General features: G+C 54.5%; 96 protein-coding genes and 1 tRNA gene (1 of these 97 running past the window's edge). 72 read left to right on the top strand and 25 right to left on the bottom strand.

Translation table 11 applies throughout. From position 1 onward, the window contains the following. The 13 genes from VLX68_02725 to VLX68_02665 all read left to right on the top strand — a co-directional run. On the top strand, window positions 1-945 hold the 3' portion of the coding sequence (locus tag VLX68_02725) for a hypothetical protein (GenBank protein HUI91139.1). Its footprint begins 57 nt before the window's first position; only the last 945 of its 1002 coding nucleotides appear in the window; its start codon lies off the left edge, out of view; it ends in the stop codon at window positions 943-945. Between the two features lie 388 nt (window positions 946-1333). After that, the gene (locus VLX68_02720; GenBank protein HUI91138.1) at window positions 1334-2440 is read left to right on the top strand and encodes a hypothetical protein; all 1107 of its coding nucleotides are present in this window, start codon (window positions 1334-1336) and stop codon (window positions 2438-2440) included. A 255-nt stretch (window positions 2441-2695) separates the two neighbouring features. Next, on the top strand, window positions 2696-3565 hold the full coding sequence (locus VLX68_02715; protein ID HUI91137.1) for a hypothetical protein: 870 nt from the start codon (window positions 2696-2698) through the stop codon (window positions 3563-3565). Window positions 3566-3793: 228 nt separating this feature from the next. Beyond that, window positions 3794-4009 (top strand): helix-turn-helix domain-containing protein, encoded by a 216-nt coding sequence (locus VLX68_02710; GenBank protein ID HUI91136.1) that lies wholly within the window; start codon window positions 3794-3796, stop codon window positions 4007-4009. Between the two features lie 68 nt (window positions 4010-4077). After that, complete coding sequence (locus VLX68_02705; protein ID HUI91135.1) at window positions 4078-5175, top strand: tyrosine-type recombinase/integrase; 1098 nt, start codon at window positions 4078-4080, stop codon at window positions 5173-5175. A gap of 431 nt (window positions 5176-5606) precedes the next feature. Then, on the top strand, window positions 5607-5885 hold the full coding sequence (locus VLX68_02700) for a hypothetical protein (protein ID HUI91134.1): 279 nt from the start codon (window positions 5607-5609) through the stop codon (window positions 5883-5885). A gap of 285 nt (window positions 5886-6170) precedes the next feature. After that, the gene (locus tag VLX68_02695) at window positions 6171-6353 is read left to right on the top strand and encodes a hypothetical protein (GenBank protein ID HUI91133.1); all 183 of its coding nucleotides are present in this window, start codon (window positions 6171-6173) and stop codon (window positions 6351-6353) included. A 954-nt stretch (window positions 6354-7307) separates the two neighbouring features. Continuing rightward, window positions 7308-8069 (top strand): hypothetical protein, encoded by a 762-nt coding sequence (locus tag VLX68_02690; GenBank protein HUI91132.1) that lies wholly within the window; start codon window positions 7308-7310, stop codon window positions 8067-8069. Window positions 8070-8272: 203 nt separating this feature from the next. Next, on the top strand, window positions 8273-8767 hold the full coding sequence (locus VLX68_02685) for a hypothetical protein (protein ID HUI91131.1): 495 nt from the start codon (window positions 8273-8275) through the stop codon (window positions 8765-8767). 45 nt (window positions 8768-8812) lie between these two features. Further along, complete coding sequence (locus VLX68_02680) at window positions 8813-9592, top strand: hypothetical protein (GenBank protein HUI91130.1); 780 nt, start codon at window positions 8813-8815, stop codon at window positions 9590-9592. 75 nt (window positions 9593-9667) lie between these two features. After that, window positions 9668-10159 (top strand): MarR family winged helix-turn-helix transcriptional regulator, encoded by a 492-nt coding sequence (locus tag VLX68_02675; GenBank protein HUI91129.1) that lies wholly within the window; start codon window positions 9668-9670, stop codon window positions 10157-10159. Between the two features lie 13 nt (window positions 10160-10172). Further along, window positions 10173-10667 carry a hypothetical protein gene (locus VLX68_02670; protein HUI91128.1) on the top strand — a complete coding sequence of 165 codons (495 nt, stop codon included), beginning with the start codon at window positions 10173-10175 and terminating at the stop codon, window positions 10665-10667. Window positions 10668-10792: 125 nt separating this feature from the next. Continuing rightward, window positions 10793-11317, top strand: coding sequence for a hypothetical protein (locus VLX68_02665; protein ID HUI91127.1), 525 nt, complete (start codon window positions 10793-10795; stop codon window positions 11315-11317). A 74-nt stretch (window positions 11318-11391) separates the two neighbouring features. Here the strand turns inward: VLX68_02665 and VLX68_02660 are convergent, their stop codons facing one another. After that, window positions 11392-12441 (bottom strand): IS481 family transposase, encoded by a 1050-nt coding sequence (locus VLX68_02660; GenBank protein ID HUI91126.1) that lies wholly within the window; start codon window positions 12439-12441, stop codon window positions 11392-11394. 305 nt (window positions 12442-12746) lie between these two features. Between VLX68_02660 and VLX68_02655 the strand changes: the two genes are divergently transcribed. From VLX68_02655 to VLX68_02625, 7 genes are all read left to right on the top strand, one after another. After that, a complete protein-coding gene (locus tag VLX68_02655; protein ID HUI91125.1) occupies window positions 12747-12923 on the top strand; it encodes a hypothetical protein in 177 nt (58 codons plus the stop codon). Window positions 12924-13323: 400 nt separating this feature from the next. Next, window positions 13324-16116, top strand: a complete 2793-nt coding sequence (locus VLX68_02650) for a DUF4982 domain-containing protein (GenBank protein HUI91124.1) — start codon at window positions 13324-13326, stop codon at window positions 16114-16116. Between the two features lie 79 nt (window positions 16117-16195). After that, complete coding sequence (locus VLX68_02645) at window positions 16196-17569, top strand: hypothetical protein (GenBank protein HUI91123.1); 1374 nt, start codon at window positions 16196-16198, stop codon at window positions 17567-17569. A gap of 247 nt (window positions 17570-17816) precedes the next feature. Next, complete coding sequence (locus tag VLX68_02640; protein HUI91122.1) at window positions 17817-19778, top strand: alkaline phosphatase family protein; 1962 nt, start codon at window positions 17817-17819, stop codon at window positions 19776-19778. A gap of 68 nt (window positions 19779-19846) precedes the next feature. Continuing rightward, window positions 19847-22069 carry a TonB-dependent receptor gene (locus VLX68_02635; GenBank protein HUI91121.1) on the top strand — a complete coding sequence of 741 codons (2223 nt, stop codon included), beginning with the start codon at window positions 19847-19849 and terminating at the stop codon, window positions 22067-22069. Between the two features lie 261 nt (window positions 22070-22330). Next, window positions 22331-22504, top strand: coding sequence for a hypothetical protein (locus VLX68_02630; GenBank protein HUI91120.1), 174 nt, complete (start codon window positions 22331-22333; stop codon window positions 22502-22504). 168 nt (window positions 22505-22672) lie between these two features. Next, a complete protein-coding gene (locus VLX68_02625) occupies window positions 22673-23011 on the top strand; it encodes a hypothetical protein (GenBank protein HUI91119.1) in 339 nt (112 codons plus the stop codon). 365 nt (window positions 23012-23376) lie between these two features. Here VLX68_02625 and VLX68_02620 read toward each other — a convergent pair whose 3' ends face one another. The 4 genes from VLX68_02620 to VLX68_02605 are packed head-to-tail and all read right to left on the bottom strand — an operon-like array spanning window position 23377 to window position 26656. Then, a complete protein-coding gene (locus tag VLX68_02620; protein ID HUI91118.1) occupies window positions 23377-23574 on the bottom strand; it encodes a hypothetical protein in 198 nt (65 codons plus the stop codon). A gap of 31 nt (window positions 23575-23605) precedes the next feature. Next, window positions 23606-24451: an MBL fold metallo-hydrolase gene (locus tag VLX68_02615; protein ID HUI91117.1), complete on the bottom strand. Its 846-nt coding sequence runs from the start codon at window positions 24449-24451 to the stop codon at window positions 23606-23608. Between the two features lie 12 nt (window positions 24452-24463). Further along, the gene (locus tag VLX68_02610) at window positions 24464-25252 is read right to left on the bottom strand and encodes a DapH/DapD/GlmU-related protein (GenBank protein HUI91116.1); all 789 of its coding nucleotides are present in this window, start codon (window positions 25250-25252) and stop codon (window positions 24464-24466) included. A gap of 15 nt (window positions 25253-25267) precedes the next feature. Then, a complete protein-coding gene (locus tag VLX68_02605) occupies window positions 25268-26656 on the bottom strand; it encodes a glycoside-pentoside-hexuronide (GPH):cation symporter (protein ID HUI91115.1) in 1389 nt (462 codons plus the stop codon). 312 nt (window positions 26657-26968) lie between these two features. Between VLX68_02605 and VLX68_02600 the strand changes: the two genes are divergently transcribed. Continuing rightward, entirely contained in the window at window positions 26969-27982 is a 1014-nt protein-coding gene (locus tag VLX68_02600) for a zinc-dependent alcohol dehydrogenase family protein (protein ID HUI91114.1), read from the top strand. Here the strand turns inward: VLX68_02600 and VLX68_02595 are convergent. Then, the gene (locus VLX68_02595) at window positions 27970-28317 is read right to left on the bottom strand and encodes a hypothetical protein (GenBank protein ID HUI91113.1); all 348 of its coding nucleotides are present in this window, start codon (window positions 28315-28317) and stop codon (window positions 27970-27972) included. The two genes, VLX68_02600 and VLX68_02595, sit on opposite strands and share 13 nt — an antisense overlap. Window positions 28318-28403: 86 nt before the next feature. Here VLX68_02595 and thiF point away from each other — a divergent pair, with 86 nt between their 5' ends. Further along, window positions 28404-29045: a sulfur carrier protein ThiS adenylyltransferase ThiF gene (gene thiF / locus VLX68_02590; GenBank protein HUI91112.1), complete on the top strand. Its 642-nt coding sequence runs from the start codon at window positions 28404-28406 to the stop codon at window positions 29043-29045. Window positions 29046-29164: 119 nt separating this feature from the next. Here thiF and VLX68_02585 read toward each other — a convergent pair whose 3' ends face one another. Further along, window positions 29165-30175: a hypothetical protein gene (locus VLX68_02585; protein HUI91111.1), complete on the bottom strand. Its 1011-nt coding sequence runs from the start codon at window positions 30173-30175 to the stop codon at window positions 29165-29167. A gap of 268 nt (window positions 30176-30443) precedes the next feature. On the opposite strand from VLX68_02585, the gene VLX68_02580 reads away from it, so the two are divergent. From VLX68_02580 to VLX68_02555, 6 genes are all read left to right on the top strand, one after another. Further along, complete coding sequence (locus VLX68_02580) at window positions 30444-30818, top strand: hypothetical protein (protein ID HUI91110.1); 375 nt, start codon at window positions 30444-30446, stop codon at window positions 30816-30818. Window positions 30819-30839: 21 nt separating this feature from the next. After that, entirely contained in the window at window positions 30840-31475 is a 636-nt protein-coding gene (locus tag VLX68_02575) for an SGNH/GDSL hydrolase family protein (GenBank protein HUI91109.1), read from the top strand. A gap of 19 nt (window positions 31476-31494) precedes the next feature. Further along, window positions 31495-32277 carry a TatD family hydrolase gene (locus tag VLX68_02570; protein HUI91108.1) on the top strand — a complete coding sequence of 261 codons (783 nt, stop codon included), beginning with the start codon at window positions 31495-31497 and terminating at the stop codon, window positions 32275-32277. Window positions 32278-32299: 22 nt separating this feature from the next. Beyond that, window positions 32300-33031 (top strand): tRNA threonylcarbamoyladenosine dehydratase, encoded by a 732-nt coding sequence (locus tag VLX68_02565; GenBank protein HUI91107.1) that lies wholly within the window; start codon window positions 32300-32302, stop codon window positions 33029-33031. Window positions 33032-33370: 339 nt separating this feature from the next. Next, window positions 33371-35158 carry an aspartate--tRNA ligase gene (gene aspS, locus VLX68_02560; GenBank protein HUI91106.1) on the top strand — a complete coding sequence of 596 codons (1788 nt, stop codon included), beginning with the start codon at window positions 33371-33373 and terminating at the stop codon, window positions 35156-35158. A gap of 83 nt (window positions 35159-35241) precedes the next feature. After that, the gene (locus VLX68_02555) at window positions 35242-35826 is read left to right on the top strand and encodes a hypothetical protein (protein HUI91105.1); all 585 of its coding nucleotides are present in this window, start codon (window positions 35242-35244) and stop codon (window positions 35824-35826) included. Window positions 35827-35951: 125 nt separating this feature from the next. On the opposite strand, the gene glgA is transcribed toward VLX68_02555, so the two are convergent. Next, a complete protein-coding gene (glgA, locus tag VLX68_02550) occupies window positions 35952-37508 on the bottom strand; it encodes a glycogen synthase GlgA (protein HUI91104.1) in 1557 nt (518 codons plus the stop codon). Window positions 37509-37898: 390 nt separating this feature from the next. On the opposite strand from glgA, the gene VLX68_02545 reads away from it, so the two are divergent. The 6 genes from VLX68_02545 to pyk all read left to right on the top strand — a co-directional run bounded on the left by VLX68_02545 (window position 37899) and on the right by pyk (window position 44602). Next, window positions 37899-38156, top strand: coding sequence for a hypothetical protein (locus tag VLX68_02545; GenBank protein ID HUI91103.1), 258 nt, complete (start codon window positions 37899-37901; stop codon window positions 38154-38156). Window positions 38157-38408: 252 nt separating this feature from the next. Further along, window positions 38409-38576, top strand: coding sequence for a 4Fe-4S binding protein (locus tag VLX68_02540; GenBank protein ID HUI91102.1), 168 nt, complete (start codon window positions 38409-38411; stop codon window positions 38574-38576). A gap of 134 nt (window positions 38577-38710) precedes the next feature. Beyond that, window positions 38711-40651 carry an HD domain-containing phosphohydrolase gene (locus VLX68_02535; GenBank protein HUI91101.1) on the top strand — a complete coding sequence of 647 codons (1941 nt, stop codon included), beginning with the start codon at window positions 38711-38713 and terminating at the stop codon, window positions 40649-40651. Further along, window positions 40632-41525 carry a UDP-N-acetylmuramate dehydrogenase gene (murB, locus tag VLX68_02530; protein HUI91100.1) on the top strand — a complete coding sequence of 298 codons (894 nt, stop codon included), beginning with the start codon at window positions 40632-40634 and terminating at the stop codon, window positions 41523-41525. Before VLX68_02535 ends, murB begins: the two co-directional genes overlap by 20 nt. A 167-nt stretch (window positions 41526-41692) precedes the next feature. Beyond that, on the top strand, window positions 41693-42598 hold the full coding sequence (locus tag VLX68_02525) for a sensor domain-containing diguanylate cyclase (GenBank protein ID HUI91099.1): 906 nt from the start codon (window positions 41693-41695) through the stop codon (window positions 42596-42598). Between the two features lie 507 nt (window positions 42599-43105). Continuing rightward, complete coding sequence (pyk, locus tag VLX68_02520) at window positions 43106-44602, top strand: pyruvate kinase (GenBank protein ID HUI91098.1); 1497 nt, start codon at window positions 43106-43108, stop codon at window positions 44600-44602. 151 nt (window positions 44603-44753) lie between these two features. Here the strand turns inward: pyk and VLX68_02515 are convergent, their stop codons facing one another. Together VLX68_02515 and VLX68_02510 are read right to left on the bottom strand one after the other, a co-directional pair. After that, window positions 44754-46067 carry a DUF2403 domain-containing protein gene (locus tag VLX68_02515; GenBank protein HUI91097.1) on the bottom strand — a complete coding sequence of 438 codons (1314 nt, stop codon included), beginning with the start codon at window positions 46065-46067 and terminating at the stop codon, window positions 44754-44756. Window positions 46068-46209: 142 nt separating this feature from the next. Further along, window positions 46210-47712 carry a hypothetical protein gene (locus VLX68_02510; GenBank protein HUI91096.1) on the bottom strand — a complete coding sequence of 501 codons (1503 nt, stop codon included), beginning with the start codon at window positions 47710-47712 and terminating at the stop codon, window positions 46210-46212. A gap of 152 nt (window positions 47713-47864) precedes the next feature. Between VLX68_02510 and malQ the strand changes: the two genes are divergently transcribed. From malQ to VLX68_02495, 3 genes are all read left to right on the top strand, one after another. Then, a complete protein-coding gene (gene malQ, locus VLX68_02505; protein HUI91095.1) occupies window positions 47865-49352 on the top strand; it encodes a 4-alpha-glucanotransferase in 1488 nt (495 codons plus the stop codon). A 112-nt stretch (window positions 49353-49464) separates the two neighbouring features. Further along, a complete protein-coding gene (locus tag VLX68_02500) occupies window positions 49465-50583 on the top strand; it encodes an NAD(P)/FAD-dependent oxidoreductase (GenBank protein HUI91094.1) in 1119 nt (372 codons plus the stop codon). 89 nt (window positions 50584-50672) lie between these two features. Continuing rightward, a complete protein-coding gene (locus VLX68_02495; protein HUI91093.1) occupies window positions 50673-51056 on the top strand; it encodes a four helix bundle protein in 384 nt (127 codons plus the stop codon). A 104-nt stretch (window positions 51057-51160) separates the two neighbouring features. On the opposite strand, the gene VLX68_02490 is transcribed toward VLX68_02495, so the two are convergent. Beyond that, complete coding sequence (locus VLX68_02490) at window positions 51161-51775, bottom strand: hypothetical protein (protein ID HUI91092.1); 615 nt, start codon at window positions 51773-51775, stop codon at window positions 51161-51163. 247 nt (window positions 51776-52022) lie between these two features. Between VLX68_02490 and VLX68_02485 the strand changes: the two genes are divergently transcribed. Then, the gene (locus tag VLX68_02485; protein HUI91091.1) at window positions 52023-53723 is read left to right on the top strand and encodes a hypothetical protein; all 1701 of its coding nucleotides are present in this window, start codon (window positions 52023-52025) and stop codon (window positions 53721-53723) included. Window positions 53724-53996: 273 nt separating this feature from the next. After that, on the top strand, window positions 53997-55475 hold the full coding sequence (locus tag VLX68_02480) for an ATP-dependent helicase (GenBank protein ID HUI91090.1): 1479 nt from the start codon (window positions 53997-53999) through the stop codon (window positions 55473-55475). Between the two features lie 132 nt (window positions 55476-55607). Here VLX68_02480 and VLX68_02475 read toward each other — a convergent pair whose 3' ends face one another. Continuing rightward, window positions 55608-55907 carry a DUF2293 domain-containing protein gene (locus tag VLX68_02475; protein HUI91089.1) on the bottom strand — a complete coding sequence of 100 codons (300 nt, stop codon included), beginning with the start codon at window positions 55905-55907 and terminating at the stop codon, window positions 55608-55610. A 66-nt stretch (window positions 55908-55973) separates the two neighbouring features. On the opposite strand from VLX68_02475, the gene VLX68_02470 reads away from it, so the two are divergent. From VLX68_02470 to VLX68_02455, 4 genes are all read left to right on the top strand, one after another. Next, entirely contained in the window at window positions 55974-56621 is a 648-nt protein-coding gene (locus tag VLX68_02470) for an MBL fold metallo-hydrolase (protein HUI91088.1), read from the top strand. A 38-nt stretch (window positions 56622-56659) separates the two neighbouring features. Then, window positions 56660-57565 carry a site-specific tyrosine recombinase XerD gene (gene xerD, locus VLX68_02465; protein ID HUI91087.1) on the top strand — a complete coding sequence of 302 codons (906 nt, stop codon included), beginning with the start codon at window positions 56660-56662 and terminating at the stop codon, window positions 57563-57565. Beyond that, window positions 57562-59151, top strand: a complete 1590-nt coding sequence (locus VLX68_02460; GenBank protein HUI91086.1) for a hypothetical protein — start codon at window positions 57562-57564, stop codon at window positions 59149-59151. The genes xerD and VLX68_02460 overlap by 4 nt, the downstream gene beginning before the upstream one ends. Before the next feature lie 354 nt (window positions 59152-59505). Then, the gene (locus VLX68_02455; protein ID HUI91085.1) at window positions 59506-59826 is read left to right on the top strand and encodes an HU family DNA-binding protein; all 321 of its coding nucleotides are present in this window, start codon (window positions 59506-59508) and stop codon (window positions 59824-59826) included. A gap of 85 nt (window positions 59827-59911) precedes the next feature. Here VLX68_02455 and VLX68_02450 read toward each other — a convergent pair whose 3' ends face one another. From VLX68_02450 to VLX68_02440, 3 genes are read right to left on the bottom strand one after another with little or no spacing between them, the layout of a single operon-like run. Further along, entirely contained in the window at window positions 59912-61609 is a 1698-nt protein-coding gene (locus tag VLX68_02450; GenBank protein ID HUI91084.1) for a hypothetical protein, read from the bottom strand. Window positions 61610-61636: 27 nt separating this feature from the next. Then, window positions 61637-62371 carry a metallophosphoesterase family protein gene (locus tag VLX68_02445; protein HUI91083.1) on the bottom strand — a complete coding sequence of 245 codons (735 nt, stop codon included), beginning with the start codon at window positions 62369-62371 and terminating at the stop codon, window positions 61637-61639. Between the two features lie 2 nt (window positions 62372-62373). After that, on the bottom strand, window positions 62374-63087 hold the full coding sequence (locus VLX68_02440) for an FHA domain-containing protein (GenBank protein HUI91082.1): 714 nt from the start codon (window positions 63085-63087) through the stop codon (window positions 62374-62376). A 125-nt stretch (window positions 63088-63212) separates the two neighbouring features. On the opposite strand from VLX68_02440, the gene VLX68_02435 reads away from it, so the two are divergent. Genes VLX68_02435 through VLX68_02410 form a run of 6 tightly spaced genes read left to right on the top strand, consistent with a single transcriptional unit; the run spans window position 63213 to window position 67298 of the window. Then, complete coding sequence (locus tag VLX68_02435) at window positions 63213-63401, top strand: hypothetical protein (protein HUI91081.1); 189 nt, start codon at window positions 63213-63215, stop codon at window positions 63399-63401. A gap of 52 nt (window positions 63402-63453) precedes the next feature. Further along, window positions 63454-63789: a hypothetical protein gene (locus tag VLX68_02430; protein ID HUI91080.1), complete on the top strand. Its 336-nt coding sequence runs from the start codon at window positions 63454-63456 to the stop codon at window positions 63787-63789. A gap of 39 nt (window positions 63790-63828) precedes the next feature. Continuing rightward, entirely contained in the window at window positions 63829-64284 is a 456-nt protein-coding gene (locus VLX68_02425; GenBank protein HUI91079.1) for an ATP-binding protein, read from the top strand. A gap of 28 nt (window positions 64285-64312) precedes the next feature. Beyond that, the gene (locus VLX68_02420; protein ID HUI91078.1) at window positions 64313-65110 is read left to right on the top strand and encodes an ATP-binding protein; all 798 of its coding nucleotides are present in this window, start codon (window positions 64313-64315) and stop codon (window positions 65108-65110) included. Between the two features lie 2 nt (window positions 65111-65112). Next, window positions 65113-65469: an STAS domain-containing protein gene (locus VLX68_02415; GenBank protein ID HUI91077.1), complete on the top strand. Its 357-nt coding sequence runs from the start codon at window positions 65113-65115 to the stop codon at window positions 65467-65469. Between the two features lie 23 nt (window positions 65470-65492). After that, window positions 65493-67298, top strand: coding sequence for a tetratricopeptide repeat protein (locus VLX68_02410; GenBank protein ID HUI91076.1), 1806 nt, complete (start codon window positions 65493-65495; stop codon window positions 67296-67298). Between the two features lie 23 nt (window positions 67299-67321). Here the strand turns inward: VLX68_02410 and VLX68_02405 are convergent, their stop codons facing one another. The 3 genes from VLX68_02405 to VLX68_02395 form a co-directional block, all read right to left on the bottom strand. Further along, complete coding sequence (locus tag VLX68_02405; protein ID HUI91075.1) at window positions 67322-68251, bottom strand: PD-(D/E)XK nuclease family protein; 930 nt, start codon at window positions 68249-68251, stop codon at window positions 67322-67324. Between the two features lie 96 nt (window positions 68252-68347). Then, a complete protein-coding gene (locus tag VLX68_02400) occupies window positions 68348-69529 on the bottom strand; it encodes a DNA polymerase IV (GenBank protein HUI91074.1) in 1182 nt (393 codons plus the stop codon). Window positions 69530-70025: 496 nt separating this feature from the next. Beyond that, entirely contained in the window at window positions 70026-71333 is a 1308-nt protein-coding gene (locus VLX68_02395; protein ID HUI91073.1) for an AgmX/PglI C-terminal domain-containing protein, read from the bottom strand. Between the two features lie 370 nt (window positions 71334-71703). On the opposite strand from VLX68_02395, the gene VLX68_02390 reads away from it, so the two are divergent. Both VLX68_02390 and VLX68_02385 read left to right on the top strand, forming a co-directional pair. After that, window positions 71704-72933, top strand: a complete 1230-nt coding sequence (locus tag VLX68_02390; GenBank protein ID HUI91072.1) for a hypothetical protein — start codon at window positions 71704-71706, stop codon at window positions 72931-72933. Between the two features lie 170 nt (window positions 72934-73103). Beyond that, window positions 73104-73490, top strand: coding sequence for a hypothetical protein (locus VLX68_02385; GenBank protein ID HUI91071.1), 387 nt, complete (start codon window positions 73104-73106; stop codon window positions 73488-73490). A gap of 61 nt (window positions 73491-73551) precedes the next feature. Here VLX68_02385 and rmuC read toward each other — a convergent pair whose 3' ends face one another. Next, entirely contained in the window at window positions 73552-74877 is a 1326-nt protein-coding gene (gene rmuC, locus VLX68_02380; GenBank protein ID HUI91070.1) for a DNA recombination protein RmuC, read from the bottom strand. A gap of 678 nt (window positions 74878-75555) precedes the next feature. Here rmuC and VLX68_02375 point away from each other — a divergent pair. From VLX68_02375 to VLX68_02350, 6 genes are all read left to right on the top strand, one after another. Beyond that, entirely contained in the window at window positions 75556-75837 is a 282-nt protein-coding gene (locus VLX68_02375; GenBank protein ID HUI91069.1) for a hypothetical protein, read from the top strand. A 238-nt stretch (window positions 75838-76075) separates the two neighbouring features. Beyond that, on the top strand, window positions 76076-76378 hold the full coding sequence (locus tag VLX68_02370) for a hypothetical protein (GenBank protein ID HUI91068.1): 303 nt from the start codon (window positions 76076-76078) through the stop codon (window positions 76376-76378). Window positions 76379-76942: 564 nt separating this feature from the next. Continuing rightward, window positions 76943-77881 (top strand): carboxypeptidase-like regulatory domain-containing protein, encoded by a 939-nt coding sequence (locus tag VLX68_02365; GenBank protein ID HUI91067.1) that lies wholly within the window; start codon window positions 76943-76945, stop codon window positions 77879-77881. 717 nt (window positions 77882-78598) lie between these two features. Continuing rightward, window positions 78599-78937 carry a hypothetical protein gene (locus VLX68_02360; protein ID HUI91066.1) on the top strand — a complete coding sequence of 113 codons (339 nt, stop codon included), beginning with the start codon at window positions 78599-78601 and terminating at the stop codon, window positions 78935-78937. Between the two features lie 5 nt (window positions 78938-78942). Next, entirely contained in the window at window positions 78943-79365 is a 423-nt protein-coding gene (locus VLX68_02355) for a hypothetical protein (protein HUI91065.1), read from the top strand. Window positions 79366-79450: 85 nt separating this feature from the next. Continuing rightward, entirely contained in the window at window positions 79451-80026 is a 576-nt protein-coding gene (locus VLX68_02350) for a hypothetical protein (GenBank protein ID HUI91064.1), read from the top strand. Window positions 80027-80299: 273 nt separating this feature from the next. Here VLX68_02350 and VLX68_02345 read toward each other — a convergent pair whose 3' ends face one another. Further along, the gene (locus tag VLX68_02345) at window positions 80300-81358 is read right to left on the bottom strand and encodes an oxidoreductase (protein HUI91063.1); all 1059 of its coding nucleotides are present in this window, start codon (window positions 81356-81358) and stop codon (window positions 80300-80302) included. Window positions 81359-81614: 256 nt separating this feature from the next. On the opposite strand from VLX68_02345, the gene VLX68_02340 reads away from it, so the two are divergent. Then, window positions 81615-84167, top strand: coding sequence for a hypothetical protein (locus VLX68_02340; protein ID HUI91062.1), 2553 nt, complete (start codon window positions 81615-81617; stop codon window positions 84165-84167). 82 nt (window positions 84168-84249) lie between these two features. On the opposite strand, the gene VLX68_02335 is transcribed toward VLX68_02340, so the two are convergent. Further along, window positions 84250-85395 (bottom strand): hypothetical protein, encoded by a 1146-nt coding sequence (locus tag VLX68_02335; GenBank protein HUI91061.1) that lies wholly within the window; start codon window positions 85393-85395, stop codon window positions 84250-84252. Between the two features lie 547 nt (window positions 85396-85942). On the opposite strand from VLX68_02335, the gene VLX68_02330 reads away from it, so the two are divergent. From VLX68_02330 to VLX68_02270, 13 genes are all read left to right on the top strand, one after another. Continuing rightward, window positions 85943-86488, top strand: a complete 546-nt coding sequence (locus tag VLX68_02330) for a hypothetical protein (GenBank protein HUI91060.1) — start codon at window positions 85943-85945, stop codon at window positions 86486-86488. Between the two features lie 269 nt (window positions 86489-86757). Then, the gene (locus tag VLX68_02325; protein HUI91059.1) at window positions 86758-87948 is read left to right on the top strand and encodes a hypothetical protein; all 1191 of its coding nucleotides are present in this window, start codon (window positions 86758-86760) and stop codon (window positions 87946-87948) included. 433 nt (window positions 87949-88381) lie between these two features. Continuing rightward, a complete protein-coding gene (locus tag VLX68_02320) occupies window positions 88382-89971 on the top strand; it encodes a FlgD immunoglobulin-like domain containing protein (GenBank protein HUI91058.1) in 1590 nt (529 codons plus the stop codon). 114 nt (window positions 89972-90085) lie between these two features. Beyond that, complete coding sequence (locus tag VLX68_02315; GenBank protein ID HUI91057.1) at window positions 90086-93223, top strand: LamG-like jellyroll fold domain-containing protein; 3138 nt, start codon at window positions 90086-90088, stop codon at window positions 93221-93223. 541 nt (window positions 93224-93764) lie between these two features. Next, entirely contained in the window at window positions 93765-94646 is an 882-nt protein-coding gene (locus tag VLX68_02310; protein HUI91056.1) for an ABC transporter ATP-binding protein, read from the top strand. After that, window positions 94612-98061, top strand: coding sequence for a hypothetical protein (locus tag VLX68_02305; GenBank protein HUI91055.1), 3450 nt, complete (start codon window positions 94612-94614; stop codon window positions 98059-98061). Before VLX68_02310 ends, VLX68_02305 begins: the two co-directional genes overlap by 35 nt. Beyond that, on the top strand, window positions 98043-99524 hold the full coding sequence (locus VLX68_02300) for a TolC family protein (protein HUI91054.1): 1482 nt from the start codon (window positions 98043-98045) through the stop codon (window positions 99522-99524). Before VLX68_02305 ends, VLX68_02300 begins: the two co-directional genes overlap by 19 nt. A 5-nt stretch (window positions 99525-99529) precedes the next feature. Then, window positions 99530-100585, top strand: coding sequence for an efflux RND transporter periplasmic adaptor subunit (locus VLX68_02295; protein ID HUI91053.1), 1056 nt, complete (start codon window positions 99530-99532; stop codon window positions 100583-100585). Between the two features lie 14 nt (window positions 100586-100599). Then, window positions 100600-103689 carry an efflux RND transporter permease subunit gene (locus VLX68_02290; protein ID HUI91052.1) on the top strand — a complete coding sequence of 1030 codons (3090 nt, stop codon included), beginning with the start codon at window positions 100600-100602 and terminating at the stop codon, window positions 103687-103689. 37 nt (window positions 103690-103726) lie between these two features. Further along, a complete protein-coding gene (locus tag VLX68_02285) occupies window positions 103727-108469 on the top strand; it encodes an efflux RND transporter permease subunit (protein HUI91051.1) in 4743 nt (1580 codons plus the stop codon). Beyond that, window positions 108466-109182, top strand: coding sequence for a hypothetical protein (locus VLX68_02280; GenBank protein ID HUI91050.1), 717 nt, complete (start codon window positions 108466-108468; stop codon window positions 109180-109182). Before VLX68_02285 ends, VLX68_02280 begins: the two co-directional genes overlap by 4 nt. A 108-nt stretch (window positions 109183-109290) precedes the next feature. Beyond that, window positions 109291-109557, top strand: a complete 267-nt coding sequence (locus VLX68_02275; GenBank protein ID HUI91049.1) for a hypothetical protein — start codon at window positions 109291-109293, stop codon at window positions 109555-109557. Window positions 109558-109597: 40 nt separating this feature from the next. Then, entirely contained in the window at window positions 109598-110443 is an 846-nt protein-coding gene (locus VLX68_02270; protein ID HUI91048.1) for a hypothetical protein, read from the top strand. A 443-nt stretch (window positions 110444-110886) separates the two neighbouring features. Here the strand turns inward: VLX68_02270 and VLX68_02265 are convergent. Both VLX68_02265 and VLX68_02260 read right to left on the bottom strand, forming a co-directional pair. Then, window positions 110887-110978: transfer RNA gene (locus VLX68_02265), tRNA-Ser, on the bottom strand. 254 nt (window positions 110979-111232) lie between these two features. Continuing rightward, window positions 111233-112240 carry a hypothetical protein gene (locus VLX68_02260; GenBank protein HUI91047.1) on the bottom strand — a complete coding sequence of 336 codons (1008 nt, stop codon included), beginning with the start codon at window positions 112238-112240 and terminating at the stop codon, window positions 111233-111235. A 254-nt stretch (window positions 112241-112494) separates the two neighbouring features. Here VLX68_02260 and VLX68_02255 point away from each other — a divergent pair, with 254 nt between their 5' ends. Continuing rightward, window positions 112495-113124, top strand: coding sequence for a VWA domain-containing protein (locus tag VLX68_02255; protein HUI91046.1), 630 nt, complete (start codon window positions 112495-112497; stop codon window positions 113122-113124). A 173-nt stretch (window positions 113125-113297) separates the two neighbouring features. Here VLX68_02255 and VLX68_02250 read toward each other — a convergent pair whose 3' ends face one another. Both VLX68_02250 and VLX68_02245 read right to left on the bottom strand, forming a co-directional pair. Further along, window positions 113298-114620, bottom strand: a complete 1323-nt coding sequence (locus tag VLX68_02250) for a serpin family protein (GenBank protein HUI91045.1) — start codon at window positions 114618-114620, stop codon at window positions 113298-113300. Window positions 114621-114819: 199 nt separating this feature from the next. Continuing rightward, window positions 114820-114975, bottom strand: coding sequence for a hypothetical protein (locus tag VLX68_02245; GenBank protein HUI91044.1), 156 nt, complete (start codon window positions 114973-114975; stop codon window positions 114820-114822). Window positions 114976-115343 lie beyond the last annotated feature (368 nt).

Raw genomic sequence — 115343 nt, 5'->3', positions numbered from 1 at the left:
AACTTACAACGCATTCGTAAGGACATTAAAAAATTTAAAAGAAGACCTGGTTCGGATATTTTTACGGACGAAACTATTGATAAAAATGATGGGTGGGCATTTCATTTTGGCGGCAGAAAAGAATTACAATTCAATATTGGACTTGAAGAAGATGGATTCAGATATGGTATTGCACTGTCTTTACAAGACAGCCAAACCGTACCAGACATTTCACTGTTGTTTCCAAAGGCAAAGAGATTGAATCAATTTATTCGGCAATTTCCAGATTTCTTTGCGGAATATCAAATGTGGAGTCATTATGGAAATGAAAGAAGTAATATCGGACCAGTGAAAGAGATTACAGAAGACTTATTGAAATTACATACTTTCATATTTATTGGAAAATTAGTAGACGAAAAGAAAATTGATTTGAGGCAAATTCTACAAACCTACGATGAGCTATTAAAACCTTACGTTTTTGTGGAAAAAGTAGATAATAGCGAAATTATTGAATTCGAACAAAATGAAGATGGGGAATTTAGTTTTGAAGTGAAAAAGAGGAAATTGCCAAAAAATAGAGAATATACTCTTGAATCAAAATCCATAAATTTAAGTGTAAGACATACTTTAGTTCAAGAAAAACTTATGGAAATATTGTGTAAGAAATTCGGATATGAAAATGTTTCAGCGGAGCATCAAATTGGAGGCAAGAAAATCGACATCGTTTTAAAAGACGGAAATAAATACGTTTTTTATGAGATAAAGATGAACGGGTCAGCAAAGGCATGCATCCGAGATGCGATTGGACAATTAATGGAATACGCCTATTGGCCCAACAAGCAAAATGCTGATTCGTTGGTTGTAGTAGGAGAAGAAGAAATAGATTCAAAAACTGAAGTCTATCTAAAACATTTGAATAATAAATACAATTTACCAATACAATATGAGCAAATATCAATCAACTGAGACATGGCATAACCAGTCGCTAAATCATGGCTGTCCGCATCTGCAAATAACTTTGGTTTGAAGGCGCTCGGTTCTTCAGGCAAAATTGGTGGTTTGCAAAGAGAATATGCGGTCGTCAGTCCAGTATATCAGCTATGGCGTTATTACCTCAATAAACAACGAAAAAGCATGAAGTAAGTACCTAAAAAAGTATTGAAAAAGCAGCGAAATTAGCCCGAAATAAGCCGGATTTTATCTGTACGCGCATCCTATAATTTGCTGCGAAGTACGGCGTTTTATATACGAAAGAAACGAAATATTGCAAATTTTAATGAACGTTAGAGCATGTGGATTATATTATGCGTATATTGTGTAAAAGAAGGGGGGCTTCTTTTCTACGGAGGACATCATGAGAAAAAATACGCCGTGTCTTGTCTTTCTGGCCGTAGTGCTGGTGACGGTGTTTTTTACAAAGCAGGTATTTTCTAATTATGTGGAGGGGATAGACACTACGGATGCAATGGGGAATGGGCTAGATTCAACATTCAGAATCGTTGGGGTCAGCCCATACCAATCCATCTACGGCCAGCTACTGCACTATGATTTTGGGGTCTGTGTTGATTTTATTACTTGGTGTGGCTGTGGTGGGTATTTTAACTATTCTTTTGACGACATAACAATGTCCCCGAAAGGACCATTCGTGCTGACGGGTTATAATGATATTTTTAAGTGCTTTGTAATAAAAAGCAACAAGGACAGCACCTATTCAAAAGTTCAATTGCTGCAGTACCTTTCTGGAAAGAGGTACGTTTACAAATATGGCACCAACTCCACTCCAAACGACCGCATGCTGATTCAGTCCGATTATAACCGCTCAATCCTCTACAAACCGAACAATTTTTGGTATTTTAATCAATTAGGTAACTTCGGCGGCATGCAAATAGACACAGTATCATGGAACCCGCCGCTACCGAACAATAACCATTTGCTTGGGTATATCTTTTATCGCTCAAAAAGCGGGGCTGTTATTGATACCAATGCACCTGTAAACCTAGCACAATGGGATTCCATTTCATTCTTCGATGCAACTGGTACGGATTCTACTTTGCCTTACCACCTAGTGAATGGTCAGAACTTCAATAGCGGTCAGTACATCAATTTTGTAGCGGTATACGCCGAGGGCAGGTCGAACTTCCTGTCAGGATATGCTATGCTCGACTGCATTACGACGGGTACGATCCAGCAGCCTTCAGCCACCCATTTGCTACCGAACACTATAAAAATAACCACATCAAAAGGCGGCTTCAGCATCTCGTTTCAAGGATTCCTTAACGTTCCTTCTTCCATCTCACTCTTTTCCCTCTCTGGCCAGGAAGTGGCACGATTTCCCGTTTCTGGGAACAGGGCGGCTTTCTTGAACCCTATACACTGTAATTTGGGTGTAGGCCTATACCTTCTCCGCGCCGACCTTCCTGACCACAGCGTCCTCACCCAGCCGTTCATGTTCACAAAATAGAATTATATGCAAAGGGGAATTTCACCAGAGCGCGGTCTTGTCAGGCTGTGCTCTTGATAACGGTGCCCATACCGCAAACATATTAAAACTTAAAAAACAACGAAAAAGCAAGATGAAAGCACAGAAAAAGCATTGAAAAAGGCTATTAAATAAGCCCGAATAAAGCGAGATTTTATGCAAATAACGCGGTTTATTTGTATTATGCCTAATACGGTGCCTGAACAACAGCCCTTTTGAAGCATTAAAGGAACTAATATGAAGCTTCAAACCGCTCCTTTAACTGAAGATCAGAAATTCTGGATTTCTGAAATTCTGGAATTCTATAAAAGAAATGAAATGCCTGATGAGGCAAAGATTCTTCTTAATTGTCATGAAAAATTATCTTTAAAAAATTTGCCTTACCGCAACATGGACGTGAGATTATTCAGCAACGGGTTACTGAATATTTACGGCATTTATTGTTTTGATCCTGAACACGATTTCATCAAGCAAATCGATCTTATTCTCAAGTATATAAAAAGTGATCTGCTAAAGAAGCGAAAAATACCACGAATATTCACGGCTGAAGAACTGAACCAAGCAGTATCTATTTTAGATCAGCATGTGAATGTGTGCTTCAGATTAATAAGGGATGCCGGCAATTTTGCAGATGGGTCAATGAACCCAGATGGGGGAATCGGTTGTCCGTCGATAACCATACATTACGTTTCCACCGCACAGAATTACCGGCAATACAAATCTATTGATTCATTACTGAAGTTTTTTCCAGAAGCGCCTCAGGTCCCGCTTGCCCATGCCGCCGAACTTACAGCCGAAAGAGTAGGGTATTTGGAAAAAGGCAGTGTCTCAACAATCAGGCTTTTTATCCATAAAAAAATTCTTCAACCAGATTTAGAGCTTCTTCTATCAAAGAACCCGCGCGGGCCGAAAAGAAGCGACATTCCCAAAATCTCTGATTCTTCGGCGAGAAAACCCGAAGAGTTTGAAAAATGCCCTGAAGGGTATGAATCAAGGGTCGAATGGGTTCCCGAAGGAATTTCTGAGAAAACCTTATACAGGGTGTTGAACCTTCCTATTTCCGATGCATTAGTGTTAATAGATCACCTGCGTTTGCTTTCCAAATAATTCTGTCCGTCAAAATCCCCGCCATAATTGCGATTAAGTGATAAAAATGGAAAATATTTATTTCCTCCATTTTTAGCCTTTTCATTCTCTGAATTCTTACAAGTTCCCTAGCAATCCTTCAAATTCAATAAAAAGTTTTACTCCTGAATTTTGTCCGCTAAATATTCCTATTATAAATTTGCATTCGTTTTACGGACATTTTTTTTAATCCAAAAGGAGCAGACGGCCATGAAAGAACAAAGCATCCTTCCCGAATCTGAATACTTGAATGCCCGGCAGCTTGCGAGAAAACTCAATGTGTCTTTGAAGTCCATTGAGAAATGGACGGCGCAAAGGCGGATACCTTGCGTGAAAATAGGGTATCACTGGCGGTATCCGGTTATTGAGATAAATAAACGGTTGCTTTCCGGGCAATTGGTCTCACCTTTAGAAAAGGCGGAATAGGTCATGATTGCGGAAATTTTTAGTATATTAAGGGTAGTGTGCAACGGTATTCATAGAAAGGTCTATCTATGAATATCGAGCAATTAGACGCCGAATTGTGGCTCCTTGACGCTAGGGTTACAAAGGACGGCATACAGTACCGCAAGAGACTAAGGTTTAATGGCAGTCGGAAAGATGCCGAGCTGCGGTACTGGATGCTGAAGAACGAGCTGCATGAGAAGGCGAAAAACAGCAATCGCTCTTTGAATCTTAAAGTCACTACCCTTGAGCACATAATTGACTATTACCTTGCGCGGCATGAAGTACCGCACAATTCCATCTGCTATTTCAATCGGCTTAAAAGGGATTTGGGCGGGGTGGAGTTGGACGATCTTCGAGACCGGTTTGACAAGTATCTGCTCTTGCTCAGAAAAACCAAGAGCAAACGAACAGGCCAGGTTTATTCGAACCAGACCATAAATCACATGCTGAAATGGGCGAGGTCTGCGATTAATTTCTGCCTCAGAAACGGCCAGGTTGAAAAAAACCCGCTCCAATATTTCGGCATGCTTAAAACGGTTCCTCGAAGCCGTGTCCTTACTCAGGAAGAAAAAGACCGGCTGCTTGCAGTTGTGAAAGAGGAAGCGCCCCGCCTGTACCCGATGTTGCTTTTCAGTTTTCTTGTTCCTTCCCGCCGGGGAGAATTGACCAGTTTGAAACGGACTGATTACGATATGGTCAATAACTGCATTATAATTCCCGGAGACAGGACAAAGAACGGAAAGACGTGTGTTAAGCCGGTTCCCGATTGTCTTAAGGAATACATGCGAAACGTGCCTGTAGAAAGCGAGTATCTGTTTTACCGGCAGGATTGGCGGGGGAACTATCATTCATTGGGCGACTTTCACAAGTCAATGAGGCGGTGCATAAGGCTTGCGGGGATCGATAATTTCCGGTTCCATGATACGCGAAGGCAGGCATACACTGATTTACTTTTGGCAGGGAACGCCCCGCATATCGTAATGCAGGTGTCTGGTCATTCAACGGACATGAGCAAGGTTTATTTCGGGCGCGACGGTTTGTATGCCGCAAAAGCGCTGAAATTTGCCACGACTTGTACGAACGACAAGTACTCTCAAGGAGGTGACGTTGCCATTCCGCAAGATTGCAAGGATTTAGGGGTTTGAAATTCTCCTCTGTCAAGCCGGAGGTCGCGAGTTCGAGCCTCGTCCAGCCCGCCATAAGTAAAGCCCACTTCCCGGACAGGGAAGCGGGCTTTTTTATTTGGACCAGGGGGCGTCGGCCCCCGGACCCCGACCAAGGGGCGTTCTGCAGCAAACGCCCCTTGGAACCCCGCGCCGCCCAGCAGTGGCGCTTATCGCCGCGGCCTTCGGGGGGCTGCGGAACAATGGAAACTATATTGTAAAGCATTTCCCTCCGCGAAATGCGGACTCGTCCTCGCCCCCAATCCTCCGGCCGCGGCTGCGCCACTGATGGCGTCTGAAAAAAGAGAAAAAGAAACCTAATGATGATACCCTCCCTGGATCACGAGCGGCCAACCATTGGGCCCTCAGGCCGTGACTGATGGCGAAGGAAAAAAGCAGATTGCGATCAAATAATGGAGCCTGAACAGGTGGCTAAGGTAACCGGATTAAGTCCTAAGGTGCCCGAATTAGTGAGTCAGGCGATCAAAAAGGTGCCTCAGGTGGTCGGAAAATGTGGTCGGGCGGGCGGAAAGCAGTGTCAGGCGCTCGGAAAATGCGGTCAGGCGATAAAAAAGATGCCTCAGGTGCCTGAAAAGTGCGGTCAGGTGACCGAAAAGGCGGGTAAGGCGGCCAAAATAGCGGGTCAGGTGCATGAAATGAAAGATGATTCGGCAATCCAGAGGCAGTTTTAGGCCGCCTGACGAGTCCTGTGCGCTTGCGGACAGGACGCTAATCTGTTTAAATGGTACCGCGAAATGGATTTCCTTGACTTTTCCGGTTGCTGGGATGGATAATTAAAGTATAGCCCTGAATGTTTTTTACTATTGTTTCGCAAGGGTAAGGTGGTGGTGCTTCGCACCTCTTATGTTATATCGTTTGCCCTTTGTCACTTTCGTTCCATAAGGGTAAGGTAATGGTGCTACGCACCGTCTATTGTGTCGTTTGCCCTTTCTTGACAGCAAAGCAAAGTATGTATTGTGAAATCATTCACCTTGCAGATTGACCGCAACCTGTTCAGGCGTTTTTGGGCAACCCTTAAAGCCGGGGAGCCTTTATGGCCGCAGCATACAGGCCTGCAGAAAAAACACGCCAATCTAGAACGCAGCAAACCGCTTGACCCATACGACATAAAACTTGCTTTTGGGTTCTGGAATACGTAGATTTTGCAAAGTAACGCTGAAGTCGGTCAAGAGCGTATTTGTCGCCTGTTGGGGCATAAACGGGCTCCTTTAGAAATGATCCCTTTACCGGTTAATAATTATTGTTATGTTGTCTGCCGACTTAATTATTTATGCCGTTTAAAGACTAATATCTGTTAGGCCATGAAAATTATGAATATTACAAAGCCATCAACGGAAATAATTAGACACTATTTGGATAAATGGGATTCGTTGCAAAATTATGTGTTACAAGAAAGCAGCTTGCGAAAATTGTTTACTAAGACATATCCGGAAAATACAAATATGGACGATGTGTTAATTAAGGTCTGCGCTCTGAACGATTTTTACAGTACAAATATATTTTCCCCATTTAAAGTTGCCGACCACATCGTTTCCTTGAATATCGACAAAAGGTTAAACGAAAATGATTTATCATTAGTTAATAATATCGCAAGCATTAAAATGAATCACAACAAGCAAATCAATTTCTATTCCTTCGCAACCAAATATTGCAGCCACCATAAGCCAGAAATATATCCCATTTTTGATTATTATGTGGAAACAATTATTTGTCATTTTAAGATAACTTATAACTTCTGCAATTTTCAGAAATCAGATTTGAAAGAATATGAAAAGTATAGAAATATACTTGTCAATTTCCAACGTTACTTCGGGTTAAATGAATTTACATTAAAGGAAATTGACAAATACTTATGGCAGGCAGGAAAAGAATATTTTCCAAGGAAATACAATAAAAAAGGCCTAACAACGCGCTAAATCATGACCGTCCGCATTTGCAAACAGCTGTGGTTCGCGGGCGGCAGTTTCTTCATACAAGATTGGTGGCGTGCGGAGAGTAAATGCGGTCGTAGTCCGGCATATTAGCGCGGCGTTAGGCATTATAAAAGAAAAATAAATACGATTCTTTAAAAGAAATATCATGTAGGTATCGTCATGAAATGGCTTACAAACCCTCTTGTTTCCTTACTGCTAAATCTGGCAATGCTGACTGTCGCGATTATCGCACTCATAGTAGCACGGCAAACATTAACAGAATCTAACCGACAATTCATAGAAAACTCCATTGCTGCTGACAGTCTTTTCAAACTTCAACTGAAATATTCAAAAGATTTAAATGACTCGATAGTATCCCAAATCAAGATGCTTCAAAGTATTTCTAGCAAGCAAATGGAAATAATAGATCAGCAACTTGGTGTGGCAGTCCAAACGTATCATACACAATTATATTCTGGTAGACCGGTCATTGCATTAGGAGAAAGTAAAATTGCAAGCACCGAAGTTATTTCCTCCGATTCAATAAGTCCTCAAATCCTAACCCTATACTCAAATGTTGGTAAGAGACAAGCTGACAACCTCGTATTAAGAGCCTTTTTTGTAACACCAGATTTCTCAGGCTTACGATCAAGTGCCGCTTTCCCCTTGCAGTCAGAGCATTTGGAACCAGGTATCACAATGGAGTTAGAATTCAAACCACGCATTCTGGCTATACATAAAAAGGAATTTTACTATTGCATCGACTGTAGGTATACCGATGACATTTTAAAGCAGAATTTCTATTTTGTTCACTACTACAATTATCATGAAAGTAGAGGGCTATTCTATTTTAATAACTGCATCGATGCTGTGAAACCTCACATAAAAGAGACAATCAATAGATCAATGAGTTTGGAACGATTACCTCTATTTGACAACTAGCGGTATTATGCTTACACAAGTCATCTTAATGCCTAACAACGCGCTAAATCATGACCGTCCGCATTTGCAAACACCCTTGGTTCGCGGGCGGCTGGTTCTTCATACAAGATTTGTGGTTTGCGGCGGGAAAATGCGGTCGTAGTCCGGCATATTAGCGCGGCGTTATAGCCACACAAATATTAGAAAAAGAAAGGAATAAATCCATGAAGAAATATATTAAGTCAGCTGCTGAAATCGCACAAGATAATCAAGACAGATTCATAAAATCTATACAAGATCAAATCGAAAAGAATATTACGAATAATACGAATACGTCAGAAACAACGAATAATGCGGTAGAAAAAGTAGCCGTTAAATTAGAAACTGCTATTAATATTTTAACGACGTCCATGAATACAAGCATAGCAAATCTAATGTCTACTTTGAAGCAAAATAGCGACAATACGCATAAACTGGATCGCAAAGTATATTGGCTAAATCTTATTCTTGTAATTGCAACTGTAATAATGTCTAGCGCAATAGTAATTCAAGCATACATAGGATACTTGGCTTTCAAAGAGACCAGATTAGAACAAGGATATAAACAAGAAATAGAATTGCAACGGACAAGAATACAAGAGATACAAAAGAATGAAATGGAAATGGAATCTCTTTTGAAACGTTTCAATCAAAAAGACAAATCCAGTAGCAAAAACTAATTGAACCCTTTGAGACTGTAACAACGTTTCCAAAAGGAATGGCTAATGATTATAAGAGCGTTGGTTCTAGGTTTCATTATCGCAATAAATGTTTTTAGTAATGCTAACGATAGTTTAGGTGGTGATACATGTCCATGCATTAAAAAGCTCATTCTAAGAAAAACCTTGAAACCTGTTCATTTTGCAACACATGATACAGTTTGTTGTCCATCGCAGATTGTAAATAATATCAATACTTGTTGTGATTCCTTGCGACCCCGTAATAAGGAATTGAGAGAACGATCAAAGACCCCATCAGTTATCGAAGTACTTCTTGCGATTATTGCATTCTTGGGTGTCCTTGTAGGTTCAATTGTTCAAATAATTATATCAAAAAGAAACATTAAGGCCCAAATGATAATAGCACATAAGCAAATCAATGCTCAAATTGTTTCATCAAACAGGCAAATATGGATAAATGAATTACGGACCTTGTTAAGCGATTTTCGTGATAATATTGGAAGATACCACTTAAATCTTTTAGGAATTAGGATGCCTGGATTGCAATCACTTTCGGATGATCAATTGTACGCAATATACTCAAAATGCGCATTATTATCTTTTAAAATTGAACTGATGTTGTCCCCAGACTTTGATAAGAATCCCGAGAATAGAATAATATTGGAACAGATCAAAGTTATGATGTCAATGTTCGGCAATGAGCGTAATATTTCCAATAAGGGCAGTCATGATGAAGTAGAACTTGAATATTCCATCCACATGTATGAAAAGGTTGCAAAAAAGATACTGAAGGATGCTTGGGAAAAAATAAAACATAATGACTAGCTGCGCCACGCCTTGTGAGGGCAACGGTTCTAGAACAACAAAAAATCAAGAAATTAAACTTTAAAGGAGGTTTTTATGTCAATTCTATTCCGAGTGAAGTTCGCGAAAGGTGATCAGCAATTTGAAGCCGAAGGGGATAAAGCATTTGTACTTGAGATGCTTAAGCGATTTGAACTAGGAGTGAAAACTCAAATTAGGGAAGAAGATCCAAAGCCAGGTAAGGCTAAAATGCCCCAGAAACCTATTTCTGTTTCAGGCAAACAATTATCTGTTGGCGAATTCATCAGGCAAACTGGAGCAAAGAAACACACGGATGTCGTTCTTGCCTTTGGCTACTATCTTGAAAAATACTCTGGAGTTAGTGAATTTTCCCCTGCAGATATTAATTCATGCTACTACGAAGCAAAAATGGAAATATCAAATACTAGCCAAATGCTTTTCAGGGACATCAAACGGGGATTAATAATGGAATCAATGAATAGTAAAAATAAGCCTAAGAAGCTCTACACCTTAACAAGAACTGGTTTAGAATATGTCGAAGAGACGTTAACAAAGACAAATAACTAGGAGCTTGCTTTATATGCGCACAAAAAGAGTTGCGGCCGCATCTCCGCCTCGTGGCTCCTTAAAAACCTCATTATCCCCAATTCTCAGGTCGGCTTTTGAAGTTTTAGAGCATGGTCTTTGGCACTTTCTGCGTAGCGATACTACTACTGATATGAAATTTGCCTTATTGCATGTGGATCAATCAATCGAGCTATTACTGAAAGAAAGAGTCCGAATTGGCGGCAAATCAATCTATAAAGGGCCGAAAGAGACCATCACAATTTGGGGAGCCTACGATATTATTGAGAAAGAATTGCATTGTGTTATTCCTGAAAAGCCAAATCTGGAATTACTGCATGAAGAAAGAAATAGTATTCAACACAAATATTCAAACCCAAGTGCTGACGATGCTTCATTTCATATTGAAAATGCAATGGCATTTATTACCCGGTTTGTTAAGGAAGAATTGAAATTGGACATTGTTGACTACATTCCGAATGAATTTCTAACTCAAATAATGGGACCTTGACAAGAAAAGGGCTATAACAAGCGGTTCAACCCATGACCGAACGCGGGACCCAAACGCTCCCCTTGGTCGCGTTTCCCGCGTCGGCAGGTTAACCGCACGTTAGCAATTAGAAAAAGGAAAATAGAATGAGAAAAAGTATCCTTATTATTTTCCTCATTTCAATTCTTAGCAGCAATCTATTTGGGAAAGATAATAGAATATCATTGGAATTGGGATATCCAGATTTATTTGGAATTGAATACCAAAGAAATATTAATAATTTTTATATTGCTTTTTCGCCTCACATTCTTGCTTCAGTACTATTTTGTAACTGGAATAATTATTATTATAATTACAAATTCTATATTGCTCCAAGCTTGTCATTTGGATACATTTTTATTAAAAAGAGAATATTTGAATTAGGATCAGATTTGATTGTCACAACTGGCTATTTTGACAAAATTTATGAAGATACATTACGTGAAACACAATTTGAATTGGATTATGGATTAAGAATAAATCCAAGTTTTACGTTTTCCAAAATTACTTTGTCTATATTTGGTGGTTTCTTTATTGAGCATATTTTAAAACCATACGAATACGTGATATATCCAAACGGCAATTTTACTTTACAACCATCATTTGCACTGAAATTAGGATACAATTTCTAACAACGCGCTAAATCATGACCGTCCTGTACAGTGATGGTATTCACCTGACAGTTGCCTCTGTCAAGCATTGAGATTTATGCTGCTTTTTTCTTGATGTTTTTGTTCATTTCCTTGAGCTCTTTGACACCTTGTGAAAATACATGTATTGGCGTCCGTCCGTTCATGTTACGGCCTTGATGCGGACGTTTGGTGTTGTAGTGGATGAGATAGACATCGAGATCTTTCTGCATCGGTTCCAGGCTTTCGTACCACTTCTCTCGTCCCTTGGTGCGGAAGTGTTCGTCAAGAAGGGTCCTGTGTAACCGTTCAATAAAACCATTGCTTTGCGGACGCCGTATAGGTGTTTTTCTGTGTTCTATTCCTTCGAGCTGCAGGAAGAGTTCATACGGATGCCTTTCCGGGCGACCGCAGAACTCACGGCCGTTGTCGCTCAGGACCGTCTGTATCGGGCATCTATGCTTCTCAAAGAAAGGCAGAACATCTGTGTTGAGCAAGTGCACTGCGGTTACAGGAAGCTTGTTCGTGTACAACCGAGCCCAACTGTATCGTGAATAGCAATCAATCGCTGTTTGCAAATAGATTCGTCCAATGCCCTTGAGAGAGCCAACCATGAACGTATCAACGGCAACCAGTTCTCCTGGGGCGGACGTCTGAATATGCCGTTCACGAAATTCTGGGCTGAAGTGTTCCAGGAGTCGCACTTGTTGTTCAGTAAGTTGGAACTTTGTCTTGCTGACGGCCTTTTCCAGACGCAACAGCCGCTCATGCTTCGTTAGAAGATTGTTCCGGCTCCATACACCTCGAATTCCACCGGAACTGACGTTGGTGCCTTTGAGCTGCAGTTCCTGCGAGACACGAATGCAGCCTTGAGTGGGATAATGCAAGCAATGCTCAAGGATAGCCTTTTCGATCTCTTCACTCACGCGGTTAGGATGTGGTCCCCGAGGGCCTGGAATCCGGTCTAAAAGGCCTTTGGAGCCATAGGTCTGATAGTTGCGACGGATCTCATAGAACTGCTGGCGTGAATAGCCCATGATACGACACGCCCTGGAAACATTGGCCATGTCAGAAGCAAGTTCGAGGAGACTTAGCTTGCGACGAGCTATTTTCCCTTCCGTGGTCATAGAACACCTCCTTTTGAGTAATTTTAGTTCCGCAAAACCAAAATACTCGACAGAGGAACTATGACCACACTTTTCTGGTCAAGTGTCAGGTGAATACTATATCAATACAACCGTCCGCATCTGCAAGCACCTGTTGTTCACGGGCGGTTGGTTCTTCATATAAGATTGGTGGTTTGCGGAGAGAAAATGCGGTCGTAGTCCGGCATATTAGCGCGGCGTTATACCCAAAATTAGAAATGCAAAATGAAATGCTAAGATTATCGGACAAATGGGCACAAGTACTCCTCGATCAAACGGAAACAGGAATGGATTATCAGGTTGTTACCGTAATTCTGAAGGATGGAAGGGAATTTAAGCAGGCCATCCATTCCGGTGGATTTATCACACAAATTAGGGGATACGTCGGAATTCCTTTTTCAGAGGAAGAAATTAAGGAAATTCGAGTAACTCATGACAAATGGGATTGGAAAGCTGAACATTGAATTAATATCAGATAATCAATACAATAAATTCAAATTGGGATTCAGGAAAGACAGAATCAAAGAGGGTATAACAACGCGCTAAATCATGACCTTCCGCATTTGCAAACACCCTTAGCCATCTTCCAGATCTGTCTGCGGTTATCTCCATATGGCTGCTGCCGTGAAAACAACTTTTTTAAGTTCATCCAAGCAGTCATTTTATCCATTATTAAGTGAAATCCACAATTCCTGTTCCAATATTTCTTAACCGGGAAAGAAAACATTGCGGATTAAGCCTCATTCTTAAATTTTGTTGGTGTTGACAAACCCCCCATTATACCTTATATTTTGCATGTGCAGCCATAATTGAAAACAACCAATTAAGCGATTAACGTCATTTTCAAGAGGGGGAGACGTTACCATGTTCAAAAAAATAATTATTGCTGGTATAGGTGGCCTCATGCTGGCTGCCTCGATATGCTGGGCAGAGACCTACACGCCGGACCCAGGCATCAGGCTCAAGATCAACCTGGGCGCAACGCCGTGGAAGTTCGTGAGAAACGACGTCGGGGGCAACCCGCAGAGCCCGGGTTTCAACGACGCGGGGTGGCGCACCGTGGGAATTCCCTACACGTGGGACGATTCCTGCTCGTTTCTGAACATGGCCGCGGGCGGCCCGGACAACAACCTGGGCGCGACCACGTGGTACCGGAAACACTTTACGCTTGACAATTCGTATTCCGGCCACAAGATATTCGTGGAGTTCGGGGGAGCGCACCAGGGCGCGGCCGTGTACATCAACGGCACGTTTTGCAAGGGCAACGACACGTGCAATCCCAGCGCTACGCATGTGGTCGGGTTTGTCGGCTTCATCGTTGACATCACGCCGTATGTCCTGTTCGGCGGCGCCGACAATGTCCTGGCGGTCAAGGTGAGCAACACCGGCGGCGGGTTCTACAACGACCCGGGTTTCGCCGAGGCCTACAAATACGGCATGGGCGACGGCGGGCTGTTTCGGCCCGTGTACATGCACGTGACCAACAAGGTTTACATTCCGGAAAACGTATATTCCGTCGTCAATAACTGGGGGACGTATGTGGCCACCGTGAGCGCGTCGGACGCATCGGCCACGCTGAGGGTCCTCACGCACGTGACCAACGAGAGCGGGGCGGCGCAGACGGTGACACTCACCACCAAGGTGGTCGATTCCGCCAACGTCGTGGTGCTTTCCATGGACAAGACGCAGACCATCCCGGCCGACAGCGGCTTCGTGTTCGACCAGACCGGCGACGTCGCGGGCCCGCACCTGTGGTATCCGAACAACAGCATCTACGGCAAGCCGTATATGTACAAGGTCTACCACATCGTGCAGATCGGCGGGGCGGTGGTTGACATTTTCAGAAGCCCGCTCGGCATCCGCGTGATCACGTGGAACAAGGATTTCCCGCTTTTCAACGGCCACCCGCATTACCTGTGGGGTGGTGCGTCACGGTACGATTACCCGGCCCTCGGCTCCGCCGTCCCCGCAGAGGTGCAGTGGCGTGACGCGAAGATCATGGCCGACTGCGGCGGAAACCTGTGGAGGCCCGGCCACGCGAGCACCAGCCACGAGTTCGTGGAGGCCTGCGACGCGTACGGCATCATGCTCATGCAGCCGAGCGGCGACATCGAGGGGAATTTACAAACCGTATATATCAACAACCCGATCAGCAAGGTCCCTGTCAAGAAGATGCTGCACAGGGACTTGGAAGTTCGCGACCGGAACAACCCCTCTATTATTGCATGGGAAGTGAGCAACGGCCCGATCGACAGCACGCTCGAGCGGTACCTCCGCGTCTACGTGGACAGCGTGTGGGACCCTGTCAACACGCGCGCGATGTCTGACCGCGGATACTGGCTCGCCGTGCCCATGTTCAACGCGGGGATCGTGAGCATCATTTCCTGTTCGGGAACCGGCTGCGAGGTGCCGTTTCATCAGATCAATTACCCCAACATTCCGTCGTGGGGCGCCGAGTCGTGGAGCGGAAACAGCCGGGGATTCAGGTTTGATTACGACAACGAGATCAACGAGGCGAGCGAGTACATCAACAACTGGAGAAACAGCAAGAAGGCGCATTGCTTCGGCCTGGTCCAGTGGTACATGGCCGAGACCCCGGGCGAGGACGGCGTGGGCAGGTCCTTCGGCACCGCCATGATGGACTGGAGCCGCATTCCCAAGATGATGTACAAGATCTACCAGGCGTGCTGGACGAATTACGCCGTGAAACCGGTTGTCAACCTCGCGCGTCACTGGCAGAACGGCGCCACGGTCAATGTGTTTTCAAACTGCCCGAGCGTAAGGCTGCTCATCAACGGTGCGGACCAGGGCGTCAAAACGCCATATCCCGACACCGTGGGCACCGCGATGCTGCCCATGCAGTGCTCGTGGAACGTGGCTTTCGCCGCGGGCACGCTGCGCGCCGAGGGACTTGACGCAAACGGAAACGTGGTCTGCTTTGACGAGAAGAAGACCGCGGGCGCGCCCGACCATGTCCAGCTCACGGTGATGCCGCCCATTGTGCGGCCCGACGACGGCACCACGTTCCAGATCCAGGCCAACGGCACGGACGCGGCCATCATCCTTGCGACCATCGTCGATGCGCAGGGCAACTGGTGTCCCACGTCAACGCCCAACGTCACGTTCAGCGTGTCGGGTCCCGGCTATTATTGCGGCGGCGCGGACAACAACACCTCGGGCGGCAGCGCCTATCACCATGCGCCGTTCGACCCTGAGCTTACGGCCGAGGGCGGCATGTGCAAGATCGCGGTGCGGTCGACCTTCACGGACGGTTCCGTGACCGTCACGGCGACGTCGCCCGGGATCGGGCAGGGCACGGCCACCTTCACCACGGTGCCGATTCCGCCCATCCCGCCGGTTTCCGTGTTGAGGCCGCTGGTGAGCCGCGTCCTGGCGTCGCAGGCGGAGGTGCAGATGGTCATGTCGGGCCGCGTGCTCCGGTATTGCCTCAATGTGGCCGCCACGCTGACGTTCGACGTGCTTGACGGAAGCGGAAGAGTGGTCAAGCATGTCGACCGGTTGAAACAGGCCGAAGGCTGGCATTCCCTGAAGCTCGCCGGCGGCGCGTCCGGCGCAGGCGGCAACGGCGTGTATTTTGTGAGATGCGCGGTTGAGCAGGGAAAAACGTTTGTCAAGAAAGTGGTGGTATTGAAATAAGCTGGAACGGATTGCGGGGGCGCGGGTGCCGCGCCCCTTTACAATAAGTAAAACGATTAACAAAAAAAGAGGAGGCCTCATGGGAAGGATCAACGCATTTCTGTTGGCGGGAGCCATTCTCGTTTGCGCCGGCATGGCTTCGGCGCAGACATGTCCGGCATTTGTCCGCAAAGTAAACATCACGCAATACCTTGATTCCGGGGCAGTTCTTCCCGTCAAGGGGACCGTTGTTGCGGGCGCAAATAACGGCGGCCTGTACACGTCTTCCCTGGACCAGGACAACCCCACCTTGATTCCAAACACCACCGGTGATCATACCACCAGCACCCAGATCACCGAGGACGGTCAGTGGGTGCTTTATAATTCGGGCGGGGTCAAACTCATCCGCATCGACGGCCAGTTCAAGACGTCTGTCCCGGCCACCAATCCCTCCGGCAGCGACGGCAGCTGCACCTTTTGGTGGAGCGCCCCCAGCGGGAAACTGGAGGTGGTTTACCGGGAAAACGGCGACAAAGTTGTTCACGCGGTTCCCGTCACCTTTTCGGCAAGTGCGGCGCCGACCTTCGGCACCGACCATATCATCGCGCAATTCAATGAGCAATGCGAGTTTTCAATGGGCTGCGCCCGCAACCATTTTTTCACCAGGATCGATGACGCGCACTATGCCCCCAAGATGGTCACCCTGCCCGCCACCGGCGCCGCCACCGACGCCGATTTCTACGTACCCGCCAACAATGATTTTCCGGCATTCGGTTGCATGTGCTCCATTACCCATGACGGCTACATCACCTGCAACAACGCCGGATATGACCAATGGTGCGGGTGCATGGCGGATGAATTCTGTCTGTTGAGGCATAAATCTTTTATTCTTCTCCCATTTCAGGAAAAGACCGCGCCCGCGGTCGGGTACCAAGCTGTTCTTGAAAAGACCATGGCTGTCAGCGTAAACTGGGCGCCAAAGAAATATTTGTTCCTTAATCCCAAAGACTCCACTCATGGCCAGGGCTCTCTTTCAAGTAATTTCTGGTCGGATTTCAAGGACTGGTGCTACTCCAACGACACCAGTTACCTCGTCGGCGATGGTGATTGCCTTGCCTATGGCAATTGCAATCCCCCGGATTCATGTGCCGGCAGCCGTTTTCCGGACTCGGGCACCATATGGCTCGTCCATTACCCCACCAACACCTGGACCATGGTTCTCCACCTGACCGGAGGGAAAAGGCTCAGCCATCCCGCGGTTTGGATAAACCCGAGCGTCGGCACCATTTCGCCGCTGCACGGCAACCGCTTGCAGTACCGCAGCGTGCCGCTGGAAGGCATACGGTATTATTATGATATCAGGGGCCGCCGTGTCGGTTCAAATGCCTTGGCTACGAAAAAATTTTACTCGGGTGTTTATTACATTGTGACCCCGGACGGAATCATGAAGCGCGTTGTTGTCGGGGGCAATTGACCACCGTATATTTATAAAACTTGGGTGACAAGGCGTTTAAGCCCACCAGCCAGCCGGTGCGTGGGCTTTTTTATTTCCTGACCGTTGGAATTACAATGGCCGTTCCCATTTGTTGGGCAAAGGAGGAGGAACAAGGTGCAGCATAAGGTGAAAAAAAACCTTATATTGCCTTGCATGGAGGGCGATGAGAAAAGGCGTTTTATCTTCCAAGGAATGGGATATATTTAATAGGCCTGAGGGAGGGCGCATGATGTACCGTATTTGTGTCGTAATTGCGATGGCTTTCAGCATTGCCGCCGCGCAAACCGCCGTCAACCTGAGCGGATACGTACGCGACCGCTATTCCGACGCGCCTGTCAAGGCCGCGGCATTGTCTCTTGTCAAAAACTCCGGAATGACCGATACCTCAAAGGCCGATGGAAGTTTTCAGATACCTCGCCCGGGCAACGGTGTTCGCAACGGGTCGCAAACGCCGCATGCCGCGGCCGTCAAGAGCGCTTTTGAGCGCGGGCGCATCGTGTTCAGCAACGACAAGGCCGGCGTGGTGATCGTCCGTATTCACGATCTCCGGGGCAAGCGGGTCTTCTCGATGAACCGGTTTTTGGACAAGGGGATTTTCAACCTCTCGCCCGGGCCCTTGCCGGCAGGTCTTCTGGTGTGCGAGATCCGGACGCAGGCGATCACCGAAACGTTCTCGTTCATGTCGATGAGGGAAACGGTGCGGGCGGGTGCGCGGGGCATATCTGCCGCGGTTGCGGTGCAGCCGCTTTCCAAGGCCGCCGAGGCGGCCGTGCTGGCTGACACCCTGCGCGTCTTCAAAACCGGATACGATACCGCAAATTGCCTTTTGACAAGTTTGGCCCAGGACAGCCTGATCATCTACCTGACGCCGACGTCCTATGATCTTTCCGCGGCGCGCGCCAAGATAAAGCACGTGGTGGTCATCATGCAGGAGAACCGCTCCTTCGACCACTACTTCGGAACCTTTCCCGGCGCGGACGGCATTCCCATGGTGAACGGCGTTCCCACGGTTTGCAATCTCGATACGATCATCAATGCCTGCCAGAAACCGTATCACGACACGGCCGATGTCAACGGCGGCGGCGCCCACGGCAACCCCGCCGCGGTACTCTGCATCGACGACGGAAAAATGGACGGATTCATCATCAATGCCGAACGCAGCAGCAAGGGCTGCACCAATCCGAACAATCCGGCCTGCACCGGCGGCAGCACCATCGACGTCATGGGCTGGCACGACGCCCGCGAAATTCCGAATTACTGGACCTACGCCGACAGCTTCGTACTGCAGGACCGTCTGTTCGAACCCAACGAATCGTGGAGCCTGCCCGACCACCTTTTCATGATCTCGGGATGGTCCGCCAAATGCACCGACCCGAACGATCCCATGAGCTGCGTGAGCAACATTGACAACCCGGGCAACGGAACGACCTCGATGGGCGATACCGCAAAGTGGGCATGGACCGAAATCACCTACCTGCTGCACAAGAACAAGATCGCCTGGGCGTATTACCTCACGGAAGGCTACGAGCCCGACTGTCCAAACGGTGACGAGACGTGCATACCCGGCACGCTCAAGGCGAAGGTGCCGAGCATCTGGAACCCGCTTCCCAATTTCACCTCGGTACACCAGAACAACCAGCTCAAAAACATCCAGGTGATCGACAGCTTTTTCGCCGCCGCAAAGGCGGGCACCCTGCCGTCGGTGTGCTGGATATGCCCGGAGGACGCCATCAGCGAACATCCTCCGGCCTCGGTGCATGCCGGACAGGCGTACGTGACCGGATTGATCAACGCGGTGATGCAGAGTCCGCTGTGGGACAGTACCGTGATATTCCTTTCCTGGGACGACTGGGGCGGCTTCTACGACCATGTCGCGCCGCCGAAGGTGGACCAGAACGGCTACGGGCTGCGCGTGCCGGCGATGGTGATAAGCCCCTATGCGCGGAAGGGGTTCATCGATCACCAGCTCCTGAGCCACGACGCCTACCTGAAATTCGTCGAGGACATTTTCTTGACAGGTGCGAGGCTTGATCCGGCGACGGACGGCCGTGCGGATTCGAGGCCGACCGTCCGGGAGGCCATGCCGCAGCTGGGCGAGCTCATCCGGGACTTCGACTTCGCGCAGGCGCCGCGAAAGCCGGTGGTGCTGCCCATCAATCCGCCGCCCGGACCGGCGTCAACGCCGTAAACGCGCCATTACTATATGTAAAGACTCGGCCGTCTGAAATCGCAGGAGGGCTTCCCATAAAATTCTTCTTGCTGCTGTTCATGTCCATGGCGGTGAAAGCCTTTTGCGCCGGTGCATTGCCGGATCCCGCGGCCGAAAGTGCCGGCAATGTCCCCGATCGCCCGGCCGCAGGCGATTCCGCGGAAATGTCGGCTGCGCGTCCCGACAGCGCCGCAGATTCCGCAGGGCATTCCTCACGCGGTCTTCCGCGTTATGAAATCATCGTCAAGGGCTTTGCAAATTCCCTGACCAGCCCTCCGCTCTCCGAGGCGTCAAAGAAGAAAGGCGAGGTGGCCGGCGGCTTCACCGTGAAGGACGCCGGCGGTTTCCAGCAGGGACGCTCGGCGACGCTGCAGGAATTTCTCCAGGATGTCCCCGGTATTTTCATGCAGGCAAGCAGCGGCGGCGAGGTGTCGAAGGTCTCGATGCGGGGCTCGGGAATCCAGGCCGAGGACCAGCCGATCGGCATACAGTTTCTTCTGGACGGCATGCCCTATAACGACGCGGAGGGTGAGGCGGTACTGGAGGATTTCAATCTGAACGGCGTCAAGTACGCCGAGGTTTTCCGGGGCGCAAACGCCTTCACCTACGGTTCATACGCGCTCGGCGGCGCCGTCAATCTTGTTCCCCTGACCGGGTATGACGCCGGTCCCTTGTACGCGCGAATCGACGGGGGCAGTTCCTCGTATATGAACGCCCTGATCGCCTCGGGCGGAATCAAGGGGCCCGTTGATTATTATCTGTCAACGACAGCGCACCTGCTCGACGGGTTCCGCGCGCACAGCAACGAGAACGGCGAGCAGCTCTTCGGAAACTGCGGCTTGCGCATCGGCAATTCACTGGAAACGCGGCTCTACCTGACCGCGGGGGCGGTTGACCGCGCGGCCGCCGGCGGATTGACAAAAGATGAGATGGCGGCCGATCCGCGGCAGGCCGATCCTGATGCCATCGCCCAGGATTTTCACAAGACCTGGGAGATGGCCCGCTGCGCCGACAAGGTGACCTACCAAAGCGGCGAAAACCGGATCGACGGCGGCCTTTTCTGGGCCTATCGGAATGAAATGGACCGGTCGTATTTCGGCCCCGGTTCGCGGCAGGGCATTTATGCCTTCTACGACAACAACTTCGGCATAAGCCTGAATTACGTGAACCGGGACAATATTTTCGGCCGCAAAAACATGCTGACCGTCGGCTCGGGACTTACCTATGAAAATGAAAACGGAGCCAATTACGAGAATGTCAACGGCTCGCGCGGCGCCCTGACCGCGCAGGGCCTGCGCATGTCCCTCAACGCGCCGCTGTACGGGGAAATCCAGCACCATGTTCTCGACGGTTTGTCCGCCGTTGCCGGCGTCCAGGCGGTCTACGCGCAGCGCCGTTTTGTTGACCGCTCGCCCGCGGCCGACGGCGATGCCGGCGATCGGGACAAGGTACAGGATTTTTTCGGCGCGAACCCCAAGGCCGGCCTCATCCTCGAATTCGCGGAAGACAATAAGGCGTTTGTCAACGCCAGCCGCAGCTGGCAGCCGCCGTCGTTCGACGAGCTGGTGGAAATGGACCAGGACAGCGGCGGCGGTTACGAGTACGCGCCGCTCCGGCCGCAGCAGGCATGGACCCTGGAACTCGGCACCCGGGGCGGCCGCGGGCGGTTTGAATGGGAACTGGCGGCGTACCGCTCGTGGGTCACCAACGAGCTGCTCGCGATGAACGACACGCACGGCAACGATATCGGAACGGTCAATGTCGCCGCCACCGTACATCAGGGGATCGAGGCGGGCCTCGACGTCGACCTGCTCTATCCGCTTTTTGTCCATGGAGCCGGCAGGGGCAATGAGGACAGAATCACGCTGAGCCAGGCCTACACGCTCAATGATTTCCATTTCCAGAACGACAGCGTGTACCGGTACAACCGCATCGGAGGCATTCCGATGCATTGGTACGAAGCGGAACTGCTGTACCAGACGCCCGCGGGATTGTTCGCGGGCGTAAACCTTGCCTCCAGCCTTTCGCGTTTTCCCGTGGACCAGGCCAACACGCTGTTCGCCGACCCGTACGTTTTGCTGGGCCTGAAGATCGGATTTCAGCAGAAAAAAGGGTTCACCGTTTACTTCGAGGCAAAGAACCTGTTGGACGCCAGGTATCCCGCATCGGTTGATCCGATCGCCGACGCAACAACGGTGAACGGCCCCGTGCGCATCTTCCAGCCGGGAGACGGCCGCTCTTTTTATGGGGGAGTGCGATGGGCATGGTGAGCGAGAGGAAATTCAGGTGTTTTTCCGTGAGAAGATATTAAAGCAATTGGAGCTTTTTGACTTTTTCATTTCCGCGAATTCTTTTCTCAAATTCGGAAACCCCATTCGAAATTAATAATCTTGCCTTTTTAAAATGAGAATTTATCATCACCTTGCTGCCTTTTCGCTGGCTTAGGATTTGCAAATAAAGATGGGAAAAGGTCAGCGGATCGAAGATAACGGTCAAACCAACATTTTCAAGCAGAAAGGGGATGTGTTCGTATGGCAAAGAAATCAAAAAAAATGGTCCACAAGCAATCAAAAAAAGCGGTTACCAAAGGCTCCCGGTTTACGTGCAGGGAATGCGGGCTGCAGCTGAGCGTGATCAATGAATGCGACTGCGCGTCGCCGTGCGACGTGGTGTGCTGCGGGGAACCGATGATAATGACCTGCTGAAATATTTTTTTTCGTGGATTTTTTAGAAATGCCTGCGTAAAGCGGGCATTTCTATTATCATCGTTATAAAGGATTATGTAATTTACAATCAACGGTAAAGGGCGATGCCAAGTAATAGAAACAGGTTTGTTGTTGTTGTTTTAGGTATTGGCGCGCGGATGATAAAAAATGTACCTCTGGGTAATACAAATAATCCTTTTTGCAGTAGCGTCGGTTGAAGCGATTTTCATGGTAATCAGCAGGGCGCGCCGCGTAGAAATGATTCTTGCCGCGCTGATCATTGGGGAATTCTTTCTCGCGGGGGCTTTTTTCGGCCTGCTGATGGAAGCGGGCGCGGCAATTGGCGGTCGCGGAGATTCCGGGTGCAATTTTCTCGTTACAATCGCAGTGATCGCAGCGCTGGCAGCAACGATTGGCGTCGGGGGAATTTTGGGGGTGAAGCATTTGATGATTTGGATGGTGAGTGCATATCAGGCGAGATGGATGAAAAATCGTAGTCCCTCATGAGTACGCTATAATCTTGTTGTTTTGTTGCGTTCATATACAGCGGCGGTCTGGATTCCATCTATTTCATATTTTAAAAAATATTTCTCCCGTGCTATCGCCTATAATAATTCGTCCTCGGCCAATATGTTTTCCCAGAATGCCCGAAGCTCTTCACCGCGCGTATCACCGGCACCAGAATGCACAGTGCGATGACCAGGGCCAGCGCGGCCCTTTTAAGGATCTGTTTTTTGCTCTTTTTGGATTTTTGCCGGAGACTCATACGTATCCTTGGGGAACATGCATAGAACAAAATAATTATTTAATCGGGGATGTTTTATCGTTCTCATGCCAAGCGAGACTCTTGGGCGCCGAAACCGCATCACTGATTACAGAATAATTGACGAAAATGAGAGGATGATGTTCTGCGCCCGGCGCGAGCGGAGGTCGCGCTGGAGCGATGCCGCCCGGACGCCGCCGCGAAGCGGCATTGCGCCGTGGCGGCCCGAGCCGAAGGCAAGACCGGAGGGACGACCCTTGGAAGTACCCGAAGGGGTAGAACCGGTGCCGCGACCGGCAGGCGCCATTATTTATGTGTTAATGGAATGCCAACGCCAATTATTTATTGTTATTCTTCCTTTCATTTTCAATAAACTTCATCGTCTTTTCCAGCCCGGACATTCCCGGCAGCGATGCCAGCGACTTGTATTTCTCTTTCAGCTCCGTTTGTTTCTGCGGGTTGCCGATCGCATCGCCGGCCGAGGTGAAGTATTCCTTCATCCACGCTATGGCGCTTTTATCCGACATGCGGCCGTGCCCCGGCATCAGCGAGGCCGCGTCGTACATGTTTTGCAGGCTGTCAAGCACGTTGATCCAGGAGGCGACGCTCGCCCCGCTCGAAGCGAACAGCACCGGGTGCCGGTCCAGGAAAATGATGTCGCCGGTGGCAAGCAGCTTGCGCCTTTCAAAATACACCACGAGGTCGTTGAAGGTATGGGCCCTGCCCATGTTTCTCACGTGAATGGTCTCGCTGTCAAGCCGCAGCACTTTTTCCTGGCCGGGCTGGATGACCTCGTCCGGGTATCTGGCGTCGCCCGCCGCTTTTTTCCACTGCTCCTGCGTATACGCGCCGGAGATGATTTTCGCCGCGGGATAGAGCACATTGCCCGAGACATGGTCGGTGTGGAAATGGGTGTTGATAATGGTGACGTCGTTTGCGCGGACGCTGCTTCTGAGCTTTTTGGCGGCGCCCGCCATTTTGGTGTCGACCACGATCGCCTTCTGGCCGTCATCCGACGTCAGCACGAGTGAATTACCGCCGCCGCCCAGGAAAACTTTCATCTGCGGGTCAACCTGCACGGTTTCGACCGTCATGATCTTCTGTACCCGCGTGAACATGGAGAGAACGCCTCCCACGATGATCAGCACAAAGATGATGCCGCTGATGATGAGAAAATTTTTCATACGAGCCTCCGTTTACTGTTCGGACGCCTTTGTTCCCAGGCCGCTTACGGCCTCTTCACCCATTTTTTCAAGCTTGGAAATGATCCGTATGGGAAGGCCGCCCAGCGCCGCGATCACGGTGCGGTCCGGGATGTCCTTGTTTTTCCGGATGAACGAATATTGCCCGATCACGCAGTTCTCGCCGATGGAGACGCCCGGGCTGATGTAGCACTGCTGGCCCACGAGCGTGTTTCTGCCGATCCGCACGTGCGAGAGCAGCAGCGTGTTCTTTTCGAAGGTGTGGCAGGAGATGTCGGATTTGCCGCCGATCACCACGTTGTCGCCGAGCTCCAGCAGGTAGGCGTCGTTGAGAAACCAGGAGTTGATGGCCACGTTCTTGCCGATTTTCGCGCCGACGATCCTGAAAAAAATGACGCTCAAAAAGCTTATCGGCAGGTATTCGAGGATGGTCTTGCCGGCTAGGTGGTACACGCCGCTGTAGATGAGCCACCGCAGCATGGTGAACGACACCATGGGGTACCGGCCCGCCTTCATGCCCAGCGAGATGAGGCGGATGGTGAGGCTCATGACGATCGAGCCCGTGATGAAATATAAGAATAACGCGCACCCGCAGGCGATCGAGAACGCGATGACGTGGGCCGCCGTGGGGGAGAGCATATACGCCTTCCACGCGCGCGCCAGCAGATACACCGACGGCGCGAGCGACACGCCGATGACCGCGGCGTTGAAGCAGTACACGATCAGCGTGAGAATGGCCTTGACAAGTTCAGATTCACTGACAAATGCGAGGATCCGTTTCATCGATTGTCCTGTCTGTTACTGCTGCTGCGCCGCCTGTTCGGCGCCCGTCAGATCGATTTGTCTCCTGATTTCGGCGTGCTTTGCCGCGTTGATGGGGTAGAAGGCCAGGATGGCGAGCCCGGCTACGATGAACGCAAGGGGTATGGCGGAAAGCAGCGCGCCGATGCCGCCGAGCGCGCGTGGCGTCTGGTCGAGCACCGCGCCTCCCGCCGCCTGCTTGAATCCCGTGGCCGAGAGCACGCCGCCGTTGACCGCCGCGCTCAGCGCCATGCCCAGCTTCTGCACAAAGAACCACAGGCCGTAATACACGCCCTCGTTGCGGTGTCCGGTCTGCAACTGGCCGTATTCCACCACGTCGGGTATCATGGACCACAGCACGATGAAGAACGACGAAAGTCCGACACCGGTCAAAACCGCCAAGGAATAAAACAGCGCGGCGCCGTGCGAAAGGCCTATCTTGGAAATAACAATCAGCCCGAGCGCAAACACGGCCATGCCCGTAAAGAGCGCGATTTTTTTGCTCACCGCCTTGGACACCCATGCCCACAGCGGCAGCGCGCCGATCGCGGCGAACACCAGCACGCCCATGATGGTGCTCGACTGGATGTCGCTGTGGAGCCCGAGGTTGTACTTGACAAAGTAGACAAATATGCCCGACACGCCCGTGGTGGCGATGGTGAGGAGGATGTACGACGACACGAGCAGCACGAACGGCCGGTTGCGAAACGCGTCGAGCCAGATGCGCAGATGGATGCCCTGGGGTTTCGTCACGACCGTGTCGCGCCCCTTGGTGGCCGCGGCAACGGTGAGCCCGGCCGCGACCATCACCACGCCGTACATCGCGGCCATGCCCGGATACCCGGCATGGGGAATGCCCGCGAGCAGCTGGGTGGCGCCCGCGCCCACGATCATGGCAAACAGCGAGAACACCATGCGTACGCCGGTGAGGCTCGTGCGCTCGTGGTAGTCGGGCGTGAGGTCGGCGGTCATGCTGCCGTAGGGGATATTGTACATGGTAAACGAAGTGGAAAAGACCAGGAACAGGAATGAATACAGGGCGAACTGGGCCCACTGGCCCAGGGGAAACCGCAGCCACAAAAGAAAGAAGGCGACCACGAACGGCACGATGGCGACAAGCAGCCAGAACCGGTGCTTGCCCATTTTTGAGGTCGTACTGTCCACGATCATTCCCATCACCGGGTCCATCACGCCGTCCCAGGCCCGGCCGATGAGGAGCACCAGCCCCGCGAGATAAGCGGGCATGCCCACCACGGTGTTGAGAAAGTAAAGGTAGAAGAAGTTGAGCGTGTTGAAGGCGAGGCCGGCCACCATGTCGCCGGAGCCGTAGGCCAGTTTGAGGCCCAGCGGAAGGGCGACGCGGTTCTGGTCCGGAGGTTTTTCCATGGCCATTGTTCCCCTAAAAGTTCCCACGGTTCGATCTGCGGTTTGAACGCTTTTCAAATTCTTTTTTCGCCGTGGTGATAATATAAATTTCGGGGAACTTTTACACAGTGGGATTAGCAAAAAAGTAACGGCAGATGATTCGAAATCGGCCAGCGTAAAGGTATATTATTGATAGTACGACAGTAATGTCATTTCCGCGAAACTTGTCCCCGCGAAAGCGGAGAGCGGGAATCCATTTTTATCACATGTAAAGAGCTGGATCCCCGGTCAGGCCGGGGATGACAAATCAAAGATATGTTGAAAGGCGCTTACATGCCTGTTCCCAAAACAATGACCGCCATGGTCATGGTGCAACCCGGCGAGCCGCTTGACGAACGCGAGGTTCCGGTGCCCCGGCCCGGACCCGGCCAGGTGCTGCTTTGCGTCGATGCCTGCGGCGTGTGCCGCACCGACCTGCATATTTTCGACGGCGAGCTCAACGCGCCGAAACTTCCGCTCATATTGGGCCATGAGATCGCGGCCAGGGTTGTCGGCGTTGGAAAGGAATGCAAGCGGTTCAAGGTCGGGGACCGGGTGGGGGTGCCGTGGCTCGGGCGCACGTGCGGGAGCTGCCGGTATTGCCGCGGCGGCCGGGAAAACCTCTGCGATGATCCGGGGTTCACGGGATATACCATCGACGGAGGCTATGCCCACTATACCGTCGCGAACGAGCAATATTGTTTTGCCCTGCCCCAAAAATACGACGCCGTTTCCGCGGCCCCGCTGCTTTGCGCCGGGCTCATCGGCTTCCGGTCGCTGCGCATGCTTGCTGCGGATACGAAGGACATCGGCATCTACGGGTTCGGCGCGGCCGCGCATATCATCACGCAGATCGCCGCGTTCCAGGGCAGGCGCATATTCGCGTTTACCAAACCGGGCGACAAGAAAACGCAGGCCTTTGCCGTGAAAACCGGCGCCGCCTGGGTCGGCGGATCGGACGAGCTTCCGCCGTCGCCGCTCGACGCCGCGATCATCTTTGCTCCCGCGGGCAACCTCGTGCCGGCGGCGCTCAGGGCCGTGTCCAAGGGCGGCGTGGTGGTGTGCGGCGGCATCCACATGTCGGACGTGCCGTCGTTTCCCTACGGCATTTTATGGGGAGAGCGCTCGGTGCGCTCGGTCGCGAACCTCACCCGCGCCGACGGCGAGGAATTTTTCTCCATTGTGTCAAAGGTGCCGGTAAAGACCAGCGTCACCGCGCTTCCGTTGCGTGAAGCGAACAGGGCGCTCGAAATGCTCAGGAAGGGCTCGGTTGAAGGCGCTATTGTTCTTAAAAATCAAGGAACGTAATTGGTGATGGCGGTGCCCTGAAACTTGAAGGCGTTCTGGTTGGCGGAATTTTCAATCACCGAGGGGTCGACGAACGAGCCGACGTTCTCGTTCTTGCCCGCGCTCTGCATGATCATGGGCGGGAAGGCCGGACGCTGGTCGGCCTTGATGAGCACGAGCTGGGGCCTGCGGATTTTTCCCTCGATCTTCTGTTCCTCGATAATGATCCTCTGCACGGCTGCCTTGCCTTTTTCGGTGGTCTTGGCAGCCTGCGGCGCGGCCGGCTTGGTGTCAACGCCGTAAGCTGAGAATGCAAACAGCACGCACAGCGCTGCAACCTGCAGAAAAAGATTCAAGCTTCTTATCGTCATACCAATAAAATTACGATACTTTTCGGGATTTTTCAACACTTAATGTAATTTTATCGCGTCTGCAGTGGCGGATGAAAAGGACCCATGCAATGGCCGGTTTTTCGTTTGACGCCGTGAGGGAACGGTATTTTTCCAAAGAGCAATGCGCCGCGATCCGCGCCGCGACCATCGGCATCGCCGGCGCGGGCGGCCTGGGCTCAAACTGCGCCATGAACCTCGTGCGAACCGGGTTTGAAAAGTTTGTGATTGCCGATGGTGACGCCGTTGACTTGTCGAACCTGAACCGCCAGGCCTATTTTCCCGAACATATCGGCCGGCCCAAGGTGGAATGCCTCAGGGAGCTGCTCCTCAAAATCAACCCCGCCTGCGCCATTGCAGCAATCAGGGCAACGGTCGACGCTTCCAATGCGCCGTCGTTGTTCAAGTCCTGCGGCGTTGTCGTTGAAGCGTTTGACACGCCGGAATGCAAGGCCATGATCGTGAACGCGTTTGCCGGTTCCGGCAAACTGGTGGTGGGCGCAAGCGGCCTGGCCGGATACGGCAACAGCGACAGGATCGTGACGCGAAAGGTGGGCGACGATTTTTATCTCGTCGGCGACGGCGTGTCCGGCGTGGGCAAAAACGGCCGGCCGCTCGCGCCGTGCGTGAACATCGCGGCCGCCAAACAGGCGGATGTCGTATTGGAATGGGTGCTTGAGAAAGTTGACGGTTGAGAGTTGAGAGGATAGATAAAGGCCAGAAATGACTTTCTGAAATAATAAAAAGGTGCTTGACTATCGAAAATTGCTCCGATAATGCAAGCACCCAAGAAGCAGTCCGCGAAAACCGTCTTTTACAAATTTCCGAACCTGTCCCCGCCTTCGGGGCCTGCGTCCTCGGGCCGTTTCCTTCCCCGCGCCACCATGATCACCAACAGGATGATGATCAGCACCGCGATGATGATGATCACCGTGAGGAGAATGGTGTTGTGCGCCTTGGCCTTTTTCGCGGCCTCGGCCTTGGCCGCCATGCTTGCGGCAAGGTCGCGCGCGGTCTTGGCCTTCAGCGAATCCTGCTGCGCCTGCACCAGCGCGGCGGAATCGACCGCCTGCGCGGACGCGGCTTCGGTGGCCGGCCGCGGATACCGCACCGTGATCTTGTCGAGGCCGGGAACGGTGAGGTGCGACTCTGAGGACTTGATGGTGTCGCGCCACAAATGCTCGAACAATACCACACGGTCGAGGATGTGGACCTTGAACGGCGACGTTGATTTATCGGCATAGCGGTCGAAACAGTCCCACAGGTCGATGTTCGCCACCACCGCGCCCTGGAACGTGTCAACCTTCTTCACCTTTGCCACGATGGGCTCGGCCCAGACCAGGTAATACCTGCCGGTTTTTTCATTCTTGAAAATGGTCAGGTGTTCCTTCATGGTCTTTGAAATCTGCGTGAACCAGGCCTCGGTCGCCACCGACCGCTTCTCCTTTGATTCGCCCTCGATCCTGATCACCTCGTTGATGACCGCGCCCTTCTTGTCGGTGCGGAACAGCGAGTGCCACGGCTGGTGCGCCTTGAGCGCCTTCCAGAACATGTTGTTCACCGGCTTGGTCCTGGGGTATTTCAGGATCACGGAAGAGGCAAGCTTGTCGAAATCGGCCTTTGACTTTGCGAAAAGGGAGTCGAGGTCCGAGACGAGCTGGCCCGCGTCCTTGGCGGGCGCCGTTACCTGGGCGCGCGGAGCCGCATGAGAAGCCTTGCCGCGTTTGGCGGCCGTGCCGGCAGAAGCCTGCAGGCAAAGGGCAAGCGTGAGCACGATCGCTGCAACCGGTGCCGAAGCGCGACGCATTGAGTGTCTGACGATCATAGGGCATTCCTCCTTTGTTGATGCGGTGGCCCGCGGTGATCGTGCGGGCCCAAGGGTATATTTTATAATATAGCTTTGACCTCCATCAGGAGCAAATGCCGTTTTTATGTTCCGTAAAATAGCCGGGCACGGGATCACTTTCCGGCTAAAACACGGACAAAGAAAATCACTTAATTTGTTAGCACATTAATTCTATATAATATTTTCTGTAAAAAATGTATTTTAGATGGCTTTTCAGTCGGTGCGACATTCCTGCGGAGATGGCCCTATGCCGGTGAAAGTCCTTGTTGCTGATGAAAATCTCGATGTCCATGAACTGGTCAACGACATCCTTCTCATAAATTATAAGGATGTTGTGGTGGATCGCGTGCTGAACGCCGAGGCGCTGCGCGCAAAGCTCGGGACCAAGCAGCCGGGGTATCACCTGATCATCATCGGCTCGAGCCTGGCCGACGCATCGGGAAAAAGCGCGATTTCGATCCTGGCCGAGGAATTTCCCCAGTTCCGCGGCATCGCGGTGATTCTCCAGCACGCGGCCGGACAGGTCCCGGACTCGCCGCTGATAAAAAAAATCCCCGTGCTGACAAAACCGTATTCGCTTGACGAATTCAGCGACCGGATAAAAAAAATCTGTCCCCGCTGATTGCGGCATGAGGACGCCGTTATGGCAATCGCTCCGGTCAAAGGCATGACCATTCTGTTTACCGGCGACAGCATCACCGACTGCGGCAGGCGGGCCGACCCGTCGCGCCCCCTGGGCAGCGGATACGCATTCATGGTTTCCTCGCGGCTTTCGGCGCTGTATCCCGAGCTCGATTTGAGGTTTGTCAACAGGGGCGTGTCCGGCGACCGGGTTGCCGACCTCGCCGCGCGCTGGCAGTGGGACTGCCTCAAGCTCAAGCCGACGCTCGTTTCCGTTCTCGCGGGTGTCAACGACACATGGCGGCGCTTAGACAGCGGCGACCCGACGTCCGGGGGCGCATTCAGCGCGTCGTACCGGCGCATCCTTGAGTTGACAAAACGGGAAACGCAGGCCGCGATCGTGCTGTGCGAGCCGTTTCTGCTGGCCTGCGGCCAGGTGGACGAGGGATGGTTCGACGACCTTGAGCCCAAGATCGAGATTGTCCGGAGCCTGGCGCGGGAATTTTCCTGCATCCTCGTGCCGCTCGTTGACGCGTTTGAAAAGGCGTCGAAGCGGGCGGCGCCCCAATACTGGGCCGAGGACGGGGTGCATCCCACCGCGGCCGGCCACGCGCTCATCGCCCAGGCCTGGCTCAAACACGTGTTTGACATAGGATAATTCTTCTCCGGGGGACCTCGTGGAAGCAGATGCCGGCATTTCCTTTTTCGATGCGCACTGCCATGTGCAGGATGGGCGGCTCGCCGCCGGCCTCGATGCGGTCCTGTCGCGCGCGGCCTGCGCCGGAGTAAAGGCGCTGTCGTGTTGCGGCACGAGCGAAAAAGACTGGAATCAGGTGAGGGGACTGGCTGAAAAATATGAGGCGGTGCGGCCGTCGTTCGGGCTTCATCCGTGGTATGTTGCCGGCCGTTCGGAGCATTGGGCGGACGCGCTGGTTTCACATCTTGACAAAATGCCTCACGCATGCGTGGGCGAGATCGGGCTCGACCACGCGCTTGACGAATCGACATTCGCGGACCAGGAGAGCGTGTTTTTAAAACAGCTCGCGATCGCAGCCGAACATAAGCGTCCCGTCACCATCCATTGCAGAAGGGCGTTCGGCAGGCTGGTTGAGCTGCTTAAGGTGCATGGCGGCGCTTTTCAAGGCGGCATCGTCCATTCGTTCAGCGGGCCGGCGGAGCTGGTGAAAACCATCGAGGGGTTCGGGCTTTCCTTATCATTTTCGGGGACAATAACCTTTCCGAAGAATAAACGGTCCCGCGCCGCGCTTCTTGCGGCGTCGAGAGATCGCCTGTGCATCGAGACCGATAGCCCGGACCTCAAGCCGTACCAGTGCGCAACGGAACTGAACGAGCCCGCGAATGTCGTGAAGGTGGCGGAGACGGTGGCCTTGCTTTTGGGGATTTCGAAGGAAGAGGTCGCGGCCAGGACATGGAATAACGCCACAAGGATTTTTAAATGATGTTTTATTACGCGAGTGAAGAATGAAAAGATTCGCCCGAACCCAATTATTACTCGGCCAGGAGTCATTTGACAAACTGGCAAACGCCCGCGTCACCGTGTGCGGGCTCGGCGCCGTGGGCTCGTATGCGGTGGAGGCGCTTGCGCGGGCCGGCATCGGCAGGCTCACGCTCGTGGATTTCGACAAGGTCAAGGCATCAAACTTCAACCGCCAGCTGTATGCGCTCGAGTCCACCGTGGGCCAATACAAGGCCGACGTGGCCCAGGAGCGGGTGGCGCAGATCAATCCCGCGTGCGGCGCTGAAGTGAAAAAGCTCTTCATCGAGGGCGCAACGGTTGACGGTTTGCTGGCCGACGCGCCCGACGCCGTGATTGACGCGATCGACAGCCTTTCGCCCAAGGTGATCCTCATTTCCTCATGCGTCAAGAAGGGGCTGTTCCTCGTGTCGTCGCTCGGCGCGGCCTCGCGGATGGACCCGTCGCTCGTGCGCTGCGCCGACATTTCGGAAACAAAAATCTGCCCGCTCGGCCGCATGATCCGCAAGAAGCTGCACCGGCTCGGCATTTACAAAGGCGTGCGCTGCGTGTATTCCCTCGAGCCGGCAAAGGGAAACACCCACGTGGTGGCGCCGGAGCACGAGGAGTTCGACCGGGGGAGGCCGAGGAGGCCGATTGGAAGCATCTCTTATATGACAGGAATTTTTGGACTTACCGCGGCGGGCGAGGTGATCAGGCATATCATTAGTAAAACATGAAGCAATTAAGAATATTATTTTATCATGTTATTAATTATTGATAAGATAATGTGCCTTCCGCCCTCTTTTATGTATGGTCAGTAATGCTTCGATTGGCGCCACCCTTTGTTGTTGACACCATTGAAGTGCGCCGCCGCGTTAGGGGCGACTGAAGGGTGAGCAAGAGCGAATTGCTGGCCGACCCGGCCGTCAGGCATCAGACGGTCCAGCAACGAGGCCGAAGGCCGAGCCCGGAAGGAGAACCGGCCCCTTTTGTGAAGGCGCAGAATTTTATGCCTTCACAAAAGGGGAAACGCCCAAATCAATTTATGAAATATCAGGAAGGAAAAGAATAAATTCATGCACGACTTCAGATCCCACAACTGCGGCGAACTGCGGAAATCGGACATCGGAAAACAGGTGCGGGTGGCGGGCTGGATCCACACGCGACGCGACCACGGCGGCGTGCTGTTCATTGACCTGCGCGACAACTTCGGCCTCACCCAGGTGGTTGTCTATCCGTCCGCGCCGTTCCAGGACGCGGTGTCGCGCCTGCCCAAGGAAACCGTGGTGCGCTTCGACGGCAAGGTCGAGTTCCGCTCCGAGGAAAACGTCAACCCAAAGATGCCCACCGGCGAGGTCGACGTGGTCGCCGAATCGTACGAGGTGCTGGGCGCCAGCGACGCGCTGCCGCTCAACGTGTTTCCCGAGGACGAGGCGCCCGAGGACCTGCGGCTCAAGTACAGGTTCCTCGATCTTCGCAGAAATAAATTGCACAAGAACATCATCCTGCGGTCCGACGTCGTCGCGAGCATGCGGCGGCGCATGTGGGAGATGGGGTTCAAGGAATTCCAGACGCCCATCCTCACCAGCTCGTCGCCCGAGGGCGCACGCGATTATCTTGTCCCGTCGCGCATCCATCCGGGGAAATTCTACGCCCTGCCGCAGGCGCCGCAGCAGTTCAAGCAACTGCTCATGATCTCCGGGTTCGACAAGTATTTCCAGATCGCGCCGTGCTTCCGCGACGAGGACGCGCGCTCCGACCGCTCGCCGGGCGAGTTCTATCAGCTTGACATGGAAATGTCATTCGTGACGCAGGACGACATATTCGCGGTTGTGGAAAAACTCATCCACGGCGTTTTCTCGGAATTCTCCTCAAGGAAAATGGACGCGCCGCCGTTCGTGCGCATCCCCTTCCGGGAATCCATGGTGAAATACGGCACCGACAAGCCCGACCTGCGCATCCCCATCGAGATGCGCGACAGCACCGCGATTTTCGCGGCGGCGGGGTTCAAGGTGTTTGCAGAGGCGGTCAAGGGGGGCGCAACGGTGCGCGCCATCCCGGTGAAGGGCATCGCGAAGAACCCGAGGAACTTTTTCGATAAAATGGTGGACTACGCCACGTCCATCGGCGCAAAGGGGCTGGCCTACCTGCAGTGGCTTGACGCAAATGTCAAGGGACCACTCATGAAGTTCCTCACGCCCGACGACCTGAAGAAAATCGAGGAGTTGTGCGGCGTGGGCACGGGCGACGTGGTCTTCTTCATCTGCGACACGCCGCAGTTGACAAACAAGATCTGCAGCGACCTTCGCGTCAAGCTCGGCAAGGACCTCGGCATGATCGACCCGGATTCCTTCAGGTTCTGCTGGATCGTGGATTTCCCCATGTACGAATGGGACGAGGAGAACAAGTGCGTGGCGTTCTCGCACAACCCGTTCTCCATGCCCCAGGGCGGCATGGGGGCGCTTGCGTCAAAAAAACCGCTCGACATCCTTGCTTTCCAGTACGACATCGTGTGCAACGGCATCGAGCTTTCGAGCGGCGCCATCCGCAACCACCAGCCCGAGATCATGTACAAGGCGTTTGAGATCGCCGGGTATTCCCGCGACACGGTTGACGAACGGTTCGGCGCCATGATCGCCGCGTTCAAGCTCGGGGCGCCGCCGCACGGCGGCATCGCACCCGGCGTGGACCGCATCGTGATGCTGCTCGCCGACGAGCAGAACATCCGCGAGGTCATCGCGTTCCCCATGAACCAGCGCGCGCAAGACCTCATGATGAACGCGCCGGCGCCGGCCACGGTCAAACAGCTGCGCGAGCTGCACATACGGGTGGCGGGACACGCGGCCTCCGAGGAGAAAAAGTAGCGGGTTCCTTGACTTCAAAGAGGTAATAGTGTAGAATGGTATCAACGACCAAACGCCATTCACCTATTCCCATCGGAGGAAGTATGAAAAAACTGGTTGCGCTGACCGTTGCCCTCACGCTCCTTGCCATGATGGCGGGCTGCGTGTCCAAGCTGATTTACAGCAAGACATTGCCGGAAATCAAGGCCCCGGCCGACAAGGCGCTGTGCGTCATCATCCGTCCCACGGCCTTCATGGGCTCCACGTACGTGCCGGTGTACTGCGACACGAAATACGTGGGCGGCACCGAGGGAAATACCCTGCTCACGTTCCCGGTTGATCCCGGCGAACATTACATCATCGGCGACGCCACGAACAAGTCCAAGGCAAAGTTCAATTTCCAGGCGGGAAAGGTCTATTTCATTTTCCATACGGTCGTGACGGTCACCGCGGGCTACGTCACCATCAACACCAGCACGTTTGCCTCGTCCGACGGCCCGTCGGCCATGAAGAAGATCGAGGACGAAAAAGGCAAGATCACCTGGGTGCAAAAGAATCCCGAGGACAAGGATTCAAAAGACATGAGCACAAAGGATTTTGATGAAGTCAAGAAGGACTACGCCAAGTGGGCGGCCGAAAGCAAGAACGCCGAAGAGGCGAAGACGGAAGCGGAATATCCCGGTTATTGATGCGATAAAAGGCAAAGAGAAGATAACCACAGAGGCACAGAGGACACAGAGAATAAAGAGAGTTAGAAAAGAAAACCGAAAGATTTATGATTGATGGAAAGCACGGCCCGACGGCCGTGCTTTTTTTATCCCCTGCAGCGCCGGTCGTACTCCTGTTTGTTAAGTATTGCCTTTTTGTACAGCTTCACGTATTCCTGCGCGCTGCGCTTCCACGAGAAATCCTGGCGCATGGCCGTGGCCCTGAGCTGTGCTAGGTGCTGCGGCCGGTCGTAGTAGGTCGACACCGCCCAGCCCACGGTGTAATACAGCGCGTTTGCCGACGGCTCCCAGAATTTGAAGCCCGTGCCCTCGCCGGTGGCCTCGTTGTAGCTGACGACCGTGTCGTCGAGGCCGCCCGTGGCGCGCACGATGGGCAGGGTGCCGTAGCGCAGCGAATAGAGCTGGTTGAGTCCGCAGGGCTCGTTGAGCGACGGCATGAGCAGGAAGTCGGCGCCCGACTCGATCAAGTGCGCGAGCCTGTTGTTGAAGCCGATAAAAGATCCGGCGCGTCCCGGATACCGCTTGGGCAGCTCGCCGAAATAATGTTCGAGCCCGCCTTCGCCCGAGCCGAGCACCGCGAACTGCACGTGCATATCATTGAGGACCCTCTCGATGCTTTGGGCGATGAGCTCGAAGCCCTTCTGGTGCACGAAACGGCCGATGGCGCCGATGAGCGCGACCTTCGGATCGTCACGCAGGAGGAATTCCTTTTGTAACGCTCGTTTGCACACGGCCTTTCCCGCCATGTCGTCTGCCGAAAAGCGCGCCGCCACGTACCGGTCGTTTTCGGGCGACCAGAAATCGTAGTCGACGCCGTTGAGTATTCCCTCGTAATTGGCGCCCTTGTCGTTGAGATAGGGCGCAAGGCCGAACCCCCCCGCGGGCGTTCTGGTCTCGCGCGCGTACGTGGGGCTCACGGTGTTCACCGCGTCGGCAAAGTATATGCCGCCCTTGAGCATGTTGATGTATCCCCACGACTCGAACTTCTTTTCCGTAAAGTTCTCGTCCCCGAGGCCCATATAGGCCCAGTTGTCGCGCGAATAGACGCCCTGGTAGGCCATATTGTGCACGGTGAGCACCGACGCGGTGCGGCCGAGCAGCGCGTCGTTCCAGTGCCAGACCTTGAGATAGGCGGGCGCGAGCGCGGTCTGCCAGTCGTTGGCGTGCACGATGTCCGGCGAAAACCCGGTGTCCCTGCACAACTGGAGCGCGGCGCGCGACAGAAAGGCATAGCGCCGCGCGTTGTCGAGGTAATCGTGCATCGACTGGTCGTGGTAGATGCCGGGCCTGTTGAAGAAAAGATCGTGCTCGATGAGATACACCGGCACGCCCTTCTCGGTGGTCATGGAAAAAACCGAGCACCATTCGCACACGCCGCCCATCCAGACGCCCATGGATGGCAGCACGGGGCTCACGCGAAGCCCGCGGTAATTGATGGACGAATATTTGGGCAGCACCACGCGCACGTCGTGCCCCATGCGCTTGAGCTCGGATGAAAGCGACCCCACGATGTCGCTGAGCCCTCCCGCCTTGACAAAGGGCACCATCTCGGACGCCACCACGAGGATTTTGAGCGGCGGGGGAACGGAGATGTTTTTATTTGCCGGGGATTTAGTTTTCGTTTTTACTTTTTTTGCAGCCATGATACTCAATTGAGGACTTTGGGTCGTTGCAGTTTTTATTATACTATTTAACTTTATTTATTTCCGATGAAAATTTCTTCTCCAGCGGAACGGATGGTGGATTCAGCCGGGGGCAACGCTTTGGGTTTATCATCCTTTCAGGACAATATAATCCAGCAAAAAATAGTCCAATCTGAGTCAGTCTTTCAATCTCGAAAAAACAGAGTCCGCTGAACCAAAGCAGCGGCCTCTGAAAATACATAAAAGTCCAGGTAAAGAGAATATGAAGTTACCTCTGCCGGACGGAGAGTAAAAAATCCTGTGTTTTCCGATCCGCTCTTAAAAAAATTAAAACCTCAGGAACAACCCCAAGGTCGGCACCCAGGAGGTGCGGATCTGGAAATCGAGGCTGTGCACCACGTCGGGCGTGCGTCCGGCTTGTCCGCAAAAGGGCTTAATTTCCTGGTCACGCTCGAAAAGCAGGGAGGTTTCGTGGTGGAGGTGTATTCCGTCGCGGGAAGAAAGGTGTGGACCTGCAACGTGGGAAACGGCGTTGCGGGACAGAACAGAGTCGGGTTCGACGGCCCGGCCTTGCGCAACGGGACCTGTTTGCTGCTATTGAACCAGGGGAATGAGAGGATCGCGAGGAAGTTTACAATTGTGAAATGATATTCCTAATTATAGGAGGTGAATATTGTTTGACGATTAATTACTAAATGCAATGGCTGTTTGGACCCCACCCCCAGCCCTTCTCACCTCACCCCGCCCTCTCCCATGAGGAGAGGGAGAAAATATTGAATCTGTTTTTTATTATTGACTGTATTGCAATAAACAATAAAATTTCGCTTGACCGTTTTAAAAAGATTAAATAATTTTAAAGACGCAAACGGAAATTTCCCCCCAACAACAAGGAGAAATATAATGCCTCATGTCATCACAGACGCGTGCGTAGCGTGCGGGACCTGCGTTCCCGAATGCCCGGTTGAAGCCATCAGCGAAGGCGACCCCATTTACAAGATAGACGCCGGCAAATGCACCGACTGCGGCGCTTGCGCCGCGGCATGCCCGGCTGAGGCCATCAAGGGCTGATTGACGGACGCTCGGATATAGAATCGAAAGGCCTTTCGGATTTTTCCGCGGGGCCTTTGCTGTTTTTCCGGTAGAGCATTTTGCCCAGCAGAATTACCTTGTCAAGGCCTTCCATCCAGACCTAATTTTCCTCCATGGCCCGTTCAATCATTTTTCTTGGAACCGCGCCCGAACCCGACCTGGACAAGCTGCAGAAGGCGGCGGCTTTTTTCGGTTACTCGATCCAGATCCTTGCCTCAGGAGCTCCGCACGCGTCCGGTCCCGAGGCCGGGCCGCCCGCCGGATGCATTTCGTTTGTCCCCTGCACGCAACAGGCCATGCTCGACATGTTCGGCGCTATGCCCATCGGTTTCGGCCAGGAGATCCCACTGTATCAACGCATTGACGGAGAGGAATGCCCCGCGTTCTGCGCGGCCATGCCGTTTGCCGGGTTTTTCCGGTCGCCGCTCACCGCGCTTGACTGCCGCAACATCATGATGGGGATGGCGCGCAGCGGCGTGCTTGCCCGGCAGAACCGCGAGATCACGGGCGAGGTGATGAAATACCGCAAGCAGAAGCACCAGCTCATCAAGATCGGCACGGCCCTTTCGCTGCAAAACGACCTCACCGAGCTTTTGTCGCTCATCCTCGCCGAGACCCGTGACTTCGTGGCGGCGGACGCGGGCAGCATTTACATACGGGAAAAAAGCGGGCCGGGCGGCGCCTTCACTGGCGCGATCCGTTTCAAGATATCCCAGAACGATTCCATCGACATCGCGGCAAAGACCGCGGAGTTCAGCATCCCCATCGACAATAAGTCCGTGGCCGGCTATGTGGCGCTCACGGGCGAGCCGCTTTCCATCGACGACGTTGCGACGCTCGACGATTCGGCCCCGTATAAGAAAGCGCGCAAGGGATACGAGGACAAATTCGAATACCCGGTCAAATCCATGCTCACGGTGCCGCTCAAGAACCTGAACCACGAGGTGGCCGGCGTGCTCCAGCTCATGAACAAGAAGACGGACGCCGCAGGCCGCCTGCGCACGACTGCCGACGTGGCGCATTACGTGGCTCCGTTCACCCTGTCGGACGAGGATTTCGTGCTCTCCATCGCGTCGCAGGCGGCCGTGTCCATCGAGCGCGTGCAGCTGTACCAGGAGATCAAGGACATCTTCGAGGGGTATTTGCGTTCGTCAATCGCGGCGATCGACGAGCGGGACCGTGTCACCTACGGCCACTCGCGCCGCGTGATGGGCTACGCCATGGCGTTCGCCGACGCCGTGAACCGCGAGAACGGCGGGCCGTTTGACGGCCTTCACTTTTCGGAAGACCGCAAGAACCAGTTCAGGTTCGCGGCGCTGCTGCACGACATCGGGAAGATCGGCGTGCCCGAGGCGCTGCTCACCAAGAAATTCCGGCTGTCCGACGAGGGCATGGACGTGATCCGCGCACGGGGAGAGTATGTCAAGATGCTGGTGCAGGCCCGCACCGTGCCGCAGCCGCTTTCGTGGCAGTCGCCGGCCGACGTCGATGCCGACATCGAGTTTCTTGCAACACTCAATTCGAGCGGGTTTGTGAGCGACGAGAACTTCGGCAAGCTCCAGGGAATTGCAGGAAAAATTTACTTTGACGCAAAGGGAAACAGACTCCCGTTTGTCACCGACCGCGAATACGAGTGCTTGAGCGTGCGCAAGGGCAATCTCACCGAAAAGGAGCGGGAGCGCATCAATTCGCACGCGCAGGCAACGCGCCGCATCCTCTCGCGCATCCCGTGGACCAGCGGGCTCGAGCAGATCCCGGAGATCGCGAGCCACCACCACGAGCGGCTCGACGGCTCCGGTTACCCGGACGGCCTCAAGGCCGGACAACTGAGCTTCGAGAGCAAGGCGCTCGCGGTGATTGACATTTACGAGGCACTCGTGGCGCAGGACAGGCCCTACAAGCCGAAAATGCCCCCGCAAAAGGCGTTCGAAATCCTGCGCGCCGAGGCAAATGCAAACCACCTGGACGGCACCATAGTGGAATTTTTCATTTCCAGCGGCACGTATAAAATCTTTCTTGACGAACAGACATCAGATGCGACCCCCGTTCAGTAACGTACCGCTCGCCGACAAGACGAGCTTCAGAATTGGCGGCCCGTGCCGTTATTACTGCGCGCCTGTTGACGAAAATGAAATAGGCGAGGGCTGCGCGTGGGCGCGCGAAAAAAACATTCCGGTATTTGTACTGGGTAAAGGAACCAATGTTTTAGTGAGCGACAGCGGATGGGACGGATTAGTAATTGACCTGACTCAGCAGAAGGCGAATATTGCCTGGAAGGACGAAAACGCCGAATGCGCAAGCGGCGTTCTGCTGCATGCTCTGGTAAAAGAAATGGTTGACCGAGGATTTTCAGGACTTGAAAAACTCGCAGGTATTCCGGGCAGCATAGGCGGCGCGGTGGTCATGAACGCCGGCGCGTTCGGACAAAGCATTTCGGATTGTATTGTTTCAGTAAGATATTTGTCTTTGCAGGACTTGACAATAAAGACTCTGGAGGCGAAGGACCTCAGTGCTTCGTATCGCGGCACCGCGTTTAAAGGCGCGAGTTCGATCATCCTTTCATCAGAATTCCATTTCAAGTCCGACACGTCAGCTCAGGCAAAAAAATCATTCGCCGAAGTGCTTGCAAAACGCAAAGACCGCCACCCGCTTGATCTGCCTAACTGCGGAAGCGTTTTTAAAAACCCGCCCGACACCACGGCTGGAAAACTGATCGAACAATGCGGGCTCAAAGGCGCGAGCCGCGGCGCCGCGGAGGTTTCGCTGAAACACGCCAATTTCATCGTGAACCATGGGGGAGCAACGGCAAAGGACGTGCGGGCGCTGATTGCGCATGTGCAGAGGGTGGTGTATGAAAAGACGGGCGTGGCGCTGGAGCCGGAGGTGGTGATGGTAGGGGAGTTTGAGGAGGGGCTGTTTAGGCCATGATAATCCAAAGGTATGTTTTAATTTTTCATGGACAAAAAAAGGATATCTTTGGATTTCATCTTCTAGCGTCCAATTAGAAATATCCTTAGAACCTGTGGATTCAGTTCATGTCAGCTCAATTGACTTCCCCCTCACCCCATTATAAAATTGAATAACACAATACACCTATGCCTTCCCTCCCTTCATTCGACCCCACCCATCTCATCGAGAGCATGCCCGACGGCGTGTATCTTTCCGACGCGTCGCGCTCCATCACGTTCTGGAACAAGGCGGCGGAGCGGATCACCGGGTTTACCGCCGCGGAGGTCGTGGGGAAGAACTGTTCCGACAACATTCTCACGCATATTGACGCGAGCGGAAACAATCTGTGCAAGGGAATGTGCCCGTTGGCGCGCTGCATCAAGGACGACAAGCCGTATGAGGCCGAGGTATTTTTGCACCACAAGAGCGGGTATCGCATTCCGGTGCTGGTGCGCGTTTCCCCGCTGCACGACGAAAGCGGAAAGGTGACCGGCGGCATGGAGCTATTCACCGACATTTCGAATAAGGCCGCCCTGCAGGAGCGCATTGCCGAGCTGGAGCAGCTCGCGCTCGTTGACAACCTGACAAAAGTGTCCAACCGGCACCATACCCTGCCGTCGCTCGACGCCATATTCATGGAAAAAGAGCGGTACGACCTTTCGTTCGGCGTGATGATGATCGACATTGACGATTTCAAAACCATCAACGACACGAAGGGGCACGAGGTCGGCGACGCGGTGCTCGTGATGGTGGCGGGCACCCTGCGCAACGCGCTGCGGCCCTATGACCACCTCGGCCGCTGGGGCGGGGAGGAGTTCCTCGCCATCGTGCGCAACGTGGACGCCGGGGCGCTGCTGTCGCTCGCCAACCGGTGCAGGCTGCTCATCGAGCAGTCTTATCTGACAAGAGGCGACGCGGTGCTGCGCGTCACGGTGTCCGTCGGCGCGACCGTTGCGACACCGGAGGACAATGGCAAGAGTATTGTCGAAAGGGCCGATAAATTGCAGTATGCGAGCAAGAACGCGGGGAAGAACAGGGTGACGATGGGATGACACTAATAAAATGTCGGATAAAAATGGGACAGCGCGTGCGGCATCTCCTCCTGCCTCGGGGTCGGCGCTGATGGAGGAAAAAATCAAAAGCTGGATATTTTTTATCTGAGCGTTGAGACCTCACCCCCGGCCCCTCTCCGAATCGGAGAGGGGAGACGAAATACGGAATGAGATTCGTTAGCGCATCGCAGTACTGATAAGGGGAACGAGAAAATTAAAAATGGCAGTTGACTTTTACCAAGCGTTAGGCAGGACCGGAGCTTGGTCCCGACCAACGGGAGGAAATAGACCCGCTGGAGCGCGGTGATGCCCAGCCCTCGCCGTGATCGTCGAGTGGCCGCTTTTAAGCGGCGTATCGAGACGCAGGCATAGAGGGACCATGGCGACCCGAGGGCTCGCCCGAGACCGAAAGGACGGCCGACCCCACCTCGCACGGATGTGCGAGGTGGGGGAACGCCCAATCCTTTTATTATTTTGTAAAGAAAAATAAAAAAATGAAAGGATCACATGATGTTCCCCGCATCATCAACAAAAACCACCGCTCCCGGCGTTTTTGACCTCGACCTCCACCACAAATACCTGTATTTCCGCCGCACCAAAATCGTGGCAACCATCGGGCCCGCGTCGTCGTCGCCGCAAAAGCTGCGCCAGCTCATATCAAAAGGCCTTGACGTGGCGCGCATAAACTTTTCGCACGGCAAGGCGGAAGACCATTTGAAAACCATCCGCCTCATCAGGAAAATCGCGGCCCGGTGCAAAAGAGACATCGCGATACTCGGCGATCTGTGCGGCCCGAAAATCAGGGTGGGCGAGTTCGCGAACGGGGCGGTCACGCTGAAAGAGGGATCGGTAGTGACGATCACCACAAAACCGGTGCTGGGCAGCGAGCGGCTTATTCCTTCCCAGTACAAAAATATTGTGCGGGAAGTGGTTCCCGGCCATTCCATCCTGCTCGACGACGGCAATCTCGAACTAAAGGTGGTGAAAAAATACAAGGACAGGGTCGAGGCAAAGGTGGTGCACGGCGGCGTGCTCAAGAACAAAAAGGGCATGAACCTTCCCGACACGCAGCTGCGCATCGCGGCGCTCACGGCAAAGGACAAGAACGACGTGCTGTTCTGCATCAAGGGCGGCGTGGATTACGTTGCGCTGTCGTTCGTGCGCAAGCCCTCCGACATCATCGACCTCAAGACCTGGCTCAGGCGCCACCGGTCCGACATCCCGGTGATTGCGAAAATAGAAATGCCCGAGGCGCTTTCGAACATCCAGGCCATCATGGAGCTCAGCGACGGGATCATGGTCGCGCGCGGCGACCTGGGCGTGGAGCTTCCCGCAAAGAAAGTTCCCATCATCCAGAACAAGCTGATCCAGATCGCGAACAAGATGAACAAGCCCGTGATCGTGGCGACCCAGATGCTCGAGAGCATGATCGAGCACGCTAGGCCCACGCGCGCCGAGGTCACCGACGTTGCCGGCGCGTGCCTCGCGGGCGCGGACGCGGTGATGCTGTCGGCCGAGACCGCGTCGGGAAAGTACCCGATCGAGACGCTCGAGACCATGGATTCCATCGTGCGCGAGGCCGAGGGCTACCAGTTCTTCTCGCAGGGCGGCATGTTCAGCAAGACCGTGCACGAGAGCACGAGCGACCTGCTTGACGCGATAGGGGAGGCAACGGCGCAGCTGTCACGCGACCTCATGGTGCATTGCATCTTCGTGCTCACTCAATCGGGCTACACGGCGCGCACCGTGTCGTCGGACCGGCCTGCCGCGCCCATCCTCGCGTTCACGCCCTCGCCAATCGTGGCGAGGCGCATGATCCTTTTCTGGGGCGTGTATCCCTATCTTATCAAAAAAAACATGACCACCCATGACTCCCTCGTGTTCGGTGAGCGGGAACTCCTGCGTTTGAACCTGGCGAAGAGGGGGGATTTCGTGATCATGATCTCGGGCCTGCGCGATATCGGCGCAAAGGCAACGGCGATCATGGTGCATAAGATAGGGTAAATAAAATCTGCCGCAGAGACACAGAGAGCACAGAGAAAAATAGAGTTTAAAAGATGAAGATTGTTGGATATGGATTGTTTAATAGTCTAAATTATCCTATGCAAACTATTCCGGTCTCTGTGTCCTCCGTGTCTCTGCGGCCATCTTGTTCTCACCTAATAACCCCGACCGAATTGGGCCCCGGAAGCCGCAGCGTGAGCATGGCGTCGACCGTCGTGCGCGCGATCTGGGCCGGCAGGCCGGGCAGCACGGCCGACACCGTTGACGGCACGTTTGCCGGATGGATGAACGCGAGCTGGATCTGGCGGGTCTTTACATCCAGGAGTATCACGATGAAGCGGTAGCCGGTCGCGGGCCGCCTGAACGCGGCGCCGGGCATGGTGGGGAAGGCGCCCACCGCGCCCGTGACCGCTTCCGTCTTTGTGGAAGTGCTGATAAGGTCCACCTTGGGGTCCATGCCGGCCACGCTGCAGCTGACACAGCCCGGGCCCCAGCTTCCCTTGTAGGGATAGCCGAAGAAATTCGAGCTGAACACGTCAAGGTTGGCGTACTGGCCCTGGTCGTTGATGATCTCGAACACGTTGAACTGTCCGCAGCCGTCCCCCACGGCACCGGCGTTCACCTGGTCCCTGGCGTAGCAGTGGCAGGGCCCCCACTGGCCGGCGCAGTCGGCCCGCACCAGCTCGCCGACGCTCAGCCCGATCCAGGGCGCGTCGTACCAGTTGTCGGTGGTGGTCGTGTTGCAGTGCCGCGCCGCCGGAATGTCGGTGCTTGACATATGCGGCATGTACGCGAGCAGCACGAACATCTTCGATCCGCTCCAGCCGTAGTATTGCGTCGTGCTTGACGCGGCGCAATACGGGACGCTTCCCGGGCCGCAGGGAAACGGCTTGTTCGTCGACACCGTCGCGATGCATTTGTTGCCGATGATGCCGTCGAACCCGGTGGTCGATTTGACGTCGCCGACAAACACGATGCCGGTGAGCGTTGCCGGCGTTTTGCTGTCCCAGAAGGATGTCTGCTGCCAGACCGCACTATACGGATCGGAAGGCTGATAGACCGCGATCTGTTGGACGATCATGGGCCCGCGCAGCGACATGATGAGCTCTTCGTTCCACGGCGAAAGGCTGTCATTGGCAAAAACCTGTTTCGTCTTGCAGCATTTCATGGGCGTGCCGAAGCAGCTCGGGGTCCCGTTGTAATAATCGCAAGGCCCCACCGACGGATCGCGCAGGCTCGGATACCATCCCGTGTCGCCCATGTTCTGGAACGTCATGGTGCCGCCGTCCGACGTTGCGTCGAGTAATGTTTTTGTCGCGGAAGAATTGGTGGACAGGTCACCGCCGCTGTTCTGCTGCTGAACCGTGCCGAGGCTGTTGGATTTACCGCCGGAGCTGGAGCAGGTGTAGATGATGAAGGCGGTGGCGGAAATTAAAGTTAATGCCAGAAGGATTGATTTTTTCATGACATTTCCCCTTTAGAAATTTTCAATATTGCTCATTAAAAATCTGTATCGATGTCATTGCGAGGAACTTGGCGACGAAGCAATCGCCCCTGGACCCTATTAATTAATTTAGTGAATTTTTAGCGATAAGTGCGGATTTTTTTTACGCCCAGTATTCAAACGTCACAATGCTCCACAGTCCCAGCTCCGGGACCGTGAAGCAGCAATCGCCCCCCTCGTTCCTGACCGTCAGCTTTACCGGCTCGACTTCGCAGCCGAACGCCGTGGCACCGGAGAAATTCCGTTTGAACAGCGCGTTGGCCATCCGGATCTCCACGTTTTTCTGAGGAGAAATCCTTTTCGTGGTCGCGTTGTAGGCGAGGTTGACCACATGTACGACGACCGACCCGTCGTTCTTGACGCGTGGGAACACCCAGGCATCCTTTCCCGCGGTAATGGGCGAATTGGGCAGGGCATTGAGCGTTTCGGCCAGGACCTTGCGCTTTTCAAAGGTTTCAAACGACGTCGGGATTTTTGCCGGCGCGGCAAGCGGGCCCACGGCTTTGAAATCATTGAGTAAACGCCCATGTTCCTTGACAAATCCGTACAGCGGGGCAAAGAAGGACGGCGAGCCGCAATACCACTGCGGCGCGCCGCCCTTGCCGGAGCAGAGCATGCGGTTGGGCACCATGAACCGCTGGCCGCAGGCGTAGGAGAGCGCGATCCACAGGCGAACCAGCTGCTCCGCGCCGTTCTCCTTGACAAACGCCCAGTCCTGCGCCGTGGCCGTGGAGGCCATGGGACGTCCCAGCGTCTCCGCCATGCGGTAGGCAAGCACCGCGTCGGCAAGGCCGCTTGCGCCTTCTGCGGCGTTGTGGGCCACTTCGCTGGCGCAGTAGGTGAGGTGCGGCAGCACCACGGTGTGCTCGAGGCCGGGCAGGCACACATTGGCGCTCAGGCTCACGGCAGCGCCGGCGACGTCGGCCGCGAGTTTCCCGAGCGACACCACGTTGTCGGATGCGCAGCCCAGCTGAAAATCGATGAACGCCGCGCGCAGTGGGACGCTTTCCTGCAAAGCAAGGTATTTCTCACGCGTAGAGGCGATGTTCTTGACAAACGCACAATAATCGAAATTGTCGAACGACGGGGTCTTTGCGAGGGACAGAAGTTCCGGCGCTGCTTTTTTCTTCAAGTAATTCGCGAATCCCTGCATGCACCAATCGCAGTAGCAGCCGCCCAGGTGGAGCGCCGTATAAGCGCTGCCCAGGTGCTCGTCAACGTGCAGGCCGTCGGGCCCGCCGGCCATGGCGTCGCACACTTTGCGCCGAAGGTGCGCCCTGAACGCCGGATGATTGACGCACCCGAAATAGTCTGGCGTTTCCTGGAACGAGCCCCGCGCAAGCCACGGCACCGCGATGGGCCTGCCCTCGATGTCGCGGGCGGTTGCCTCTACAAGGTCGGGATGGGTGTGCAGGTCGTGGCTGCCGGCCGTGAGGCACCACATGGTGCCGGTGGTGCGTATGCCCTGGCGCCGAAGCTTGTTGACATAATCGGAAGAATGGACGCCGCCGGCTGCGACGAGCGACGCGCCGTATTTGGCGTAGGCGGAGGGGTCGGCGCTGGGACACACAAACACAACGTCGTCGTTGGCCAGGGTCCGTATCATCGCGCCTCCTCGGTGAATGCGGTTAGTTCCATTATACAATTAATCCCAATGCTCAGCCAGGGGATTATGGACGGCAGGATGAAAGGGGCAAAGTCATGCGGCGCCGGATTTATTTTTTTATCATGACGACTTCCGTGAAAAGAAAGCAATCGATGAAACGGTCGGCAGGGATATATCTCCACCCGACGTCATTTCCGTCGAAATTCGGCATCGGCGACCTGGGCGACGCGGCATTCGCGTGGATCGCCATGCTCGGGGAGGCGGGGCAGTCGTCGTGGCAGTTTTCGCCGCTCGGCCCGGTGGAGCGCCGCGGGTCTCCGTACCAGTGCGCTGCCTCGTTTGCCGGAAACCCGCTGCTTATCTCCCCTGTAAAGCTCAGGGAAAAGGACCTGCTGACCGTTGCGGAGCTGGAAGGCTTTCCCGCGCTTCCTTCGGAGTATGTCGACTATCCGGCCGTTACCCGTGAAAAGGAAAAACTGTTCCGTCTGGCGTTCGGCCGGTTCAAGCTGACCGACGAGTTTCAGGCGTTTTGCAAACGGGAGAAATACTGGCTTGACAACTACACCTTATACTGCGCGCTGAAAGAAGCGCACGCGGGGGCCGGATGGCCGCTATGGGACGCGCCTTTTAAACTTCGGAACAGGCAGGCGCTCGCCGCGTTCCGCAAGCAGCATGCGGACGAGCTCCGGTTTCACGCATTTCTCCAATTCATTTTTCACGAGCAGTGGGCGGCGGTGCGCGCAGCTGCGGCGGCGCAGGGCGTCGAACTCATCGGCGACATTCCCATTTACGTGGCGATGGACAGCGCTGACGCATGGTCCTCGCCGGAGCTGTTTGAATTTGATAAGCTCCGCAACCCGCTCAGGGTTTCGGGCGTGCCGCCGGATTACTACAGTTCGACAGGCCAGCTCTGGGGAAATCCCGTTTACCGGTGGGACGTTTTGAAAAAAGACAATTATGCATGGTGGGTGGCACGGATAAAAAGGTCGCTCGAGTTCGCCGACATCGTGCGCATCGACCATTTCAGGGCGTTCGAATCGTTCTGGGCAGTCAAGGCCGGCAGCGAAAACGCGATGCACGGCGAGTGGGTCCCCGGCCCGGGCCTGGCGTTTTTCCGGTGCGTCAAGAAGTCGATCGGGTCGCTGCCGTTCATCGCCGAGGACCTCGGCGTCATCACGGACGAAGTAAAAAAGTTGCGCGACGATACAGGCCTTCCCGGCATGAAGGTATTGCAGTTTGCGTTTGACGGCAATACGGAAAACCCGCACCTGCCGCACAACATTCCCGAAAACAGCGTTGTGTACACCGGCACGCACGACAACGACACCACGGCGGGCTGGCTCAACACGCTTACGGGCGAGGAGCGCGGCCGCGTTAACGCGTACCTCGGTTCGGGGAGGCCGGCGGTGGTCGACGATTTCATCCGGCTCGCATACGCCACCCCGGCCGCGCGCTGCATTGTTCCGCTGCAGGACGTGCTTTGCCTCGATTCGAAGAGCCGCATGAACACGCCGGGCAGGGCCGAGGGCAATTGGAGATGGCGGTGCCCGGAGGGGCTGTTTAGGGCGGAGAAACTGGCGTTTGTAAAGGAACTTGCCGATATGTACGGGCGGAAAAGAGTGAAACAGGAAAAGAAGTAAAAAATCTGAGCCGTGTTTGAAGGCCCAGCAATCAGACAGCCGTTTTGACTGTTGCATGAGTTGATGGCGGGTTTGCGCCTCCGCACGACGCCCTACTTTTTGTTAAAATATCATGGAACAATCCCACATAACCATAATCGGCGCTGGCGTAGTGGGCCTTGCCGTCGCGGCCCGGTTGAGTAAAAAACATAAAGACATCATAGTGCTCGAACAGCACGACGGGTTCGGCAGGGAAACCTCGTCGCGGAACTCCGAAGTCATTCACGCCGGGTTTTATTATCCCGCCGATTCGCTCAAGGCGCGCTTGTGCGTTGCGGGAAACCACCTGCTGTATGAATTATGCGCGGCAAATAATATTCCCCATAATAAAATCGGGAAGATCGTAATCGCCAATTCGGTTGCGGAACAGGAAAAGGTCCATTCCCTTTTTGAACAAGGGAAAAAGAACGGCGTCCCCGACCTTGGGTTGCTTTCCAAGCAGCAGGTGCTTGCCATGGAGCCGAACATCAGGGCCGAGCTCGGACTGCACAGCCCTTCAACCGGCATTGTTGACACGCATGCGCTCATGAAATATTTCGAGGCCGCTGCAACGGCGCGGTCGGTGACCATGGGTTACAACTGCAGCGTGAAGGCGGTGCAGAAAATTGGGGAAGGGTATTTGGTGACCGTGCGCGATGCCGACGGCGAGGAAATGGAAATAGCGTCCGAAATCGTGATCAACTGTGCGGGCCTGTCGTCGGACAAGATCGCGGCAACGGCCGGCATCGACGTTGCGAAGCGCGGCTACGCCATTCACCCTTGTAAAGGGGAATATTTCAGCGTGTCGAACCGGCACCGCGGAAAACTCTCCCGCCTGGTGTATCCGGCGCCCACGCCGATCAGCCTGGGCATCCACGCGGTGCTCAAGCTCGACGGGAGCTTCAAGCTCGGGCCCAACGCGTTCTACGTTGACAAAATAGACTATGATGTCGATCCCTCGCACCGGCGGGATTTTTTCCAGACCGCGAAGGGGTATCTGCCCTTTCTGGAGATGGATGACCTCTCACCCGACCAATCGGGCATACGGCCGAAAATCCAGGCCGAAGGGGAAGGATTCAAGGATTTTATCATTCGTGAAGAAAGAGATAAGAGATTACCGGGATTTATTGATCTCATCGGAATTGAGTCACCGGGCTTGACGGCCGCGCCGGCAATGGCGGAGCATGTTGGAGACATGGTGGATGGGTTGTAACAGCGGGCACCGGTCAGCAGTCAGCGGTCAGAAACAAGTAGTCGCCGGTCAGCAATCAGCGGTCAGTAAGAAAAAAGGAAGAGTTTTCAATGACGGGACATTCAGTAAAAGATTTGAATGTTTATAAAAAAGCTTATGAACTGGCGACAGGCATTTATGAATTGAGTAAATCGTTTCCTCCTGATGAACAATATGCTTCGATAAGCCAGATACGCCGCTGCTCACGCTCAGTATGTTTGAATCTGAGAGAGGCGTGGGCAAAGAGAAGGTACGTAGATCATTTCATCAATAAATTAACGGATTGCGACGGGGAAAACAGCGAAACGGATTCATGTCTTGATTTTGCATTGCACCGTGGATACGTTTCCGGGAAACAGCATCGGCATTGTGTTGAACTATGTGCTGAAATTGGAAAAATGCTTGGGGCAGTGATAACAAGGCCTGAGGGATTTATTCTGACTGCCGACCGCTGAAATCTGACCGCTATCTCCGCCCACGTTTACGGCCGCCGACGCGAAGCGGCGGGGCGCCCGGATGCTAATAAATTTTATCTGTTATTCGGGATGAAAAGTGGCAGCTATTTTTTTTCCGGCGGCTTTACATTCTCGGCCAGTTTGTAATGCGTGGTGTGGATTTCGATGAGCTCGCCCTCGAGCTCCAGCGTGGCGAGCACGGCATCGATCCGTTTCAGCTCCTCCGCGTCCTTCACCTTTTCCCTGAGCCGCTCGCACTGCTTCTTGATTTCCACGAATTTGACGCGCAGGTCGCTGGTGAGCTCGTTGCAGTCGTCCGACAGCTCCTTCATCTCCTCGCGCTCCCTGAAGCGTATCTGAGCGCTGATCTTTCCCTGCCGTATCATGCGCGCCCATTGTTCCAGTTTGTAAATGGGCACCGCGTATTTGCGCGACGCGTAGAGCCCGAGACACACGGCGAGGATGAAGTTGACCAGCGAGCTGATGAGCAGGCTGGGCAGGATGATGAAGATGATGTTTTCCTTGTTCAGGTTCGTGAGCTGGTCCATGGTGTAGAGGAGCACGCTGTTGTATCGGAGGTAATACACCAGCAGGAGCGTGCACGAGCAGATGAGGGTCGCGAGCAGCGCCGCGATCACGATCTTCACGATCAGCCTCATCTGCAGCGACCGCTTGATGAAGAAATTCGAAAAGGGCTTTCGGTGAAACTGTTCGGTCATGAGCTCCCCGGATGCGAAGTTTGAAAATATATCAAAGTAATATTATAAAACCGCACCTTCCGACATTCATGTCTCTATATTCTATTATTACAACCGGTTTTTTGGCAAGATACAAATTCATAAATGCGTAAAACGGAAAAAAATCGTGCACTTGCCATGATTTTTGGAGTATAATTATAATTCATCTTTTTCCATCGTCCGCCGCGGCCGTCGCCTCCCTGCCGGTGGTGAAAAAGGGCACTTTGCCATGAAGTCACGCACAGCGAGAAGCATTCTTTTTATCGCTTTAATTGCACTGTCGTTTCAGCCGGCCCGCGGCCAGCACGCCAACGACACCCTTTGCTTCACCATCTACCTTTCGCTCGACCCGAACTCGTTGTTCGGGTGCGTTGCGGGCGACGACATGAGGATGATCCTTTCCGGTCCGGTCATCATGGAGGGCAGGACGCTCCTCTTTTATTCGGCCAACGGCTATGCGCTGTTCAGCCAATCCGGCGCGCTCCTTGATTCGGCCTCGCTGTTCAAGGAGAACAAGCGTTTTCCCAAGGACGATCCGCGCCGGCTGCGGCTCGCGTATCCGCTCGACCAGTCGACGCTGCTGTATTACCGGCGGACGCCGCCGGGCAAGGACGGCAAGGAGGGGCTCGAGATCCTCCAGAAGAAACTTTACAAAAAGGGAATGTTCGGGATCGATCCGGGCCAGGCCGGCACGTTCAAGGACATCGAGAACGCGCAGCTTTTCAACCTGACGAACAACTGCATCACCGACGACATGGCCACCAGGCTGTACCTCCAGCCCAACCTCGTCGGGTATACCTCGCTGTCGGGCGGCGACCGTTGGTGGACGCTCGACCGGTTCTACTCTTTCACCTCGCCGATCATCCTTGAGCGCAACGGCACCTTCCTCTCCATTTTCACCGGGCTCCAGCACGACCAGAAGACCGACGTCCAGAAGCACCTCATCAATCCGCTGGGCACCTACGCCATGGACAACCGGTGGTACTACTACGGCGTGCACACCGTGCTCGGCGGCCAGGACCCCGAGAGCTTCCAGCGGCTTTACCTGTGCGACCAGGCGGGAAACCTGCTGTATTCCAACGAGCTGCTCAAGCAGGTGATCGTCGACGACGTGCTCGAATACGACAAGAAGAACAACACCAACTACACGGTGAAGCGGCCGGGCGAGTTCGTGTTCACGCCGGCGGTTGACAAAAACGGAGACATCTTCTACGGCGACATCGACTACCACAAGCGCACCATCGACGTGAAAAAGCGCCTGTTCTACCGGTATTATCCCCACATCGTCCAGCCCCAGCTCGACGACATCATCACCGCACAGCGCAGGCTGTTCTTCAAGCCCGTGGTCATCGAGTGCCCCGAGGACCGGGCCAAAAAGGTGGTGCCAGAATTCCTGTACCGCGACCCCAAGGGCGCCAAGCGCAAGGCAACGGCGCGCGAGGTGGGCGGCAAGGGATATTCGGTGAAAATCTGCCGGGAGCCCAACAAGGACCTCAAGAAGAAATTTTCACAGATCTCGGCGACGCTGCCGGCATTTATCAAGCACATGCGGGATTCGGTGTGCGGGATCGCCACGGCCGGGTGCCCCTACTCGCTGTCGCTTGAGAGCGACAGCAAGGGCGTGCTCACCACGTTCTACTACGGGTGCGGGGACGAGGTGCTCAGCGCCCGCATCCTCAACGTGACCGAGACGTTCGAGATCTTCGTGCGCGTGGACCTGCTCGACTGGGCCGAAGTGGTGGTGTTCTCGCTCGACGGGTCGTACCTCAACCGGTTCACGTTCAACCGCCAGCCCTTTCTTGACAGAAAGGACATCATCGCGGTGTCGAACGACCGCAAGGTCATCGAGGAGGACTACGAGCGCATCGCCGAGGACTACACCTACTATTCGTGGGAGCTCGGTGTTTCTCCGCCCACCGGCCAGCCCTGAAAATAAAGTTGGAGCGTTTGAGCGTTGATGCAGTGAGGAATTGACGCGTAGACGGGTAGACGCGTTGACGAGTTGAGACACGCCTTGCAGCACAGGCCAGCGGTCGGAAAACAGCGGCCAGCTATCACCGGTCAGCGGTCAGTTAAAACAAATCATTCCTTTCTTTTCTCTTCACTATTCACTCTTAACCCTTCACTTTTTTTCTCTGTGCACTCTGCAACTCTTTGGTGAGTTTTTCTTTTTGCCTTTTCCTCCATTATCCATTTTCATTACATGCCCTTGCCTAATAATTCGGAACTATTGTACGGCCTTAATTCCGAACAGGTCCGCGCCGTCACCGCCGCGTTTGAAAGACCCCTGCTTGTGCTTGCCGGCGCGGGAAGCGGCAAGACCCTGGTGCTCACCAGGCGCATTGCATATCTGGCGGAGAAATTCTGCGCTCCCGAGCGCGTTCTCGCGCTCACCTTCACCCGCGCGGCCGCGCGGGAGATGGCCGGCCGGCTGACCGCATTTGCAAACGGCGGCGCCGGCCGGGGCGCGCCGCTCGTCACCACGTTCCATGCGTTCTGCCTGCGCGTATTGTTTGAGGAGGTTGACGGAAAGAGAAACTGCACCAGGCTCGGCTACCGCGGCCGGCCGAGGCTCGTTCCGGCGCAGATCCGGCCGCGCATGATCGCCGCGGCCTCCACGCGCAGCGAGCGGCTGCTTCTCGGCATGGACGTTCTCGAACTGGAAGCGCTCGTGCTGAAGCGGCTGGCGTTTCCCAAGAAGCAAGATGGCCTTTCCGCGGAACAGGAAGCATGCATCGAAACGATTACAGGACGCTACTCGATTGCGAAAAAACAAGCCGGGCTCTGGGATTTTGCGGATTTTATCGCCGGCGCATTACGTTTGTTTGACACAGAGGAAACTATTGCAAAACACTATGAATCGAAATATCTCGCCGTTCTTGTTGACGAATTTCAGGACACGAATCCGGTCCAGATAAAACTGCTTAAACGGCTGTTAACGGCGAATAAACCGTTCTTTGCCGTCGGTGACGACGATCAGGCAATATACGGATTTCAGGGAGCGGACCGGCGCACGATACTGAACTTTGCCGAGCATTTTCAGAATTCAGAAATTGTCAAGCTTCAGACCAACTACCGGAGCACGCCGGCGATTCTTGCGGCGGCGAATAAAATTTTCAGGAAGAAACCCGGGCAGTATGGGAAGGTATTGAGGGCAGGGCTGATCGCCAAAACCGTTTCCGAACAGAGAAAACCGGTGAAAAAAATATTTGAAACTGAAGATGAAATGTCAATCTGGCTTGCTGATACAATACGAAAACTCAAAGCCGATCATGCGCTTGACTTTTCAGGAATAGCGATATTGTTCCGGCTCAACCAGACGCGGGACAGTATGGAGGCGCTGCTTAAAAAGGAATCCGTGTTTGATTCCCGGCTCCCGCGCCTGCTCACCGTGCATTCCGCAAAAGGCATGGAGTTTGACGCCGTTTTCCTCTGCGATTTGGAGGAAGGGATTTTTCCGGGTACGCGCGGCATAACGCACAATCCCTCGTTTCTTGAATTGCTGGCTGCTGTGGTGAAAAGGAATAAAAGCGAGGAGGAGGAACTGGGCGAGGAGCAGCGCCTGTTTTACGTGGGCGTCACGCGCGCGAAACGGTTTTTGTGGCTGGTGTCGGTGAGGAACAAGGAATTATATGGAAGGACGATGAGGTTTGAAGGGTCGAGGTTTTTAAGACTGGTGTGAAACGAGTAATGGGGTAATGGGTTGATCAGTCGATAGGTTCCGAATTGCCGGGAATGCGCTGCCAATTGTCAAGTATCTGCGACACCTTTGATTCAACGGAAAAACGGGCGTCTGATCGGTCGTAGCCTTTTATCAGCAGCTCGTCGTAGTTAGTAGGGTGTGGCGTATGTGAGCGCGTACGGCTAGATTGATGGCCTGGGGACCAAACTCTTTTGCGCCCGCGCTCCTGCCGATCCGCCCGCTGTATTTCAAGCAGGCGAACTGGGCTATATCATGCTCCCTCGATTTCGGGCACGCGGGGAAATATTCGCGTATCTTTTCGGCAAATTGATCAAGAGTGATCCAGGCCTTGGTCCCCAAATTCTCGCCGCATTCGCCGCAGACGGACTCACGCGAGGAGATGAATACTTTTATTTCCTTTGTATTATTCATTCTCGCATTAGAATACATTCATCCATTTCTGTTTAAGAATCCTCCATCAACAATTATTTTACCTCCATGAACCTCACCATCACCAAATTCGTCACCGGCCCGCTCGAGACCAACACCTACGTGGTGTCGCTCAAGCAGGAGCCGGTGCTGGTCATCGACCCTTCAAGCAACTGCCAGGAGCTTCTCGCGTTCCTCAAGTCGAAAAAACTTTCTGTTGAGGCGATCCTTCTCACCCATGGCCATTTCGACCATCTGCTTGGCATTTCTGAAATACAGGCATACTCGCCCGACGCGGCGGTATGGGTGCACCCGAAGGAAAAATTTCTTCTGGTAAGCGCCGAATACAACGGCTCCTTCATGGTCGGCATGAATTACACCTATAAAGGGAAGACGTCGGACCTCAACGAGGGAAACGTCACCATAGGCGCGTTCGCGTTTGAGGTGCTTTTCATGCCCGGCCACAGCCCGGGCGGCGTGGCGCTGGTGTTCAGGGAGGGAAAACAGACCGCTTGCTTTTCTGGTGATTCCCTTTTCGCGGACTCCATCGGGCGTTACGATTTTCCCGGCAGCGACGGACAGCTGCTGGTTAAGAACATTAAGGAAAAGCTGCTCGCGCTTCCGGACGACACCGTGGTGTATCCGGGGCATATGGGAAGGACAACGATCGGGAGAGAGAGAAGGATGAATCCGTTTTTGACGGAGTTGAATAGTTGAAAGGTTGAAAAGGTGAAAAAGATTTTCAGGATTTTCCGATGAACGTCCTCCCGTTCCTTACCTCCTTTTTATCCTATTTGAAGCTCGAAAAAAATCTCAGCGAAAACACCCTTGCTTCCTATAAATTCGACCTCGACCGCCTGCGCGCCTATTTTACCAATAAGAAAATCGAAAACCTCGCGGATGTCAAACCCGACCTGCTCCACGCGTACGTGCGCGAACTGTATGACGTTGGCTTCGCCGCGACCTCCATCCAGCGCACGCTTTCCTCGATGAGAATATATTTCGCCTGGGCCGTCGCAGAGGGCCGTTTGAACACCGACCCCACTGAGCTTTTGGAAAGCCCCAAGTCGAGCCGTTACCTTCCCCCGGTGCTCACGGTGGAGGAAGTAAACCGCGTGCTGGAAGGCATCGACACGAAGAAGCGCGGCGGCATACGCGACCGCGCCTTGCTCGAGACGCTGTACGCAACGGGCATGCGCGTGTCCGAGCTCGCCGCGTTCACGCTTGAGCAGATCATGGCGGCCGAGGGCATGGTGCGGGTGTTCGGCAAGGGGTCAAAGGAGCGGCTCGTGCCCATCGGCGACATGGCGCTTTCGTGGATCGACGATTATTGCAAAACCGAGCGGCCGCTCTATGCCAAGACGCACACCGACAGCACGGTGTTCCTGAGCATCAGGGGCACGGGCCTTTCGCGCATGGCAATCTGGAAAATCATACAGAACCGCGTGAAGGCGGCAGGGATCGCCAAGCACGTTTCACCGCATACCTTCAGGCATTCGTTCGCGACGCACCTGCTTGAGGGCGGCGCCGACCTGCGCGCGGTACAGGAGATGCTCGGCCACGCCAACATCGTGACCACGGAGATCTACACGCATGTGAACAGCGAATACCTCAGGGAGGTGCACCGCAGCTTCCATCCCAGGTTTGCGGGGCGCGCATGATGAAGGGCTCGCTGGTCCAGATCCATTACCACAACAGGCCGGGCGGCGTGGCGTCGGTGATGGGGCATTACAGCGACGCGTTCATTCGCGAATGTAAAGGGGTGCCTTGTAAAAGCATTATTGTATGCGCGCAGGAAAAAATGTCCGACGATGCAAAAGGTCCACGAGTAATTGACGCCAGGGAATGCGGCTACCGCTCTTTCGCTTCGCGACGGGCTTTTTGTAAAGCATCAGACAAGTTGTTTGACATACTCGGCAAAATCATCGCGTCAACCAATCTTCCTCATCCGGTGCGCGTTGTTGGACACAACCTGAACCTCGGAAAGAACTGCGCACTCTCTTCCGCTTTTGCCCGGCTCGCCGCGGCGCATTCATCTTCCGGCGGCGAGTACCGTTTTTTTTCCGTTGCGCATGATTTTGCGGAAGAGGGACGGATGGACCTGATGGCTCAAATCGAAAAGCTTGAGCGCATGGGAATAAAAATATGGCATGATTTGTATCCAGCGCGGTGCGGGGTATGTTTTATTGCGCTTAACAAACGGTATTATTCCCTCCTTAAAAAAGCAGGGTTTCTCGGGAGGCTTGTTCCGAATCCCGTCATTGCCCCGGCGGCGGTCAGGCGGATATCCGTTTGCTCCAGAAAAAAAATTATCAGCGGATTGGTTAATTGCGCGCGAAAGGATCGTGCGGCATTTGATCCTGAATCACCCTTGTTGATTTATCCTTCCCGCGTCATTTCAAGAAAAAATCTGGTCGAGGCAATCCTGCTGTCTCGTTTTTTCTTTTCCGCCAGCCTGCTTCTGGGTGAGTCCGGAACGTCAATTGCCGACAGGGCGCTTGCTTCCTGTCTTAAAAAATTATGCGCAAAATATAAAATCCCAGTGATATTCGAGGCCGGCCGGGCAATACGCAGCCTGGATCATCAAGAAACACCGTATTCTCTTTTGACAAAAGCAAGTGACGCCTGCATCAGCACATCGGTGCTTGAGGGATTTGGCTACGCGTTGTATGAACCGTGGCTCTATAAAAAGCCGGTGATCGGCCGGGTGCCGGCCGGAAGCGATGTCCAAAAAAAGATCCGGGCGCCTTGGCTGTACAACCGGCTGTTCATTCCCCTCGGGTGGATCAATGTCAATAAGATTATCAGGAAATATTTTGATGGCATGATGAATTGCGGCGACCATTCGGATTTCAAATCATTTTTATTCCGATTCAAGAAGGCATTTATCAATGGACAGGGAATCGATTTCGCAAGTCTTGACCTTGCGACGCAATGTGCCATCCTGGAACGTTTGTGCAGGCGTCCTGAATTGATTGACGAATGGAAAACCGCCTTTCCTCGCCAGACAAGATCGCTTGTGGATCCCTGGAACGCGGTGATGAAACGACAACCGGCATATTCCATTCGCAATAAAAAACTCGTGATTGCCGAATTCGGCGAGAAAGCTTTCGCAACCCGTTTTTGCAAATGCTTTGAGAAACCGATTCCTTCCGTCAAGCGAGGCCGTCCCGATACCGCGCTATTGCGCAGGATGCTTTGCTCTCTGGATACATTCCGGCTTTTAACGACGCCTCATTTTCCCTGAAAGGAAAACCACCGCGGAGGCGCGGAGATCGCGGAGAAAATAAAAATTGATTCGATATGGCTATAGTATGGGATAATAGTTTACTTTAGGCCGGACTGTAGGGTGCGCTGGAGCGCATTGCCGGCCGCCCCATCGCCGAAGGCGACTTCGGGCGGTCCGGCAACGAGGCGAATAGCCGAGCCCGGAAGGAGGACCGACGCGGCGAAGCCGCGGAACGCCCATCACTTTTTTATTTTGCTGAGATTAATCTGTCAAGCCAACCATTCCACCGCACCGTCATCGCTTAATTTGTCCTTGACTTTTTTTGTCAATCATTTGATATTTAGAGTACGGTTTTCATTCGAGGAGGCATTCATGTCCAATACCACAAAACACGACCTTATCGTGGACGTGTCGAAGTCGACCGGCCTTACCCAGGCAGACACGAAAATCGTTGTCGAGGAACTCCTCGAGACCATCGCAAAAAACCTCGAGGCGGCCAAGAACATAGAGATACGCGGGTTCGGCACATTTTACACACGCATCCGCAAGCCGCGGCCCGCGCGCAACCCGAAAACGGGCGAGGTGGTGCCGCTGCTCCGCCGCGTGGTGCCGCTGTTCAAGTATTCCAACGAGTTCAAGGGTTCGATATCCGAGGCGCTGCAGAAAAGGAGCACGTCAGGCGCACCGGCCTAACCGTCTTTTGCACGGCCGAAGGGCCGGATTGATGCAAAAAATGCGGTCGTTCTTTTCCGGGAAGGAAAGACCGACCGCATTCTATTTATCGGCTTGCGCTTTGCTTCGGAAGCACCGGCTGGAGGAAGCAAAATTTCAACCTTGTAAATAATATCTCTTTTGAGGTCGGCAGCGCGGGATGATCGGGTGCCGTCACCGTAAAGGTGAGCGTATCGGTTCCGGTCCATGTGCTGTCTGCGAGCGTCAGGGTATCAATGGCTATATATCTGGTAGGTACAAGACGGCAAAATTTACCGGCAATGCAGATCGTTCTATCGATCTGATTAACCCTGAAATGCTTGCCATTCGTGAAACTCCACTGAAGTGTAGACGGCGCATTATCCAGAGCCCGCACCGTTGCTATCGTATCAAGGTAGATGGTGTCAAACTGGGCTTTGGAGCCGCACACGGTCTGGTTGGCAAGCGTGATCACCGGCGGGTCCCAGACTTCCGCGACAAAGAATATTGGCTGTTTTGTATCCGAAAGCGCGGGATTGTTGGTGATCCATACTTTAAAGGTCAGCGTTATTGAGCCTGCCCATTCTGTATCGGCAGATTGCGGAATGGCAATTCTATGCGAGGCGGACACCGCGAGCTGGTTGCCAGCGCTGTCGGTAATAAACCACGTAAGAGAGTCATGGGCCCATTGCCTTTGATCCGTCACGGCCGGGTCTTTGGTTGTGACGCATGTGTCAAGCCATAGACTGTCGAAGAGATGACCTTCGGTGGTCGCCCGGCTGAGTTCCTTGATCTCCGGCCGGTACAGTTGCTTGCCGTGGTAGGTCAGCGGGAAATACAGCCGTCCCTTGTTGCCGGATCCATCTACGGCAATAATAGAATCGGTGTGTCTCCCTGTGTCAAGAGATGATGCAATACAACTGACGGTGTCTTTTGTCGGGGCCAAGGTCATGGACGAGCCGTTGAAGGTGGCCGAACTGATACCTGCAAGATCCGAAACCAGCGCCCTGATGGTATCGGGAAGCGACGTGACAGGATTCGCGGTGTCGGGTGAAAGCAGCCGTATCGTCGGTGCCGTTGTGTCCGTGACAATTAGGGTGCATGCCACGGCCTTGCTCACATTCGAGTCTGCATCGATTGCCAAAGCGTTGCAGACCACCGGGGCCTTGAGCGCCGCGAGGAGCGCGCTGGCATTTAATGTTCGGGAAAAAACCGCGTGATGGGTCTTGGGTGCAAACGACGTTTCCTGCATCACGTTCTCCGCTGTGTCAAGCCACGTGTAGGCCTTCCACACATTGCTGTCTGCATCGGCAACGGTAAAGTTGAAGGTGAACGAGTCGGCCGGCAGGATGACGTGACGCACCAGGGAATCCGGCGTCACGACCGGCGCGTACACAAACACCGTGACGGTCTTGGATAGGGAATCGTGGGCGCCGTCGGTTTTAACCACGATCACGTCGAGCCCATAAGTCCCTGCGCTCCCCGCGGAAAAGGTAAAAGAGAACTCGGTGCCCGAAATCGCGCCCTTCGCGATAATGGTGTCACCGCCGTTTTTGGTGACATGAACGTAAAAACTGTCGATCAGCTTGGGAAGATAGACTTCAACGGAGCATTGCACCGACGTGAAGGCCTTGACCGAATCTCCCTTTGCGTCGAGCGACTGCAGCGACTTGGCCGGCACGATTATGGCGTCGGCGGGATTGGAATAAGGGTTCTGGGACGGGCCGCAGAGGAGCGTGAGCATCGGACCAATCAAAAACAACCCGGAGAGAAAACTTTTTTTCATGGCAAACCCCCGGAAAAAGAGTGGCGGTCATCTGCCTTCTTCGAGACGGGTAATCAGAAATTCAGGCATTTTTATTTTTCGCATTTTCGCCTGGGCCTTCTGAACGTCGTACGCGACGCGGTGGTAGGTGAAGGTCTTGGCGTCCGAATCGATGATGCCGTAGCAGGATTTGGAATTCCGGTCGCGGGGCTGGCCCACGCTGCCAACGTTGATGAGGAACCGCACGTTTTCGAGGGCTCCCCAGTCGAGCGTTTCGCCCTGGTGCACGTACACCTCCTTTTCGTGTTCGAGCACGATGGTGATGGGGATGTGCGTGTGGCCCACGAAGCAGAACGCGGTGTCGAAAAACTGGAAATTGAATGCCGCTTCCTCGAGCGACGTGATATAGTACCACATGTTCGGCTCATAGGGGGTGGCGTGCACGAGGGTGTGGGAGAATTTGTTTTCCTTGAGCGGAAGCGTCTTGAGCCAGGCGCCGCCCGCCTTGCTGAGATTTTCCACGGTCCACTCGATGGCGATTTTCGCATGGATGTTGAAATGCTGCGTGGAAAGCAGGCCCACCGCGGCAGCGTCGTGGTTCCCGAGCAGGGTGAGGGTGCATGATTTTTTCACGAGTTCGAGGCACTCGTTGGGATTGGCGCCGTACCCCACGATGTCGCCGAGGCAGAGCGTTTCGTCGACTGTTCTGGTTTTAATGTCGACAAGGACGGCCTCAAGCGCTTCCAAGTTGGCGTGGATGTCGGAGATGAGGGCGATTCTCATGGTTATCCGTTTTCCATGAAGCGAAAGGTGCTGGAGCCGATTTCGATCCTGTCTTTGTGGGCCAGTTTGTGGTTTTTTGTTTTCTTGCCGTTCACCTTGAACTGCCCTAAAAATTTTTGCGACCTGATCCACAGCTCGCCGCCCTCGCGCTCGATCACCACGTGGCCCTGGTCGACAAGGAACCCGGACACGAAGATGTCGTCGTGCTCGGAGTCGCCGAGCGTGGTGAGGGGTTTATCCAGTTTGTAAATCACATGCTTGTTGGTCTCAATGAGCACCGCCTCCCCTGTGAGGAGGTCCTTCCCTGACTCCACCGCGGTCTGCTCGCGCGGGAGCGCGGGCTCCTGCATGGCGACCTGTTCGTTGATGGGCTCCACGGCGGGTTCGGGTTTGCTCTTCGTCTCCTTGCCCGCGGGCTCCTTTTTTTCCGCGTCCTCGAAAAGGATGGTGTATTTCCCGATGGTAATCTTGTCGCCGTGCGACAGGGAGATCTTCTTCACCTTGTTGTTGTTGACAAATGTGCCGTTGAGGGAATTGAGGTCCGAGAGAACGTAATTATTGTTAGAGTCCCGCTCGATCTTTGAATGTCGGCGGGAGATCCCCATGTTCGAAATGCAGATGGTGTTCTCGGGCAGGCGGCCTATCGTGATGACCGGATCGTCAAGCTCGTAGGTTTTCACAAGTTCATTGTCGAAAAACACTATAAATTTTACCATAAGCGGCTGTTTTACCCCGTATATCAAAAAATATACAATGGAAAACTGTTTTTTGCAAAATATGAAATAATAATGGAAAATTATTTCCTCCCGCAATGAAAGCGGGCGAGAAAGGATTTGATATCGTGAAAGGAACGTTTTCACGCGGTTGCGTGGAGAAATATTTTATTTCCTTAAGCGTATTAATGCCTCGCCGCCATGATTTCCGGAACAGCAGTTCCTGCTGGGTTTTGGCCGGTGCCGGAAAAACTGGTTTGCGTCTCAATTATTTCTCAGGCGGGGCATTTATTTATTATATTATGGGTTGTTTTTAAACGGTGCCCTCGCTGAAAACAATACATTTTGGCAAAAATACGGGAGGAAGTGATGCCCGAAATCGGTTCTTATAAAAACGTATTTGACGATCAGTCCGAATTCAACAAGCTCAACGATCTTGTGCTTGGCGCCATACAGGACTTTTCCAATTACCGCAAGGGCAACCTCACCTATGGCGAAATCATGTTTGTGCTCGAATGCGTGCTCGATTCGCTGCGCGGCGCTTCTGAAAAAGACGCTCAGGCCAGTTCAAAGATCAAAGGATTAAACGAAGCACCGACCTTTTCGACCCTGCTCTCCATCACCTCGCGGCTGGTTGAGGTGCTGGTGAAAAAAGGCGTGGTGGGCACGGGCGACGAGGGATTCATTCTGCACGGGGACAAATAACCCTAATGGGCGTTATGCTGGAAGGACTGATGCGACCACATGGACGATAAGAGACCATACATTTTTAAAATCACTTTTCCGTCGGACCTCGATTATATCGCGCCGGTCCGCAAGTTTGTCGCGGAGACGCTTGCGGTGACGAAATTCTCCCCCAAATTCGCCTACCGTTCCGAAGTCATCGTCGATGAGATATGCCACAACGCGATCGTCCATGGCTCGCGCAGCATCGACGCGACGGTAGAAATGGAGTGCTCGATTTTTCCCGACCGGTTCGAGTTCCACGTGAACGACCAGGGCGGAAAAAAGGAGGACCTCGACCGGCTCAAGACCGCGGTGAAAAAGGCCGACAAGCGCGCCGATGAATTGACAGAGGAGAAAGAGGGCCGCGGACTGGGCCTCGAGATCGTGCGCCTGCTGTCCGAGGAGGTCAAGATGGAGGTGGGCGTGGGCAACACCACGAGGGTTCGCGTGGTGAGAAAACGGGAAGATTTGTAAGGGGAAAAAAAGGAAACGGCGATCGCGTATGGCTTCGGTAAAGATACAGAAAAAACCTGTTGATTTGCGGCCCGACCTCACGATGTGGAAGATCGACGGCGCGCTGGATTCCGACAGCATCGGTTACATCCACAGGGAATTCGAATCGGTGCTCGAAACCGAACAGAATTTCCTGATTGCCGAGATGTCGGGCGTGTCGGTGGTCTCCTCCGCCGCGCTGGGGCAGCTCATGGGATGCAAGCAGATGCTCGTGGAGCGCGGCGGCGACTTGGTGCTCACGGGCGTCAATCTCGACGTCAAAACCAAGCTGAGCGCCATGGGCGCGACCAAAATCTTCAAGTTTTACAACGAGATGCGGTCCGCCATCAACGCCTATCACTGGGAGGTGGAGCGGAAGTCCGAAAAATTGAACCTGTCGTTTCCGTCCGAGCTGCAGTTCGTTCCGCCCGTGCGGCAGATGGTGAGCCGCATCTCGCGGCAGAAGGGCTATTCGCCGCGCGATTCGTTCCGCATCGAGACCATCGTGGACGAGGTATGCAACAACGCGGTGGAGCATGGCTCGCTCAGGGACAAAAAGAATATCGACATCACCGTCACCATAGACCCGAAAAAAATCGAACTCGAAGTGATCAATGCCAGCGATCCCGACCAGACCGCGCGCCTCAAGGAGCTCTCGAAATCCGTGTCCAAGAAGGCCCCGGAGGCGCATCTTGACGAAAAGCGCGGGCGCGGGCTGGCGCTCATCAAAATGCTTTCGAACGACCTCGACATCACTTTTTCAAGCCAGGGAACGTCGGTGCACGTTACCAAATTAAGAGAGGAATGAGTATGGAGTCTCAGATTGAACTCGAATACGAAGAGGTGAAGGGGCATACCAACACGAAACTCGTGAGGTTCATCGGCGATCTCGACGCCACCAACGTCGAGACCGTGCTCGAAAAGATCTGCAACCTCTTCAACGACGGCTTCATCAACATCATCGCCGATTTCAAGAAGCTCCGGTACGTCAACAGCACCGGCCTCGGCATCCTGCTCCATTTCAGCAAATCGGCAAAGGAGAAGGCCGGGAGCTTCAAGATCGCCAACGTCAACGAAAACGTGTATGAAATCATCGAAATCATCGGCGCCACGACCCTGCTCGAGATCTACGACGAGCTCGACGAGGCGGTGGCCGCGCTCAAATAACCATTCAGGGGGAAGGAAGTTTCGTGAAACACTCAACTGCCACCTTTACATTATCGGAGAGAATCGCCATGCACCTCAAGGTCGTTCGTTTCGGGGCCATCCTGCTGATGGTCTGCCTGTGCTCGTTCTGCCAGAAACAGGACAAGAAGGAAATCATCGCCACCATAGACGGCTGGACCCTCACCAAGACAAACTACAATGCGTTCTGGGAGATGCGCCGTTTGTACCCGTCTTATTCCGGCGAGTACTTCCCGGGCGAGCGCTCCATTTCCACCTTTGCCGTCGCAACGGAACTTTTGTCGTCGGACCCCGCCGCGAAATCGTACAGCGGCAATCTCAAAAGCAACCTGTCGTGGCAGTGGAAGCAGCGGTATTTCCCGGCGCAGATGTATCTCCAGAAGGTGCTCGACGGCGGCCTCGGGTTCACCGACAAGGAGATCGAGTCTTATTACAAGTCGCATCGTGATTCGTTCAAGGTGAAGATCAAGATCGATGTGCCCGCGCCGAAGAAGGATACGGCCAAGGCGAAGGACGCCGCAAAGGCAAAAGACACCGCCAAGACCGCGGCCGCTCCTGCGGCCCCGGTTGCAAAACGGGACTCGGTGGTGCAGCGTTCCGTTGCCGAGGTGAGGGACCAGATCGTGCGAACGCTGTTCCTTGCCAAGTACCCGGTGCCCGATTCTCTGCTCAGGAAAAAGCCCAACGACACCACGAAGGTCGACACGCCTGAGGTCCAGAACCGTTGGGTTTACATGGTGAGAAACGAGCTCCCCAACTTCTTCATGAGAAAGTCCTACGAAGAGCAGTACAAGCAGAAATTCCCGGACTCGACCAAGGACTGGTACGGCAAGGGCAAGCTGATCACCGAGGAAGATATGGACGTGATCATGACGTGGCTGCCCGAATCGCAGCGCGCGATTTACAACACGCCCGCCGGCAGGGCCGACCTCGCGCGCTGGCTCCTCAGATGGAAGCTCTGGACCGTGGATGCGAAGAAATGCGGCTTCTCCGACAAAGACGAGGTGAAGTCCGTGCTCGACTGGGCGTGGAAGGTGGAAGTCGCGACGAACTACGTGAACAACGTTCTTGCGCCGAAGGCAAAGGCCACGGTATCCATCGATACGCAGATGTGCGTGTACGCCATGTGGGATGAGCGCGGGTCGGTGACGGCGAAAGACACCGCAGGCGTCAACCGGGTGGTGACCCGGTACATCACCAAGGCGGTGTACAACAAAGTCGACAGCATGATTTATGCCATGCGCAAGGCGCACAACGTCAAGTTCGATCTTGTTGAATACAAGGACGACCAGGTGGGCAATCCCGCCACGATTATGGCGCGGGCCGATTCGCTCAGGGATACCGGCAACACGGCCGAGGCCTCCGGCCTCTACCGCTCGCTGGTCACGTCGTTCCCGCTGACGCCCGAGGGCATTCGCGCCTATTCGGAGCTTGCCAAGGTGCAGACCGAAAAGGGCGAATACACCGACGCGATCAAGAATTACCGCGATTACCTGGTGCTCGTGAATGACAAGAGCACGCGGTGCAAAACATTCTTCATGATCGGGTTCATTTACGACGAATACCAGAACAAGAGCGATCTCGCCGAGGCGAACTACAAGTGGGTGCTCAAGAACACGCCCCAGGATTCGCTCGCGGAGGACGCCGAGTTCATGACCCTGCACCTGGGCGAGCCCATGAACAGCGTTGAGGAACTGCGCGCCGAGGCAAAGCGGCAGGGCAGGAAGGTGGACACGACCATGCCGGAGCCCGAATTGATGTCGCCCGACACCGGCGCTAAGAAAGCCGCGGCCCCGGCCAAGAAGATATAAACCGATTTACAAAACGGATTGCTTCAGAACGCACCCGGTTTTTCGGGTGCGTTTTTTTTTCCGAAGCACAGCTCCTGGAAGTTGCAGAACCTGCAGATGGCCTGCGACGGCGTTTTGGGGAATTCTTCGATGGGCTTGGGCACGTTGTTCTGCGCGTCGGCGCAGTACGACCGCATCTCGGCGATCTGCGCCTTGATCCGCTCGAAAAACGACTGGAAATCATTTTCCGAGACCGTGATTTCGAACTCCTCGAACGACGGGTGCAGGTAAACGATTTTCGGGAAGATGGCGCCCTGCGGTATGCTGAAATTGGCATGCGCAGCGGCCGCATACCCGATGAGCTGCTGCGAATGCTTGAGCATGTCCTTGGCGCCGGTTTTCCAGTCGAGAATGTGGATCTCCTCGTCGACCGGAAAGAGAAAATCCATCTTGCAGTACGCCTTGAGGCCGGAGAGACGTGTTTCGCCCAGGCCCGGCGGCTCGATCATCCAGTTGTCTTTGTTGGTGATTGCCTTCATGAAGATCCAGGTGTACACCGGGCTGCCGATGAAATTCCTGAGGCAGGCGGCGATTTTCTTGTCAGCCTCCGGCCGGTGGATCTCCTTCGCCTGCCCGTAGTAGACCTCGAGAAACGTCTTCTTTGTAAAGTATTCGCCGGTCTTCTCTTTTGCAAACAGGAAAAAGCGCTCCTCGTCGATGCCGCTGTCGCTTTTCTGCAGCCGGCGCAGAAACGCCTCGAGCACGTCGTGCACCACGTTGCCCACTTCGAGCGGCACCGACGTCATGTCCCTGAGGCTCGTCATCTTATAGAACGGCACGCCGGGTACGAACTTGGGATAGTAGTTGTAGAAATACTGCCGTTTGCACTTGTCAAACACCTCGTACCGGGATATTGACCAGCCGAGCACGGGGGAAAAGTCGTATTTCGGGTATTTGAGTTCCATGGGATTCATATGGTATTAATGGAAAGAAAAATATAGTTGATGGGGAAAAGATTTGCTGTCAAAGTGATTTTATATGGTGGGGGAACGCCCGACTTTTATTAAAAATTACCCAGCATCTCTTGATTCGCCGCCAAGAAAAATCGCATCCGGGCCGAACTTCTTGACAACCGCGTCGACCGCCTTGTCCGCGGCGCCGCGGGCCTCGGATGCCGCGGGCGGCTCGAACAGGTCGGTCTGGGCCGCATCGGTAAAGCCCGTGAGGCCCGCGCCGATGAGGCGGACCGGTTTGCCGCGAATGGGCGATTTGAGGAAAAGGTCGAACGCGGTCTCGAAAATGGTGCGGCCGTTGCTGGTGGGGGCGGACAGCGTCCTGCGCCGCGTGTGCTTGGTGAAATCCGATCCGCGGTAGATGAGTGCCACGGTGGCGCCCGCGCAACCGGCCGTGCGCGCGCGGGCCGCGACATCGCGCGACAGGGAAAGCAGTTTGGCCCTGATTGTTTCCACATCTTCGGTGTCGCGCTGGAACGTGTGCTCGCGCGAAATGGACTTGGCCGCCTCGATCACTTCCACCGGGCCGTCGTCGATGCCGCGGCACAGGCGGTACAGCGACATGCCGTTGCTGCCGAATTTTTTCTCGAGAAAATCCAGGGACAACTTCTGCGCGGCGCCGATGGTCTTTATCCCCATGTCGAAAAACAGTTTTTCAGTGACCTTGCCCACCCCGAACAGCCTGCCTACCGGCATGGGCGCAAGCCACGATGGAATTTGGGTCGCGTCGAACGGCGCGACGGTCAGGCCGTCGGGCTTGTTCATGTCCGACGCGATTTTCGCCAGGAACTTGTTGGGCGCCACGCCCACCGATATGGTAAGCCGCGTCTGCGCAAGCACGCGCCGCTTGATATCCGCCGCGATTTCTTCCGGCTCGCCCCACAGCCTACGCGTGCCCGTTATGTCAAGATACGCCTCGTCGATTGACACCTGCTCAACGAGCGGCGTGTAATGCCGCAAAATGTCCATGACCATGTGCGACGCGTGAACGTATTCCTCGAAATGCGGATGCACAAACACTGCCCGCGGGCACAATTGCTGCGCGCGGCTGGCCGGCATTGCCGACCGCACGCCGAACGCCCGCGCCTCGTAGCTCGCGGCCGAAACCACGCCGCGCGTTCCGGGCATGGCGCCGACGACCACGGGCTTGCCGCGAAGTGCCGGGTTATCGCGCTGCTCAATGGACGCGAAGAAGGCGTCCATGTCGACGTGGAGGATGGTGCGGGGGATAGCTGTCATTGTTAATGGTGATAAAAATAATTTATTTGGAGGGGGAAGTCTCCCCCTGGCCCCCGGGCTTTCCCGCGCCGCGCACGGTAGTCGAGTAGCGGGCACTTTAGTCCCGCGTATCGAGACAGTGCGGCGCGGGGACGATCCGGGGGCGCACCCCCTCTTTGGCGCCGGTACTCCAGTTATTCGCGGAGGGTGTTAGTGGCTGGCGATACAGCAGCAGCGCGAACTATTAATCTGTGGAGAAAGACAAGTATTATAGCCAATATAAATAGATTTACGTTGATGATAAGGCATTCACAAATGCGGAAAATACTGTTTACCGCGCGTTGGGTGGATCGGAGGGTGAGCAGGAACGAATTGCCGGCCGACCCCGCCGCGAAGCGGCATCGGGCGGTCCGGCAACGAGGCGAACAGCCGAGCCCGGAGGGAGACAGACCCGGGTAGTGACACGATGTATCACTACCCGGGGAACGCCCAATTCTTTTTAATTTTTATCTACTAATTACTGGGAAAATACAAACGGATACATCACTTCCGCGATGTCGCCGGGCTTGTCGATTTTCTCAAAGGCCCACTGTTTTATTTTGTCAACTACCTCGTGCTCGAGCATCGGGTCGCCCAGGTTCGATTCGAGCACCTCGCAGAAAATCACCCTGCCGAATTCGTCAATGGCGAACCTGCATGTGACCTTGCCCTTGAGACCCGGCTTCTCGCCCAGCCGCTTGTTGTAGGCGTAGCGCAGCGCGTTGATGTTCTGCATCACCACGCGCATGATGCTTACCTTGCTCCTGCCGCTCGGTTGGATTTGGCCGGAGTGCACCAACTCAGGCTCATGGACCGAAATCGTCGCCTTCGGCTTATGCACGAACGCAACCTCGGTCTGGCCCTCATTGTCGAATATGTTGTTGATCATTTGGTTGACATCGGTGAGCGCCGCTCCTTCACCAAAGCCGCTTCCATAACCCGTCCCAAAACCGATTCCCACGGCTTCTCTTCTCCCACTGCCCGATGAGCCGCCCGGTTTGAGACCGTTTGTTCCCAGCAGAATCCCGCCGATGTTTTCTGCGAACCCGCCTCGTCCGAAAATGTCGGCATTGGCGACATGCCTGCCGGTGATCTTGCCGCTGATGAGACCCAATACGCCTAGCTTGGTAACATGCTCGCGGGGATCGCCGCCTCCCTGGCTCTTTCCAACGTCGCCGTATTTTTTCGTGGCATGCACAAGCGTCTTTTTCTCAGCCGGGACCTGATCCTTCTGTTTCGCCAGCCCCTCGCGCCGCTTTTTCTCTTCGTCGAGCATGGCCTTCACGTCAACCTTGGTGAACGTGGTGGAACCCGTCTTCACTGTTTTTTCGTAAAAGTCGGTGAAGTCCGGCGGTGTGATTTTCTGTATGCTCAACCAGTAGCCGAAGCACGCCCCGAATATCAAGGCGGCAACGACATAATTGCGGAGCGCCGCCTCCTTTTCTATGACGAAAATGTCCTTGCGGCTGTTAAGTATCCTGGTGTACTCGCTGTCCGGGATGCAGCGGCTGTCGTCCGCTGGTTCCCCTTCGTCATCATCCGCGGCTGCTGCCGCATAGTTCTGGTTGAGTACGACTATCGCGACCCGTCCGCCCATCGCCTCGAACGCCGACTTGAGGTGCAGGGCCTCGTTGTCGTCCGCCTGTTTTCGAATGCACACGGGTTTCTGCGCCAGAATGCCCTGTATCGCATCCGCCTTCATGCCCGACCACCGGCTGATTTCGGCGGCCATTTTCGCGCCGACCACTGGATCGGCGCATTGCTGCACAACCACTTTGTACCTCATGGGGCGCTCGCTTTCTATGAACTCAAGGTTCAGATGATTCCAATGCTTCTTGCTGCCTTCCAATGGTATTAACGCATGGAGGAGAGAAAATGTTACAAGTAGTGGCCGAAAAAAAGCGCGCCAATTCAGAACCAAAAGGAGGCGGCAGCAATTCTCAGTCAAATTTACCCGCGGGAAAAATCGGCTTACCAAACGCCAAAATGGATATACTTCGGCACGAGTTTTGCATCCTTTATTCATAGGGTAGACAAATCGTTCGGATGACGAATGAAATAAAAATTGATTTTAAGGGATTTATTTATCACGACGAAAACGATGGCGCGGATAAAAACCTTTCACCCATTGATCGCAATCAAAAAGGAGAGCACTTATGCCTCATCGCCGGAACATTCTAACTCTTTTTTCTTTTCTTCCAATTTTTATTGTATTTCCTTCCTATTCCCAAGTGGTCTACCGACAGCCCGGAGCGCCTTGGTACGTTGACATCTCTACCGCGCAGAAGGACTCGGCTTCGGACGGCGTCATGATCTGGCTGGCAAATCATGGCGGCTGGGGACTTGGTCATTTGCAAATAGATTATTCATTCCACATCCTCACCGACAACGGCACCGCGCCCATGCGCTCCTTTGTGAGAACCGACAATTTTTATGACGGCGAATGCGATTATGAACCCGTGCCCGTGCCTGCGGGAGGTGCGCTTGAGGGCGAGACGGGTTATCAGTGTCTGAGCGGCGGCGACTGCCACCTCATCGTGATGCAGAATCCCACCAAGACACTGTTTGAGATGTGGGGTGCTAACATCGTCAACGACACCTTTTACGGCGGGTGCCTGGCCGTGTGGCACCTTGACAAACAGTATGACACGTCTAACCGCGGGGAGCAGTGCACGAGCGCCGACGTGTCGGGGCTGCCTATCGCACCGCTGCTCTTTACCGCCGATGAGGTGGCGGCCGGCGCCATCAACCACGCGGTGCGGTTCGTGCTGCCCAACAACCGGATTCGTCATAACACGTACGTACGGCCGGCAAGCAATGCCACGAGCGCGGCGAGCGGCGGCGACAGCGCGATACCCTATGGCGCGCGGCTGCGGTTGATGCAGTCGTATGATATAAGCGGCTTGCCGTCGCCCGGGGCGCGCGTCCTCGCGCAGTGCCTCAAGACATACGGCATGATTCTTGCCGACGCCGGCAATGTGACACTCATGGCCATGAACGACAGCCAGTCGGTTGCGAAATGGGATACCCTGCTCGCCGCGGATGATCTGAGCGCCATCCCGGTCTCCGCGTTCGAAATGGTTGCCGCCGGACAACGTTTCACCTCGACGGGCGCGTGCGCGCTCCAGGCGGTGCACGTCGCGCAGCAGGGCACGACACCTTTTACCGGTGAAAGAGTGAAGGTTGCCGCTTTCGGAAACATGATCCGGATTGAAGGGCATGGCCGAACCTCGGTTACGATCTTCAGCATCAGCGGAAGAATTGTCGCGCACGAGAATTTTACAAAAAGTAATGCGGCCGTGGGCATTCGTACGCCCGGGGTGTACGTCGTGGAAGTCGTCGAGGGTGAAAGGACCTTTTTCTGTCGGGCAGTTGTCGAGCGGTAACAGGGAAAGCGCTACGCTGCCGGGACTTCAATTGTTTGCGCAGAAATACCCCCGCCCAAAAATCATCCTATATGTTTTCCATCGGAAAACTATTTTTCGCGATGCCATTTAAAAATCCGGAAAAGACAGATATATTCATGGTGTGGGGGACAACCGTCAAAGGAGGAGTTATGGGAGTAAAAGCCGTGATGATGATCTGTACGGCAGCGCTTTTCTGCGCAACCGCGCCAAGGGCTTGCGAGTGTACGGTCTATGCAAATCCGCTAGATCTTGACGCCGCGCTGGAGGATCCGGCGTATGCGGGAAAGGCATACGACACAGGCCTTGTCCAGGAAGTAAAGAACGAGATGAAAAATGCGGCCCTTTGTTTTACCGCAATCATCAATGAGGTGCGGCTCGGCGCGACGAACATGATACCCGAGACCCTTTTCATCACGCGCGACACGCTCTATAAAGGATCATGCGGTGATCGTCAGGGACGGAAAGAAAACGATGCAGATGGGCAAGCGGTAATATCCGGGCGCGTACCGCATCGCAAGGTGGCCCTGTTGAAATGAAAAACCCCGATCTCGAAAAAATATGGTCGGGGTTGCGGTCTGGATCCAATTTTATTAATCTTCAGGTGCCGGCACAGCCCTCGTCGTCTTCGCCATCCCGGCCTTCCGTCTCCAGCATTTCCTGCGCCTCCGCGACGGGCAGCACCTGCACCTTTCGGAGCTTTCCCTCGATGGTCCGCGATTTTCGCGCAGCGTCTTCGATGACGTTGCTGGTCTCCTGCATTTTCTTGTGGGTTTTTTCCAGCAGGTCGCCGAACTTGCCGAATTCCGTCTTGACCGCGCCGAGGATTTTCCAGATTTCGGCCGACCGCTTTTCCACGGCCAAAGTGCGGAAACCGACCTGCAGGCTGCTCAGCAGCGCCGCACAGGTTGTGGGTCCGGCCACAATTACCTTGAATTCCTGTATTATACCTTCCACCGCGCCCGGCCGCCGCAACACCTCGGCGTACAGGCTTTCGGTGGGAAGAAACATGATGGCAAAATCGGTGGTCACCGGCGGATTGATGTATTTGTCCCTGATGGTGCGGGCGTCGGCTTTGACCCTGGCCTCCAGCGCCTTTGAACACTGCTCCACGAGCGCCGGGTTGGCCTGCTCCTGCGCCTCGATGAGCCGGTGGTAGTCTTCCTGGGGAAATTTGGAGTCTATGGCGAGGTACACCGGTTTTTCGCTCTCGGTGTCTTTTCCCGGCAGCTTTATCGCGAATTCCACCCTGTCAAGGCTGTTCTTCCGCACCGCGACGTTTCTTTCGTATTGTTCGGGGGAGAAATACTGTTCCAGAAGGCCGGCCAGCTGCGCCTCGCCCCAGGTGCCGCGCACCTTGACATTGGTGAGCACTTTCTTGAGGTCGCCCACGCCGGTGGCGAGCGACTGCATTTCGCCGAGGCCCTTGTGCACCAGTTCGAGCCGTTCCGAGACGATTTTAAACGATTCGCCCAGCCGCTTTTCAAGCGTTTCATGTAGCTTTTCGTCAACCGTTTTTCTCATTTCCTCGAGTTTCTTCGTGTTGTCTTCCCGGAGCACCTTGAGCTGATTGTCGAGTGTTTCACGCAGCTTTTCGAGCCTCGTTTCGTTGGCCTGCGTGAGCTCGGTGACCTGCTTGCGGATTATCTCCGACTGGTCTCCCTGGAATTTAACAATTTCGGCCATTCTTTTCAGGATGGCCTCCTGAAAGCTGTTGAAGGAATCGGCGGATTCCTTTCTGCTCTGGGCCGCGGTTTTGGCATTTTCCTCCCTGTTGCGGGATATCTCGTCCTTGACGGATGATTCAAGGCGCGAGGCGATGTCCTTTATTTCAACGGCATCGGAGCCCTTTCCGCGGAGGAATACGACCAGAAGGATAAGGACGGCAAGCAGGATGTTTGACAGGATGAGAAAAGTGAGCGTCATAATCAGCTACCGCGGGTTTTATGTTTATTCAGCGCCACCCATTATAAAATAATACCTACCCTTACAATAAAATATCAGGGCGTCTCCTTTCTCCTGCCGCACCCCGAAATACTGCATGATGCCTGCGATAACAAAGGCCGTTTGATGGAGTTGTTTTTATAAAAGGATAGTGGATGATTGATGACCTTAATGGAAGAAGGAATGAGCGGCTCCGGACGTTCTGGGAAGGTTGCGGAGGCCATTAATTGGCAAGAGCTTTTTAAAGCGGCAATATTTCCAATAAGGCCGGGAAGCGAAGTGCGAATTGAAGAACCCCGCCCCCGGTGGCGGGGAAAAGGCAAACTGAACAATAAGAAGCGCCCAGCGCAACCACCTTACCTTATGGAACGAAGTGACAATGCGCGGGCTGTGCCATTGCCTGCGGTATCCCCGTTCTTCTATCGAGTACGGGGATAACCCAATCTTTAAAAAGGAGAATTTTTTCTCATTGACACGGCATTTCATTCCATGATAAAATGACTCTTGTCCAGTGGTGTGAGCGGCATTTTGAAGGACTGGAAAGGAAGTGAGGTGGCGACGGAACCAATCTGCAAGCGTTGAAAATAGTAAAGTTTATTTTTAACAATGTCGACGTAATTCCTGGTTTGTATATAGTAAACCTTAACAACGGAGGTTGTCATGTTTAAAAGTTGTGTTTGCGCTCTGGCGCTCGTGTTTTTTGCAATGTCCGCTCAACCGGTGCTTTCACAAGAGCCGACAAAAAAAGAGATCAAGGCCGAAAAGGTATTGCATCCCAGAATAGCCAAAGCGATCAATGAACTTAAGGACGCGATCGAGTACATGCAGAAAGCTCCCCACGATTTTGGCGGCCACAAGGCCGAGGCAATTGCTGCAAGCGAAGAAGCGATCAAACAGTTAAAACTCGCTCTTGCATACCGCGCGGAGAAGGATACTAAATAAGGACCAAATTGTAAAAAGGATGAGGAACTCATTTTACCCATTGCCCTGTCGATGAGTTTTTATCGGCAGGGTTTATTTTTTGCCGAAAAGATTAATGCAAAAAGGCTAACGCGATGTCCCTTCGGTCAAGGGGCCGAGCGAAAGGAATTTTTGATAATTCCGGTAAAATCCTGGGCGGTTGAAGAATATTTTTTCTATGTTAGGTGGATCTCATGATGAGACTCCAAGGGCTTTTAATATGCTCAGAATTTTATTCATCGTCTTAATTGCAATAGCGGTACCCTCTTTGTCGACGGCAAATGACAGAATTCGTTCCGATTCCGGTACTGCCGACGCGGATAGCTCACTTCAAATTGCGCCAGCCCATTCGAACATCCCGAGAGAACATGCCAAGATTCACCGGTACTCACTTTACAGAAATGAAATTATCGAATCAATTTGGCCGATGCTGGATCTCAGGGTAAGTTATCCTTTACTAATCAGTCTTGAAATTGGAGTGGTGTTTAATTTAACAGCGACAGAAGAAGAGGGCACCCTTTAACCGATAAATGGACCGGCAGTTTTTTCCGAGGTCGGATATTCAGGAATCGTTGCCGGTTTTGGAGCGAACTTCGGCAGGATTAAAAAAATAACCTCCCTTTTATTCGTCCGGAAATATGCTGCACTCGCATCTGGACAGGAAGGTTTTCATTTAGAAATCGTTCCCAATATGTTGGAACCGGAGTCACGGGCTCTCTGGACTTATTTAAGGTTAGTTTTCGAATTCTTCGTCAATTTGGTTTGTATCGAGTTTCCCAAGGATATTTGCTATACTTTGGAGTCGGATTCGGAATATAATAGTAGTAATTAAAGTTGCTCAACGGGAGATGCCGGCTGAAAGTGAAGACGGCCGCGCAAAATTAACGGGATGGATTTAAACGAGCTGTCCCGTTTTTAGCAATTCCTAACGGTCAATGGATAGCTATTGACAAAAGCCGTATGAAACTCTATATTATCAAGGAAGGCAAAGCTTCGTAAGTGGCAGCGAAGTCCTAGAAAAAGGAAACACCTTTCTATGAACCTTATTACCCCATAGAACGACTATCTTCTGGGAAGGGGGCAAAAGATGAAATTTTTTATATGTCTTCTGGTATGTCTTTTGGCTTTATTAAGTTGTAAGACCAATCCAACAGCTCCAATCACTAAAACATCTCCCAGTATTGTAGGGCATGTCACTTCCGGTTGTCCTGGCGAATCCCTGGTAGCGGGCGTAAGTGTTTTAACGGTGCCCCCTACCTATGCCGTAAAAACAGATTCCAAAGGGAACTATACTTTAAACGATATTCCTCCTGGTAAATATTTGGTTCAGATACCTTCTCGATATGTTGTGGGGAGCGATACAAGCAAAAGCTTTTCAGTCATAATTTCTTATATTACTTCTGATACAATCACCGTAACAGCCGGTCAAGTCGATACAGTCAACATTCTGGCTCCTTGCGGTGCGGAAATTTGTGATTGTGCGCAGGACACATTTAGGTTTAATCAAACCTCCGCCACTGCTTCCTCAGGAAACGGATTGAGCCTTACGCTGACCATCGGCTCTGTGGCCTATCACTCCGGAGATTCGATTTCCATCACCATAGACGAAAAAAACACGTTGGCAACTGAGAATAAAGCCAATATAGCCAATGCCTGGCCGATTCAAGGCCTTACCCTCCAGCCATGTGTTTTCAACGAGCCTTTCGGCATAGCTATCCTGCAGGGATATTACGACGCAAAAAGTGTGTCATCCGGAATACCCCTTATTCTTTTCCCTCCGGGGATATACAATTGTCCGGCTGACCCCGTTATTACTAACTATGATTTTCAACCTTCGAGTGATTTGAACTACGGGATTAAACTTGCAGGATTTTGGACAGGCAATTTGACCTTAATAAATTCTTTTCCCTGTGCTAATCCGGTTGAATGCAATTCGACCTTCAATAATTTCACTCCAGGCATTTATACGATAGTTGGAGGCGATGAGTGGGGCGCACTGGTCATTCTCCATTTTACTGTATTGTAGGGTATTTCTGATGATGCAAAGAGTCAAGTATATAATCCCCAAATGTTTTATAGGGCCTCTGGCATGTCTTTTGGCTTTTTTTAACTGTTGTACCAATCCAACGACTTCAATCACAAAGACCACCACAGGATTTCAAAAGAGTGATTTAATTGGTACGTGGGTGGCAAGTCATCAATTAATCGGGACAATGTTTGGTCAAGGTCAAGTATAAGTTTCGATACTGGCGTAACATCCAAGATTTATATGATCACTCAAGACAGTATCGAAATATCTGGCGGCACTTCATACAAAATTCCAATACCAGAGCTAATAATTCCCCCTCTCATCGGCACTTGGTCCATAACCAATGACACAATTGTTATTTATCCTGACTCGGGTTCACATTCACCCTACGGTAGAAGGTATTCTGTGTCAAAATACCTGTCAGACAGTTTAATTTTTAACTATGAAGATGGCGCAGATACTTGCAAGAGACAGTAAAAATCAAGTAAGAATGTGTTTTGGTTAGCCTCCTTAGTGATAATTTTAGATTTAATTACAACCCTCGCTTCTGAAAAAGGCGGGGGTTTTTATTTGTCTGGTTCAGAATGAAGATCGAGGTTTGATTAATAAAACGGTATGGCGATAGGAACGACAGGCATTTCCTCGTGGAAACACTTTTTTACATGCCTTGGGCTACCTCCCATCCCCATTGATCATTAAAAAAAGGAGTTTCCCATGAGAAATGTCATTTTAGTAATTCGTGTCGGAATATGTGGATTGATCGGTTTGGGATGCTGTTCCTCAAAAGCCATGGTCCCCGTGCGTGAAATTGACAGGCCGCTGACCGTGCCGGAAAAAATATGGCAGTCCGCGGGGAGCGTGAGTTCAAATCTGGTGACTTCCAATTTTGAAGATATCCTTTTCCCCTCCTATGGCATAACAAATTCAATTCAAATCTATTCTTTCCCTTTTACCGGCATCAGATGGCAATTTTTGCCTTTTCATCAGTCCGACAGCAATGCGATCGACAATTCATTGCACTTGGCTGTCGAAGGCCTAATAATACCTATCTGAATTTCATGCCTTTAAGAAATTTCGGAATTAACCAAGATGCCGCATTGCTGGCAAAGAAAAAGATAACAAACAGCAAATGGATCGACGGCTCTTTAGAATGTTTTATTTCAAGCGGGGTGGGTGTCAATCATTTGACTACTTACCCTACTTATCTAAGGAGCAACATTGGCTTTCAGATAACAGATAATTTTTACCTAAAAACTGGATTGCTGTTCTATTACGAGAATTTCAAGGGAGCGGAAATTCAAAACAATGTCTATGGAAAATTTTACGAAATTGAATTTCCGCAAACGTTGGGATTTAACGTTAGCAGTTATTTTTCATTGGTGATGAGCACCTCCCTTGCCTTTGGCTTTGAAACAATAAATCAAGAGCTTCACCATTTTACTTCCGGCCCGACAGCGGTATCCTTGGTATTCCAGTGGTAGGGTCTTATTGCAGTTTCCATTCAGATTGCTGTAACTTTCGCTCCTCTTCTAAAGTCAAATAAATGGAAGAGAGGAGAGTGATAATATGAAAGGTCCCTCTTCAGGATTTTTACATTTTTGTGCGATTATTGCCATAATTGCTCTTTTTTCGGCAACAGCGTTTGCCTTGGAACGCTCACCAGGCATTAATTCCGGTTCTACTAAATCCAGCCATTCATCCGGAGGGCATTCCAGCGTTCATTCCGGAGGGTACTCCAGTGCCCGTACTACCGGATCGCATGTCTACCATGGCTCAAGTTACAGCGGCTATTACGGCAGAAGATATTATGGGGGCTCCCGGTCAAACATAACTGTAATAGCTGGACCTGATTATTATCCATATTATTATTACTGGGACACTTATCCCTCAGTTGACGTAGATGAGACGCCGGCTGTTGCAGATGTTCTTCAGCCGCCAGCACCCGTTGCGCTGGTCCCGAATGAGGTTAATCCTCCCCAAGCTGCTAGCGATACACTAACCATTGGTATTCCAAATTCCAAGGGTGGATTTACCTCAGTAAAGCTTGTAAAGCGCAAGGCTGGATATACTGGTCCGCAAGGTGAATTTTATTCCGGTCATCCGACCGTGGAGCAACTGAAGGTCTTGTATGGTGGTTCTTGAGGCAATGAAGATTTCTCGAGGAAGCGTTAGCAGGTTGTTGAAAAACTCGCTTTGAGGTGTTTTCTTGACAAATGCGCTGACAAAATTTGCTTAAAATCGCCAGTTCATGTCATAAAGTCAAGCAATTTTACATCCTCCATGGAGTTTTTCAGCAGCCTGTTAAGACATTAAATCAGCAATAGAAGTGATGATTCATTATCGCGTAACTAACATTCCGATTTTTTTTAAAGCCTCTGCATGCCCTGAGTAGCCGCCAAAAGTTGCGGCACCTCGCTAAAAAACCGATGAGCGCATCTCCACTGTTTTCGCCTCGCGGCTGCTTTCAATTGCAAGCTCGATGATGCGAATGACGTTCAGGGCCTGCTCCGGCTTCACGCTCAGGGGAGCGCCATTGACAATTGCATCGCGTACATTCTCGTAAAACGCCTGGTATCGCCCCGGAACGGTCTCAACCGTCTGCCGTCCGGAAGTTCCGTCTGGCCTTTCGATGATTCCCCATCGCGCCGGTTCCTCGGAACCCCAGCCCGGATCACGCTGCGTTCCGCCAAGCCTCAGCGCCTCCTCCTGAGGGTCGAGGCCGTGCTTGACAAACAAGCCTGCCGTGCCGCGGAGCAGAAACCTCGGCCGCGGCTCGCGCGCGAGCATGCCGGCCGTGAGCGTCGCCGTGAGGCCGTCATAGTTCAGCGATAGCTCGAATTGGTCGTCGGTCAAGCCATGAACGCGCTGGATTCTGATATCGGCGCGAACCGAAGTTGGCATGCCGAAGAGCACGAGCGCCTGGTCGATGAGGTGCGGGCCGATGTCGTACAGCAATCCCGCACCCGAACCGGGCTGCTCGCGCCACGCGTTGGGCCTGAGGCCCGGTCTGTAACGGTCGAAGTTCGACGCAAATTCCGAAAGACTCCCCAGCCGTTTTGTTCGGATGATTTCCGCGACCGTGAGGAAATCGCCGTCCCACCTCCTGTTCTGGAATACACTGAGGATCCTGCCTTTGGCATTCGCCAGGTCGATAAGCTGCCGCGCCTCGCTTGACAAAACCGTAAACGGCTTGTCGACGACCACATGCTTCCCGGAAAGCAGGGCCTCGCGGGCCAGGCCGAAGTGCGTCGCGTTAGGGGTGGCGATCACCGCAAGTTCTATGTTGTCCATGCGGAACAGCGCAGCAGCATCCTTGACAACCGCGATTCGGGGGTACCGTTCCCGTGCGGTATCGGCGCGGCGCTCCACCACCGCGGCAAGCCGAAGCCCGGAAACGGAGGAAATGAGCGGCGCGTGAAAGACGCGGCCGGCCATGCCGTAGCCGATGAGGCCGACATCAACGGTTCTTTGCATGCTGAAACTCCGTCATCGTACGCCGCCATCAAGGGCGACACGGGGTTAAAGACCTTCCCGCAAAATATACCATGCTGGAAGCGGTCCTGTTTCCATCACGGTAATGGCGAATAGGGCGCCTCCGCCCGCCGATACGACCCTTGATGTTCCAAAATCGCATTGACACACTAAACAAACAAGGATATATTAATAACAATACTAGTTCTTCATTATAAAAATATTTTGGTCCATAACCTTTTAAGAAATACAATCAGATATGAGAAAAATTTTGATCGCCTGTTCAGCCATTGTTATGGCCATTTCGTCCGAGGCCCTGTACAGCCAGACATTTCATGAGACAGGACTCAGCGGCGGCGGGGCGATCTTCGTGCCCACGATCAACCCGAACGACAAGAACACGATGTTTGCGAGTTGCGACATGTCCGGGTTTTACCGGACTACCGACGGGGCAGCAACGTGGACCGTCATGGACTATCGTCAGATACACAACGTGAATATGTGCTACCCCGCATTCGATCCTATAGATAAGAATCTGATGTACGACGCAACTGGTACCACTTTATTGCAGAGCAACGATGAAGGCACCACTTGGAATACGGTACGCAGCTATGCGGCCGCGGGCGACGGCACCATACTGAGGATCTATCCTGATCCGTTTAATGGAACAAACATGTACGTCGGCACGGATAAGGCGGTATACCTGAATGCTGGCCGGTGCACCGACATCAACGATGCTGCGGACGCGGTTGGTTTTTTTATTTCAAATGCGGGAACAAAGTACGAGTATGCAGCCACGTCAAGCAACGTGTGGCGTTCCTCAAACAACGGGACAAACTGGCAGAAAGTCACCCCGCCGGGCCCGTTGGGGATCGTGAGCTTTTGCGGCGGCAGCGACGGAGCGTCGAACACCACGCTCTGGGCAAGCGGAACCGACGGCAAGGTGTACTTGTCAAAGACCAATGGCAATTCTTGGTCTCCGGCCCCTACCACCGGCATCGCGGCGACTGATGTTGGATGTCTTAATATGATGTCATGTCCGGAAAACAGTCCAAACGTCGCGTATGTGATTGTTTCGGGCGCTCCACCTGCGGTCTTTGGCAACGACAGCTATATCAACCTCAACATTTACAAAACGACAAACGACGGAAACTCCTGGAAAAATGTGTTCATTGCCAATTCCATGGCCTGGCAGAAGACTCCGCCTCCAGACCCGCCGGGGGATAATGTGACGCTCGGCTGGCAGGCGTTCGATGAATATGGATGGAATGCCCCCATGACGTACGGGTTCACCTGCTGCAGGACTGATTCCAACTACGTTATCGGCGGAGGAGACGGGGAACTGTATTGCACAATGGACGGCGGAACAACATGGAGCGAATGCTACATCAATTACAAGGACAGCGGCGCAAGGGGCCAGCACAAAAAATGGCAGACCAACGGGCTCAACGTCACATCGACATGGAATTATTACATCTGCCCGACCGATTCCATGAAGCATTACATTTGTTACACCGATATCGGTTTCGCGCACAGCTTTGACGGCGGAATCACCTGGACCGATTCATGGACCGGTTCCCCGTTCGCCAATACATTTTATGCAATCGCATTTGATCCAAAGGTGCCCGGAACCGTTTACGCCGCAGCCTCCGACGATCACGATATCCCCGACGGGTGGGAAAAACAGATGATGGATCCGAACCTCGGCGGCGGACCCGTGGTCTCCATCGACTACGGACAGACATGGGCGGCAATGAACTGGACAGGGCTTACCGAGAGCGCTTTTGGCGGTTCGACCCAAACCCCGTATCCTTGCACCGGCATCGCCCTTTCTCCCGATGGAAACGCCATGTACATAGCCGAATACGGCGATGCGGTTTACAAGTCGGTAAGGACGAACGGCACTTGGGGAGCCTGGACCAATCTCAACGTTCCGGCCGTTGGGGCAAACAAACACTATTACAAAATAGTCGCACATAAAGATGGCACTGTTTTCGTCGGAATGTGTGAAAGGCTCACGTATTCGGGCGGATCATGGGGAAGCGGAAGCTGGCAGACACCCGATGCAGGCGCTCTCTTCGTTTCAACGAACGGCGGCGCCGTCTGGAAGAACATTGCGGCAAATGTCTACAACGGCAGCGGTCTTCACGGGCAACGGCTCTACGGCGTTGACCCGAACAACAGTTCCATGGTTTACATTTGCGGAACACCCTCAAGGCAGGGAGACAACGGAGTTTATAAAACGGCCAATCAAGGCGCTTCCTGGACCGCCATAACCCCACAGGGCGTTTTATGGCCGGAAGATATCACGGTTGACCCATCCTTTTCGGCCAACGTATATCTTTCAACCAACGACCAGGCCTTTTTCAGCAGTACGGACGGAGGGTCCTCCTGGAACCAGATGCCGTTTCCGTTCGCCGTCGGGAACTCGGTGTATGTTGACTCCATGAACAAATATCTTTATCTTTGCACCTTCGGCTGCGGCGTGTGGACAAATGCTCCTTCGACAGGGGCAGCCGTCCTTCCTTACGACCGACGGACCATTCCTTTACAAGCGCGTATTCACGTCAGCGCCTTCGGTTTACCGCATTCCGGTGTTATGCTGAGCTACGGCCTCCAGTCACGATGCTGTGTCCAGCTTGACGTTTATACAATCTCCGGCGAGAAAGTTGCCTCACTTGTGCACGGAATCCAGGAACCGGGGGAGCACGGCATCAGCGTCAGCGGCGGCAAGCTTCCGGCCGGGCTTTACCTGTGCCATTTTCAAGCAGGAAGTTATAGGGAAAGCAACCGAATCTTCGTAATAAAATAGGCTCTCAAGCTTATCATCAAAATAACGCAAAAAATCTATTTCAACTTCGGGATTTCCCGGGTGGTGGGGCTGTGCTGTTCAATCAATGCAGCTCATAAAACTGTTGCTGACCCGAGGCCAGGGAAATCGACACTGGGCCCCAACTCACGTTTGGCGATGTTGCATACAGTTTATGGGTTCCGGGTTGCGTCGAGACAACGAGTGTTCCCGGAGCGTTCCAGCTCGGTTGAGAACTGTAATACCCCGTCAGGACGCCATAATACAGGTTGTCAATAGAGATGCTGATGGTCCCGACGTTTGTCGTTGTCCAGAAGCACCATTGGGTTGCGGGAAACTCGTAGGTAAGTTGCTCGCTCGGAGCCAAAGTGATCGTTGCGGCCGGCCACGTGGTTCCGGCCGATGTTGCGGAAACCGTGTGATTTCCGACCGTTGTCGTCTTGATGAATGTCCCGGCTTCACCCCACGTCGGGTTGGTAGGATAAAGGAAATAGCTGCCAAGGGAACCGGCAAGAACTCCGTCCAGGTAGACCGAAAGCGTTCCCTCAGAGCCGTCGTTCGTCCAGAAGCAGATTTGGGCGCCGGACAGAGGAGCCATGGCGATATCGCCCAACGCGACATCATAAGAAGGAATTCCCATTGAAATTCCCTCATACCCTGTTTTGGCTATCGTGAGCGAGTCAACGGCCGCGGCGCGTTTGGCGATCTCCAAATCCGTCCCATTGTTCGATACATTACGAGCACGACGCACCACGGACGGCGCGAAAACCTTGAATGAATAGGTAATCCCATCAAGCAAAACACGGGCAATATAGAGGTTGGTTGAAGAGCCATTCTTAATCACGGAAAAGACGTCGAACCTATAGTCGCCGGATGACAGAACCTTTTTTAACGGTACCACAACACGGTGGCCCGATGCATCAAACACGTCTATGATCACCGATTTTCCTGTTGAGGCAAGCGAGAGGGAAATTATTCCGTTGTTGCAGGTTACCTGCCGATACGACTGCTGGGTGGACAAAGAGAGTGTTGCGCTTGGAGAAAATGAAAATGAACCGTCGGCACCTGTCAATTGCGTCAAGTTCTTTACGAGCAGGTGCACGGTGGCGCCCGGTATAAGGGCCGATGTAGACCGATCGATTACTGTTCCCGTCACCGCTGGGCAAACTGATCCAACATACGCAACGATGAGCATTGTAATCATGCGTAGATTGAAATAGACGTGTCTCATGTGCAACTACCTCTTCTTGCGATGGCGGAGGCGTCCGGCTTCCTCGGGAAAAATAGATGGTCTTGGACGCTTTTGTCAAATTATGGTAAATACATTCCGCGCCTATCAGGTGGTCGGGCGGCCGTGTGACCTTAATAAATTCACTCCGTGTGGCACGGCCGTCCAGACCGTGTTTAAAATGCGGTAGCCTTGCGTCTCAAAAATCCCCAAATCCCATCATACGCCAATTACCCTTTTTAAACCACAGCAACCTTTCTTCCCATAAACAATGTGGTTCCGTGCGCCCATACGCTCCATCACCTATCCGCTCGCCCGCGGTACCGCGGCCGCAGCCGCGTGTGCGCACGGGGTGATGTTGTGTTTGACAAAAGGTTCGTTGACATAAAAAGCAGAATAATTGTAAAATATGAAGCTTGTCAGCCTGCTGGAAACGGGAATGGACGCCCTCGGGAACCGACGATAAGGCAGCGGATATTGAAGAAGAAGACCTACGAATTTAGGAATGTCGGAAAAAGGAATTGTCTATCAGCAACAGGGGAGTCGGAAATTGAAATCAACCACCAGCATTCTTTACGCACTACTGGCCGCTGTCATATCGGGTTGCTTCGAGTGCAATAATCCCGTGTCATCGAATCCCGGTCCCACAAACAACAACAGTACGACCGCCAGGTTTACCGTGACCGGCGGGGCGGCGGAGTCATTTACCGGTGAGGCGCCTTTTATGGCAACCTATGACGCGAACAACGGCGGGACAATATTCATGGGCGGCGGCAACGGCAGCCAATATGCTATTACGGTAAATATCCAGTGGAACGGCGCCTTTAAGGCCTCAACTTTCTCGTCGGGAGGAGGCACCTCGGGCGTTCTGGGCGTCGCGGATAATAATGCTCCTAACGAGTGGTTGGCATCCTATGACCCCAACGATGCGGCGAATGCCAAGGGTTCCTATTCTTTGACCATCACCTCCATGGGAGTATCGACGACAAGCAGCGGCATCACCAGCTATCAGAATCCTCACGGGACGCTCGACGCCACGTTGGAATGCGCGACAAAAGTGGGCGGTCCCGAGACGACGTTGCACGTCGATTTTTAGACGCTGCGGATCCTGTCCGCCAGCCGCACGAATAATACCCGCGCGGATTGTCAGAATGATGCGCGTGCCGGATTTAAAAATTTGTGAAAAAGGAAATTCCTGTCTGTAATGGAAGGAGCAAGGGGATGCGATTCATTAAAGGTGCCATGGTTGTTGGATTAGTGGCTTCTTTTTGTACGGCGCAAGTAAACCTTAGCGGTACCGTGAAGTCCGGCGGCACTGCGGTAGCCGGAGCGACGGTATGGTTGCTTCATGGCGATCACACCACCTTGACTACCACAAGCGCCGACGGCGAGTGGGTTATCGGAGGAACGGTAATAAAAAACCTGAAATCGCAAGCAAGTGCGCTTGCCTCGCCTGTCGCCTTTTTGCCAAGAGGTGAAATCCAGTTGAGCCTTCAGGAAGCGGCACAAGTTTCGGTCAAGACCTATTCGGTTGATGGAAAGCAGATAGGTTCGATGCAACAGATGTTGGCTGCCGGCAAACATTCCATCATGCCGGCCAGGGTGAATTCAGGCATTTACCTGTATGGGGTTGCTGTCAACGGTAAGGCATATTTGTTGCAACAGGCAACTGTCAATGGCAGGATCTATCCGCTGCTTCAGGGAAATGGCGGCGCACGCTTTCAGGGCTTCGCAAAAAACGCTGCCCTTACGTTTCCGGATTCGATTTTGTGCTGGGCGCTCGGATATGCCGAGAGTGAAAAATACCAGGCAACGGCAACGGGATCAGGAATCGCGCTCACGCTCACGGCAGAGCCGTCGACCTGCCCGCAACTGACCTGCGGCTACAGTGGAACAACCGATCCTCCGGGTTCATCCTATGCCGGTTACTATGTCTTTAACAACACGTGGAACCAAAAATATTTTAACGGAGGAGGATCGACGCAATGCATGAACATGTGCAGCTACCACCAATGGTACGTCACCGCAAACCTGCCTAACCATGGCGGGGAGGTCCAGACGTATCCGTGCACTCAAAAGATATACCAGACCCCCCCGATTATCTCGTCGCTCGCTATGTGCAAGGTTGATGTCTCCTCGAGAAGCCCGCATGCTGCGAACCAGATCTACGACGGCGCCTTTGATATCTGGATCAACGGCGTTGCCAACCCCCCGCAGTCCACCGAATTAATGATATGGCTTGACAACTGGCATCAGTGGGATACCATGAAACCCGCGCAGGAGCATGTGATCTTGGACGGCATAGAATGGATCCCGCATGCTGATACGAACGATCTTAGCTATATCATGTATGAACCTGCCGTGAGCGGGAACCCTGTGGACATGCCGACGATCATGAACCTGGACATTCTAGCGATCATGAAGCATGCGCTGAGCAAAGGCTATATGCCTGCCAACTCCACATTATATCAGGTCCAATACGGAGTGGAGATATGCAGCACGAACCAATTGGATGCTCTGTTCTACCTGGACAATTACGTAGTTCACACGTACTAACGCCGGTGAGCTACGCATGTCCGGCGTAATTGTTCACGGCTCACTCGAGCAGGCTATTGTCGGATACTAAGGTTTATTTTTAAGAGGCCGGCTCCTTTATTCACTTGCATCGCCTCCCCAAGCCTTTGTATAATATATTGACAGTTACAACTATAATCCTATTACTGCAGACAGCTCCGGTTTTGAAAGCGGTAGCATACCTGCCTGATCCGCTTTGAGAATGCATCGTCTGCGAATACCGCTTTTTAGATACAAGAATGCCGACAAGATTGTTACGTAGCTTTCTGGGGGTTACTGTATGCACATGTTTTCTTTTAGAACGGCACTGCTCTTTTGCATGAGTGTTTGTACTGCCGCCCTGGCGTATACGCCCATGCTGTCCGAACTTCCTTTACAGGATAGTGTCACCGTTCACAATGAGATAACCTGGAAATTGAGCCGTCCCGTTCATGTTGGCACGTTTGTCAACGGCGATTTTTATGTAGTGGGCGCATGTACGGTCACCGCCGTCGCGCCGGCCCCGACCGTAAGCCCGGCCCGGAACGGTTCCGTGGTCAATCTTGATCCGTCCTACGAGGGCACTCCATTTGACGACCGGAGCGGCAACTATACCGCAACCTCTCGGAAATATCCTCCTATAACCTTGAATCCGGGCGACGCCCTGATCTCAACCGTCAGCCTGCACGTCACGACGAATAATAACATCCAAACCTGGCTGGCCCCGGGGACCGGCACTGAAAGCACGGACAGCATTGCCGCCGTGTTAACGTGCCTTACGGCGCCGGTGCCCACGGACGCTTTTCGGCCGGGGTATTGCGACCGCACGCAGAAGATTTACTGCGGCGACAGTCTCCGCTGGAATTTGCTGCCCAACCTGGCGCGGGTGAAAAGCATGACCCCTGCCTTACTCCAGGAATGGTCGCGGCATTTTTACCGGAGCCCGTGGATGGACGTGTGTTTTTTTGGTTTTGACGCGGCCGTGGAATACCAGGTACATTACGGCCGGGAGGTTGCCCGCGCGGTTGGCATAGGAACTTTGTTTCTGATCTGCGATTTTACCAAACCGGAAAAAGATTCCCTGATGATAGGGCTGGTGCAATACGGAATCGACCTGTGGGGCATCGTGCGCGGTTGCAACGCTTCGAGGGGCTGGCAGGCGCACGGCGGGCACGGCTCCGGACGCAAGCTGGCAATGGTGTTTGCGGGCATCATGCTTGGCGACACGGCCATGTCCCAGCCGACCATCACCTATCCGAATCTGAGAATCGGTGAAGACATGCAGACGGCGTACGGTCCGTGCTGGTGCAGTCCGTCGAACGTGGTGTATACTGGGCACCAGGGACTGTGGAACGGCGTGCCAGTGAGTTCCGATCCCTGCTGGGGCCCGTACGAACATCTGCAGCCGTCGCAGTGGCCGACGCTGGTTACGGCGAGCGATTCGGATTATCACCTGGGAGAAGACTACCGTCATTGCTGCACCAGCGGGGCCTGGATCGGCGAGGCGCTGGCCGCTCTGCTTTTGAAAGCGGAGGGCCTTTGGAGCCATCCGGCCTTTTTCTCCTATGGCGACCGCTGGATGACCGAAAGCGATTCGCAGGCCAACGCGATCATCAAGCAGGAGACGGGATTGAGTTACAACAACGACCAGAAGGATGCCGGCGGGGACGCAATCGTCAATGACATGTGGGCGGCCTACCGGGGCAGTATCGCATCAGTCAAGAAACCGGATGGCGCTTTTCCGGCAGCCGCAAACGGCATGCGGTTGCAAATTACTCCCAATCCTCTAAGGAGTGATTGCGGAAAGGCATATTTCCGTTATATGCTGGATCATCCGGAAACAATATGTATGGCCGTTTATGATTTTAGCGGAAAGAAGATAAAGGAACTGACGAACGGACGTGTCCCGACAGGGAGCCACTGCGTTGCATGGGACGGCTGTGACGGCAAGGGGAAGAAAGTCGGGCCGGGCATGTATGTTGTCAGATGCGGATCCATCATGCGGAAATTTACGCTGCTGCCGTAAGGGAGATGGTTTCTTGTCGCGTTCCAGCGTTCGGGGTGAATTTTTTTTCCGAAATAAAACCATTGAAACGACGCCGGGAATCTTCGGATCACGTTGCAATAAAAAGGGAGTGTCATGAAAAAACCGTTGTTGCTGGTTATGCTGCTGTGGTGCGCGGTAGTAACGCATGCGGCCGTGTCCGATCATGTCACCCAGTACGAAATCACCTGGACATTTGACAAGGCATACACCGTGGGACAGTTCGCCAACGGCGACTGGTGGGTGTTGGGACCGGTGACCATCACTGGCATGTCTCCCGACTACCGGCTGCGCGACTTTTGGGACTTTACAGCGTCCAAGGCAAAAGGCGTGGTGTTCCACTGGATCAACGGCTGGCAGGTGAACCCATCCACTCAAAACCAGGGGTTCGATGGGACCCTGTACGAATTTGATTCGACCTTGGTGCCGCCCCTGCCTTTTGTTGCTGCCCCCGGGCAGTCCATTGTCAAGGCAGTCAGCGATACCGATGCAACCGGAAAGTTCATGAGCCTTTGGATATCAAACGGCACACCTTTGCCAGATTCCCGCATGACAATCGCCAATCCCATAAAAACAGCAGGGGTGTTGACCGTGGTGGGCGCCGTGCCGCCGGACTCGGGCAGCACATGCTTCCGTCCGCCGTACGTGGGCACGGACAAACCGTACTATTCGACCGAAAATCTGGATCTGAATGCGCTTCCCTCATTGGCGCCGACGTCCGGCATGCCAGCGATGGACACCGCCCTCGGCTGGGTTCAGCGTGTGCAGCTGATGCACCGCATCGGCGTGCATGGCGCGGAGACGCGGCCTACGGAAAATATGGCCGCGTATCAGCCGTGCAATGCGGTCCATAATGACGATGCGGCACTACGGCTGCTCATGAACGATCCCATTGCACAGAAAATGCCGCTGCTGTGCGCCTATGTGCAATATGGCATCGATATATTCTACTTCATCAGAAATCAGCCGGCCTGGCCGGGAACCGGTTTCGGTGTGGAGCCGGGCCATAAGCTGCCGCTGGCATTTGCGGCCCGGATGCTCAACGATCGGGCCATGATCGACACTGCCGGCAGCCCGGGCCTGTTTTCTCTGGCTCATGGAAGCGACGAACAGGAGAATATAGTCATGACGAAAAATAGGATCGGAGTCTGGGGTGGCCGCGATCCATACGCGGTCGATCAAGAGAAAAGTTATTGGAATGCCGTTCTGCATGCCGCCGCCCCCAACGAGGGCGGTGCGGGGGACCCGTACGGATATATTGATGCCCCTCAGACAGCCAATGCGCAATGCGACGGTTACCTGTTGATGGGCGAGGGCAACGAATTCAAAGGCGAGGCTTTGGTGGCCATGCTGGTTCCGGGTCTGGAAGCAGTGTGGAACAAACCGGAATTTTTCCAGTACATAGACCGGTACGTGAATCACGGGGTGTTAAGTCAACCTGATCCCTGCGCACCGGCCGAGGGTACCTGGCAGGGCGGCACCAGGACCGGACGATGCACCTCGGCCCAGGAGGTGTACGGCACCGCGGACAAGTGCATTCCCGACTCAGCGGAGTTCGGAATCAGCTACGGGCCGGACCCGAACAACCACGGCGATTGCATCCGCGATCACGATTCTTCCGACGGGATCGGCCGTTTCCCCTTGAACGACGGGGCGCATCAAAATGATGATGCGGCCGTTCCTTATCAGGCTTCCCAATATAAGAGCGCATTTGTCAATTATATGTGGGATGCCTACCGTGCCACGGTGCCGATGGCCGCGCCAAGCATGAGTCCCGAAGGCGGCGCCTTTTCCGGCGTGGCGGACGTGACGCTGACCCCCGATTCCGCTTCATGGCGGCCGGTCATCCGGTTTACCACGGACGGGACCGATCCCTCCTCTTCTTCCGCTTTGTACAGCAGTCCAATCCTGTTGCGGGCGAGCTGCACGCTCAAGGCCAGGGCCTTTTTCGGGTCGTATACCCCGAGCGCGGTGGTTCAGGCGTCGTTCACCATCACTGCCGATACCCAACCGCCGGTCATAAGCAGTATCGTCACCAAGAGGGATTCCACCAAGGTTACGGTGATATTCAACGAACTGGTGGATTCAGTTTCGGCCCGGCAGGCCGCGAATTATTCCATCAACAAGGGGATTTCCGTCCTGGCCGCCTCCTGCAGCGTCATCGGACCGTCGGTGGTGCTGACCACGACGGCCATGGCCGCAGAAACCACCTATACGCTCACGGTCCGGAATGTCAAGGACCTTTCGAACAATACCGTGGCGCCGGGCACCCAGAAACAGTTTACGTTTATTAATTTTGATCCCGCCTTCGGCCTCACCGGATACTGGCCTTTCGATGCGGACGCAGGAAAGGTGGCAAGGGAGATGTCGGGTTACAGCATAGGAACTTCGTATAACGGCACGGTGACCGGAGCAACCTGGACGCCGGGAAGAATAGGACAGGGGGTCGCGTTCGCGTCCGCAGCAGACTATGTGGCTCTGGCGGATGCCGCCTACTCCTTCGGCATGGATGAGGCCAACGCCTTTACCATCGCATTCTGGGTTAAGGTGACGGGGCACAACGCCGCATTTGATCCGCTCATCGAGCACAATGGAAGCCAATGGGGGGCCTGTCCCTACAGTATCGGTATCACCAATACGCGCAAGGTCCAGACCAATGTCATGGGCTCTTGGGGCGGCAGCACGCTCACCTCAGGAACGGCGGTCAACGACTCGACGTGGTGCTATATTGCCCTGACTTATCGTGATTCCGCGCGTGTTCTGTACATCAACGGCGTCAGGGATCAGGCCGGCTCCGACAACCTGAATATTGATTTGAATTTCCCCAACGACCGCGTCACGTATTTCGGTCACGGTTTCCGGGGCATACTGGACGAGGTGCGGTTCTACAACCGCGCGCTCACGGCGGCCGAGGTCGGCCACTTTTATTCGGACACCTCGGCACCTGTGCAGTCCGGAAATAAAAATTCCTCGCGGTACCATCCTCAAACTCAACCGTCACTTATCGTGTATTCGAATCCGGTCCATCGTTTGGTGACTATTCAACTGTGGAATTTTTTTGGGCCTATTAAAGTGGAGGTTTATTCCATCACCGGAACCAGAATTGCCGCGTTCCCCGACAGCAAGGGAGGAAGAATCGTCTGGAACGCGGGCAATTGCCCCAGCGGATTGTACGTGGTGAAGGTCGCCGCAGGCGGCAGGGCGCTCACAAAATTTGTGCAATTGATAAAATAAGGTGCATAGCGGTGGAAGTCGCCGTCCAAAATTATGAACGTTGCGTTTGGCAGTGCAGTAATTGCGATAATTTCGAAAAGTCAAGCGGCTTATATCACAAAGTTTAAATTAAGGTCGGTGCTTCTAAAAGTAAAATAATTGAAGTTGTAAACTGTGTTCTTGCCTTATAGGCCGGTAGGGCACGGGGATCCCCAGCATCTAACAGGGAATTCGTTTTTCCGGCATCCGGGAATCCTGATGGGGTCCTAAGAATGGTTGTCTCGTCGAACCTTATTCAGTTGTCGAGGAGACCGCTGTCCCCGCTCTCCTGAAGGATTATCGGCTTGAGTGCCCATTCCTCAAAATCCAACTTCACTAATCGACTTCTGTTCAGACCATCACCGTTGCCGCCGCCAATGTTCGCTCTATGAAGGAGGAAATAAAACTTGAAATCAGGAACCGCCTCGTCCTGCAATGAGGGTAAAGGTCTTGTAACGAAACGTTTTCCGAATACGTCCAACAAATTAGCGATGTCGTGATCCGGTTTCCCAAAAGGTAATAAATGAACATTTCAATCGAAGCCCTCGAAAAGACCTATCCGAACGGAAGGAAGGCGCTTTCCAACATCAATCTCGAGATCGAGAGCGGAATGTTCGGCCTGCTCGGTCCCAACGGTGCAGGAAAAAGCACGCTGATGCGCATTCTGGTTACCTTACTCGAGCCGACGGGAGGCCGGGTGCGTGTGAATGGCATGGATTTAATCAAGGAGCGCGGCGCGATTAGGTCTATCCTAGGCTACCTTCCGCAGGATTTTAAATGTTTTTCACGGCTTTCCGCCGCCGAATTTCTCGATTATACGGCGGTGCTTGCCGGCATGCATGACAAAGCGGCACGCCGACGCGCGGTCGAGGAGATGCTTACAAAAGTCGGGCTTTTTGACGCGCGCGACCGCATGGCCAGCCAACTTTCCGGCGGAATGAAGCGCCGTCTCGGCATAGCCCAGGCGCTTATCGGCAATCCGCAATTGGTGATCGTCGATGAACCGACCACCGGGCTTGATCCCGAGGAACGTATCCGTTTCCGCAACCTGATCGGAGCCATGAGCCTTCATGATTTAATAATTATTTTTTCTACCCACATCGTCGGCGACATCTCGAACACCTGTCGGAGCGTGGCGCTGCTTTCGAGCGGTCAATTGGCCTATTGCGGCGCGCCCGATGAATTGATCCGGCAGGCAGAGGGACATGTATTCAGGACATTTGTGAGGGAGAACGAGCTTCAATCGGTCAAACAGAGGCACATGGTTGTGGCGGCGATTTCGGCCGCTGGCGGTTGGCACGTTGAAATGGTGGCGAGGCAGGGGGAGGATTTGAGCGGTGAACCCGTAAAGCCGAACCTGGAACACGCCTATGCATATTTCATGGGAAAAAACGATGATGTCTGAAAGCGGAAGGACGAATCGCGTAAAAGGGTCGTTTTTTAAAGTGCTCGCCGTTGCCCGCTACGAGGGGCTCACCCTGTGGCGCAGCTGGTTCTTCCGGGTTTTCGCGGGCGTTCTGCTCGCGCTCGTCGCAATTGTCAATGCGCTTGTCTTCGGAACGGGACAGATAAACGCGTGGGTGGTGAAGGCCATCCCCGCCGACATCCCGTACCTTACCATGTTGCTGGTGAACGTTCTTCAATCGGCGGTGGCGGTCATTCTTGCGTCCGATTTTGTCAAGCGCGACCGGACTCTGGACACCACTGACGCCGTGTACATCCGTTCCATTTCCAATGTGGGCTACGTAATCGGCAAGGTGTGCGGCAACCTTCTTGTTTTTGCGTGTCTGGATTGCGCGGCGCTCGCAATCGCATTTCTTTTCAATGCCTTCTCCCGGGGCGTTCCGGTGAATTTCGCGGCCTATGCGTTCTATCCGTTGCTCATCTGCCTGCCAACGCTGGTGTTCTGCATCGGGTTCTCCTTTGTCGTCACGTCCCTCGTCCGCAGCCAGCCCGTATCGCTTCTGCTGCTCCTCGGTTCGCTCGGCATGGCGTTTTTCCTTCTACCCGATACGCTCTATTCAACCTTCGATTTTGCGTCGCTGCGGGCGCCGCTGATGGCTTCGGATTTCACCGGATTCGGGTTCCCGAACGCGGCTGCGGCGGTCAGGTGCGCATATTTCCTGCTCGGCCTTTCCTTTGTCCTTATTGCTGGCCTGCGGTTGGAGCGTTTGCCGCAATCGGAGGCGGTTCACCGAGCGGCGCTCGTGCTTTCGCTGCTGCTGATCGGCGCGGCGGGAACGACCGCGGTTACGATAGTTGCAGGCAACATTCGAGGGCAGCAATTGAGGATGGAAATCCTTGCGCAACACGAGCGCTATTTCGGCGCTCCCAGTGTGACCATAGCGCGCGATGATCTGTCGCTTACCCACACCGGCAAGACGATCCGGGGCACGGCGCGGCTCGTTTTATGCAACGGCGGGACAGCCCCGGTCGGTCAATACGTGCTGCGGCTCAATCCCGGACTAGTTGTGAAGAAAGTGCTGGGCGGAAAGGGATCGACATTCCGCCGCTCGCTGGATCTGCTTCTGGTCGAACCGGGCGCGCCTCTGGCGCCGGGCTCACTGGATACCGTGACCGTGAGCTACGAAGGCACCATCGACGAGCGCGCCTGTTATCTCGATGTATCTTCAGACGATGTGAAGAGGAGTTCGGCCGTCTTCTTCCTTCAAAGGCTGCCGCGGTTTTCATTTGTAAACAACCGTTTCGTCCTTCTCACCCCGGAAACCGGCTTTTACCCTCGCGCCGGCACGGGATTTTCCTCCGAGCATCCGGAATGCGGCGACGCCGGGCTCACGGAATTCACCGTTTCGGTGGCGACCCGACATGGGCTCACCGTTTTGAGCCAGGGCGCTGCCTTGCCGGGGAACTCATTCGCGCCCGAAGTGCCCCTTCCCGGCGTCACGGTGATCATCGGACCGTATGTGCGGTCGGCGGTCAGGGTCGATTCGGTTGAGTATCGCCTCTTTACACTTGCGAATCATGGATATTACAAACCGTTTTTAAAGGAACTTCCTGCCGATACCGTTGCATCGCAAATCCGTGTCCTGAGGGCAGACTTTGAAGGCCGGCTCAAGGCCGACTACCCCTACAGGCGGTTTTCGGCCGTGGAGGTTCCGCTGCAGTTCACCGATTTTTCGCGGCTGTGGACCTCGGGTCACGAGGCGATCCAGCCCGAAATGGCGCTGCTGCCGGAAAACGGGTTCACGCTCACCGACGCCGATTTCAGCAGGACGCCGTCCGATTTCGGGAACCGCAGGCAGAACGAGCAGGCAACGCAGACGCCGATGGAACGGCAAAGCGCCCTTTTCCAGCGTTTCGTGTCCGCGACCTTCTTTCGCGATAACGAGGGAAGGCAACTCATGCTCAGACCGCAGGACCGAAACAGTGCGGCGGCCTGGGCGTTTGGTTGGCTGCCTGCCGTGGGCGTTCCGGCGGTGAACCTCTTCGTCTTTCCGGAGTACGTTTCGTATGCCCGCGCCATACGGGCCGACCAGTGCCCGCTGTTCGGTCCGGCTCTTGAATCCTATTTTAGAAAACGCGCTGCGGGCGGCTTCGGACCAGTGACGCGCACCTTCTTTACCGGCGCGTCAACCGACGAAAAAGTAAATCTGCTGCTTGAAAACGGCAGCTTCGGCCAGATATGCCGTGACGAGCGGAACCGGCCGCTGTTGCGCGATGTCGTCGGGGCGCTCGGCGACTATCTGATCGCCGACATGCAGAAGAACATTCCGCCGCAATCGTTCGACGACTATATGCGCGACCTGCTCGCACAAAGCCGTTTCAAGGCGATCGACCTAGGCGGCTTGATCTCGGATGTTAAGCAACGATTCGGGTTCGATCTCATGCCCGCCGCCCAGGCGTGCTACCGGCCGCACGCGCTTCCGGGATACGTCGTGGAAAATGTCGCCGCGGCAGAGGTGCGGGACAAGGGCGCAAACCGTTTCAAGGTGAGCCTGGAAGTCTGGAATCCGGAATCCGCCGAGGGACTTATCAGGTTGACCGTACGAACGGGATCGTTTGGCGGGAGGCGGTTCGGCGGTGCCGCCGCAGGCCGCGGCATCAGCGGCACCGAGGAACGGATCGTCGCCTTCGCGCCGCGGCAGAGCAAGGAGATCGGCATAATGACGGACAATCCACCCCGCATGCTCTCGATAGGAACATTTATTTCGCGCAATATTCCGGCCACAATAACCTACGGGTTCGACCGTGTCGATTTTGACAAGGAAGGGGTTCCCTTTGAGGGCGACCGCGTGATAGACGCCGTGCACGAGGCCGAACAGGGCGCCGTGATCGTGGACGACCAAGATTCGGGGTTCGCCGTTGAGACAAAGCCCGCGTCCGGCGCACTCGACCGGATTTTCGGCAAAGCTTCCATGCCGGACCGCTACGCGGCGATGCGGTTCTTCGATCCGCCGGCCGACTGGACGCAGGTTGCCGGTCCGCTCTACTACGGCAGGTATGTGCGTTCGGCCTATTATATTAAAAGTGGAACCGGACAAAAACGGATAGCCTGGCGTGCGGCGCTCAAGCAACCGGGCACGTATGAAATCTTCGCCTACTACAACGGTGCGGGGTTCCGTCAAGGCTTCGGTGGCAGGAGAGGCCAGGAGGCGACGCGGGGGACCTTTCACTACGTTGTTCACCACGACGACGGCGTTTCGGACGCCCCACTTGACTTACAGGACATCCAGGTCGGATGGAACTTGCTGGGACGGTTCCACTGTTCGGCCGGCACGTCCACCGTGGAGCTCACCGACAGGGCGGACGGAATGCCGTTTGTGGTCGGCGACGCCGTCAAATGGGTAAAACAACAATGAAGAACGTGTGGCTTATCGTTTTTGTCGCGTGCGCATTGCCCGGTTCGCGGATCGCCGCGGACACGTTGACATATCAGAAGGCGCTGGACATTGCCCTGAGGCAAAGCCCCGAGGTGGTGCAGGCCAAGCTCGCGCTGGAACAGAGCGAGGAGACGTATCGCGCCGCGGCCGCCGGCCAGAAACTGAGCGTCGCATTGTCGCTTACGCCCCTGGGCTTTTCAAACAGCCTGCAGCTCAATAATACCTACAACCTCTGGGCCACAAGCCGTAATTTGCAATCCAACGCCGATCTCACCCTGTCGCAGCCGGTCTGGCTCACGGGCGGCACGATCACGCTGGTCGGCGACGCGGGCTGGAACGATTTGTACACGGGCCTTTTCAACAGGGAAAACAAGTCATTCGATTACCGTACTACCATCGGATATTCACAGCCTATTCTCCTTTATAATCAACTCAGGACGACGCTGGACGAGGCGAGGCTGACACTGGAGAACAGCCAGCTGGTCTATGCGATGAAGGTCCTTTCGATGGAGCATGACATTGCATTCGATTTTTACGGGTTGTACGAGGACCAGGTCAACTATGAAATAGCCAAGGACCAGTTGCGCGACGATCAGCAGAGCTACGAAATCACCAAAAACAAAGTCCTGCTCGGGATTTCCGCCCAATCGGATCTCTATCAATCGGAGGTCACCCTTGCGCAGAGCCAATCGGGCATGCAGAACAACGAGGTTACCTGGGAGAATGCGGCGGAGGCATTCAAGCAGCGTCTCGCGATCTGCATCGATTCCATGATCGTTATCGTTGTGGATACCGCGGCCCGCCCCGTTCCCATCGATCTGGAAAAGGCGGTCGCCAATGGTTTGCAAAAGCGAATGGAGCTGCGCCAGGACGCCATTACCCTCCGGAACGCCGAGTTCAACCTCCTCCAGACGCGCAGCAGCGGCTTCGCGAGCGGTGCGGTCAACGCGTCCGTCGGCCTCGCAGGGAACTCGAGGGACCTCAACACCTTGTTTCAGAACCCGGCCAAGAGCGAGGCGCTTTCGGTGTCACTCCAGATTCCGCTCTGGGACTTCGGGGCCAACCGTGCAAACGTGAAGGCCTCCGAACTAGGGGTCCGCATGAATCGGCTCACGCTCGAAAACGAGAAGACCACCGTCGTTCTGTCGATCCGCAAGGAATACCGTACCATACTCAACCTCCGTTCCCAGATCGAAATCGCGCGCGGAGCGGAGCACAACGCGCAGTTCACCTACGACCTCAACGTCCAAAAGTACAAGACCGGAGCGATGAGTGCCCTCGACCTCAACCAGTACGAGATCCAACTCACCCAGGCCAAGAGCGCCTTGATAAATGCGATAGTCAATCTCAAGATCGAGATGCTCAACATGAAAGTCCTGAGCCTGTGGGATTTTGAAGCGGATAAACCGGTTTTTCCCGATATCACGCCCATCAAGGATTGAACGGCATGCGCACAGTCAAGATGGTCCTCGGCGGCGTCGCCGCCATGATTCTGGCCTCCTGCGGGAGCCAGCAATCGCAAGACGGCACCACGGTCATCGTGCCGGTTTCGGCTCAGGAGGTGAAGCCGCAATCGATTTCGCGGCTCCTGGAGACGACCGGGACCGTAAATGCCGAAAAGGAAGTCACGCTATCGAGTGAGGTGACGGCGTATTACAGCCTGCAGGTAAACCCGCGAACGAAGAAGCCGTACGCCCTCAACGACTGGGTCGAGGAGACAGACACCATCATCAGGCTTTCCGACGAGGATTATGAAAGCACCAACCGCGTGGAAGCCCAGAAGCTTTCACAAGACATAGCGCGGAACACGCTTTCGCAGGAACAGTCGCTGTACGACAAGGGCGGGGCCGCATCCAACGATCTGCAGAACGCACAACTTGCGTACTCCAACGCCAAATACAATTATACGGACGCAGCGTTCAAGGAGTCCAAACTGTTCATCAAGACCCCGTTTGCGGGTGTGCTCACCGCGCTTCCGTATTACACGCAGAACACCAGGGTGCCCAGCGGATCGGTGATGCTGTCGGCCATGGAATATTCCCGTCTCTACCTTCAGTGCAAACTGCCCGCGCAGGACATGGCCGACCTTCGCCTCGGCCAGACCGTGCTGGTCACCAACTACACAGTGCAAAATGACACTGTCATGGGTACTGTTTCGCAGATTTCTCCCGCTATAGACCCGACATCGCGCACGTTCGAGGCCGTATGCATCATCAACAACTCGGGGAAGAAATTCCTTCCCGGGATGTTCGTCAAGGCCGACATCGTGGTCGCGCACAAAGACAGCACGGTTGTTGTTCCCAAGACCGTGGTGCTTTCCGACCTCAAGGGCCACAGCGTCTTTGTGGTGGACCGGGGCCGGGCCCAGCTTCGCGCGATCAAGACCGGCATAGAAAGCGACAACCGGATCGAGATACTCCAGGGAGTCTCGGTGGGGGATCGATTGGTCGTTAAGGGCTTCGAGACCCTTCAGGACGGCAGCCGGGTGAAGGTTCTGGAGTAACCCGGCAAACCGCCATGCAAAAACTCGTCGCATTTTCGGTGAAGAACCCGGTGGCAGTTCTCATGGCCGCCCTGGCCGTGCTCCTGCTGGGCGCGCTTTCGTACAAACGGCTCGGCATGGAGCTCTTCCCGACCCTCAACAATCCCCGCTTGTATATCGCCCTCACTGCGGGCGAGCGGCCTCCCGAGGAAATCGAGAAACAGTACGTGCAGAAACTTGAGGCGCTGGCCGTTCGCCAGCGCGGCGCGTCCGGCGTGTATTCAACCTGCGCCGTCGGCATGGGCCACATCACTGTGGAGTATGCCTGGAACACCGACATGAACGAGGCGCTCCTTGATTTACAAAAGGCGGTCACGGCATTCGCCCAGACTTCCGACATGGACGCCGTCGACGTCACGCATTACGATCCCAACGACGAGCCCGTCATGATACTGGCATTCTCAAACAGGAAAATCGACGACATGAACGCGATGCGCAAGACCGCCGAAACCTGCGTGCGGACCGAGATAATACGGCAACCGGGGATCGCGGACGTCGAGATCTGCGGCCAAGACCAGGACGAGGTGGAAATAAAGACCAACGATTATCTCTTGCAGGCATACGGCCTGTCGGCGGCCGCGATCGCCACGCAGATACAGAACTTCAACCGGAACGTGTCGGGCGGATCGATCACCGAGCTTGGGCTCAAGTACGTCGTGAAAGGCACGGGCGTGTTCAACTCGCTCGCCGACTTCGAAGACCTTGTCGTCGGCTTCAGCCAGAACGCAGTTCCGTCGACCGGCCAGGACACCTCTGCGGCGGCCAAGACGCCGATACGCCTCAAGGATGTCGCGACCGTGGCGCTGTGCAACAAGGATCCGCAGAACATCGCCCGTATCAACGGCGTGCGGTGCATCGGGCTCCGGGTGTACAAGGAAAGCAGGTTCAACACCATTACCGCCGTGAATGAAATCGTGCATGAAATAGAGCATCTGCGCGCAACGCTGCCCGGGTACGAATTCACGATTGTCGCGAACCAGGGCAAATTCATCGATGAATCGATAGGCGAAATGAAGCAGGCGGCCCTCGTCGGGATATTTCTTGCGATCCTTGTCCTCCTTTTTTTCCTGCGGCAACTCGGACCGACGGTCATCATCGGCGTTGCGATCCCCTTTTCCATCGTCGCGACGTTCAACCTGATGTACTTCCGGGGGCTCACGCTCAACCTCATGACTCTGGGAGGGCTGGCGCTCGCCGCGGGCCGCCTCGTGGATGACGCCGTGGTCGTGGTGGAGAACATCATCAGGAATTTCGAGTCGGGAATTCCCATCCGTGAAGCGGCGGTCAAGGGAACGGCCCAGGTGGGAACCGCGGTGCTCGCCTCGACCATCACGACCGTGGTGGTCTTTCTTCCGATCGTGTACATGCACGGGATTTCCGCGGAGCTGTTCCGCGACCAGGCGTGGACGGTGACGTTCGCGCTGTTCTCGTCCCTCGTCGTGGCGCTCAGCCTCATTCCGATGCTGGCGTCGCGGTTTCTCGGAAAAAGGCAGCTGCACCGGTCTCTGCGGTTCGCCTGGTACCGCGACCTTCTCGAAAAAGCGCTCTCACGGCGGCGCACGGTTTTGGTCTGCGCGACCGCGCTCATGGCCGGAAGCGCGGCCATGATACCCTTCGTGGGCACCGAATTTTTCCCCGCCGTCGGGTCCCGCCAGTTCACCGTTGCCGTGCATCTTCCAGAAGGTACGAGCCTTCAGCGGACGGCGCAAACCGTAAGCGGCATCGAAAACCTCATCAAATCGGTGCTCGGCGACGCCGTACAAACCGTTTACAGCGAAAGCGGGCCGGTGGTGACGACCAGCATCGCGACGTCCAATAATCAGCCGCAGGACGAGAACACCGCCGAAATACGGGTGGTGCTCGATCCGCGCCGGACCATGGACGCCGCGCGGGCGGCGGCCCTTCTCTCAAAGTCCGGCATCGCGGGAGTCGGGGTCACCATCCAATACAAGCCGGAGCAGAACGTGCTGCAAAACGTGCTGGGCCGGGGCGAGCCTCCGGTGGTGGTGCAGGTGAAGGGCGACGATCTTGACATATTGGAGAAGGCCGCCGACTCCATCGCCGTCGCGCTGCGGAAGGTCCCCGGACTGGCGAACGTGTCCTCAAACTTCGAGCAGGGAGCCCCCTCCATCGAGATAGTCGTCGACAGACTCCGGGCCGGCGACTACAATGCCAGCGCCGCCGACATCGCGACCCAGCTTTCCGACGAACTGCTTGGCAGGAACGCCGGGCAATGGAACCGCAACGGCGAGCTCAAGGACATCACCGTCAAATTTCCGGCCATGACCAGGCCGCAGCTCTCGAGGTTCATGCTTGTCGAGGCCGGTTCCAGCGTTCCCCTCCAGGACGTGGCGCAGGTGAAGCAGGGTTTTTCCCCAAAGGAAATCCTGCGTCACGACCAAACACGGTTGGCACGGATCACGGCCGGGCTCGCCGGGGGTGCGGCATTCAGCAACGTGATGCAGCGCGTTCGTCAGAGGCTCGGCGCGATGGAGCTTCCGCCGGGATGCCGGCTGGAAATATCGGGAGACGAACAGAAGCGCGCCGAATCGTTCCAAGGCCTCGTTGCCGCGCTTGCATTGGCCATCCTTCTTGTCTACATGGTTCTGGCGGCGCAGCTCGAATCCCTGGTCCATCCCTTCGTCATCATCTGCACCGTGCCCCTTGCCGTAATAGGGGTGGTGCCCCTGTTCTTTATTCTGGGGAAATCGTTCAACATTATGGCGCTGATCGGGGTGATCATGCTCGTGGGCATCGTGGTGAGCAACGCCATCGTGCTCCTCGATGCCATCCGTCAATTGCGGCTTGAGGGCGTCTCGCGCCGCGAGGCGATCCTTGCGGCGGGAGAGCGCCGGTTCCGGCCCATCGTGATCACGAGCCTCACGACGATCCTTGCGCTCCTTCCCCTCGCGTTCGGATTCGGGGAAGGGGCCGCGCTGCGCACGCCCATGGCCCTTGCGGTGATGGGCGGCCTGGCCGCCTCAACGCTCCTCACGCTGGTGGTCATTCCCTGCGTGTACGATGTCGTGGACGAGATCGTACAGGGTACACGGCGCAAGAAATGAGCCGGCATCGGCGGGTGCGTTGCAGACAGGCATTCACATGATCAAGCTTTTCAACCGCAAGATTCTGATAGGCGTGCTCTTCGCGGGCATCTGCCTCATGGGAATCGTTTCCCTGCGCAACCTGCCGCTCGAGCTTTACCCGGACACCGAACTGCCCATGCTGCTCATCCGCGTCGCCAGCCGTATCGACGTGGACCCTTCCTACATGGAGAACAGCGCCGTGATCCCGCTGGAAGGCGCGGCGGCGCTTCTTGACAGAGTGGAGAGTATCCTCTCGTATTCGGAGCCCAAGCGCGGCACCATCTACGTCTATTTCGACAAGGACGTGAACGTCAAGTACGCCTTCCTCAAGCTGCAGCAGCAGGTTGCCCTTGTCAAGGCGGATTCGCAGATACCTCCGCAGTTCACCGTCACGGTCGACAAGGTGAACACGGAGTCGGCCGTCAACCAGTTCATGACCCTCCAGGTGCGCGGCGGCGGAGGCGTCGACCGCCTGCGCAACATCGCGGACCAGCAAATCGCGCCCGCCCTTTCCGACGTGGACGGCGTGGCCAGCGCCCAGGTGTTCGGCGGCCGCAGCAAGACGGTTGAGATCGTCATGGACGATGACGCCTGCCGGGCGGCGGGCATCACCCCCAGCCGCATCCAGAACCTCCTCGCAAGGAACAACAACGCCCGCGAGTACGCGGGCGCGATCCGCGAGGGGGGGAGGCGATTCTTCGTCAACGTGGACGCGGAGTTCCGGAAACTGTCGGACATCGAAGACATCATGGTGAGCAACAGGAACGGAAAGGTGTTTCTCAAAGACATCGCCAAGGTCTTCTACGGAGTCAAGGAACCCACCACGCTAAGCCGGGTGAACGGGAAGGATGCGGTCACCGTGCAGCTGGTGCGCGACGCGCAGGCGAACATGATCGACCTCTCGCACGCCGTGCAGGCGGCCGTGGCAAGGCTCAACCGGACCCTGGCGCCGCAGGACGTGCAGATCGTTGTCCAGGCAAACACCGCCGACGACATCGAGCAGGGGCTCAACCAGATCGCGATGCTTGCGGTCATCGGGTGCCTCTTGGCGGTGTGGGTGCTGTGGGTATTTCTGCGCAACCTGCGCCTCACGCTGATCGTCGCGGCCGCGATTCCGGTGTCCGTGCTCGGAGCTTTCAACTTGTTTTATATCACCGGGATCACCCTCAACAGCCTCACCCTGGTGGGCATGGCCCTCGCCGTCGGGATGCTGGTGGACAGCAGCGTCGTGGTCATGGAAAACATCTACCGACTCGCGGGACGCGGGCTGGAGGCTGAGCGGGCGGTTGTCCGGGGCACGGCCGAGGTCTTCCGGCCCGTGCTTGCGTCGACGCTCACCACGGCGATCGTTTTCGTTCCCTTCCTGTTCGCGTCCGATTTCACGATCCGGCTCATCGGCAAGCACGTGGGCGTTTCGGTGATCGCGACGCTTTTCATAGCGCTCCTCACCGCCTTTCTGCTGGTGCCGACGGCGGTGCTGCTCGGGCTGCGGCGGCACCGGCAGGGCTTTACTTTCAGGAAGGTCGGATTTCACACCCCCGCCGTCCGTTTTTACCGCGTCCTGCTCAAGGGGGCGCTGCGCCATCCGGTGCCGACCGTCTGCGGGGCGACGGCCGTGTTTTTGGCCTCCCTCGGCGTGTGCCTGCTGCAGGGGGGCGAGGCCGCGCCTCAGGCCCAAGCCAACCAGTTTTCCCTGTACCTCACCATGCCGGCGGGCGCCACGCTTGACAAGACGGATTTCGCCGTGCGCGAGTTGGAAAAACGGCTGCAGGGCATCGCGGAGGCCCGCGATCTCCTGAGCATGGTGTACGAGGACGAGGCCGTGCTCACCATAAAGCTCCGGGATGATTTCGGCGGCGTCGCCGGCAGGAGCCTCGCGCAGGTCAAGTCGGACATCCAGAAGAGGCTCGACAATTTCCAGCTCGGAAGCGTGGGCTTTTCCCAGCCTGCATCAAGTTCGCGTTACCGAGGCGCGCCCGGCGGGGCCGTTTCGGCGGCGAGGATGCAGCTGCTCATGGGCGGCGGCCAGGACGAGACCGTCACGGTGCGCGGCGACGACTTTTCGCAGATGGAGGCGGTCGCCGACAACATCAGGTACGAGTTGCAAAACCTCCCCTCCGTGCAATCGGTCCAGCTCGATATTCCTGGGCGTCAAGGCGAAGTCCATCTGCTGTTCGATGCCCGGCTCATGCGGCAATACGGGATCGGGCTGCAGTCCGTCGCATCCGAACTTTCCGGGTTCACACAGGAGATGGCTTCGGGCCTCACCTTCAAGCAGGGCGCCGACCAGTACGACATCATGGTGACATCGAAGGCCGCCTCGGTGCAGCAGCAGGCGGGCGCCTCAGCGGGCCGCAAGGACGCGGCCGGCGACACCAAGACCCTCGACGAACTGAGCAACGTTCCCATCGCCGCATCCGACGGAACGGACCACCTTCTCAACGAGGTGAGCCAAATCATACGCGCCAGCGGTCCCGCGAGCATCAACAGGGCCAATCAAGAGCACCGCATCCAGATAACCTACCGATTTACAGACGATATTGCCGCGTCCCGGGAGCTTTTGCGGGCCTCGCGGCAGGAGGTCGACAATATCCTGGCCGCCATGACCTTTCCGAACGGGCTTTCGGTGGAATCCGTTCACGGGCAAAGCGGGTTGAGCGACTTTGTCTACCTCATCGGGGCCGCGGTTCTGCTTATTTTCATGATCCTCGCGGCGGTGTTCGAATCCCTCACCGCGCCACTCGTGATGATGCTCTCGATTCCGCTGGCGGCAATCGGCGCCTTCTGGCTGTTGTCCGCCACCGGCCGCAACCTGCTTAACGCGAACTCGCTGATGGGTTTTCTGATCCTGCTCGGGGTCGTGGTGGGCAACGGCATAATCCTCATCGATTTCGTGCGCGTGCTGCGCGGCCGCGGCTTCTCAACGGCGCGGGCGCTCATCACCGCGGGACAGGACCGGATACGCCCCATTATTATCACCGCAATCACCACCGCGGCAGGGATGCTGCCCCTCGCACTCGGAAATGCCGGGACGCTCGGCTCCATCGGCGCCCCCTTCGCCCTCACGGTGATCGGAGGGATAATCTCCGCCGCGCTCTTCACGCTGGTATTTCTCCCGACTTGTTACCTTGGCCTGGAATCCTCGCTCGCGTATCTGCGCGGCCTTTCCTGGAAGGTCAACGCGGTTCAGCTTTCCGGTTTTGCGCTTGCGGCAGTCCTGATATTCCTGAATGTCGACAACCCGGTGTGGCGGCTTTGCGACCTGGTTATCGCGGCAGCGGCCATTCCGGCAGCGGTGTGGTTCGTCCGTTCCAGCCTGCGGCGCGCGGCGCCCGCCGGAAAAGGCGCGGAACCGGTATCGATCACGATACGCAACGTCCAGAAGCTCTACGGCATGCCGGGTCGTTTTTCCAGGGAATGGGGCGACGCTGTGGACGCGGTCTCGCGGGAACCGGGCGCCGCCGATTGGGGAGGCCTGCTGTGGCAGGCGCCTCTGCTCGCGTTTCTTGTCTATTTTGTCTACTGGTATCTCGAAAGCGAGTTGTGGCAGGCCGTCTTTGCCGTGGTCGCCTATGGTTACCTGTTGTTTTTTGTCAAGAAATTCGGCGTCTTCCGGCTATGCCGGCGGCTATGGAAGGGATTTGGGGCGGATGCTGAGTTGCGGATCCTGGAGGCAATCCGGTGGTCGATCCCCGGGGCAAATTTGGTGTTCTTTCAATTCCGGTGGAACAGGCTCCACGTGGTGGCGGCGGCGGGTTTTGTATGGTACACGGCCCTTGCCGTGCTTGCAACGGCCAGATGGCTGGATGGCCGCCCGGATTTCCGCGCGGGCCAATGGCCGAAGCCCTGGGGCGGCCTTGCGGCCGCTTATTGCGCCTTTGTAAAGAACCTGCCCCTGCCCGGACGGCGCCGTCCTACCTTCCACGCGCTTAAGGGCGTGAGCCTGCACATCGAGCCGGGCATGTACGGGCTTCTCGGCCCAAACGGCGCCGGCAAGAGCACGCTCATGCGCATCGTGGCGGGCGTCTACGATCAGACCTACGGCAAGGTGTACATCAACGGCAGGGACACTGCCCGGCACCGCGAGGAACTGCAAGGCCTCATCGGGTACCTGCCGCAGGAATTCGGGAGCTACCCGAACTTGACAGCATGGGAATTCCTCGATTACCAGGCCATCCTCAAGGGCCTGCACGACCCCACGCTGCGCAAAGATCGAATCGGCCAGGTGCTTTCGGAGGTCCATATGACCGAGCATGCACGCGGGACCATCGGGTCGTTTTCGGGCGGCATGCGGCAGCGCATCGGCATCGCGCAAATCCTGCTGCATCTGCCGCGCATCCTGATCGTCGACGAGCCCACCGCGGGGCTCGATCCCGGCGAGCGCATCCGGTTTCGCAACCTCCTGGCGGAGCTGGGCCGCGATCGAATCGTCATTTTTTCCACCCACGTCATCGAGGACATTTCCTCGTCCTGCAACCGGCTGGCGGTGCTCATGTCAGGCGAATTGCGCTACGAGGGCACTCCCGCCGATATGCTCGGCCGGGCCGCCGGCCGCGTCTGGCAGGCAACCATTGACGCAGGGGAATACGACTCGTTTGCCGCCTCGGCGGCGGTGGTCCATCGCATCGGCGACCGCGGCCGCATCCAGGTGCGCTGCATCGCGGACGCGATTCCGCATCCGCAGGCCCTGCCGGCGCCTCCGACGCTCGAAGACGCTTATTTGTGCCTCATGCGTGAGAAGAGAAAGAAGGAAGCATGATTGCGGGAATTCTACGGGCGCTGAGTCTCGGCCTGCTCCTTGTGCGCTACAATATCAAGATTGTTTTCGCGCAGCGGTTCCTTTATTTCCTTTTTGCGGCGATGGGCCTGTTCGCCGCGGCCGTGCTGATCAACCGCGCGGCCGGAAAGGAACTGACGCCTTCGACGTTGTACGATCTCCTGCTTCTTCCGGGAATTCTGCTCGTGTTCTACCCGGCCGTGTTCGGGATCCAGAGCGATTCGGACGCCCGCATGCTCGAAATGATCTTCGGCATTCCGGATTACCGCTACAAGGTGTGGCTGTTCAGGCTGCTGTTGAGCATCGCGGTCGCCGAGGCGGTGCTGTTCTGCCTCTGCTGCGCTTGCGCGATTTTTTACAGCGGCTTCCCCATAGTCAGGATGTCGATGCAAATTTTTTTCGCCGTGGTCTTCTGGAGCGGGACCGCCTTCGCGTGCTCCACGCTGATGCGAAGCGCCTACGGCGCCGCGGTGCTGCTGATCCTGGCCGGCTTTCTCCTGTGGGTGGCCGGCGGTTCCCTTGCCGCAAACCAATGGAACGTTTTCCTAAACCCCTTTGACGCGGTGAGCGGCGCAAAAGAAATGACGTGGCATGCGACCGTAAGGGCCAACCGGATACTTCTGGCGGCGGCCGGGATGGCCGGCATTTTGTGGGGCATGCGCAATCTCACGGCGCGGGAAAAGTTTTTGGCCTAGGGCGAGGAAAAAATTCTGGATCGACGGTCGATGAAACAAAAAATATTCTGCGGATGTCTAATACGAGTTGAATTTCTTCCAAGGGCTTTTTTATATCGGAAGGTCGAGATGAACGTTTACGATGCTTGCACGCAGATATTGTCCTCTGTAAAGACGCCTCAGTCGCTTTCCGAGCATTACAACAGACTTGCAACCTTGTATGAGGGTTCCGAGGACCGGCTGCTCAGGCTTTTGCTGCAGGACGCCATGGCACGAATTTCCAGGGTATTGCCTGTCGTGAAGGGCGGTCATTGCATCATCGATGGAGACGGGGACGTGGAACCGCTTCTGGCGTATTGCCGGCGAGGCGTGAGAGATGGAAAACCTTCATTGTAGAACCTATAGCCCTGGCGCTTTCTTTATGGAGGAATACCGCATGGGAAGGTCATTAACAGTTCTAGTTGCAATCTTACTGCCTATTCTGCTTGGCTGCAAACCGCAGGAAATTATCCAAAGTAAATGGACGGCTCCGGATTCCTTGCTTGCCGCGGACACGAGCCGCTGGAAAGGCCAGGTGCAATACCCCGATGATCCTCAATTTGGCGTGGGGGCGAGAAACGACAGCAAATACCTGTACCTTTGCTTGACTTCATGGAAACAGGACGTCAACAGGCGAATTTTGAGGTACGGTTTCACCACATGGTTCACCAGCAAATCAAAAAAGAGGAGGCTGTTCGGTATCCACTTTCCGGTCGGGCAAACCGCCGGCGCCCCTGGAGGAGGCTGGCGGCACCACAACGGCGGGCAGGAAGCCGAGGGTGCTCCGCAGATTTCGGATGAGTCATTGCAACAAATGGAACTCCTGGGCCCCGAAAAAAGCGACAGCGTTCCTGTGAAAACCTCGGTGGCTCTGACTTTCGGAATAGTGGTTAAGATGTTTCCTACCTATGAGAGCCTGGTATACCTGCTCAAGGTTCCGCTCAATTCCGATTCCGTCAACAAATACGCCATGGACATCGGCAGTGACACTTTGATATCCTTGAAGTGCGCGACCGACGTTCCAGACATCACCTCCGGACGTGAAGGCGGGGAAGGAGGGACTTCTTCTCACGCCATGGGCGGCAGCGGAGGAGGAGGTATGCACGGCCGCGGCGGCGGAGGCATGCACGGCGGAGGAGGGGGTATGCATGGCGGCGGAGGCGGCCGGTCGGCGTCCACTTCGCAGGAACAGGTTGACTCGTTCACCGCCGGATTTACCATTCGGCTCGCCGGACATCAGTGACGCCGGACAGTCGGGAATTAAGAAAGGCTCCTACCTGCGCTATTTTAAAATTGATGAGAATCACCTCCATGCCACTTTGCGATTAGTATAATAATATTTGATCTGCCCACCCAATAATTCCTCGTGACGAACGTGTACTCTTTTATAATTTACCGACCTGGTAGGCGAGAGTCAACAGCTCATTTGTAAAGGAATGCGGAGAATGCCATATTCCGTGAAGTTTGATCTTCCGTGCTATAATATCCTCCCTATAAAAAGTTTGGTTTACAATGTAAGATATACACCAACCGTGCCAAGACTATCGTAAAATAAGGGGGGTGGACGGGGAAATAGGGGAAAGGACGGGAAACATTCCGCTCGGTTGGAAATCAATGATTTCACTATAAACTTACAAACAAAAAGGGATCCTTTGCCTTCTTTGGCAAAGAATCCCTTCCGCGCTATGGCGGAGAGGCAGGGATTCGAACCCTGGGCACCCACTAAAGGGCGCAACGGTTTTCGAGACCGCCCCTTTCAACCGCTCAGGCACCTCTCCGCGAAGGTGAAAAAATATATCCTGATGGACGGCGGAGCCAATGGAACAGGCATAATAATCAGGCCGCCAAGATTTACTGCGGGAAAAGTGCGGAACGAGGAATTATATCTTGTCAAGCATATTCAAATCTCCCGGATTCGCGCCGCGCGAAGGATATTTATCGCCCGTGAAGTGCTCCATTATAAACGGCCTGTCCTGCCCGGGGTACACCGCCTTGATATTCATGGGCCGTACGGCAACGGCAAAAACGCCTGCTAATTTACAAACGAAACATAGCCCATCGTCACCTCCAGCCCTTTCGACGTGCGCTCGGTGAAGACGGAGCGCCACACGTCGATCCGGTGGCTGCCGCGTCGCAGCGACCCTATTGGCAGCAGATAGGTGGTCCTCGGGCCGTCGAACACGAACCGCGGCATGACCGGCCCGTTTACGAGCATGGCCTTGAGCGCCGCCATGTATTTCTGGATGCCGTCCTGGTCCATTGTCGTCTGCAGGGCGGCACCGAGGGCGCGGTTGAGCGTCGATGCGATATCGCGGGGGTCGCCGAGAACGCCGCCGCTTAAGACGCTGTCGATGACATGCGCGACCCATTTCGGTTCGGCCTCGTCGGGAAAAACCGAAAAGTGCACCGCGCCAAGGTCGTTGGGGTTGAAGGAGCGGGCGGTGAGAACGCCGAGGAGCGCGAAACGGTTGTCGTATGCGTCAACGGGCTCGAAATCCGACACGGCCGCGTTAAGGTAGCGCCGCCCGCCCATGGCCGCGGTGAACTTGACGCGGATCTGCGCCGTGGTGAACGCGGTATCGGAGTCGAACCAGAGCACGGCCTTGCGCAGGTTGACGTCCGCGTAGGCCAGCGACCCGTTTCCCCATTCCCAGGCGATCATGCGGTCGGTCGCTTCCTTTTCGTCAAGCTTGACCCGCATGGCCGCGGGAACGCCGAAGTCCGCGAGGCACATATAGTCTTGCCTGCATCCGGGCCCAATGATCATGCCGCGGAAGCGTTTCTTTTCCGGGTACGTTATGTCGAACCAACGGCCGGCAACGGTGTCGGCGTACCCCTCGATCCAGCACGTGAGCGAATCGTTGTCGAACAGGTTTGCAAGCGAGAACACGCGCGGCCCCTGCAGGCACGAAGACGCGCGCACCACCATCCGCACGCCGCGTACATTGAGGGTGTCGATTTCCATGCGCACGAGCGCGGAGGATGAGAAGAATATTCCGCAGAAAGCGATGAAAAATAGGTGTCGGTAGATCAGTTGCATTTTATGACTCCCGGTTATAAAAATAATAAATTATTGATGGGGGAGGGCTCCCGACCGGGGTGCGGCCCGATTGACCCCCCTTCCTGGCGCCGGTATTTTCGTTTCCCATTATGTTGACAGATCGTATTTAAAAACGGTATAATCTAAGCACGACTAAGGCTGAAAACTATTGGAAAAGCATGGTCTGCAAGATTACGATGTCTCATCCACCACCCATTTGTTGAGAACACAGTATGAAAAGTCTGGAGGCGTCCATGAATCATTCCTTGACAAAAAATACCTTTGGGCGTGTTTGCCTCATGATACCCCTGCTGTTCACGACGCTCTTCGCCGTGCAGCGCTGCGAACTGACGTTTTCGGCGTGTCCGGAAACGTTTAACGGCGACACGATCGTCGTGCCGGACGATGTGACGAAGCTGAACGCGCTCGTGCACGTGTGCATCGAAGGGCCGGCGGGCGTGCCTTCCATCCTGTTTGTCATCGACAACACCGGAAGCATGAAAGGCCCTAACGGCAACGACCCGACGGGCGCGCGGTTTAACGTGGCAAAGGACCTGCTCGACACCATCCTGGCGAAGCAGCCGAATGCGGAGGTGGGAATTGAAGTATTCCGCGAGCATTTATATTTCGATACCACGACCACGCAATACTATTACACACAGTATTTCGAGACCGTGCATCCAACCTTGGACAGCGAACCGCGTCAGGCGTACCTGCCCTTTCTGGGACTGGCTCAGACCTACGGGAGCAAGAGAGGAATCGACATCATAAAAGACGTCCTCATGACGGACGCTACGGGCGGCGATCTGGTCTATAAGCCATCGTGGACGGAACCCACCAGCGGAGAGACCAACATCAACGGCGCATTGAAAGTTGAAAAGTAATAGATTGTATCTTGTTTTGCTGATTCCTGACTGCCGACCGGCGACCACCGTCATGTTGATAAGGAATTTACAAAAGCGGCATACGTGCTGAGTGCCGCGCGTTAGGAAGGACAGCCGACCCTTCCTCGCACCTTCGTGCGAGGAAGGGGAACGCCCAATTCATTTTAAATTTCTTAATTGATCACCGGATCTTCAAGCCTGCCCATGAACAGCACCGCGCCGGAGACGTTGTCGCGGATGAGGAAGATGAAGGGCCGGTTCGCCGTGAACTGCACCGGCGGCGGCATTTCAATCGACGTCCCAACGACGATGACCGCGGTCGCGGCGGCCGCCTCGGTTCCCCTTTCGTCAACGGCCACGAACGCCTTGTGCAGCACGTCGTAAATGGACAGCGACCGCGTGCCGTCGATGCCTGAAAAGTCTGCGACGCCGGGGGAAAAGGCGTCGGCCATTCCCAGGGAGACGAGGATGTCCCTGATGCTCAAGGAGGGGGTGGCGAATTTGAATTTCGGGATGGCCACGATCACCTTTTGCGCCGCGAGCGAGCCGGACAGCCCGGCGATGAAATCCGCCGTGAGCGACGACGCGACTGACGCCATTTTTCCCGCTGCCGGGAGAATGAACAGCATGGAAAGCTCGTTGCCCTTGTACGGCAGCTCGAGCGCGTCAAAGTCGGCGCTCGCGGCGTACCTGAACGTGGCCTCCTGGTGCATGAACGGCGCGGATACGGTATCGTTGTTCCGGTAGAACGTCTGGTTCATGGACATTTCCTTCTGGAACGTGTCGGCCCACTGCGCGTTGAAGTATATCGCATTTGTCAATACCAGCGTCGTGGCAGGCGTGATCTCGCCGCTCGGGATGAGGTCCTGTATCCTGCCGTTGGTCTGGCCGCTCACCCAGGCGTTGATGGTGACCCGCGACGGCTCCGGGTTGTTGATAAAATCAAGCAACCGCAATGCCGCGCCGTAATTCACGCTGAGCGTCTTGAGAAAATCCGGCAGAAAATAATAGGTCTTCTCGCCCCAGAGCTGGTTCACGATGTTCAGATCGAAGCCGTCGTTATTCGCGCGCGCCTTGAGCGCAAGGTCGAGGCCGTCAAAAGCAGGGTGGAGTTTTGTCTGGTCGAGCGTGAAATGGAGCGCCGATGCCATCTGCGCTTCGGTTTCGGTGCGCGCACCAGCCCAGGTCATGGCGAGCGCGATTGAAATGCTGTACGGAGAAAAAAACGTGTTGCCCGCGGCCGAAAGCTTCTTGTACATGTCGCACGCGAAATCGGTATTACCTTTTACGAGCGCGGCAATGTCCTGGTCGGATGCGGAGGGAAGGGTGTCCCTGGTGCCGCACGCCTGGACCGTTATCGAGCCTTCTTGGGTGGTGACGACGCCGTTGTTGTCCGGCCCGCTTGGAGCCTGATTAAGGGGCTCGGTGCCGCAATAAAGGGAAAGAACGGGACAAAGACCGATGAGCAGATAAATGAGCGATTTTGACGGTTTCATGGGCGCTCCTTTGCCAGGGAATATAATAGTCGCTGGAACGGGGGAAAGGGTTCAATGAAGAATTGTAGAATCCAGATCGAGGATTGCGGAATCATAAGTTCTAAATGCCTTTTGTCAATAATTGCTGTTATAAATCTTAAGCCCTGTAAGGGCGGAATAGTGATAGCCCGGGGCAACGCTCCGGGTGAATGTCGCCGGCCTACCACACGATGGTCACGATCTCGCCGGATTTCCTTCCTGTCAACCTTACCTCGGTGTCGGACAAGGCCTCCACGGAAATATCATAGAGCGCGCCGTCCCCCGGACTACCGTCCCAAAGCGTGGAGTTCCATGAGGCGAGTTTCAGCAACCTCATTATACGACTTCGGCTGGTAACCAATGCCCTAATTTCAAAGAACTGTTAATCTTGAAACTGTAAACGGATCTTGTCAATTATACGGAATGAAAAACATAAAATACCTTTTGTCAATAAATCGCTCTATGGAGATCTTGAACATTGTAAGGGCAAAATATTGCAGCCCGGGGCAAGGCCCGGGTAAGAAAGAACCGCCGAAAGGTGCGGGGAACGTCCGTCCCTGTCATTAACGTATCGGCTCATTTAAAAAGGTAACCGAAGGCTCAAAGTCGTCGTCTCACAAATGAGGTAACCAAGACTTGTTTGAAAATGGCTTTGAGTTTTCGTTCTATTGCATCTTTGAGAGAAAATGGATTCAGTTCTGTATG

The sequence above is a fragment of the Chitinivibrionales bacterium genome, assembly GCA_035516255.1.
In the GTDB taxonomy this organism is placed as follows: domain Bacteria; phylum Fibrobacterota; class Chitinivibrionia; order Chitinivibrionales; family FEN-1185; genus FEN-1185.
The sequence above is the reverse complement of the archived record's forward strand: the minus strand, read 5'-3'. Positions and strand labels throughout refer to the sequence as shown.

What these genes read in the sequence shown, in the direction of transcription:
- VLX68_02430 (HUI91080.1), top strand. Translation starts at nt 63,454, where the DNA reads ATGCCCGAAATCGGTTCTTATAAAAACGTATTTGACGATCAGTCCGAA.
- VLX68_02255 (HUI91046.1), top strand. Translation starts at nt 112,495, where the DNA reads ATGAATCATTCCTTGACAAAAAATACCTTTGGGCGTGTTTGCCTCATG.
- VLX68_02345 (HUI91063.1), bottom strand. Translation starts at nt 81,358, where the DNA reads ATGCAAAGAACCGTTGATGTCGGCCTCATCGGCTACGGCATGGCCGGC.
- VLX68_02450 (HUI91084.1), bottom strand. Translation starts at nt 61,609, where the DNA reads ATGAAAAAAAGTTTTCTCTCCGGGTTGTTTTTGATTGGTCCGATGCTC.
- VLX68_02675 (HUI91129.1), top strand. Translation starts at nt 9,668, where the DNA reads ATGTCAATTCTATTCCGAGTGAAGTTCGCGAAAGGTGATCAGCAATTT.
- VLX68_02680 (HUI91130.1), top strand. Translation starts at nt 8,813, where the DNA reads ATGATTATAAGAGCGTTGGTTCTAGGTTTCATTATCGCAATAAATGTT.
- VLX68_02500 (HUI91094.1), top strand. Translation starts at nt 49,465, where the DNA reads ATGGAACAATCCCACATAACCATAATCGGCGCTGGCGTAGTGGGCCTT.
- VLX68_02480 (HUI91090.1), top strand. Translation starts at nt 53,997, where the DNA reads ATGCCCTTGCCTAATAATTCGGAACTATTGTACGGCCTTAATTCCGAA.
- rmuC (HUI91070.1), bottom strand. Translation starts at nt 74,877, where the DNA reads ATGACGCTCACTTTTCTCATCCTGTCAAACATCCTGCTTGCCGTCCTT.
- malQ (HUI91095.1), top strand. Translation starts at nt 47,865, where the DNA reads ATGAAACGGTCGGCAGGGATATATCTCCACCCGACGTCATTTCCGTCG.
- VLX68_02375 (HUI91069.1), top strand. Translation starts at nt 75,556, where the DNA reads ATGTTTAAAAGTTGTGTTTGCGCTCTGGCGCTCGTGTTTTTTGCAATG.
- VLX68_02650 (HUI91124.1), top strand. Translation starts at nt 13,324, where the DNA reads ATGTTCAAAAAAATAATTATTGCTGGTATAGGTGGCCTCATGCTGGCT.
- VLX68_02290 (HUI91052.1), top strand. Translation starts at nt 100,600, where the DNA reads ATGCAAAAACTCGTCGCATTTTCGGTGAAGAACCCGGTGGCAGTTCTC.
- aspS (HUI91106.1), top strand. Translation starts at nt 33,371, where the DNA reads ATGCACGACTTCAGATCCCACAACTGCGGCGAACTGCGGAAATCGGAC.
- VLX68_02360 (HUI91066.1), top strand. Translation starts at nt 78,599, where the DNA reads ATGAGAAATGTCATTTTAGTAATTCGTGTCGGAATATGTGGATTGATC.
- VLX68_02625 (HUI91119.1), top strand. Translation starts at nt 22,673, where the DNA reads ATGTACCTCTGGGTAATACAAATAATCCTTTTTGCAGTAGCGTCGGTT.
- VLX68_02285 (HUI91051.1), top strand. Translation starts at nt 103,727, where the DNA reads ATGATCAAGCTTTTCAACCGCAAGATTCTGATAGGCGTGCTCTTCGCG.
- VLX68_02405 (HUI91075.1), bottom strand. Translation starts at nt 68,251, where the DNA reads ATGAATCCCATGGAACTCAAATACCCGAAATACGACTTTTCCCCCGTG.
- VLX68_02485 (HUI91091.1), top strand. Translation starts at nt 52,023, where the DNA reads ATGAAGTCACGCACAGCGAGAAGCATTCTTTTTATCGCTTTAATTGCA.
- VLX68_02495 (HUI91093.1), top strand. Translation starts at nt 50,673, where the DNA reads ATGACGGGACATTCAGTAAAAGATTTGAATGTTTATAAAAAAGCTTAT.
- VLX68_02245 (HUI91044.1), bottom strand. Translation starts at nt 114,975, where the DNA reads ATGAGGTTGCTGAAACTCGCCTCATGGAACTCCACGCTTTGGGACGGT.
- VLX68_02540 (HUI91102.1), top strand. Translation starts at nt 38,409, where the DNA reads ATGCCTCATGTCATCACAGACGCGTGCGTAGCGTGCGGGACCTGCGTT.
- VLX68_02655 (HUI91125.1), top strand. Translation starts at nt 12,747, where the DNA reads ATGGATTATCAGGTTGTTACCGTAATTCTGAAGGATGGAAGGGAATTT.
- VLX68_02515 (HUI91097.1), bottom strand. Translation starts at nt 46,067, where the DNA reads ATGAAAAAATCAATCCTTCTGGCATTAACTTTAATTTCCGCCACCGCC.
- VLX68_02300 (HUI91054.1), top strand. Translation starts at nt 98,043, where the DNA reads ATGGGTAAAACAACAATGAAGAACGTGTGGCTTATCGTTTTTGTCGCG.
- VLX68_02585 (HUI91111.1), bottom strand. Translation starts at nt 30,175, where the DNA reads ATGATCGTCAGACACTCAATGCGTCGCGCTTCGGCACCGGTTGCAGCG.
- VLX68_02580 (HUI91110.1), top strand. Translation starts at nt 30,444, where the DNA reads ATGCCGGTGAAAGTCCTTGTTGCTGATGAAAATCTCGATGTCCATGAA.
- VLX68_02390 (HUI91072.1), top strand. Translation starts at nt 71,704, where the DNA reads ATGCCTCATCGCCGGAACATTCTAACTCTTTTTTCTTTTCTTCCAATT.
- VLX68_02440 (HUI91082.1), bottom strand. Translation starts at nt 63,087, where the DNA reads ATGGTAAAATTTATAGTGTTTTTCGACAATGAACTTGTGAAAACCTAC.
- glgA (HUI91104.1), bottom strand. Translation starts at nt 37,508, where the DNA reads ATGGCTGCAAAAAAAGTAAAAACGAAAACTAAATCCCCGGCAAATAAA.
- VLX68_02315 (HUI91057.1), top strand. Translation starts at nt 90,086, where the DNA reads ATGAAAAAACCGTTGTTGCTGGTTATGCTGCTGTGGTGCGCGGTAGTA.
- VLX68_02310 (HUI91056.1), top strand. Translation starts at nt 93,765, where the DNA reads ATGAACATTTCAATCGAAGCCCTCGAAAAGACCTATCCGAACGGAAGG.
- murB (HUI91100.1), top strand. Translation starts at nt 40,632, where the DNA reads ATGCGACCCCCGTTCAGTAACGTACCGCTCGCCGACAAGACGAGCTTC.
- thiF (HUI91112.1), top strand. Translation starts at nt 28,404, where the DNA reads ATGAAAAGGACCCATGCAATGGCCGGTTTTTCGTTTGACGCCGTGAGG.
- VLX68_02470 (HUI91088.1), top strand. Translation starts at nt 55,974, where the DNA reads ATGAACCTCACCATCACCAAATTCGTCACCGGCCCGCTCGAGACCAAC.
- VLX68_02525 (HUI91099.1), top strand. Translation starts at nt 41,693, where the DNA reads ATGCCTTCCCTCCCTTCATTCGACCCCACCCATCTCATCGAGAGCATG.
- VLX68_02715 (HUI91137.1), top strand. Translation starts at nt 2,696, where the DNA reads ATGAAGCTTCAAACCGCTCCTTTAACTGAAGATCAGAAATTCTGGATT.
- VLX68_02620 (HUI91118.1), bottom strand. Translation starts at nt 23,574, where the DNA reads ATGGCGCCTGCCGGTCGCGGCACCGGTTCTACCCCTTCGGGTACTTCC.
- VLX68_02340 (HUI91062.1), top strand. Translation starts at nt 81,615, where the DNA reads ATGAGAAAAATTTTGATCGCCTGTTCAGCCATTGTTATGGCCATTTCG.
- VLX68_02260 (HUI91047.1), bottom strand. Translation starts at nt 112,240, where the DNA reads ATGCAACTGATCTACCGACACCTATTTTTCATCGCTTTCTGCGGAATA.
- VLX68_02665 (HUI91127.1), top strand. Translation starts at nt 10,793, where the DNA reads ATGAGAAAAAGTATCCTTATTATTTTCCTCATTTCAATTCTTAGCAGC.
- VLX68_02605 (HUI91115.1), bottom strand. Translation starts at nt 26,656, where the DNA reads ATGGAAAAACCTCCGGACCAGAACCGCGTCGCCCTTCCGCTGGGCCTC.
- VLX68_02355 (HUI91065.1), top strand. Translation starts at nt 78,943, where the DNA reads ATGCCTTTAAGAAATTTCGGAATTAACCAAGATGCCGCATTGCTGGCA.
- VLX68_02565 (HUI91107.1), top strand. Translation starts at nt 32,300, where the DNA reads ATGAAAAGATTCGCCCGAACCCAATTATTACTCGGCCAGGAGTCATTT.
- VLX68_02305 (HUI91055.1), top strand. Translation starts at nt 94,612, where the DNA reads ATGCATATTTCATGGGAAAAAACGATGATGTCTGAAAGCGGAAGGACG.
- VLX68_02270 (HUI91048.1), top strand. Translation starts at nt 109,598, where the DNA reads ATGGGAAGGTCATTAACAGTTCTAGTTGCAATCTTACTGCCTATTCTG.
- VLX68_02615 (HUI91117.1), bottom strand. Translation starts at nt 24,451, where the DNA reads ATGAAAAATTTTCTCATCATCAGCGGCATCATCTTTGTGCTGATCATC.
- VLX68_02685 (HUI91131.1), top strand. Translation starts at nt 8,273, where the DNA reads ATGAAGAAATATATTAAGTCAGCTGCTGAAATCGCACAAGATAATCAA.
- VLX68_02370 (HUI91068.1), top strand. Translation starts at nt 76,076, where the DNA reads ATGCTCAGAATTTTATTCATCGTCTTAATTGCAATAGCGGTACCCTCT.
- VLX68_02705 (HUI91135.1), top strand. Translation starts at nt 4,078, where the DNA reads ATGAATATCGAGCAATTAGACGCCGAATTGTGGCTCCTTGACGCTAGG.
- VLX68_02555 (HUI91105.1), top strand. Translation starts at nt 35,242, where the DNA reads ATGAAAAAACTGGTTGCGCTGACCGTTGCCCTCACGCTCCTTGCCATG.
- VLX68_02400 (HUI91074.1), bottom strand. Translation starts at nt 69,529, where the DNA reads ATGACAGCTATCCCCCGCACCATCCTCCACGTCGACATGGACGCCTTC.
- VLX68_02660 (HUI91126.1), bottom strand. Translation starts at nt 12,441, where the DNA reads ATGACCACGGAAGGGAAAATAGCTCGTCGCAAGCTAAGTCTCCTCGAA.
- VLX68_02600 (HUI91114.1), top strand. Translation starts at nt 26,969, where the DNA reads ATGCCTGTTCCCAAAACAATGACCGCCATGGTCATGGTGCAACCCGGC.
- VLX68_02250 (HUI91045.1), bottom strand. Translation starts at nt 114,620, where the DNA reads ATGAAACCGTCAAAATCGCTCATTTATCTGCTCATCGGTCTTTGTCCC.
- VLX68_02415 (HUI91077.1), top strand. Translation starts at nt 65,113, where the DNA reads ATGGAGTCTCAGATTGAACTCGAATACGAAGAGGTGAAGGGGCATACC.
- VLX68_02700 (HUI91134.1), top strand. Translation starts at nt 5,607, where the DNA reads ATGGAGCCTGAACAGGTGGCTAAGGTAACCGGATTAAGTCCTAAGGTG.
- VLX68_02350 (HUI91064.1), top strand. Translation starts at nt 79,451, where the DNA reads ATGAAAGGTCCCTCTTCAGGATTTTTACATTTTTGTGCGATTATTGCC.
- VLX68_02385 (HUI91071.1), top strand. Translation starts at nt 73,104, where the DNA reads ATGGGAGTAAAAGCCGTGATGATGATCTGTACGGCAGCGCTTTTCTGC.
- VLX68_02395 (HUI91073.1), bottom strand. Translation starts at nt 71,333, where the DNA reads ATGAGGTACAAAGTGGTTGTGCAGCAATGCGCCGATCCAGTGGTCGGC.
- VLX68_02630 (HUI91120.1), top strand. Translation starts at nt 22,331, where the DNA reads ATGGCAAAGAAATCAAAAAAAATGGTCCACAAGCAATCAAAAAAAGCG.
- VLX68_02335 (HUI91061.1), bottom strand. Translation starts at nt 85,395, where the DNA reads ATGAGACACGTCTATTTCAATCTACGCATGATTACAATGCTCATCGTT.
- VLX68_02720 (HUI91138.1), top strand. Translation starts at nt 1,334, where the DNA reads ATGAGAAAAAATACGCCGTGTCTTGTCTTTCTGGCCGTAGTGCTGGTG.
- VLX68_02280 (HUI91050.1), top strand. Translation starts at nt 108,466, where the DNA reads ATGATTGCGGGAATTCTACGGGCGCTGAGTCTCGGCCTGCTCCTTGTG.
- VLX68_02610 (HUI91116.1), bottom strand. Translation starts at nt 25,252, where the DNA reads ATGAAACGGATCCTCGCATTTGTCAGTGAATCTGAACTTGTCAAGGCC.
- pyk (HUI91098.1), top strand. Translation starts at nt 43,106, where the DNA reads ATGATGTTCCCCGCATCATCAACAAAAACCACCGCTCCCGGCGTTTTT.
- VLX68_02670 (HUI91128.1), top strand. Translation starts at nt 10,173, where the DNA reads ATGCGCACAAAAAGAGTTGCGGCCGCATCTCCGCCTCGTGGCTCCTTA.
- VLX68_02475 (HUI91089.1), bottom strand. Translation starts at nt 55,907, where the DNA reads ATGAATAATACAAAGGAAATAAAAGTATTCATCTCCTCGCGTGAGTCC.
- VLX68_02455 (HUI91085.1), top strand. Translation starts at nt 59,506, where the DNA reads ATGTCCAATACCACAAAACACGACCTTATCGTGGACGTGTCGAAGTCG.
- VLX68_02645 (HUI91123.1), top strand. Translation starts at nt 16,196, where the DNA reads ATGGGAAGGATCAACGCATTTCTGTTGGCGGGAGCCATTCTCGTTTGC.
- VLX68_02640 (HUI91122.1), top strand. Translation starts at nt 17,817, where the DNA reads ATGATGTACCGTATTTGTGTCGTAATTGCGATGGCTTTCAGCATTGCC.
- VLX68_02460 (HUI91086.1), top strand. Translation starts at nt 57,562, where the DNA reads ATGATGAAGGGCTCGCTGGTCCAGATCCATTACCACAACAGGCCGGGC.
- VLX68_02710 (HUI91136.1), top strand. Translation starts at nt 3,794, where the DNA reads ATGAAAGAACAAAGCATCCTTCCCGAATCTGAATACTTGAATGCCCGG.
- VLX68_02420 (HUI91078.1), top strand. Translation starts at nt 64,313, where the DNA reads ATGGCTTCGGTAAAGATACAGAAAAAACCTGTTGATTTGCGGCCCGAC.
- VLX68_02425 (HUI91079.1), top strand. Translation starts at nt 63,829, where the DNA reads ATGGACGATAAGAGACCATACATTTTTAAAATCACTTTTCCGTCGGAC.
- VLX68_02690 (HUI91132.1), top strand. Translation starts at nt 7,308, where the DNA reads ATGAAATGGCTTACAAACCCTCTTGTTTCCTTACTGCTAAATCTGGCA.
- xerD (HUI91087.1), top strand. Translation starts at nt 56,660, where the DNA reads ATGAACGTCCTCCCGTTCCTTACCTCCTTTTTATCCTATTTGAAGCTC.
- VLX68_02510 (HUI91096.1), bottom strand. Translation starts at nt 47,712, where the DNA reads ATGATACGGACCCTGGCCAACGACGACGTTGTGTTTGTGTGTCCCAGC.
- VLX68_02575 (HUI91109.1), top strand. Translation starts at nt 30,840, where the DNA reads ATGGCAATCGCTCCGGTCAAAGGCATGACCATTCTGTTTACCGGCGAC.
- VLX68_02295 (HUI91053.1), top strand. Translation starts at nt 99,530, where the DNA reads ATGCGCACAGTCAAGATGGTCCTCGGCGGCGTCGCCGCCATGATTCTG.
- VLX68_02490 (HUI91092.1), bottom strand. Translation starts at nt 51,775, where the DNA reads ATGACCGAACAGTTTCACCGAAAGCCCTTTTCGAATTTCTTCATCAAG.
- VLX68_02365 (HUI91067.1), top strand. Translation starts at nt 76,943, where the DNA reads ATGAAATTTTTTATATGTCTTCTGGTATGTCTTTTGGCTTTATTAAGT.
- VLX68_02535 (HUI91101.1), top strand. Translation starts at nt 38,711, where the DNA reads ATGGCCCGTTCAATCATTTTTCTTGGAACCGCGCCCGAACCCGACCTG.
- VLX68_02445 (HUI91083.1), bottom strand. Translation starts at nt 62,371, where the DNA reads ATGAGAATCGCCCTCATCTCCGACATCCACGCCAACTTGGAAGCGCTT.
- VLX68_02275 (HUI91049.1), top strand. Translation starts at nt 109,291, where the DNA reads ATGAACGTTTACGATGCTTGCACGCAGATATTGTCCTCTGTAAAGACG.